This is a genomic window from Sorangium sp. So ce448 (assembly GCF_051520915.1).
Classification (GTDB): domain Bacteria; phylum Myxococcota_A; class Polyangia; order Polyangiales; family Polyangiaceae; genus Sorangium; species Sorangium cellulosum_B.
In genome coordinates, this window is sequence record NZ_CP150343.1 from 13,436,878 (window position 1) to 13,552,220 (window position 115,343).

A 115,343-nucleotide genomic window follows, 5' to 3' on the forward strand; every position below is an offset into this window, starting at 1 on the left:
CGTCGAGCGGGGGGAGCGACGCGCCGGTCCTGCCCGGCGTGCCACGCTCGAAGATGGGGGGTTCGCGGAACTGAATGCCTCGAGGCTGCGGTTGGGTCATCGGGGGCTGTTATGTCAGAGGCCGGGGGGCTCGGCAGGTGCTTCGTCGGAGGGAGCGGCGGGCGGCTCGGGCGCGCCCTCCTCCTGGTTCGCGCTGTCCCAGTCGCCGCCGCCCATGTCGGAGGCGCCGGAGCCCCCGATCGACTTCAGATCCGGGAGCATGTTGCGCTGCTTGACCGCTTCCCAGGGCTCGCCGACCTCGTCCTTGTTGCGGCCGATCTCGCCCGCCAGCCGGTCGTCGACGTTCTCGCCCTCCGGCCGCTGGTACTTGAAGTACCCCCGGCCTTCCTTGGTCGCGCTCTGCCCGATCGCGCCGATGGTGTGCTCGGTCCACGTGAACTTGATGAGGTCGCCTGTCACCGTCCCGTGCAGCGCGCCCCAGCGATCCTTGACGGGACGGAGCCAGCGCCCCTCGATGGCGTCGTTGTCCTGCACGAGGTGCAGGTAGCCGTAGAGCTCGCTGTAATAGACCCCCGTCCAGTCGCCGCCTTCGGGCATGTCACCGGCCTGCACCTTGGCCGTCTTGGGCGCGGGATTCGAGCTGCAGCCAAGCGCCGTCGTCCCCATCAGGAGGGCACATGCGGCGCCAGCAATCCAAAGCCGTCGCGATACGTTCATGGCGGCGGAGCCTAGCACAGCACCTACCCGCACCCATACCCCCGCCATGCGTCTCCGATGTCGCGCGGGGGCGCGAGCGGAGGTGGGGAACGGAAACGGGGGTGGGAGCGCGCGCGCGCTACGTCACGAACGTGTACTTGCCTCCCCCCTGCAATGACGTGTGCCACCTGCGCGCCAGAAGGAGGAGCGTAACGCACCGTCCGACGTGTGCGCGACTGCGTCAATTTTCCGCTTCCACCTCCTTGTAGGGCCCGGAGCGCTGGTAAGCTCCCTGGCATGATGAACTCCCTTGTCTCCAACCGAGGTTTTGTAATTCCCGGTAGAATCGCTCTCTTCACCAGCGTCCTCGCCCTCGCGGCCTGCGAAGGGCAGCTCGGCAACCTCGACGGCACCTCTCCCACCACCGGCAGCGGCAGCGGCAGCGGCTCCTCTGGCTCCGGTGGCTACCGCCCCCCCGTCGGTGGGGGCTCCAAGCCGCTGCCGGCCGCCGCGTCGTGCGCTCCGGCGTCGAGCGGCTCCTCCGACGTCGCGGAGCCCCAGCTCCTCCTCCAGCTGTCCGACGACGACGAGAGCGCGTGGCTCGGGTCGCCGGTGGTCGCCGATCTCGACGGCGACGGCGAGCAGGAGATCCTGGTGACGCACAACGGCAACGTCGTCGTCTGGGGCCCCGACGGCGAGCAGAAGTGGCGGTACGACGAGTCGCGCCAGAACGGCCGCATCTGGGCGAGCCCGATCGTCGCGGACTTCCGCGGCGACGGGCAGCTCGAGGTGGTCTTCGCGGCGCGCACGACGATCTACATGCTCGACGCGAGCGGCCAGCTGGTGAGCGGCTGGCCCGTCACCTGGAACGACGAGATCCGCTCCCTCGCCGCGGGCGACATCGACGGCGACGGTCAGCTCGACGTCGTCGCCGCGAGCACCGACAGGTCCCCCGACTACTCCGACATCCTGATGGCCTTCCACGCGAGCGGGTCGCCGGTCGCTGGCTTCCCGCCGATCGAGAGCCAGACGATCGGCTGCGACGCGCGCCGCAGCGACGACGCGGAGTGCTGGATCGTGGGCGCCTACGACCAGAACCTGGCCATCGGTGACCTCGACGGCGATGGATCGCAGGACATCGTCTCGCCGATGGATAACTCCTATGCCGGGTTCTATCACGGCACGGGGGAGGCCTTCGACGCGAATCCCATGTTCGAGGGCCGCCCGAAGACGCCCGGCGTGCGGTACATGCACGATCTCGAGCTCGCGCAGCAGGGCTTCGGCGACAGCAGCGACCTGCAGGCCTATTTCAAGAACTCGGCCCCTGCGATCGCGGACCTCGACGGCGACGGCACGCCGGAGGTCATCATGCTCGGGGCGGCCGAGGACGTCGCCATGAATGACCAGTCCCAGGGCGTCGGCCTGTGGGCGGTCCGCAACGACGCGAGCCGCATCGAGGGGTGGGAGAGCCCGTTCTACGCGTCGGACTACCTGTCCGGCGGCGAGGATTTCGACGGCAACATCGTGGCGATGACGCAGCAGGTGACCGTGGCCGATCTCGACGCGACGCACGCCGGGCCCGAGATGATCTTCGCGGGCCTGGACGGGCGGATCCACGCGGTCTACGCCGACAAGACCGAGTTCTGGGACGTCACCTACACGGACGACACGCAGGTGCTCACGGGCGGCGTCGTGGTCGGGGATCTGTCGGGCGACGGCATCCCCGAGGTCGTGTTCAACACCTACTCGACCGAGGAGGACAGGAGCCACCTCTTCGTCCTCGACGCCGGCGGCACGATCCTCCACAAGATCGCGCTGCCGCGGCTCGGCGCGATGCCGGTGCCGACGCTCGCCGACGTGAACGGCGACGGGACGATCGAGATCGTCGTGTCGCTCCGCGAGATCGGGTGGGACGGGGCGGACCCGGAGCCGAACACGTACGTGTACACGGTGCCGGGATCGGCGACGAACTGCCTGCTCTGGCCGACCGCGCGCGGCAACTACTACCGAAACGGCTGGGTCCGCGCGGCGGACTGACACGCTCCGAGGAGCGTTCGAGCGCGCCTGCGCAGAAGGGCCGATCGCCGCGGCGGTCGGCCCTTCGCCGTCCTGGCCTCGCCCTCGCGGGTGTCCCCCTGGGAAAGGCCGGCGCGGCCCTCAGGCCGCGAGCGCCTCGCGGCAGGCGGCGATCGTCCGCTCGATGTCCTCTTCCGAGTGCGCGCCGCTCAGGAACGCCGCCTCGTACTGCGACGGAGGCCAGTAGACGCCTCGCGCGAGCATCGCCGCGTGGAAGGCGCTGAAGCGCTTCGTGTCGGACGTGGCGGCGTCGGCCCAGGAGCGGACCGGGCCCTTCGTGAAGAACAGCGTGATCATCGAGCCGACCCGCTGGACGCACGCGGCCGCGCCGGCGCCCTCGGCGGCGGCCCGGAGGCCCGCCTCGAGGGAAGCGCCGAGCTTCTCGAGCCGCTCGTAGAGCGCGGGCGTGAGGCGATCGAGCGTCGCGAGCCCCGCCGTGACCGCGAGCGGGTTGCCGCTGAGCGTGCCCGCCTGGTACACGGGGCCGAGCGGCGAGACGACGCGCATCACGTCGGCGCGGCCGCCGTAGGCCGCGAGGGGCATGCCGCCGCCGACGATCTTGCCGAGCGTCGTCAGGTCCGGCCGGAGGCCGAAGCGCTCCTGCGCGCCGCCGCGGGCGAGGCGGCAGCCGGTCATCACCTCGTCGAAGATCGAGAGCGCGCCGTGCTTGCGGCAGAGGTCGATCACGAGGGCGAGGAACCCGGGCTCCGGCGGGACGCAGCCCATGTTGCCGACCACGGGCTCGAGGATGACCGCGGCGATGTCGCCGCCGCGCGCGGCGAAGGCGGCCTCGAGGGCGGCCGGGTCGTTGTAGGGCAAGGACAGCGTGGTGCGGGCGATGCTCTCGGGGACGCCGGCGGAGTCGGGGGCGCCGAAGGTGGCGAGCCCGCTGCCCGCCTTGACGAGCAGGTGATCGGCGTGGCCGTGGTAGCAGCCCTCGAACTTGATGATGGCGTCGCGGCGCGTGAAGCCGCGCGCGACGCGGATGGCGCTCATCGTGGCCTCGGTGCCGCTCGAGACGCAGCGCAGCATGTCGATGCTCGGGTAGAGCTCGCGGATCTTCTCGGCGAAGCGGACCTCGAGCTCGGTCGGCGCGCCGAACGAGAGGCCGCCGAGGGCGGCCTCGCGGACGGCCTCGATGACGGCGGGGTGCGCGTGGCCGAGGATGGCCGGCCCCCAGGAGCCGACGTAGTCGATGTACTCGGCCCCGTCGGCGTCGAACAGCCGCGCGCCCTGGGCGCGCGCGATGAACAGGGGGTCGCCGCCGACGGCGCGGAAGGCGCGCACGGGGCTGTTCACGCCGCCCGGCAGGACGGCGGCGGCGCGGTCGAACAGGGCCTTGGAGGCGGGGGACCGATCCGCGCGGGCGGGCGGGGCGCTTGTCGCGTTCGTCATCGTGCTCCGGCCAATAGCAGGGGCGAGGCGAGGGAGCGACGCGGATCGCGGGCGAGGGGAAGCAGACGTGGAGGTGGAGGTGGAGGTGGAGGTGGAGAAGGTCACGCGGGGCGTCGCGGGCATCGCGGACGCCGAGATCGAGGCGTCGCGGGCGCGGGCGCGCCACACGAGCCTTTCCGGCGCGGTCGCGCTTGGCTATGGTGATCGTCTGGAGAGAGGGGCCGCGACCCGCGGCCGGGCTGCTCCTGGGGACCGCAGGCGCGGCTCCCCGAGCACCAGCATCTGGTGAGCCATGCGGATCTCCGAGGACCCCGCTCCGGGGCAGCGTCTCGGGCGATATGAGCTCCTGCGCCTCATCGGCGAGGGCGGGATGGCGCAGGTCTGGGCCGCGCGCATGGAGGGCTCCCGCGGCTTTCACAAGGTCGTCGCGCTGAAGACGCTCATCCCGGCGCTCGCGCGCGATCCGCAGTTCCAGCGCATGTTCCTCGACGAGGCGAACCTCGCCTCGAAGATCCACCACCGCAACGTGGTCGAGATCCTCGACCTCGGCGACACGGACGGCGTGCTCTTCCTCGTGATGGAGTGGATCGACGGGCAGACGATGCAGCAGCTGCTCCGCCCGGGTCTCCGTCCGATGCCGCTCTCCCCGGCGATCGCCTCGCGCATCGTGGCCGACGCGGCGCACGGGCTGCACGCGGCGCACGACCTCCACGACGACCGCGGGGAGCCGCTCGGCATCGTGCACCGCGACGTCTGCCCGCAGAACATCCTCATCGATCGCGACGGCACGGTGAAGGTGGCCGATTTCGGGATCGTGAAGGCGTTCGAGCGCCTGGGCGACACGACGCAGACGGGCGAGATCAAGGGCAAGGGCGAGTACATGTCGCCGGAGCAGGCGCAGGGCCAGCCGGTCGATCGCCGCTCGGACATCTTCTCGCTCGGCGTGGTGCTCTTCGAGGCGGTGACGGGCGCGCTCCCGTTTCAAGTGCTGCACGACCTCGTGCTGCCGCAGACCGGGGTGCCGGAGCCGCCGCGGCCCACGCTGATCGCGCCGCATTGCCCGCGTGATCTCGAGGAGATCATCGTGAAGGCGCTCGCGCGCGATCCGCGGAAGCGCTTCCAGACGGCGGGCGAGATGGCGAGCGTGCTGGAAGATTTCCTCATGCGCAGGTCGGGCGTGGTGACGCCCGCGCACGTGGCGGAGCTCCTCCTGGAGCGCTGCGGGGAGAGCATGGAGGAGGAGCGGCAGCGCATCGCGGCCGCCGTCGTCCCGCAGCAGCGCGCGGGGTGGCGGCCGAAGCCGGGCGCGACGCTGTCGGCGGGGCCGCCCTCCGAGGGGCGGCGGAGCGTGCGGCCTGCGCCGCGGCAGGGGCTCGGCGGGCTGATGCGCGCCGGCGGCGACGCGCTGCGCCCGGTGGCGCTGCCGTGGCTCGTGGCCTCGGTGTCCACCGGCGTCGCGGTGGCGTCGCTCATGTTCGTCGCGCTGAGCCGGCCGAGGGATCAGCGGTCGCTCGTGGATCCGATCGCGGTGCAGATCGAGCCGAGCGCCGCGGTCGTGCGGCTGAACGGCGTGGTGCTCGGCGTGGGCAGCCAGGTCATCGCGCGGCCGATGCCGGGCGTGTCGCTCTCGGTGGACGTGCGAACGAGCGACGGCGTCTCGCAGACGGTGGAGATCACGTCGGAGTCCCCCGCGCGGATCCAGCTGAACCTGGGGCGCAAGGGCGATGCCGGGACCGCGGCGCCGCCTGGCGGCAAGGGCGCGCCGGCGCCGAAGTAGCCGTGGGAGGGGGCGCGCGCAGGCCGCTCGGGCGATCTCGGGTCACCTCGCGGCGCCGTCGGCGTCGCGGCGCAGGAGCCCGTAGATCGCGGTGTCGGTATACCGCCCGTTGTAATACCAGCTCTCGCGGAGCAGCCCGTCCCGCACGAAGCCGAGCCGCTCCAGGACGCGCATGCTGGCGCGGTTCTCGGGATCGATGTGCGCTTCGATGCGGTGGAGGTCCATCACGTCGAATCCGAAGGGGAGCATGGCGCGCAGCGCCTCGGTCATGATGCCCCGGTTCCAGAGCGCGGGCAGCAGCTCGTAGCCGATCTCCGCCCAGCGATGGGGCTTGTGCCAGCGCCAGAAGCCCGTGGTCCCGATGAGCTCTCCGCTCTCGTGGAGGGTGATGCCCCAGCGGATGGCTGTGGCGTCGCGGATCCCGGCGAGGATGGAAGCGACGCGCTGCTCCGCGTCGGCCAGCGAGCTGTCGGGCGCGCGGCCGAAGTAGCGCGTCACCTCCGGGTCGGAGTGGATGCGGAGGAGGGTCGCGGCGTCGGCGGGCTCGATCGCGCGGAGGCGGAGGCGCGGCGTCATCAGGACGGGGAACGGATCGAACGACACCATCGGGCGAGGGGATGGGCGGAGGTACGGCGGACGTCAAGCGTCGGACACGGCGCTGGCCACCGCCGTCCGGGGCGGCGTTCGACTGGAGCGGTGCTCGCCTCGTGCGGCGTGCAATCCCGATCCTCGCCGTGCGTCCCTCGCTGTGCGCCGCGGGGGTCGCGCGCTGCGCGAGAGGTGAGCGCTGCGCGCGCTGGAGGCTGGAGAACACGCGCCGTCCGAGCTGGCGCGCGCGAGGGGGCGGGCGACGGAGCGGGCTTGACGGCGCGGCGACCTCGTCCGAGATCTGCGGGGGAGGACACGGCGCATGGCTCCGCTCGAGGCTCAGCAACCGGAGCAGCTCGCCGCGCTCGACGAGGCGGAGAGTGTTGCCCGCGGCGGGCGCGGCGAGGGCTCTGGGGCACCGGGGCACCGTGTGCGCTTTGCCCTCGGGATCTCCGAGCTGCCCGGCGAGCGCGCGGTGGTCGTGCTTCACGAGGACACGATCCTGCGCTGGCGGCCCACGCCGAAGCGGCCGGACGGCGCGCTCTCGCGGCTCTCCGAGGTGGCCGTAGGCGCTGCGATCGCGGTCGAACACGGCGGCATCTGGGATGAGGGGCTCGTCCTCGGCCGCGTGGTGCGCCCGGCGTGCGAGGGGGGGTTCAGGGTCGACGGCGACATGGAGCGTTATCCATCCATCGCCGACGCCGAGAACGCGCACGGCCCGCTCGAGGCGGGCGAGCCGCAAGCGCCGCCGGCGAGGACCGGCGAGCCGGCGTTCGAGCTGGGCGAGCCGATCGGGCGCGACGCGCGCGGGATCGGGCGCAGGGCCAGGAGGTAGCTGCGGCGCAGCGCGATGCCGGCGCCGCAGCGCTGCGAACAGTCTTCGCGCCGCGTTCTCCTGGCTCCGAACGTGAACGTGATCGTGGTCGTGAACGGCGTACCGTTGACGACCACTGACGATCACAACCACGTTCACGTTGGTGAGTGATGGTGGGGGGCTTCGGGCGCTGAGCGCGACCGAACGACGTTGGTTAACGCGGTTGGAGGGAGCGTCCGGATCAGGCGATGCCGACCGGCGGATCGACGGTGACGGCTTCGGGCTTCACGGGGCTGGCATCCGGCTTCTTCTCGGTCCGAGGGGGCGTCGGCGTGGCGCGCGTCGCCGTGTACAGGTTGGGGAATCGGCCCTCGGGATCGTCGTAGTAGAAGAGGAAGCGGCCGACGCGGACGGCCTCGTCGTAATGGCGGAAGAGCAGCTTGGCGGCGCGCGCCTGGTAGCCCTTCCAGAGCGTCTGCTCGGGCGTCGTCGTGGCGCCGAGCAAGCGGAGGATCTGCGCCGCGAGCGTGGCCGCGTCCTGCTCGTCCTCGTCGCGGAAGTTCCGCTTGTCGTCCTGGATGGCCTCGCGGTGCTTCCGGTACATCTCGGCGGCGCCGGACAGATCGTTGGCGAGGTCGAGGTGGCCGCTGCCCGCGCGCAGGTGCGCGAGCTGCGCGACCGCCTCCGCGTCGCCGTCGAGGTGATACTCGAGCGTCTTCAGCATGCGCGCGCGCGTCTCGTACGCCCGCTCGACGAGGGTGGCCGGGAGCGCTGCCCCGGAGTGGGTGGCCGAGGTCAGGAGGAACTTGTACCGGGCGAACCATGTCGCCCAGGCGACGCCCTCGAGCCTGTCGATCAGCGTGGCATCGAGCGCGCCTGTGGCGGCGATGGCCGCGATGCGCTGGCGCAGCTTCGGCGCTGCGAGCGCCTCGGCCACGCCGATGGCCTGCACGGCGGCCGCCTGGAGATCGAGCCGCGGCACCTCCAGCCCGGCGAGCGGGATGGCGTCCAGGTCGGACTGCAGGCGCTGGAAGGCCGCCTCCGCGGTGTGAAGCTGGGTGGATTCAACGGCGGGTGTCCCTGATTTGTTCGGGTTTTTGGGTTTGGGCATAAGCCCGAGGAGTAAGTCGCCCAGGGAGGAATGCCGCGTGTGAGCACGAAATGGGCGCGCTTCTGGAGCAACGTCGCGCGGTTGCGCGCACGCGGCGCGGTGGTGCGGGGAGGCGTGAGAGACGAAGGCGATGAGGCACGAGCGCTGGACCTCGGCGGAGGTGGTGGAGGACGTCGAGGGAAGTGCGCGGGGCTTCGGCCGAGGTGGTGGAGGACGTCGAGGGAAGTGCGCGGGGCTTCGCCGGAGGTGGTGGCGGACGTCGAGGGAAGTGCGCGGGGCTTCGCCGGAGGTGGTGGCGGACGTCGAGGGAAGTGCGCGGGGCTTCGCCGGAGGTGGTGGAGGACGTTGGGGGAAGTGCGCGGGGCTCCGCCGGATGTGACGCGGGGATGCGGGAGGCGCGTGGCCCGGTTCAGCCTCGTGGGCGGGGACAGGATGCGGAGACGACGGCCGTGCTGTGGCAGTTGGCTCGGTTGTCCGAGCAGCGGCTCGGACCAGGAGCGCATTCCGGCATCACGGCGTGGATTCTCACGAGCACCATGCCTGCCAGCTGCGGATAGGCAGGTTGTTGATTCTTCCAGCAATCGAGAGATGGTCACAAGCGCTCTGTCATCTGTTAATACAGGAACGCAGTCGAGCGCGGCTGCTCTGCTTCGTCGACGAGGTTGAGCCGCCATCTGTGGCATGAACACCCCACCTGTTCTTCAAGGAGATGCCGGTGTCCCAGGAGATCGCGCCACGCGTCGATATCGCATTCCACCTCGCTGCGAATCTCGTCCCGCTCGACCATGGCTACGCCCTGTTCGGCGCGATCTGCCGGATCGCCGGCGATCTGCACGGCGCGGGGTGGCTCGCGGTGCACCCGCTCCCCGGCGTGCCACGGCCTGACGGCTTGCTCGCGGTGGACGCGCGCCGCGGCCTTCGCCTCCGGCTGGAGCCTGGCCAGATCGCTCGCGTCCTGTGCCTTGCCGGCAAGCGTCTCGAGCTCGACGGGCACTCCGTGCGCGTGGGCGTCTCCACGGTGCACGCCATCGAACCTGCCAGGACGCTGCGCGCCCGCATCATCGTCATCAAAGGGTTCACCGAGCCGGAGCCGTTCCGGGACGCGCTGCGGCGGCAGCTCGAAGCCATGGAGGTCGCGGCGCGCATCGAGCTCGGGCGGCGGCGCACGATGACCGTCAACGGATACACCGTCGTGGGGTTCGAGACCACGCTGCACGAGCTGACCGCGGAGGGGTCGCTGCGGGCGCAGTACGCGGGGCTCGGAGGGAAGCAGCGGATGGGGTGCGGCGTGTTCGTGGCGAGCGGTCGCGGTGGGCGCGCCGTGCAGCCACGGGTCGAGGCGTGATGCGCCCGCCGCTCCTCGCGAAGTCCTACGACCACCGGGACTTCAAGGGAGCCCCGCCCGACTTTGCGCTCCTGACCCAGCACAGCCGCGATGTGGCCGCGGCGTGCGCCTCGCTGGCCGAGGTCGCCGGCCCGGCCGCGCTCGAGGCCGCCGGGCTCGATGCGCGGGAGGGCGAGCGGTTCGCCTCCACGCTGCGGCTCTGCGGCTGGATGCAGGACCTCGGGAAGGCGAACAGCGATTTCCAGGCGATGGCGCGCGGCCAGACGCAGATCCAGCAGCTCGTTCGTCACGAGGTCGTCTCCGGCTTCCTCGTCTGGCTGGACCCGGCGATCCGCGGCTGGCTCGCGCCGATGGAAGAGATCCTCCTGGTCGCGACGTGGGGCGCGCTCGGCCATCACCGCAAGTTCGACGACGAGGCTGGAATCAACCTGGGCACGGCGCTCACCGTGCACGCAGCCCACGAGGACTTCGCGACCATCCTCCGGGACATGGCGGCCGACCTCGGGCTGCCAGCGCCGCCCAGCTTCGCGCGCGACTTCACGATCGGCCGCAACAGGCGGGGCGACGCCGACCGTGCTGCTGGGCCGATGCGGCAACAGATGGTCGACGGCTTCCGGGACGCCGAGGCTGCGTTCCAGGGCGAACCTGCGCGCCGCTTCGTCGCGCTCGTCAAGGGGTTCGGCATCGCCGCGGATGTGGTGGCGAGCGCCGTGGCTCGTCGCGGCGTGACCGCCGCGCGCTACTCGCTCCCTGAGAGCATCGGCCGCAGCTTGTCGACGACGCTCACCCGCGGCGACCTGACCGCGCTGATCCATCGCTGGGCGTGGTGCACGTACGACCGCGATGCGCCGGCCGACCTCTCGCAGCTCCCACCCGGCTTCAGCTACCGGCCGTTTCAGGAGCGCGTGGCGGCGTCCCCTTCGCGCGTGACGCTGGCCGAGGCGGGATGCGGCTCCGGGAAGAGCGTCGCGGCGTATCTCTGGGCGCGCGAATGGGCCGCGCGCCGCGAGGCCGCGGGCGCGTCGGGGTTCCGGTTGTTCTTCTGCCTCCCGACCACGGGCACGAGCACCGAGCACTTCAAGGACTACGCGCTCGAGGCGGACGTCCCGGCGGAGCTCGTGCACTCGCGGGCCTCCGTCGATCTACACACCCTGGCCACGACCGCCGATCAAGAGGAGGACGACGACGAGGACGCGCGAGCCGGCGCCGCGCGCCGCGATCGCGCCGCGCCGGCGGAGAGCGCGCTGAGGGCCGTGCGGGACAAGATCGAGGCGCTCGCGCTGTGGGACGCCCGCGTCGCGGTGGCGACCGCCGACACCGTGCTCGGGCTGATGGCGAACGCACGCCGCGCGCTGTGTGCGCTCCCGGCGATCGTGCAGTCGGCGATCGTCTTCGACGAGATCCATGCGTTCGACGATCAGCTCTTCGGTCACCTGCTCGTGTTCTTGAGGAACTTTCCGGGCATCCCGGTGCTCCTGATGACCGCGTCGCTGCCGGAGGCACGGCGGCGGGCGCTGGCCGAGGTTCGCCCCGATCTCCATGTCGTGCCCGGGCCGCCCGACCTGGAGACGCTCCCGCGCTATCGTCTCGTCGAGAGCGAGGGAGTCGAGGCCTGCTGGCCGGAGATCGACGGCTGCCTGCGGCGAGGCGGGAAGGTGCTCTGGGTGCGGAACCGCGTCGAATGGGCGAACGCGGCCTACCGCAGCGCGCGCGAGCGGTTCCAGGGGATGAGCGTCGACGTGTACCACTCGCGCCTGCGGTACAGGGATCGCAGCCGCCGGCACCGCCGCGTGATCGATCGCTTCAAGCGCGCAGGGGTGCCTGCCCTCCTGGTCGCCACGCAGGTGGCGGAGATGTCGCTGGATCTCTCGGCGGATCTGCTCGTCACGGACGAGGCGTCCGTTCCCGCGATGATCCAGCGCCTCGGACGTCTGAACCGGCGCGCGACGCCCGAGTCCCCGGGGAGCCCGAAGCGGGCGCTGATCGTACCCATCGCGGCGAAGAGAGACATCGCACCCTACGGCGAGGAGGAGATCGAGGCGAGCCGCGTCTGGCGGAGCGGCCTCGTGAAGCTCGGGCGCGCGCTGCATCAGCGCGACCTCTCGGAGCAGTTCGCTCTCATCGCCTCCGGGCGCTCGCTCGACTACAGCGCCGCCGAGGAGGCGGCTGTGTTTCTGGGGGTCCCGGAGCGCACCGGCCTCTGGCGCACGCGGCCCGGCAGCACCCGCGGCGCCGGGTACACCGTCACCGTGCTGCTCGAGCGCGACATGGACGCGCACCGGCGGGAGCACGGCGCGCGGGTTCCGGCCGCCGAGTGGCTCCGCGAGCACGAGGTGTCGGTCCCGATCGCCCGGGGGGTGGGCAGCTGGCCGCGCGTGGCCGGGTTGCCCGTCGCGCCCGAGGACGCCGTCACGTACGACTACGATGACTCCACAGGAGAAGGGACCGGCGCGCGATGGCGAGAGAGCTGATCTACCGGCTCACGAACCCGAACTACACCGTCTGCCATCGCGCGGCGCTCGGAGGCCTCGCGGCGACGGTGCTCGCATGGCAATCGAAGCGGGGCAGCGCGCCGGCCGGGATCGAGCACGAGGTAAAGCGCGACCGTGTGACGCTCGCGTGGGGCGACAAGCTCTCCGATCAGGAGGCGCTCCAGCGGATCCTCGACGCCTCGTTCCGGCTCACCGAGGGCAAGCTGATCGATCTGGTCGGTCAGGCTGTGGCCGCGGACAACGACGAGCTGCGGGTCGCCATCCACAACGGCCTCTGCGCGACGTTCCTGCAGCACAACAAGATGCGCCCGTCGGAGAAGGAGCCGAGGCGATTCGAGATCCGGAGCGCGGACGACGAGTCGCGCGGGCTGTTCACGTACAAGGCGATCACCTCGTACGCCCACCAGAAGGCGCAGGGGACCGGGCTGCTCGATCCGGCGAAGAAGGGCTCTCCGGCAGGGCGATTTCCCGCGGTCGCGAGGATCCCGCAGTCCGTGGTTCCGGGCGCCATGGCGGGCGTGCAGGCGCTCGAGACCGGCCCGGAGGAGGCGATCCTGCTGCTCTACCTGATGGTGGGGAGCTCGGTGTTCCTGCTGCGGCCGAGGACATACAAGGAGAAGATGCAGGCGTGCGTCGTCGTGCCAGACGTGCGCGATCTCGTCGCGTTCTCCAGGGCGCTGCGCGCGGTGGCGGGGGTGGACATCGAGCGGCCGCGGCTCAGCAGCGGCTACCTCGGGCGCGTCGCCGGCGGCGTCGAGGAGGCGGCGCTGCGGCTGCTGATCGACCTGACAGCGGACGACCTGCGCGAGGACCCCGCCGTGGCGGGGCTCCAGGCGATCGCGATGGGGAAGGTCGCGTGGGACAAGAACCAGGTCAACCGGAGCGCGTCGGTCCGGCTCGGGCTGACCTATCCCGAGCTCGATGTGTTCCTGTGCGCGAGCAAGCACAAGGACCTTGGGAAGGCGAGGATCGTCCCGGGGAGCAAGGGCGACGGCTACGCCGTACCGAAGAGCCCGATCCCGGAGCTCATCGCCGCGAACCTCGCCGCCGGCCGGCACTGGGCGGCGCACTTCCGCGAGCTGGTGAGCGAGTCGAAGGATTTCAGCAGGATGCGCTTCGCGCGGAAAGGGCTGCAGGCGATGAAGGAGGTCATCAAGGACGGCGTCGATCAGGCCGTCATCAACATGTTTCACGAGGCATGGCACAGGAAGATGGGCGCGCTCGGGGAGCGGGCGCGCAGCGAAAATGCGCCCTTTGAGCGTGGATTTCGCGCCTACGATGCCGGTCCGAGGCGTGAGAAATTCGACGCCGTAAACGGAACGCCTTGAAAGAAAGGCTCGGCGTGGCGACCCGTCCGGGTTGCTATGACCAAACGAAGGCACACGCCGAGCACCTGCAAGGTGCGCCGGCGCGAACTCGGGTTCAAGAGGAAAGGCGACGGGCGGCACCAGGAGCGAATCCGGCGGCCAGACCCATGCAGAATCCACGTCGAACCGACGGAGAAGAACCTGACCGGCGTCGCAGGGCTTGCCCCGTTCGGCGCTTTCATCCGGCAGCTCGGCGTCGACGCGGCCTTGAGGCGCAGGTTCTCCCGGCTGAAGACGGGCCGCTCGGTGATCTACCCGATGGCCGCGCAGATGCGCCTGCTCATGGACAGCGCGCTCGCCGGCGAGGAGCGCGTCTTCGGCATCGAGGCGCTCGCCGTCGATCCGCTCTTCGTACGCCTCGCCGGCGGGGTCGTCCCGAGCATCGACACCGTCTACCGGGACCTGTGCCGCTTCGATGAGGAGGCGGTTGAAGCGCTGCACGGCATGGTCGTCGACCACGGGCTCGCCCTCATTGCGCGGCGAAAGCACCGATTCGTGCACCTCGACGTCGACACGACCGTGGAGCCGCTCTTCGGGATGCAGGAGGGGGCGCTTCCAGGCCCGAACCCGCGATACCACGGCCGGCCGAGCTATCATCCGATCCTGGCGCGCATCGCCGAGGCCGACGCCGTCGTCGGAGCCAAGCTGCGACCGGGTGACACGAGCTTCGGCGAAGCCGATGTGCCTTTCGTCGAGCAGTGCATCGACCGGGCGCGCGCCGCAGCGCCGAGCGCGGCCATCTACGTGCGGATCGACGGAGCGGGGGATTGCAGCGCCTTGATGCACGCCGTCGCCGCGAAGGGATGCTTTTTCCTGACCAAGGCGCGGATGAGCCCCGATCTGGTGGGCATGGTCGCCTACGCCACCGGATGGCGTACCATCGACTGGGATGCCGATGGTCGTCCTCGACGACAGGTCGCCGAGGTCCCCTTCCGGCGCAGCGGTTGGCCGGATGGCGTCCGCGTGATCGCCGTACGAACACGCGATCGGTACAATGGCAAGCAGATCTACCTCTGGGAGGACCTCGACTACACGGTGCAGGTCTTCCTGACCAACGAGCCGGTCGAAGCGCCGGAAGACGTCGCGGCGCGGTATGACCTGCGCGCGGGCATCGAGCCGCTCATCGGCGATCTCAAGCATGGGTGGGGCTGCGGCCGCGTGCCGAGCCACAGCTTCAACGCCAATCATGCCGCGCTGCTGCTGAAGCTCCTGACCGCCAACCTGATGCGCCGGTATGTGCTCGACCATGTTCCGCACCTCGCGAGCTGGCGAACGCCGTGGCTGCGCCGCGCGCTGATCCTCGTCCCGGGAAGGTTGGCCCGGTCGGGTCGGGGCACGACCCTGCACGTGCCAGAGCGCTCGCAGCTCGCTCGCCAGCTCAATTGAGCTTGGAACCAGCCAAAGTCATTGCGGGGGGTAAGGGGGGCGTGTGCCTTCGCGACGCGTTGGGAACGCGCAGTTGTAATTGGCGTCGCATTCGTCGGCGGAACGCCGCTCGCGCGTCGCCGTCGGCACCACTGGTGCCCCGTGGGCGCGAAATCCACGTTGAGTGGGCCGTTGAGCGGGAGCAGGAGCGCATCCGAAACTCGATCCTGCGCGCCAAGACCGGCGATGCGCTCGCTGGCTGGTTCCTACGTTTCTGCGCCGATGCTACGCAAGGGGGGACGCTGGCGGCGGCGAGGAAGGAGGCCGCGACGCTGCGCGAGTTCCTCTTCAACGAGCGGAACGCGAGTCGATTGCAGAATTTGCTCCTCTTCGCGCTCGTCAGCTACGCGAAGGACGACACCAAAGGTGAGATCAAGCGAGAGGCGTGAACGATGGCCACGAACTATCTCTATGGCACGGTGCTGACGGGTGAGGCGGTCGCTGCCAACAACCGCGGCGAGAACATCGGGAACACGACGACGCTGCAGAAGGTCTTCCTTCAGGACGACCTCCACACGAGCGTGTCGGCGGAGTCGATCCGCTTCGCGATCCGCTACCGCTTTCAGCTCCAGGGGCTCCGGGTCAACCGCAGCTATAGCGGCACCCTGGGCAGGCTGGAGTACGTGGATGAGAAGCGGGCAGGGTGGGACCCATCCGGCGAGGTCTTCGTCGATGACGACCTCATGGGCTTCATGGACGCGGCGGCGGCGGCCAAGGAGCGAGAGGAAGAAGACGGCGACGAGGGCGAGGAGGATGCGGACGCCTCGGGCGCGAAGGGGAGCAGCGGCAAGAAGGGCAAGCAGGCCGCGAAACCGAAGGTGAAGGGCAAGACCACGAAGCGCCCCAGCCCGCTCGCGATCGGTCGTGCCGTGTCGCTGCGCCCGTACCGCGGAGAGCTCTCGTACAACGCCGTCAGCGGCGAGAAGGAGAAGGGCAAGCTCTCGCTCTACAGCGCGGAGATGCACACGACCGAGTATCAGTACTCGTTCGGGCTGAACCTCGGCGACGTCGTGGACAAGAGGAACATCGGCCACCTCGTCGATGCGATCCTCGACCCGCCGCCGGTCGCGGGGAATCACGCGCGCTTCGCGTATGACTTCTCTCCGGCGTCGATCGTCCTCCGCCTCACCCAAGCGCACTCGCCGCGGATCCAGAACTGCTTCGAGCACGACGAGGCGCGCCGTACCTATAAGGTCGATCGTCTGCTCCAGCGCGTGGAGAGCGGCGACGTGCCCGCGGGTGAGCTCATCGTGGCCGGCGAGCTGGTCGCCACACCCGCCGGTGCGCGGCTCAGGGAGCTCGGCGCGACGGTGCTGCCCGGGATCGCGGCGGCAGGAGCCGAGGCGCGCGCGCGCATCGCCAGGCTTGGAGGCCTGTTCGCGGCGGTCGCCGCGCCCGGCGCGAAGGGATGATCACCGTACGCGTCCAGGCGCCGTACGCGAGCTTTCGCCGATCGTACGCGCGCTCGTTTGCGGAGAGCTACCCGTTCGCGCCGCCGGCGACGGTCTACGGCATGCTCCTGTCGCTCGTGGGCGAGCGCTCGCGCGCGCGCCACGTGGGGGTCCGCCTTGCGTTCGCGTACGCGCGCCAGCCGGCCGTCGCGACGACGCTCCGCAAGCTGAGCCGTTACAAGTACGGTGTCGCCACCAAGCAGGAGAAGCTCGGCAACGCACCGGACTTCGTCGAGACGCTCTGCGGGCTCGATTTCCTCTGCTGGATCGACAGCTCCGGCGAGGTCGGAGCGGCGCGCCACGGCGCGGGGGGCGCGCGGCTGGAGGAGCGCGTGGAGCGCGCCGTGCTGTCGCCGGAGACCGTCACGCGGAGCGGCATCGTGTGCCTGGGCCTCAGCGACGACGCGGTCGACGCGGTGACGCTGGTGCGGCGGCCCGAGGGGCGGTGGCGGTCGCTGGTGCCGGACGAGGCCGGGGAGGTGGAGCTGCCCACGTGGGTCGATCACGTGGGCTCCCTCGATACGCGCTGGCGTCGATTTCACTTCGATGCGGAGCCGAAGGAGAGCTCCCCCTCGCCTCCGCCGGAGCACTTCGTGGCGATCGAGGATCCGCGCCCCGGGCGTCGCGCATGAGCCGCCGAAGGCGGCGGTTTCCCGGCGCTTCTGCGGAGCATTGCCGATAGCGCGCCGCTATTTCCACTGGAACGTGGGGAGGCAGTTATCGAGAATGGCCTGAGAGCGGCGCTGGCAGATGGCCCGTGCGAGCGCCTGCGAAGGAGCGTGTCATGTCCTCCGAGACCGCCGAGCCCACCTTGCGCGTCATGTCGCTCCACGCGCTCGCGTACTGCGAGCGCCTCTTCTACCTCGAGGAGGTCGAGGAGATCCGTGTGGCGGACGAGGCGGTGTGGGCGGGCCGGCAGCTCCACGCCGAGCTCGACGAGCCTGGCGACGTCGTCGAGATGACGCTCGAGTCGGCCGCGCTGGGTATCCGAGGGCGGCTGGACGCGCTCCGCCGGCGCAGCGGCGAGCTGTACCCGGTGGAGCACAAGCGCGGCCGGGCCCGACGCGGGGCCGGCGGCGAACCCGCGGCGTGGGAGAGCGACGCCGTGCAGGCCGCGGCGTACGCGATGCTCCTGGAGGAGCACGCTGGCAGACCGGTCGCCGAGGCGCGCATCCGGTATCACCGAGACGGTGTGACGGTGCGCCTGCCGATCGCCGAGGCGGAGCGCGCCGCTGTGGTGCGAGCCGTCGCCCGCGCGCGAGAGCTCGCGCGTTCTCCGGACCGTCCCCGGGTGACGGACGACGAGCGCAAGTGCGTGCGCTGCTCTCTGGCGCCCGTTTGCCTCCCCGAGGAGTCTCGCTTCGCGGAGGCGGAGGCGCACTCGTCGCCGGCGGCCGAGCGGGGGACACCGGGCGCGCTCGCGCCGGGGGGCGCCGGGGCGGTTCGCGGTGCGGCGGCGGAGGCGCTCCCTTCACCGGTGCGGCTGTATCCGCCGGACACGGAGCGGCGATCGCTGCACGTCGTCAGCCATGGGGCCCGGGTCGGTCGCTCCTCCGACGCGTTCGAGGTGAGCGAGCGCGAAGGCGAGCGCACGCGGATCGGGGCGCGGGAGGTGAGCGACATCGTCGTGCATGGGCATGCGCAGATCACGACGCAGGCGCTGCGGCTCTGTGCGGCCGAGGAGATCGCGGTCCACTTCGTCGCCGCCGGCGGGGCGCACGTCGGCGTGTTCAGCGGCGGGAGCTCGGGGGTGCAGCGGAGGATCCGCCAGTTCCGCGGGCTGACGGACGACGCGTTCGCTATCGGGCTCGCCCGGCGGCTGGTGATGGCGAAAATCGAGATGCAGCTTCGCCATGTCCTCAGGGCGTCGCGCAAGGACGGCGCGGTGCGCGCGGGCATCGAGGAGCCGATCGAGATGCTGCGCGGCGGCCTTCGCCGCGCGGCGAAGGCGGTCGATCGTACGTCGCTCATCGGTCAGGAGGGCAGCGCCGCGCGCGGCTACTTCGGCGCGCTCGCGGCGCTCGTTCACCCGGAGGCTGGAGACGCGCTGCGGCCGCGCGGTCGCTCTCGCCGGCCGCCGGAGGATCGCTTCAACGCGCTGCTCTCCTTCGGCTACACGCTGCTCTACCGGGACGTGCTGAGCGCGATCCTCAGGGTGGGGCTGGAGCCCGGCTTCGGTGTGCTGCACCAGCCACGTTCCGCGGCGTTCCCGCTGGCCCTGGATCTGACGGAGCTGTTCCGGGTCCCGGTGGTCGACATGGCGGTCCTCGGCGCCGTCAACCGCCGGACGTTCGACCCGGAGCGCGACTTCGTGATCACGGGCCGTCAGGTCTGGTTGTCGGACGCTGGCCGCCGTGCGTTCATCGAGGTGTACGAGCGCCGCAAGCACGAGGAATACCGCCACGACGTGCTCGGCTTCTCTCTCTCCTATGCGCGGATGATGGAGCTCGAAGCGCGGCTCCTGGAGAAAGAGTGGTCGGGCGAACCTGGTCTGTTTGCCCGTTTTCGAATCCGATAGAGGTCCCCATGCCCGAGCCCCGTCACTGGCATCTCGTCGTGTACGACGTCTCCGAGCCCAAGGCGCTGCGCAAGGTGCACAAGGTGCTGAGCGCCTGGGGCAAGCCCGTTCAGTACTCGGTCTTCCGCGTACGCGGGACGGGGCGCGAGCTCGCGCGCCTGCGCTTCGAGCTGACCGGGCTCATCGCCCCGACGGACCGCCTGATGGTCATCCGACTTTGCCCGGACTGCGCCACCAGGGTCACCGTTCAGGGCAACGATCTGACGCCGCTCGATCTGGAGCCGCCGCCGTTCCGGATCGTGTGAGGCGAAGGATCAAGCACCGGCGCGCGATGGCTCGCGCGCCCTGGTCCTTGACATTCTAACCCAGTGATTACGATAATTTGCGTGGTGAGCAAGGCTGGGCAGGTGCGTGAATGGGCCTCGACGCGCGGGAAGACGCTGCTGGACGAGGAGCGCGCACGCGAGCCGGGCGTGGACGGGGGCCGGGAAGGGAGGTGCTTGCTGGAGTGTGGAAATTGGTGAGTAATATCGATGGGTTGTGGGGGCGGGGCGATCCCCGCCGTGATGCCGGAAGGCGTTGAGCACATAGAGGATTCGGTCGCCGATGTCATGATCGGTTTGACGCGATCCCCGCCGTGATGCCGGAAGGCGTTGAGCACCCGCGGAGACACCCGGCCGAGTAGCCGAGTAAACAAGCGATCCCCGCCGTGATGCCGGAAGGCGTTGAGCACAAGGCTCGCCGCGACGAGCGCGCGCAGGTGATCGGCGATCCCCGCCGTGATGCCGGAAGGCGTTGAGCACGCCCGGAGCTCCGCGTCTATGCGCATCCGGCGAGCAGCGATCCCCGCCGTGATGCCGGAAGGCGTTGAGCACATCTGCCGGACCTCCTCGAGCGTGCGCTTCTCGGGCGATCCCCGCCGTGATGCCGGAAGGCGTTGAGCACAGGAGAGCGTTGCGGCTCTGCTCGCGGAGCGGATGGCGCGCGATCCCCGCCGTGATGCCGGAAGGCGTTGAGCACCGCTGTGGACTTTCCGGCGACCTGACCGATCGCAAGCGATCCCCGCCGTGATGCCGGAAGGCGTTGAGCACACACCGTGGGCCTGACCAACGGCGGGAGCACGCGCTCCGTGCGATCCCCGCCGTGATGCCGGAAGGCGTTGAGCACATCATCGTCGCGGTGATCGTCCCTTGTCGACGGCAGCGATCCCCGCCGTGATGCCGGAAGGCGTTGAGCACAGTTCGATCGGGTCCTTGAACTTCCCGGCCTCGGTCGCGATCCCCGCCGTGATGCCGGAAGGCGTTGAGCACCGCGCAAGCGTCGTGGAGAGCTCGAGGCGAGTCTGCGATCCCCGCCGTGATGCCGGAAGGCGTTGAGCACGAGCTGACGATTAAAGGCACGCTGACGCTCATGCGTGCGATCCCCGCCGTGATGCCGGAAGGCGTTGAGCACATGCGGATCGTGCACCGAGTGCTCAAGCGTTGGGAGCGATCCCCGCCGTGATGCCGGAAGGCGTTGAGCACGAGCGAGAGCGGACACGGGTGCTTGTCGCGGTGAGCGATCCCCGCCGTGATGCCGGAAGGCGTTGAGCACATGGCCGCAGCGGCCTTGGCCTTTCGCAGAGGCATGCGATCCCCGCCGTGATGCCGGAAGGCGTTGAGCACGCCAAGGCGCAGGCCAAGATGCGCAACGCCGACAGCGATCCCCGCCGTGATGCCGGAAGGCGTTGAGCACGCCTTGTCGAGCGGGCGCACCCACCCGCGCTCCTTGCGATCCCCGCCGTGATGCCGGAAGGCGTTGAGCACAGTGCGTGGAGCGAGGGGACGCTCTGCGTTGCGAGCGATCCCCGCCGTGATGCCGGAAGGCGTTGAGCACAAGAAAGGAGGGGAGGGAGAGAAGGGAGGAGCGAGGCGATCCCCGCCGTGATGCCGGAAGGCGTTGAGCACAGCTCGTGCGGCTCCTGCACGAGCGGCGCTGGCCCGAGCGATCCCCGCCGTGATGCCGGAAGGCGTTGAGCACCCGGGAGTTCTGGCCTTGAGCGCGCGGCCATCCTCTGCGATCCCCGCCGTGATGCCGGAAGGCGTTGAGCACACACAGGCACAGAGATCCGCTGACTTCCTCTCGATGCTGCGATCCCCGCCGTGATGCCGGAAGGCGTTGAGCACCTCGTCCGGGCCCACGAGCACCTGCAGGACGAGGCGGCGATCCCCGCCGTGATGCCGGAAGGCGTTGAGCACTCGTCGAAGTCCACCGCCCGCGGGTACTCGGCCGGCGATCCCCGCCGTGATGCCGGAAGGCGTTGAGCACGACCACTCCCCCAAGGGCTCGAAGATTCCTGTCCTGCGATCCCCGCCGTGATGCCGGAAGGCGTTGAGCACTACATCGGTGGCAGGGTTACGCCAGAACCCACCTTGGCGATCCCCGCCGTGATGCCGGAAGGCGTTGAGCACTCGGCCGAGCCGCAGCCCGACGGCTCCGCGGTCGTGCGATCCCCGCCGTGATGCCGGAAGGCGTTGAGCACCTCAGGGACGCCGCGTGGTGGGCCGTCAAGCCCTGCGATCCCCGCCGTGATGCCGGAAGGCGTTGAGCACAACACGGTGGTCAACGCGGCCGCGCCGACCGTCTTGCGATCCCCGCCGTGATGCCGGAAGGCGTTGAGCACTTGCAAACGCGGCGGCGGATGTCGTCGCGCGCGTGCGATCCCCGCCGTGATGCCGGAAGGCGTTGAGCACCTTGCCCTCTCCGGGGACCTGGATCCCGTCCCCTGGCGATCCCCGCCGTGATGCCGGAAGGCGTTGAGCACACCACGCATCAAAAACTTCTCGCGGCAAACTGCTCATGCGATCCCCGCCGTGATGCCGGAAGGCGTTGAGCACAACGACGCGGCGCGGATGTGGAGCGGGACGGCAGGCGATCCCCGCCGTGATGCCGGAAGGCGTTGAGCACGCAGTTCAAGGCGGGCCGCTGCAGGTCGCTGGATGCGATCCCCGCCGTGATGCCGGAAGGCGTTGAGCACCGGAGCCCGGTGATGCCGGCCTCGCCCAGCGTGTCCTGCGATCCCCGCCGTGATGCCGGAAGGCGTTGAGCACAGGTAGTACGCCATGACGGGCTCGCCCTGCCCGTCGCGGCGATCCCCGCCGTGATGCCGGAAGGCGTTGAGCACAGCGGAGACGGCCAGGGGCGCGCGATCCCGGAGGCGATCCCCGCCGTGATGCCGGAAGGCGTTGAGCACAGGTGGACATCGCGCCGGGTCGATTCCGTCTTGCGATGCGATCCCCGCCGTGATGCCGGAAGGCGTTGAGCACGCCGGCGCCTCGACCGCCCACACGGCGTGGCCTCGGTCGCGATCCTCGCCGTGATGCCGGAAGGCGTTGAGCACCTCAGGGATGTTCGCCAACGCGAGGTCGTTCTGCTCGGAGGCGATCCCCGCCGTGATGCCGGAAGGCGTTGAGCACAAGCTCGAGCTCGAGACCCGGAAGGGTCCGGACGGGCGATCCCCGCCGTGATGCCGGAAGGCGTTGAGCACCACCTGGGCGACCAGCTGCAGGACACCGCCCCATTGCGATCCCCGCCGTGATGCCGGAAGGCGTTGAGCACGCGCCAACGTCGAACTGCTCGCCGAGCTGGCCCTGGCGATCCCCGCCGTGATGCCGGAAGGCGCTGAGCACAAGGAGCGGCGGCTGCTCTGCTCGCATTGCCGCGGCGATCCCCGCCGTGATGCCGGAAGGCGTTGAGCACCTGGGCCTGTGGTTCCTCGTGGTCACGATCTCGGGCGCGATCCCCGCCGTGATGCCGGAAGGCGTTGAGCACGTTGTCGCAGCGCGAATCCGAGAGCTTATCGATCGGCGATCCCCGCCGTGATGCCGGAAGGCGTTGAGCACAGTGGGCGTTCGACGGCACAGAGGGCCCTGAGAAGCGAACCGCCAAGCCGCCAAGGGCGCCAAGAAACCAGGGAAATCAGAGGGGGAATGCCGGGACGGCCCTCCCCTTCTTCTCTTGGCGGCCTCGGCGCCTTGGCGGTTTTTCTGCTGATCCGGGGCAACTTCCCGCAGTAGAGATAGGCGTTTGCTTCGACTGCTTGTTGGCGATCCCCGCCGTGATGCCGGAAGGTGTTGAGCACCATCCAGACGTCGGTGACCTCTATCGCGGAGTCCTGCGATCCCCGCCGTGATGCCGGAAGGCGTTGAGCACTCTATGCGGCCTAGCAGCTGAGCGACGCCGCCCTGCGATCCCCGCCGTGATGCCGGAAGGCGTTGAGCACACGCAGAACACGGGCGCGATGAACGCCAAGGCACGTGATCCCCCGCCGTGATGCCGTTGAGCCCCCCAAGCTCGTGGGCGACCTTCACGCGGTCGTCGCCGTGATCCTGTCGATGCTCCTCGGAAACCGCGTGAAGTTGGACGGGCCGACCCACCTGGCTCCCCGGACCCGAGGCGGCGCGAGCCGGCGGGACCTCGCCGGTCCCGGGGGCGTAGGCCAGCGCTTCGACCGCCGAGAAGTGGCCGTCCGCCGCCGTCGTCGCGGACGATCTCCCAGCCGGCGGCCCGAAGAGTGAAGGCCCGGAGCACCACCTCCGAGCCTTCAGGTCGTTCACCGGGACGCGCGCCGACACGCGGGGTCGCACGTCGGCCCAGTGGAGGTCCACTTTTCAGCGACCGACGGCGCCGGGACACGGGCGCCGTTCGCTTCGTCATCTGCGCGCGACGGCCCGGCCGACGCTCGCCCATGGAGCCCCGTGCCCTCCCCTGACGTCGGGCACACGGACGTCACACGGAGACGGACGGGCCAGGCCAACGCTCATAGCGGACGGCGAGCCGTCGAACGATCCGTTTTGAACGTAGCGAGCCACCGGTGGACGAGACAGTGCCAAGCTCGCTGACGCGCGCTCCGGTCCACCGCCGCGACCGGTCGCGCTTGCGCTTGGTCCGCCGGTGGCAGGCTCGCGCGGATGTATTGTCGCTCGGATCACCATTGACGTCGCCTTCCGGTGGGAGAACGGTGCGCGTGTCCGGAAAGAGAGGAAACATGGGAGGTGGCCTGAAGAAGGCGAGCGCGCTCGTGCTGTGCGGCGTCCTTGGAATGGTGCTCACGTCTGCATGCGACTTGTCCTATACTTGCGACACGGTGGAGCCGGGAAGCGCGGGTGCTGGATACCCGACAGGATCCGTAGGGGCGGGAGATTATCTCGGACCAGGTGACGAAGGCGGAGCCGAAGACGTAGGCAGCGAATCGTTCGAGCTGATGGCAGGGTGCTCACCAATCAACAAATGCACCGAGATGTACGACGCCTGCGTCGCAAAGGGCTATCCATGCAACCGCTACATCACCACAGGCTACACGCTCTGCGCCATCTGCCAGGACAATTGCTGGCAGGAGCATGATTACAAGTACAGAGAGTGCTATAGCTGCGGGTTTCGTTGAGCATGACACCGCTCGTTGACATTCGCACGGCGACGCACGTCGCCTTCGACGCGCCGACCGCAGAGCAACTGCTTCGCATCGGCGCGACCCGTGTCGTGCTCGCTTCCGACCGCCTTCTCACCGGACCGAGCCGCCCGAGTCCTCTTGAGCATGTCCGGCAGCGTCAGATTTGGTGGAGCTCGGACGAGCTGTGGGATAGCCTCTATTCGTCGGAGACCCGGTGGGAGTTGCCTGTCGTAACGTGGGTATCATCGAGCCTCCACGAGCGGGTGAACCTCTGGCGGACCTGTAGCTGGTTGCGCGACCTGGGGCTCGCCTGCGACGACATCCTCATCCTCGAGCTTGAGCCCGTCGTCCGTTCAAGAGCAAGAAGTCACGAGGGATCGAAGCGACCGTTTGATTGCAGTCATTCGGTGTCCGACCACCCTGACGAAGCCCTTCTCGCGCGAATCGAAAAGGCGAGCCCCTGGCCGCCTGAACGCTATGCTCGCGCCGTTCGCCTCTGGAACAGCTACGTCGACGAGGACCCCTTGCCGTTCGTGGAGAGCTGCTCTGCTGGTGACACCAGCTTTCCGGAGCTCGCTCCCCTGTGGGCGTTCCTCTCTTCCTTCTTTCCAAGAAGGACCACGGAAGCAGCCTTGCGCCTGAGTCGTTTCGACGAGATCACGCTTTCTCGCCTGTTGCCTGAGTGGCAGACGCCAGCGGGCGTGGCCGCCCAGAAGTCGGAGACGCTCGTGGACATGTGGCATTTGCTCTTCTGTACGGGCGACCTGTTCCTGCCGCGCCGGCTGGAGCACTGGGCAGACCACGACTCGAGTGCGGCTGTGGAGCGCGGGCCTGGCCCAAAGCCGCCAGGCGCTGGCTACCCGATGCTTTCGAGCGTCTACCGCCTCACCGAGCGTGGGACGCGACTCCGAGACGAGGGGCTTGACCAGCTGACGGATGCGCCAAGCCTGCCCGTTGCCGGGACAGAGGCGTACTCAGCCTCGGCCCCGTGGGTGCTGCTCGAAGATGGTCGGCTCGCTCGCCTGTGAGGGACAGCAGCGGCTCCAACCAGCGCGCCCGACCGAGGGCACGGGCACCGCTGGCTCTTTGGGCGGAGCGATCCGCGCCGTGACGCCGGAAGGCGTTGAGCACGCGGCGGGGGAGCAGTGGTGCGCGAGCCGCTCCTCCTGCGCTCCCTGAGGTATATCCGCCGGTGTGCAACTGTAGATCGTGCGGTTATCGATGATGATCTCCTTGCAGAATGATGCCGTGTATGTCGCGATCGGTGGAATCGCACAGTCGGAACTCAAGAAGATCGTGTCTCCCGTCGTCGTCGACGATGACAATCTTCTTCTTGGTCCGTCGAGCTCGGACCCGAGGCGTCATCGCGCCGCGCGCACTGGATACTGGGGAAGGCAGCCATCGGCAAAGCTCAGCAAGGAGCTCGCCTGCTCTGCAGATATACCTATCTGCGTGGCCATTCCGCCGACGATCAACGGGTTGCTGAGCTTGTGTAGAATCTGTGCCTCGGGAGCGGAGCGAAGGCGCCAGATAAAACTCATTGCTCTCAGGTCGGACATCGCCGTGCCGTTCCCGCACGGCCAGGACCCGACGGAAGAGGCGTTTTTCGACGTCGCGGACGCTCTGCGACGGAATCCAGCCGTGACCGAATGCTCGGAGCTCGAGGTCGCGCTCCTCGCCACCGTGTGGAAATTGTGGTGTGACCGCTCTCCCGTCGCCCTCTCCAGGTTGTGCGCTGCGGGCGACGCGCTCCACCCACAGCTGGCAAATCTTGGCCGCTATCATGCCGGGTATTTCCCTAGGCGAGTCGAGAAAAAGCTATTGCTGTCGCGCTTTGATGAGCTGCTCTTGAGGCAGCTGTCCGGTGAATGGATCACGTCGACCAGGGTCTTCGTCAATGGGCAAGCTGACAGCCCTGGCCTGAGAGAATGGCTCTCGCACGTCGGGGACCTCTATGTGCCCAGGCGATTGCTCGAGTGGAGCCGGCACGGCGGTGGGCGCTTTGTCGAGTGCCAGGAACACCCGGAGAAACCTTCCGAAATGAACAGATGGTCCTTTCGATGGCATGCCGGGGGCGAAGCGATACTTGAATCGTTGCCGAGCCTGCGAGCAGCACCGCCGGTGGCCATCGGTGGTTGTGTCGCGTACGACGCCGACCGTGCCTGGGGATGTCGCTTCGATCGTCGAGGTTTGCCTTGCGTCACCCGGATCACCACGGCGGACGGTCCCGTTGGCGGTCTCGCGGCACGGTAGAGCGCCTCGCCCGATCGTCGTGCCGGTACGTCGTACTCTGCCTTCACGCCTCACCACCTCCGCGAGCTCGCCAGCGCCGCGCTCCGCCTTGTCCCGGATCGACCGCGAGCTGCTGCTCCACGCGGTCCGTCTTGTCCCGGATCGACCGCGAGCTCCTGCGCCACGCGCTCCGCCCGCCCTGCGTCGGCGCCGGCGTGCAGCATCCCCGAGCCCATCGATCCGGCCTCGCGCGCCCCTCTGCTACCCTTCCGCGAATGGAACGCCATCGCTCGCTCCGCATGACCCTCCTCCTCGCCGCTGGCGCCGCCGGCTGCTCCAACGCGAAGAGCCCCGAGATCGCAGTCGTCACGCTCGGCGAGCCGCAGGCCACGCCCCCCGACGCCGGCGTCCCGGACGAACAAGCGTCGCCCGGGCCCCGGCCGCCGCGCGGCGTGGGCTGGGTCAAGGAGCGGGACGGCACCGTGCACCGCGCCACGCGGGTCCGGTGCGACGCGACCATCGATCAGCGCGCGTGCAGCGGCACGGAGCGAACGTTCCAGTGCAAGACGGACGCCGATTGCAAGGAGGGACCCCGCGGAAAGTGCGTGAGCTCGTTCGGGCAGATCGGCGCGTATTGCGGCTGCGAGTACGCCTGCGAGAGCGACGCGGAGTGCGGCGCGTCCGAGGCCTGCGTGTGCAAGGGGACTGGCGCCCTCCGGGAGCAGCACTCGGTCTGCGCAAAGGCCCTCTGCTCGGTCGACGCCGATTGCCCCGGCAGCACCTGCGGCCTGTCGGCGTATTTCAATGGCTGCTGGGAGCAGGTGACGCTCGCCTGCCGCACCAAGGAAGATACCTGTCAGAGCGACGCGGACTGCCGATCTTCTGACGAGAGCCGCGGCGCCGCCTGCGTCGTCACCGACCCGGAGGGAGAGAGCGTGCGCTGGGAGTGCGCCGGGATCTCCTGCGCCATCGGCCGCCCCTTCGTCGTCGACGGGCAGCCGCGCGCCGCGCAGGGCGCCGCGCGCGACGACTGGCGCGCTCGCGCCGAGCTCGACGTCGCGTCCCTCTCGCCCGAGGTGCGCGAGCTCGCCGCGGCGCACTACGCCGCCGTGGCCGCGCTCGAGCACGCGTCCGTCGCGAGCTTCGCCCGCTTCTCCCTCCAGCTCCTCGCGCTGGGCGCGCCGGCCGCCCTCGTCGGCGAGGCGCACCGCGCCGCGCTCGACGAGGTGGAGCATGCGCGCCTCGCCTACGGCGTCGCCTCCCGCCTCGCCGGCCGGGCCATCGGCCCCGGGCCGCTGCTCGAGGCGGCCACGGCGCCGCTCGGCGCCGGCGTCGCCGAGGTGGTGGAGGCGCTCGTCGAGGAGGGCTGCGTGGGTGAGGCGCTGGGCGCTGCGGAAGGCCGTGAGATCGCGCAGCGCGCGGGGGATCCGGCGCTCGCGGCCACGTTCGCGCGCATCGCCGCCGACGAGGAGCGGCACGCGGCGCTCTCGTGGAGGGCGCTCTCGTGGATGCTCGCGACGTTCGGCGAGCCGGCGCGCTCCGCGGCGGAGCGGGCGTTCTCCCGCGCCGCCGCCCGCTACGCCGTCGACCCGGCCCCCGGGCCCGCCGTGCACGAGGCGCTCGGCCTGCTCCCGGCGCGCGCGCTCGGGGCGCTGCGCCGCGAGGTGCTCGCCGAGGTCATCGCGCCGTGCCGCGCGGCCTTACCGGGGCTGTCGTGCGACAGAATCGCCGCGCAACCGTCGAGTCCGCCACAGGCATCCTCCTGACCGCAAGCGGACTGATGAGGCAGATTCGCCCACTCCCGTAGCAACTTGCCACAGCGAGGAGGGGGCAGTCGCGTGGACTCGGGAGAAAAGGGTGCACCCGTGCGGTGCACCGGATCTTGCACGGGGGCCGGCACTCGAATCCACGTGAGGAGGTCTTTACCCATGGTCGCATCGCGCAACGCTCTCGTCCTGACGATCGGTCTCGCTGTCGGCGTCGGCTGCTCCAACACGCCCCCGGCGAGCAGCCCGAGCCCGAACGAAGCACCACCGCAGCCGGCCCCGACCGCCGCCCCGCCGCTGCCGGAGGCGGCCCCTCCCGCGACGCCGCCGGCTCCGCCGCCCGGCACCGAGCCGCAGGCGGGGACGGCCACGACGCCGAGCGCCCCGGCCGAGGCCCCGCTGACCGACGAGCAGATCCTCGCCGTGCTCGACGCCTCGAACAAGAAGGAGATCGACGAGGCCCAGCTCGCGCAGACGAAGGCCAAGAGCAAGGACGTGAAGGCCTATGCCAAGGCCATCGCCCAGCACCACACCGAGGCCAAGGCGAAGCAGGCCAAGCTGGTCAAGAAGCTCGGTATCACGGCGGCGGACTCGGACAAGAGCAAGCAGCTCACCGACGAGACGCAAAGCGCGCTCGAGCAGCTGAAGGCGCTGCAAGGAGCCGATTTCGATCAGCAGTTCGTGGCCACGATGATCAAGGATCACCAGAACACGCTCGACTTCCTCGACAGGAAGGCGCTGCCGAACGCGAAGAACGCCGATCTGAAGGCGATGGTCGAGAAGGACCTCCGGCCGACGATCGAGAAGCACCTGAAGGACGCGGAGGCGCTCTCGCAGAAGCTCGGCCCGGCGGGCGCGGGCGCGACAGGGACCCAGCCGCCGGCCCCTGGCACGAAGGAGGCCGCGCCCCCGCCGAAGTAGCCGGCCGCAGGCCAGGACGGGAGAAGGAGACGAGAGCGGGGCGCGTCGTCAGCGCCGATGCGTCCCGCTCAGCTCAGAGAGACCCAGACCGATTTGAGCTGCGTCAGCTCGTCCAGCACCGCGCGGCCGTTCTCGCGCCCGAAGCCGGATTGCTTGGTTCCGCCGTACGGGCTCGCCGCGTCGAAGCGGTTGTACGTGTTGATCCAGACCGTGCCCGCCGAGAGGCGCGCGGCCAGCGCGTGCGCCTTGCCGACGTCGCGCGTCCAGATGCCCGCCGCGAGGCCGAACTCGGTCGCGTTCGCGACGCGCGCGGCCTCCTCCACGTCGTCGAAGGGGAGGACAGCCAGCACCGGGCCGAAGATCTCCTCGCGGGCGAGGGCCATCGACGGGGAGACCGCCGAGAACACCGTCGGCTCGACGAAGAACCCCGGGCCCTCGCGGCGCCCGCCGGTCTCGCGGCGCGCCCCCTCGGCCGCGCCACGGTCGATGTAGCCGAGCACCTTCGTGAAGTGCGCCTCCGAGACGAGGGGGCCCAGCTGCGTCGATGGATCGAGCGGATCGCCAGGGACCAGCCGGCGCGCGCCGCTCGTGACCACCTCCAGCACCCGGTCGTGCACCGACCGCTCCACGAGGAGCCGGCTCCCCGCCGTGCAGAGCTCGCCCTGGTTGTAGAAGATCGCCGTCACCGCCGCCTTCGCGGCGCTCTCCACGTCCGCGTCCGCGAAGACGATGTTTGGGCTCTTGCCGCCCAGCTCCAGCGACAGCTTCTTCAGCGTGCCCGCCGCCGCGCGCATGATCGTCCTGCCCGTCTCCGTGCCGCCCGTGAACGAGATCTTCGCGACGCCCGGGTGCTCGACGAGCGCAGCCCCCGCCTCCTCGCCGTGCCCCGTGACGACGTTGACGACGCCCGGCGGCACCCCCGCCTCCGCGAGGAGGCGCGCCAGCTCCAGCGTCGTGAGGCTCGCCTCCTCCGGCGGCTTGACGACCACCACATTGCCCACCGCGAGCGCGGGCGCCACCTTCCGCGCCGCGAGCAAGAGCGGGAAGTTCCAGGGGATGATCGCGCCGATGACGCCGAGCGGCTCGCGCACGGTGTAGTTCAGGAACGGACCCCGCACCGGGATCGTCTCGCCGCCGAGCTTCGTCGCCCACCCGGAGAAGTAGAAGAACGTGTCCGCCGTGCGCGGCACGTCGAGCGTCCGCGCGGCCGTGATCGGCTTGCCCGTGTCGAGCGCCTCGAGCCGCGCCAGCTCCTCGCACCGCGCGAGGATCAGCTCCCCCGCCTTCCACAGGATGCGCGCGCGCTCGTTCGGATCCATCGCCGCCCAGCGCGGAAACGCCGCGCGCGCGGACGCCACGGCGGCGTCCACGTCCTCGCGGCGGCCGCGGGCGAGCCGCGCGAGCGCCCCGCCCGTCGCGGGGTTCGCGGTCTCGAACGTCTCGCCCGAGAGCGCCTCCCTCTCGGCGTTGTCGATCCAAAGACCCTTCACCGTCTCGCGCGTGTCACCCATGCCCCCGTCGTAAACCCGCGCACCCGGGCGCGGCAAGCGGCGATGACACGCGCCCCGGCGTGCGGGATACTCGCGCTGCCTATGGATTTCTCCGATCGCCCCACGCTCCCGTCCGTCCCTCCGCGAAGAGTCGTCACCGAGCTGCCCGGGCCGAAGGCGCGCGCCTGGATGGCGCGCGGCGGCTTCGACATGCAGTCGAGGTACCGCGCGGTCGTGATGGATGACATCGCGAGCCGCGGGTGCTCGCTCGTCGACGTGGACGGCAACGTGTTCCTGGACCTGTTCGCGAACTTCGCGCTCGGGGCGCTCGGCTACAACCACCCCGCGCTTGTCGAGGTGGCGCACCGCGAGGCCTTCATCCGCGCCGTCGCGAACCCGACGTCGACGCCGTTCGTGACGACGCCGGCCTGGTTCGAGTTCGTGGAGGCGCTCGAGCAGCGGTTCGCGCCGCGCGGCATGGCGCGCGTCTTCTGCGTGGACGCCGGGGGCGAGGGCGTCGAGTCCGCGATCAAGGCGGCGTTCATCCGGCACGGCGAGCGCCGGCGGGAGGCCGCCGGGCTGCCGAGGAACCCGCTCGAGCTGCCGGAGGAGCAGCAGAAGAGCATCCTCGACAACGCGGGCACCGACGCGGTGGTCGTGTCGTTCGCCGGCGCGTTCCACGGCCGGGGCCTCGGGCCGATGTCCGCCACGCACTCGAAGGTGATCCACAAGGCCGACCTGCCCGCGTTCCCCTGGCCGACGGCGCCGTTCCCCGCGAGCCGCTTCCCGCTGGCGCGCTTCGCCGACGAGAACGACCGCGCCGAGGCGGAGGCCCTCGCCGCGCTCGAGCGGATCCTCGACGCGCACGGCGGCCGGGTGGCCGCCCTGATCGTCGAGCCCGTGCAGTCCGAGGGGGGCGATCGGCACGCGAGCGCAGCCTTCTTCCGCCGCGCGCAGGAGCTCGCCGGGAAGGCGGGCGCGGCGTTCATCCTGGACGAGGTGCAGACCGGCATGGGGATCACCGGCACGCTCTGGGCGCACGAGCAGCTCGAGCTGCCGCGCCCGCCCGATCTCATGTGCTTCGGGAAGAAGATGCAGATGGGCGGGTTCTTCGCGACGAGCGCGTACGACGTCGCGCAGTTCGGGCGCATGTACCAGACGCGCAACGGCGACCGCGCGCGGTCCGCGATCGCGCTGGCGACGCTCCGCGCGATCGAGTCCGAGGACCTGCTCGGCAACGTGCGCGCGACGGGCCGCCACTTCCTCTCGCGGCTCGAGGAGCTCTGCGAGCGCTACCCCGCGCTCGCGAGCGAGCCGCGCGGCCGCGGCTTCCTGCTCGCGTTCGACCTGCCGACGACCGCGGCGCGCGACGATTTCCTCTCGCGCGCGCTCCGCCGCGGGGTGTTCGCGAGCTACACGGGGACGCGCTCGGTCCGGCTGCGGCCGCACCTCATCACGACGGTCCCGGAGGTCGACGAGGCGATCGGCGTCTTCGACGCGGTGCTGCGCGAGATGGCCGGATGATCGTCGATCCGCGCGACGTCTGCCCGGGGGAGGGGCCGGAGAAGGTCGCGCGGGCGCTCGCGCAGTTCTCCGTGGACGAGGCGCAGGACGGCGCGGCGTTCGACGAGGGCTACCGGGCGCTCGACGCGGTCTTCGGGCCGAAGGGCGAGCTCGAGCGCCGCGAGGTGCTCTGGGCGTGGCTCACCGGGGCGCACACGGACGCGGGGGCGCCCATCACGGCGACGTACCACCTGCTGCTCGCGCGCGACGCGGAGGGGCACCTCGCCGGCGTGCGCGATTGCTACGTCACGCTGGACCGCGCGGCGCGGCGCTGCGTGGCGCTCCTGTCGCACGCGCTCGTCCTGCCGGCCTTCCGCCGCACCGGGCTCGCCGCCCTGCTGCGCGCGGCGCCGGTCGCGCTCGCGCGCCGCGCGATCGAGGGCGCGGGGCTCGCAGGGGGCGAGGGAGCCGGCGGGGACGGCGCGGAGGTGATGCTCGCGGCCGAGATGGAGGCCGTCGACCCGGACGACCGCGACACCGTGGTGCGGCTCATCGCGTACGGGCGCGCGGGGTTCGCGATCGTCCCGCCGGACGTGCTCCCGTACGCGCAGCCGGATTTTCGCGATATCGCCGCGCTCGGTGTCACGCCGGTGCCGCTGCCGCTCCTCGCGGTGGTGCGCCAGGTCGGCGAGGAGGAGCGCGACGAGATCCCGCGCGCCCGGGCCGAGTCGTTTCTGCGCCATTACCAGGCGGTCCACGCGCGCGAGGTGAGCCCGAGCGAGCTCGCGCCGATCCGCGAGAACGCGCTCGCGCGCCTGGCGGCGTTCCCGGGTGAGCGCGTGCCCCTGATCCGGATCCCGCGGGGGCCGGCGGAGGTGGCGGGGTTCGCGCCGGTGCTCCGGAGCGCGGTGATGCCGCTGTTCCCGCCGGCGTGGCGCGGCAAGGCGCCGCTCGACGTGCCGGAGCGGGAGCTCGAGAGGCTCTGCGCGGCGTGGTCCTCGGGATAGCCGGGGTGAGGCGTCCTCGGGGCTCCGTGACCCGTCGCAGGCGCCGGCTGTCCGGCGGAGAGCCCTGCGAGGGCTCCGCCCGGGGCGCGTCGGAGCGCGGTCGGTGGCGGCCAGGCGGGCGGCTCCACGCGGATCCTGCTCGGCGGGTCACCGCGGGCTACGATTGAGAGCGCCGGACACGCCGCCATGCCGTCAAGCACCACCACCGTTTCAATCCGCAGGATCACGGACGAGGCCGCCTCGGACGCCGAAGATCTGCTCGCCGTCGAGGAGCCGCTCGAGATCGTCGTCATCGCGCGTGCCCCCGGGGACGCGCGCCGCGCCGAGCGCCGCCTCGGCATCACGATGCGCACGCCCGGCAACGATCGCGAGCTCGCGGTCGGCCTCCTGTTCGCCGAGGGCGTCATCTCCCGCGCGGCCGACGTGGTCGCCGTCGAGGAGGCCCTCGGGCCCTCGGGCGACCTCGTGCGCGTCACGCTCGGCGACGACGTGACCGTCGATCTCGGGCGCACCGAGCGCGCCCTCGCGGTCGCGAGCGCGAGCTGCGGCGTCTGCGGCAAGGCGTCGATCGACGTCGCGGCGCTCGCGCCGCCCGCGCCGCTCGCGCGGGGCGTCCCCCGGCTCGCGCCGGGCGTCGTGCACGGGCTCGCCGCGCGGCTCCGCGGCGCGCAGCCGGTGTTCGGGCGGACCGGGGGGCTGCACGCGGCGGCCCTCTTCGACGCGGGCGGCGCGCTCGCCGATCTCCGCGAGGACGTCGGGCGCCACAACGCCGTCGACAAGCTGATCGGCGCCGCGCTGCTCGCCGGGCGGCTGCCGGACCCGGGCGCGGTGCTCATGGTCAGCGGGCGCGCCGGGTTCGAGCTCGTGCAGAAGGCGCTCCGGGCCTCGATCCCCGTGATGGTCGCGGTGGGCGCGCCCTCGAGCCTCGCCGCCGAGCTCGCGGCGGCGCACGGGATGACGCTCGTCGGCTTCGCCCGCGACGGGCGGTTCAACGTGTACGCGGGCCGGGAGCGCGTCGAGGTCCCCGTCGCGGCCCCGGCGGAGGCCGCGTCGTGACGGCCCGCGACGCGCCGCGCGACGTGCAGGCGGAGCCGCCGCTCGAGCCCGAGGCACCGAGGATCGGCGAGCGCAGCGCGGCGGCCGGCGGGCTCCCGGCGGTCGGCGCGACGCTCCGGCACGCGGTCGGCGAGATGGGGGTCGCGCGCGCCGTGCGCACGCTTCTCCGCGTGAACCAGGGCGAGGGCTTCGACTGCCCCGGCTGCGCGTGGCCCGAGCCCGAGGAGAAGCGCTCGGTCGCGGAGTTTTGCGAGAACGGCGCCAAGGCGGTCGCCGAGGAGGCGACGCTCCGCCGCGTCACGCCCGAGTTCTTCCGGGAGCACAGCGTCGAGGCGCTCTCGCGGCAGTCCGACCACTGGCTCGGCAAGCAGGGGCGGCTGACCCACCCGATGCTGCTCGACGAGGGCGCGTCGCACTACCGCCCGGTGTCGTGGGACGAGGCGCTCGACGTCGTCGCCTCGTCGCTGCGCGCGCTCGGCTCGCCGGACGAGGCCGTCTTCTACACGTCGGGCCGCACGAGCAACGAGGCGGCGTTCCTCTACCAGCTCTTCGTGCGCGAGCTCGGGACGAACAACCTGCCCGACTGCTCGAACATGTGCCACGAGTCGAGCGGCGTTGGCCTGCGCGAGGCCATCGGCGTGGGCAAAGGGACGGTATCCCTCCACGATTTCGAGCTGGCCGACGCGATCTTCGTCGTCGGGCAGAACCCGGGGACGAACCACCCGCGCATGCTCTCGGCGCTGCGCGAGGCGCGGCTGCGCGGGTGCGAGATCGTGACGGTGAACCCGCTCCCCGAGGCGGGCAACGAGCGCTTCCAGCACCCGCAGCACCCGCTCGATCTCGTCGGCTCGGGCGTGCCGCTCTCGACGCTCTTCCTCCAGGTGCGCATCAACGGCGACGTCGCGCTCTTCACCGGGATCATCAAGGAGATGCTCGAAGAGGAGGAGCGGAGGCCGGGCGCCGTGCTCGATCGCGCGTTCATCGCGGGCCACACCCACGGCTTCGAGGCGTTCGCCGAGGCCGTGCGCGGCGCGCCCTGGGACGACATCGTCGCGCAGAGCGGGGTCCCGCGCGAGCAGATCCGGGCGGCGGCCGAGATCGCGATGCGCTCCGAGCGCACGATCGCGTGCTGGGCCATGGGCCTCACGCAGCACCAGAACGGCGTGGCCAACGTGCAGCAGGTGATGAGCTTCCTGCTCCTTCGCGGCAACATCGGGCGGCCCGGCGCGGGCGCGTGCCCTGTTCGCGGGCACAGCAACGTGCAGGGTGACCGGACGATGGGCATCTGGGAGCGCCCGCCCGCGGAGCTCCTCGATCGGATCGAGCAGAACTTCGGCTTCTCCCCGCCGCGCCGCCACGGGCTCGACACCGTCGCCGCGATCGCGGCGATGGCCCAGGGGCGCGCCCGCGTCTTCTTCGCGCTGGGCGGCAACTTCCTCTCGGCCACGCCGGACACGGCGCTGACCGCCCGCGCCCTCGCCCGGTGCGACCTCACCGCGCACGTCTCGACCAAGCTGAACCGGGCGCACCTCGTGACGGGCAGGCGCGCGCTCATCCTGCCTTGCCTCGGCCGCACCGAGCGCGACGTGCAGGCGGGCGGGCCGCAGTTCGTGACCGTCGAGAACTCGATGGGCGTCGTCTCGAGCTCGCGCGGCAGCCTCCCGCCGGCCTCGGAGCTGCTGCGCAGCGAGGTGGCCATCGTCGCGGGCCTCGCCCGCGCGGCGCTGGGCGCGCGCTCGCGCGTGCCGTGGGAGGAGCTCACCGCCGATTACGACAGGATCCGCGATCTCATCGAGCGCACGATCGACGGCTTCGACGGCTTCAACGCGCGCGTCCGGGACCCGCGCGGCTTCGCCCTGCCGAACGCCGCGGCGAAGCGCGAGTTCCGCACGGAGACCGGCAAGGCGAACTTCGTGATCCACCCGCTCCCGCGGCACGATCTCGAGCCGGGCGAGCTCCTGATGATGACGATCCGCAGCCACGACCAGTACAACACGACCATCTACGGGCTCGACGACCGCTACCGCGGCGTCCGGGGCGGGCGCCGCGTCGTGTTCATGAACGCCGAGGACGCGGCCGAGCGCGGCCTCGCCCAGGGGGACCTCGTCGACGTCACGAGCCGCTTCTCCGACGGGGAGCGCGCCGCGCGCGCGTTCCGCGTCGTGCTGTACACCATCCCCCGCGGCAACGTCGCGGCCTACTTCCCCGAGGCGAACGTGCTCGTGCCGCTCGGCAGCATCGCCGAGAAGAGCCACACGCCCGCGTCGAAATCGATCGTTGTGCGCGTCCGGGCGGCCGTCGCGACCGACGGATCCGCGTGACGCTCCGCCGCCCCCGTTGCATTGGAGTCCGACCATGAACGCCCCGACCCACATCCCCCCGCCCATCCCCGGCGAGCCCGAGCGCGCCTCGATGCGCACCGCCATCCCGGGGCCTGCGTCCGAGGCGCTCCGCGCCCGCCACCATCGCTACCAGGACGCGCGACCGATCCACTTCTATCAGGACGCGCGCAAGAGCCTGGGCAACTACATGGTCGACGTGGACGGCAACGTGCTGCTCGACGTGTACGGGCACATCGCCGCCGTGCCCATCGGCTACAACCACCCGGATCTGCTCGCCGCGTGGCGCGGCGGTCGCTTCGACTGGTGCGCCGGTTACCGCTCCGCGCTCGGCGTCGCGCCCGCGCCCGAGTGGGTCGATCTCGTCGAGAAGACGCTGATGCGCGTCGCGCCGAAGGGGCACACGCGCGTCTTCACGTTCACGACCGGCGCGGAGGCGGTCGAGAACGCGCTCAAGGCCGCGTTCATCCGGCTCGCCCGGCGCCGCCGCGGCGGCGCGCAGCCGAGCGACGGCGACCTCGCCGCCTGCATGCTCAACCGGCAGCCCGGCGTGAACGCCTTCAAGGTGCTCTCCTTCGAGGGCGGCTTCCACGGTCGCAGCATGGGCGCCCTCTCGGCGACGCGGAGCAAGCCGATCCACAAGCTCGACATCCCCGCGTTCGACTGGCCCGTCGCGCCGTTCCCCGCGAGCCACTTCCCCCTCGCCGCGCACGCCGAGCAGAACCGCGCCGCCGAGGCGCGCTCGCTCGAGGCGGTCGAGGCGGCGCTCGACGCCCACCCGGACGAGGTCGCCGCGGTCATCGTCGAGCCGATCCAGGGCGAGGGCGGCGACCGCCACGCGAGCCCGGCCTTCTTCCAGGCGCTCCGCCGCCTCACCGCGGAGCGCGGCGTCGCGCTCATCATCGACGAGGTGCAGACGTGCGGCGGCGGGACCGGCGCGCTCTGGGCGCACGAGGCGTGGGACCTGCCCGAGCCGCCGGACATGGTCACGTTCTCCAAGAAGATGCAGCTCGGCGGCTTCTACTGTCGCGAGGAGCTCGCGCCGATCGAGCCGCTGCGCGTCTTCAACACCTGGCTCGGCGACCCGCTCCGCGGCGCGCAGCTCGAGGTCATCCTCGAGGTCATCGAGCGCGACCGGCTCCTCGAGAACACGCGGGCGACCGGCGAGCGCCTGGTCGCCGGCCTCGAGGACATCTGCCGGCGCTACCCCGCGGTGCTCTCGGGCGCCCGGGGCAGCGGCACCTTCGCCGCCGTCGACTTCCCCCACGCCGCCCGGCGCGACGCGGCGCTCACCGCGCTCCGCAACCGCGGCCTCGAGGTGGGCGGCTCGGGCGACCGCACGCTCCGCTTCCGGCCGGCGCTGATCTTCGCCCCGCGCCACGTCGGCGAGGCGCTCGACCACCTCGAGTCGGTCTGCAAGTGACCTCGGGCGCCGCCGCCTCGCCGCCGATCCGGGTGTTCCACTCGCCGGGGTATTTCGCGGACATCGGCGAGCACGTCATGCCGATGCGCAAGTTCGCCCTCGTGCGCGAGGCGATCGAGCGGAGCGGCCTGCCCGTGCGCATCGAGGAGCCCGAGGCGGCGTGTGACGAGGACCTCCTGCGCGTCCACGCGCCCGGGTACGTCCAGGCGATCGCGACCGGCGAGCCCCGGGCGCTGGCCGAGTCGCAGAAGCTCCCGTGGTCGCCGGCGCTCGCCGGGGCGGTGCGCTTCACGAACGGCGGCTGCGTCGCCGCCGCCGCCGCGGCCCTCGAGGACGGCGTCGCGGGCAACCTCGCGAGCGGCTTCCACCACGCGCACGAGGGCCACGGCGAGGGCTTCTGCACCTTCAACGGCCTCGTCGTCGCGCTGGAGCGCGCGCGCGCCGAGGGGCGCATCCGCCGCGGCCTGGTTGTCGACATGGACCTCCACTACGGCAACGGCACCGCCTCGCTGCTCGCGTCGCGCCCCTGGGCGTCCCAGCTCTCCATCTACGGCAGCTGGTACAAGCAGAACAAGGCGCACCGGGACGTCGAGGGCGAGCGCGCCCCGGACACCGAGAACTGCTGGTCCGTCCCGGTCCCGAACGGGAGCGGCGGCGCCGCCTACCTCGAGATCCTGGAGCGGCACCTCGGCCCGGCGATCGACCGCGCCGCGCCCGATCTGATCCTGTACCAGGCCGGCGCGGACCCGTACCGCGAGGACCCGTACTCGCCGCTCGACCTGACGCACGACGATCTCTACGCGCGCGACCAGATCGTGTTCCGGGCCGCGCTCGAGCGGGGCGTCCCGATCGCGTGGGTGCTCGCGGGTGGGTACACGCCCGACGTGAGCCGGGTGGTCGAGGTGCACCTCCGCACCTTCATCGCGGCGGTGCGGGCGAGGGAAGCGGCGGCGCGCGCGGGGTGACCGGTGACCTCGGCCGACCCGCGCCCCGCCAGGCAAGGTAGCATCGCGCGATGGCCGACCTGAACGACCCCGTCCGCCTGGCCGAGCTGCGCGGCGCCGTGCTGCGCGCCGACGCGGACGCCATCCTCGACGCCTGCGTGGTGCGGGCCGCCAAGCTGGCCCGGTCGCCCATCGCCGTGGTCAGCCTGCTCGTGCGCCATGTCCAGCTCCTGCGCGCGCAGCACGGGCTCCCCCTCGAGCTCGCCGTGAGCTGCGCGACGTCGAGGAGCAACTCCTTCTGCCAGCTCGTCGTGCTCGACGAGGTGCCGCTCATCGTCGACGACGCGCTGCGCGACGAGCGCGTCCCGAAGGAGCTCGTCGAGAGCTACGGCATCCGCGCCTACGCGGGCGTGCCGGTGCGCGCGCACGGGCACGTGCTCGGAGCGCTCTGCGTGCTCGACGTCGTCCCGCGCCGCTTCGACCAGCGGATCGTCGGCGCCCTCGAGCAGCTCGCCATCGACGTCTCCGGCCGGCTCTCGGCGCTCACGCTGAGCGACGCCCCGCTGGCCAGCGCCGACGTGCAGGAGCGCCTCGTCCGCGTCGAGCAGGCCACCCGCGCCCTGGAGCGCGCGCTCCTCGCCCTCTCGCCCGTCATCGCCGCGGCGCAGGCGGCGACGGCGGGGCCGCGGGTCGACGCGTCGCACGCGTCGCACGCACCGCGCGCGACGCACGTCACGCCCGCCAGCCTGCGCGCGGCCGTGTCGTGCTGGCGCGACATGGGCCCCGTCGCGGAGGAGCTCTGCGAGGAGGCCGCGGCCATCGCGAGCGCCTCGCCGTGCGAGGCGGCGTCCGGGCTCGCCACGGACGCCCGGGCGCTCGCGCGGAACCTCGCCGAGATCGGCCCGCTCGTCCGGCTCGCCGAGGGCGTGCTCGACGGGACGCTGGGAGAAGCCGCCGCGGCCAAGGGGCGGGCGCTCGTGCTGCGCGGCGCGCTCGACGCCCACGAGGCCGCCTCCGCCGCGGTGCAAAGGCTCCGCGCGGGCGCCCTGCGCGCGCGGGCCGCGACGGCCGGCCCCGGGAGCGGCGGCGCCGCCCGTCCGCCCGAGGCGCGGTGATCACGGCGCCGTGGGGGATCACCGAGGCGGCAGGGTCGACGGCGGCGCCGGCACCTCGCGGGTGATCTCGCCCGCGTCGGGCCCGTCAGCGAGCGGCTCCGAGCCCGGAGCGAGCGGCGTGCCCTCCCAGGTCGCGGTCCTGTCCCGGCTCCCGTAGACGAACGGCGGACGGGTCTCCAGCTCCCGGGCGATGCGGGCGAGCTCCTCGTCGAGGTGGCGCGGGTTCGCGAGCAGCCTCTCGCGGATGCCGCTGTTCTTCAGGTAACCGCGGATGTCGGGGCTGTCCGGGTAGTATTTCGTGAACACGTTGTACCGGAAGAGCGGCTTCAGCCGGTGCAGATCCCTGGGCCCGGTCGGGAGGGGCAACAGCTCGACGAAGCTCTTCCGCTTCGCCCGCTCCTCCAGCCGGTCGAGGACGAGCTGGAGGCTGTTCTCGAGCAGGTGCGGCGCGCAGTGATCCGCGAAGTCGTCGTACAGGAGCCGCATGAGCGCCCTCGCCTCGTCGATCGGCAGCTGCGCCTGCCGCTCGCGGCCCATGCGCCGCACGAGGACCATGAAGGGAGACGGCTGGTTTCCGGTCGCCCGGATCACCTCGGGATCGCGGAAGTCGGGCTGGCGGTAGGGGAAGTGGCGCGGGTTGATCGCGTCGAACCCGCCTCGGCCGTAGAACAGGATGCGCTGCCACGACAGGCGCTCTTCCGGCGTGAAGTACTCGACCTCGGCCGCGAGATCGACGTTCATCCCGAAGTACTTGCCCGGGGCCGACGGCGCGGGGAGCGTGATCTTCCCCATCGCGTGGAGGTCGGTGAGGTACTGCATGGCGAGCTCGACCGGCGAGATGCGCAGCCAGTACGACAGCACCGTCCCGCGCGCCTCGGGGATCATGAAGATATGAGCGAGGTAGATGACGCAGAGGTCCGGAGCGTACGCCGGATTGATGAGCACGGTGCCGTCGCGGACGCCGCGCACCTTTCCGTCCGCGTCTCGCGCCACGAGCAGGAAGTAGCGCATGTACGTGCCCGACGGCTCGGGCGTGAACGGGTCGTCGCGGAGGAACGCCTCGATCGCCTCCTTGCGCTCCATCTCTCCATGAGGACCGAAGCAGTCCCAGAGGATCTGATACGCCGCGTCGAAGTCCGGGTCGGAAGGATCCTCGATGGACCAGATCTGGTATTTGCGGGTTTCGCGCTCGATCATCTCCACCACGTCCTGGTGGAAGAGATCCTTCATGCAGAGCCGGACACGTCGCTTCAAGCAGGGCTCCCGGGGTTCATGGTGCCAGAGGCGCATCCCTCTGATAGGTGATCATCGTGGCTCGCGCAGCGCTCGTTGACACGTCCACGCACACGCTCATGCACGTCGATTCCGCGCGCTCCGTGTGGAGCGAGGCGGGCCCCGTCTATGAGCCCGTCCCTCCGCTGCGCGCGGACGCGACGGCCGACGTGGCCATCATCGGAGGAGGTTTCACCGGGATCTCCACCGCATACCATCTAATCCGCCGGTTTCCGAGCCTCCGCGTCATGATCCTCGAGGCGCGCCACCTCGCGAACGGCGCGAGCGGGCGCAACGGGGGGATGATGCTGAACTGGATCAACGGGGTGGGCTCTCGCGATCCGGAGCTCACGCGCCGCGTGTACGAGACGACGCGCGCGGGGATCGACGGCATCGTCGGGATGATCCAGGAGCATGACCTCCCGGTGCGCCACCGCCGCGACGGATGCATGGAGGTGCTCACCGACGCGCGCCGGGCCGAGGCGGCGCACGCGCGGGTGGAGCAGCTGGCCAGCTGGGGCATTTCGCTACAGTACCTGGACAGCGCGGCGCTCTCGAAGCGGCTCGGGATCCAGGGCGGGGCCGGGGCCGTGCTGGACGCGACCGAGGGGCAGCTGAACGGGGTCGACCTGCTGCGCTGCCTGCGCCCGTTGCTGCTCGCCTGGGGGGTCGCCGTCCACGAGGACACGCCGGTGCTCGGGATCCGGGAGGGGCGCACGATCGAGCTGACAACGCCGGGCGGCGTCGTCCGGGCCGCGGCCATCGTGCTCGCCACCAACGGCTACACGCCGCGCCTCGGCTACTTCAAGACCGGCATCTTCCCGCTGCACTCGCACGTGATCGCGACCGAGCCGCTCGACGCCGAGGCGCGCGCCGCGCTCGGCTGGGGGCAGGTCGCCGGCTTCAGCGACGACCGCGACCGGATCGCGTACGCCAGCATGACGCCCGCCGGTGAGCTCGTGTTCGGCGGGGGCAGCAACGCAGCGTATGCCTACCTCTACGGGAACAAGACCTCCTACCCGGGCACACCCGAGTCGGCAGGGCCGGCGTTCGAGGCCATCCGGCGCCGGCTCACCGGCTATTTCCCTGCGGCCGAGCGGCTGCGGATCGCGCACCGCTGGACGGGCACCCTCGGCATCACGATGAGCCGGCTCTGCAGCATGGGCGTGCGCGGCGAGCACCGGAACGTCTACTACGCCCTCGGTTACAGCGGCCACGGCGTGACGCTCGCCAACCTCGCGGGCCGCGTGCTCTGCGACATCTACGCGGGCGACGACGCGCGGTGGCGGGATCTGCCGTTCTACATGGCCCCCCTCCGGGGTGTCCCGCCCGAGCCGCTCCGCTGGCTCGGCTATCACGCGTACACCAAGCTGACGGGGCGCTCGCCGCGCAAGGCGGCGTAGAGCGGGGGCGCCCGCCGAGCGGGCTTGCGTGGCCGGAGCGCGGGGCGCTATTCGATGCGGGGCCATGTTCTGCGCGCGCTGCCACCGGGAGTACGACGCGGGCCATCGGTTCTGCCCCTACGACGGCGCGGAGCTCACCGAGGGCCGGCGCGTCGACCTGTTCCGGTACAAGCCGACCCGGCTGCGCGGGACCCTCCTTGGCGAGCGCTACGAGGTGCGCGGCTACCTCGGCAAAGGGGCGATGGCGCGCGTCTACCTCGCGGTCGAGATCGCGACGGGCCAGCCGGTCGCGATCAAGGTCCTCGAGGAGTTCGCCGCCCGGGCGGAGCGGACGCGCGAGCGGTTCGTGCGCGAGGCGCAGAGCGCCGCGACGATCGGGCACCCGAACATCGTCCGGGTGCTCGACGCCGGCACGCGCTCGGAAGACGGCGCGCCCTACCTCGTGATGGAGTACCTCTTCGGCGAGTCGCTCGGCGACTGGTTGCGGCGCGAGCGCCGCATGGACGCGGACCTCGCCATCCCGGTGCTCTCCCAGGCCGCGTCCGGGCTCGCCGCCGCGCACCGGGCCGGGATCATCCATCGCGACGTGAAGCCGGACAACATCTACCTCGTGGGCCCGCAGGGCGATCCGTACGCGGTCAAGGTGCTCGATTTCGGCCTGGCGAAGATCCAGGCCGCCGATCTCATCACGGCGACCGGCACCGCCGTGGGCACCCTCGAGTACATGGCGCCCGAGCAGGTCGTGAGCGACCTGCCCGACGCCCGCACCGACGTCTACGGGCTCGGCGTCGTCATGTTCCGGGCCTTCACCGGGGAGCTGCCGTTCCCGCGCTCGGAGCAGTCGGAGCTCCTCGCCCGGCAGCTCGTCACCCCGCCGCCCCGCCCCTCGGAGAAGCGCCGGAGCCTCGATCCGCTGCTCGAGTCCGTGATCCTGAAGGCGATCCGGAAGAGCCCGAACAACCGCTATCCCTCGATGGAAGCGTTCCTCGAGGATCTCGAGCGGCTGGCCGGCGACCGGGACGGGCCGCTCTCGGCCGACGAGCCGCTGCGGGAGCCCGGCGACGTCTATCTCCCGCAGGGATCGTTTGCCAGGAACGCGGCGATCTACTTCTATAGGCGGCTCGGCATGGAAGCCCCACGCTTCGACTGACCCGACACCACCTCCCGCGGGCGCTTCCCGCCACCCAGGAGATCCGTATTGCCATGGCCTACTCTGCTGCATTCCGATGCCTCGCCGGTTGCCCCGGCAGCTACCCGCTGACGCAGCCCCTCTACCGTTGCCCCACCTGCGGCGGCCTGCTCGACGTCGCCCACAACATCGACGCGCTCCGTGACCGGAGCCCCGCGACGTGGATGAAGCTCTTCGACGAGCGCTACAAGCGCACGGTGTGGCCCTACGGCTCCGGGGTCTGGGGCAAGCGGGAGTGGGTCGCGCCCGAGGTCCCGGACGAGGCCATCGTGTCGATGGACGAGGGCGGCTCGAACCTGTTCTGGGCAGACCGCTACGGCAAGACGCTCGGGCTCGATGACGTCTGGGTGAAGCTCTGCGGCAACAGCCACACCGGGTCGTTCAAGGACCTCGGCATGACGGTGCTCGTCTCGGTGGTGAACAAGGCGATCCGCGAGGGCCTCGAGGTGCGCGCGATCGCGTGCGCGTCGACGGGGGACACCTCGGCGTCGCTCGCGGCGTACGGGGCGGCGGCCGGCTTGCCCGTGGTCGTGCTGCTGCCGCGGGGCAAGGTGTCGACGGCGCAGCTCGTCCAGCCGATCGCTTCGGGGGCGCTGGTCCTCTCGCTGGACACCGACTTCGACGGCTGCATGGCCATCGTGCAGCGCCTCTCGGCCGAGGGCGTCGTCTACCTGGCGAACTCGATGAACGCCCTGCGGCTCGAGGGCCAGAAGACCGTGGCCATCGAGATCGTGCAGCAGTTCGACTGGACGCTGCCCGACTGGGTCATCCTCCCGAGCGGCAACCTCGGCAACGCCTACGCCCTCTACGCGGGCTTCAAGATGCTGAAGGACCTCGGCCTGACGACGCGGTTCCCGCGCCTGTGCGTGGCGCAGGCGGCGCGGGCCAACCCCCTCTTCAAGGCGTGGTCCGAGGGGCGGAGCGAGGTCGTGCCGATGAAGGCGGGGGAGACCCTGGCGAGCGCGATCCAGATCGGCAACCCGGTGAGCGCGCCGAGGGCGATGCTGGCCCTCAAGGCGATGGACGGCGTCGCGGAGGAGGTCACCGAGGACGAGCTCTGCGACGCGGCGGCCCGCGCCGATCGCACCGGCATGTACACCTGCCCGCACACGGCGGTCGCCCTCGCCGCGCTGGAGAAGCTCGTGAAGAAGGGCCTCGTGGAGAAGCGCCAGCGGGTCGTCGTGGTCTCGACAGCGAACGGCCTCAAGTTCACGGAGTTCAAGGTGAAATACCACGAGCGCGCGCTCGCGGACGTCACGAGCCGGCTCGCCAACCCGCCGGTCGCGCTGCCGCCCGACTACGACCGCGTCCTCGCCGCCCTCGACAAGCACGCCGCGCAGAACAGCAAGCGCTGACGCTCCGGCAAGATCGGGCCGCCGGCCGCTACCCGCGCGACCTCGCGCGGCGCCGCCGGCGCCGTCCGCGCGCGCCCGCGGAGGTCATCGCGGAGGCGATGCCGCTTTGCAGGGTGTTGTGCGTGGCGATGCCGCTCATGTCGACGCCGATCTCGACGAGCGTCCTGGCCACGTCGGGGCTCAGGCCCGTGATGATCACCTCCGAGCCGAGCAGGCGCACCGCCGTCGCGGCGCCGAGGAGCGCGTCGGCGCACGGGCCGTCGATCCGCGGCACCCCGGTGATGTCGAGGATCGCGACGTGCGCGCGCCGGGCGGCGACGCCGCGGACCAGCGTCTCCTGCACGCGGCGCGTCCGCTGGCTGTCGAGGGCGCCGACGAGCGGCATCACGACGATGTCGTCGCTGATCGGGATGAGCGGGGTCGACAGCGCCGCGAGGATCTCGTTCTGCGCCCGGAGGGCCTCCTCCCGGGCGCGCCGCGCCTCGGTCTCCGCCTCGGCGCGCTTTCGCTCCGTGATGTCCCGCACGATGACGACCGCCTCCGCCCGATCGCTGCCGGCGATCCGGACCTCGTAGTCGCGCGCGCTGCCCGCCTGCTGCTCCTGGTACTCGAAGACGTGCGTCGCCTCGTCGGCGAGCGCTCGCGCCACGAGGCCGGTGATCTGCTCGGCCACGTGGGCGGGGAACACGTTGGCGACGTGCCTGTGCAGGAGATCCTCGGCGCGGAGCGAGGGCCTCGGGTCCCGGGAGGCCTTGAAGTCCAGGCAGATGCCGTCGCTGCTGATCCGGAGGATCGTGTCGGGGATGGCGTAGAGCAGCGCGCGGTTGTTCGCCTCGCTCCGGCGCAGGGCCGCCTCCACGCGCTTGCTGCCGATGAAGTGGCCGGCCTTGGCGGCGACGGCGAGCAGGACGTCGAGCAGCCCCGGATCGGGCGCGCGCGGCTCGGCGTCCATGAGCTCCAGCACGGCCGCGACCTGCGCGTCGGCGCGGACCGCGATGGGCAGCTCGACCGCGAAGCGGAGGCCGGCGCCGCGCGCCGCCTGCGCGCGCGGGTCGTCCGCCTCGGCGTCGAGGTCGCTGAACCAGGTCGGCTCCCCCTGGGCGAGCGCGCGGCCGGGCAGCCCGGCGTCGCGGGCGAACCGCGCGCCCCGGGTCGCCGCCTCGAGCGCGATCGAGTCGTCGGGCGCGGCGCTCCAGGTGTGCTCGCAGCGCAGCCCTTCGCTCTCGTCGTCGCCGAGCCAGAGGGCGGCGAACCGGAAGCCGAGCGTCTCCCCGAGCGCGCCGAGCAGCGCCGGGACGCCCTCGGAGAGCGTCGTCGACTCGACGAGGATCCTGGTCACTGTGTACTGCGTCGACACCTTGTAGTTCGCCTCGACGAGGGCTCGGCGCTGGTTCCACTTCTCGGTGAGCGCGAAGGCCATCTGGCGGACCTCGCTCGGGTCGAACGGCTTGGCGAGGATGAGGAGGTTGTCGGTCTGCCCGAACCGGGCGGCGATCTCCTCCCACGAGTCATCCGAGTCCGCCGCGCAGAGGACCGCCTGGATGGCGCCGTCCTCCTTCCAGATGCGCGAGAGCGTCTCGACGCCGTCCCACCCCGGCATGCGCGCGTCCACGAACACGAGCGCGTACGGCGCGCCGCTCTGCTGCGCCTCGTGGACCTTCGCCAGCCCCTCCTCCCCGCGGGTCGCGGACGTGAGCTCGAACCTCACCGGCCGCCGGGCGGGCGGCTCGCGGAACAGCGTCGGCTGGAGGCCCGCGAAGGTCGAGCCCTCCGCCTCGGATCGGAGGATCCTGCGGAAATCCTCGTGGATGGCCTGATCGTCGTCGATCAGTAAAACGCGCCGGTTCTGCTGCCAGCTGGGATCCCCCATCAACGAGTCCTTGGAGCGTGGGTCCGGGTCCTAGAGCGAGGCGCGTCTTCGTCGCACGAAGCAGCGCCCCGCTCTATTCAACGGGAGGCGTGCCCTCGCCGTCTACGGGCGGAGGCGTCGGGGGCCGTGTGGGGGACTCGTCCTCGGTGGAGGGCGGGGGCGGAGGCGGGGGCATCCCGGGGGGCTCGTGCTCCTCGCCGGCCTCGGAGGCGCCGAGGGGCATGTTCACGCCGCCGGGCTTCCTCGTTGTCGTGGCCGGGCTCGCGCCCGGCGTGCCGCGGCCCCGCGCGGCGGGCGACTCGGCCGCGTGCGGGTCGAACCGGGGCCGCTTCAGCGGGCCGTGGACGTGCCAGCCGTAGAAGCCGTCCGCCCGCTTCGACCGCTTCATCTTGGGCTGCTGCATCTCGATCAGCCCGGGCACGCTCGACCCCGGCGCGCCGAGCAGCGATTTCGTGAGATCGCTCTTCGATCGGTACGCGTCGGTGAACTTGAAGCGCACGTAGAGATCCGCCGTGGAGTTGTTCCACGGCTCGCGCATGTTGACCTTGCCGTCGCCGTCGAGCTCGAGATCCTGGCCGTTCGCGCTCATCTTCGTGACCTTGAGGACCCCGTCCTTCGCCTCCGCCGACAGGAGCAGCTCCCCCAGCTTCGCCTCCGGGAGCGCGATGAGCCCCTGGATCTTCGTCTTGCCGTCGCCGACCGAGACCTCCTTGGCCGAGACCTCGAGCGCGCCGTTCGCCTTGTTGAACTTGCCGTCGGGCGCGCTGAGATCGAGGTTCGCGCTCAGCGTGCCGGCGATCGGCAGGCCAAGGATGTCCCCGAGCGGACCCACCTTGGCGAGCTCCACGTCCGAGACCTCGACGTGGACGTCGCCGCCCGATCGGCCCATCGGGACGACGCCCTCGAGCTCGCCGCCGAACACGCTGGCCCAGAACGAGATCCGCATCCGCCCGATCAGGAGGGGCAGGATCTTCACCCGCGCGTGCGCCTCGTCGATCTCGATGACGCTCGGCTTCGGCGCGCTGTCCTTGGCGGCGTCGCCCGAGGCGAAGGCCGCGGCGCCGCTCGGCCTGCTGCTCGTGCCGAGCTCACCCGGCGGCAGGATGAGCCGCACGCCCTTCATCTCGACCCCCGTGAACCAGTACGAGTCGAGCTCGTCGATCTCGAGGCGCTGCGCCTGGCTCGGGCCCCGCTTCTGCTGCGTGCGGTCGAACTCGGCGATCAGCCGGTCCTTGAGCCGGTCGTAGGGGAACGTGAGGTAGCCGAAGAGCCCCAGACAGAAGAGGTAAAAGAGCGGGTAGACCGCCCATCTCGCGATCTTGACGAGCCGCGCCTTCATGGCTCCTGCTCCTCTTCGGCGGCGGGGGGCGCGGACGGCGCCGGTGTCGCCGCCGGCTGAGGCTCGCCCTTCCGGTCGAACGCGGAGATGCCGAGCTCGACCTCGTAGGAGTCCGGCTCCCCGGCGCGCGGCTTGAGGTTCAGCTTCGTCACCGCGACCGGGTGGCCCGAGCCCTCGATGTGCTCGAGCATCTTGGCGAGCCCGAGCATCCCGATCCTGTGCATCTTCACCACCGTGATCCGCTCTGTGTACTTCTTCCCGTGCGGGACGTCGGGGCGATCCTGCGACTCGGCGGCGGTGAGCTGCTGCTGCTTCGCCGCGTCCTCGATGAAGCCGGCGAGCGCGGGCGCCGGCCGCGAATAGCGCGCGAGCAGCGCGTCCTTCAGCGCCTTGCGCTCGCTGACCTTCCCCGAGGCCTCGTAGATCGACTGGAGCAGGTCGCGGATCTCCTGGTTCTCGGCGCGCTTGCTGGACGCGACGCTCGCGAGCCCGATCGGCACGAGCAGGAGGACGAGCACCGCCAGGAATCCGAGGAGGATGGTGAGGAGCCTGCGCTCGCGCGGCTCCAGCTTGTCGAGTCGCTCGCGGAGCGTCATCGCGATCCCTCCGGCTTCTCCGGCGCGCCGGCCGAGGCGCTCTCCGCCGCGTCGGCGGCGCCGGCCTTCTTCTTCTTCGTCTTGTCCTCGCACCTGAGATCCAGCTCGAGGACGTACTTGTGCTTGCCCTCCGTGAACTGGCTCGTGCGGCCGACCTTCACGTCACGGAAGCAGCGGTGCTCCTTCATGTGATCCGCGATGATCTGCGCGTCCGACACCGACGGGACGACGCCCTGGAGGGTCACGTGGCCGCGGTTCACGTCGAGCTCGAGCACGTCGTGCGTGATCTCCTTCGGCACGGCCTTCGAGAGCTGCACCATGACGTCGAAGGCGTCGACGCGGGGCATCGGGTCCTCGTCGGCCGCGCCGGGGCCCTGCTCGAGCAGCTCGCGGGCCTTCTGCGGGTCGTTCGTCTCCTCGCCGAGCACGTCGTGGGAGGCGGTCGCGAGCGAGGCGGCGAGCAGCTCCCGCTCCGCGTCGAGGGTGCGCAGCTCCGCGACGATGGAGAAGCCGAAGCTCAGCGCGATGACGGTGCCGAGGCCGGCGAGGATCGGGATCTTCTCGCGCAGGAACGGGTAGCTGCGCTCGGCCTCGAGCGCGCCCTTCCGGAGGTTGAACCCCTTGGTCTTCGGCGTCAGCCCGAGCGCGAGCCCGAGCGCCTTGGCGAAGCGGGGCAGCGCCGCGGCCTGCTCGGGCGTGAGCCCCTCGATGCGAGGGGTCGGCAGCGGCAGGATCGTGAGGCCGAGCTGCGTCGACAGGAACATCTCCGCGCCCTGCGCGGTGGCGCCGCCGCCGACCAGGTAGAGCCCCGCGAGCGGCTCGCCGCCGAGGTTGCGCCACGCCGCGAGCGTCTGGCGGAGCTCGCGCGCGAGCGCCGGCGCGGTGCCGGGGAGGCCCGCCGTCCCGCGCGACAGCGTCCGGGCGAAGACGGGCTCGCCGCCGGAGACGATCACGATCTCGGACGTGAGGTAGTCGAGGTCGAGCAGGGCGATCGGCGCGCTGGCGGGCGACGGCGCGGCGAGCTCCGGCATCACCGCCTCGAGGTTGGCGAGCGCCACCGCGCCCAGCGCGACCCGCTCCGGCTCGAAGCCGAGCGCCTCCTTCACGACGGCGATGCGCTCGCGCACGTCGTCGGCGCGCGCGACGGCGGCGAAGACCGGCAGCGTCTCCACGCCGGGCGGCCGCTTCAGCAGGCGGTGGTCGAAGACCGCGTCTTCCATCTCGAACGGCACCGTGGCCTCGAGCTCGAAGCCGAGGATGTTCTCGACCTCCTTCTGCGCGGCCGCCGGCAGGTCGAGGCGGCGGTAGAACGATTTCTCCCCGGAGAGCGCGATCGCCGCGGCGTCGGGGCGGTGGAGCCCCACGGCGGCGCGGATGGCCTCGGCCTCGGAGACTGCGTCCGTGACGGCCGCCTCGCCGAGGGCCTCGACGAAGACCCTCCTGTACGTGGTGCGGATGAGCGCCGCCCGCACCACGGATTTTCCAGCATCTATCCCGAGCAGCCTGTGCATTTGCGCGCTTCTTCCCGGAGGGGTGTCCTATTCGATGCGATAGTAAATGATCGTCCCGGCAGGGTTCGATCGTACCTGCTGTTCGTACGTTTCCGGCGTCGGAGGGGTGCTGGGCTGAGCGGGATCCCTGGGATCCGTGGGCGGTTCGGGGAGCTTCGCCGCCCCCGTGAGATCGACCACCGCATGGACGCGCACGCGCGTCTCGCGCTTGTTCCCCGGGACGATGCCATCGGCGTAGATGCTCAGGAAGTTGGTCCTGTTGCCGAGGGACCTCGTGACGTTCGGCTTGAACCTCACAGCTTCCACGCCCATCGCCTTGAACTGCTGCCCGAGCATCCCCCCGAGCGAGCTGCCCGCCTTCTGGGTCATCGCATCGACATAATCTTTCGGGGTGGGGAAGAGCAGCCCCCCGGTCATGCTCTGCACGAGCGACGCCACGGTGAGGAACGCCGACTGCTGGTTCACGTCGCTGCAGAGCGTCGTCGTCGCGATATCCACGAAATCGGCGGTGCACGTGAGCCTGAGCAGCGTCAGCGCGTTCGCAGACGAGACGTTCACCTTCTGCTTCCGGCTGCCCCAGACGGTCAGGACCCTCTTGTCCGGGTTGCCCGGATCCGGGTCGACGAACGTCGCCCAGAAGTCGTCGTTCATGCCCCGGATCAGCCGCAGCTCGTCGACCGAGTCGAACGGGGCGTTCTTGCGCTGATAGGGGAGGCCGACCGTCTGGTAGAAGCTGTCCTCGGCGCCGGTGGAGCTCGGGGCGTTCGACGTCGCGTCGCAGGCGAACGTCTGGTCGCCCGGGTCGGCCCAGTCGATGAGCGCGCTGCAGATGGTCGCGCGGTCGGAGAACTGGCCGTCGCCGTCGCGCTCCTCGAAGAGCGTGTTGTACTGCGCGTCGCTCATCAGGCTGAGCAGCTGGTTCCCGATCGCGATCTGATCGGAGATGCCGCCCACGTCGTCGGCGGCGCGGTTGACGTTGATCTTCGAGTCCTCGTCGACGATCTTGAGCTCGAAGCGGCCACCGCCGGTGAGCCCCAGGTTCTTGCCCGCCGCCGCGCTGCCCTCGCCCGCGGCCTCGGCGGGCGGCGCCGCGCTGCCCTCGCCCGCGGCGAGCTGCGCGTTGAAGGGGCCGAGGAACATGTCGGTGAACTTCCAGACCGGCACCTGGAACTTCCCCCTGATCCCGACGATCGCGAGCATCGGCCCGATCGCCGTGCTGACGCTCGGCTCGGAGGCGATGAGCATCCGCGACAGGTTCACGGCGCTCTTCGCGTAGTACTCGGCCCGGAGCGCGTCGCGATCGGCGAGCGCCGCGGAGAGCTCGGTCGAGGTCTCCTCCTGGAGCTCGGTCAGGAACACGGTGAGCACCGTGATCGCGCCGAGCACCATGACGAGCGCCACGCCCCGCTGGTCGCGCCGCCTCCGGAGGCCGCGGCGGCCGCGCCCGCCCTGGATGGCGGAGGACGCGCGCTCCCTCTCGCTTCGGCGCCTCGGCCGGCTCATGGTGTCGAGTTCCCGAAGGCGATGGGGACCTGCATCGGAATAGGCACCTTCGACTCGAACTTGATCGGCTCCCCGCCGGGCCCGCCGTTCAGGACCAGCGTCACCCACACCTGCGAGGGGAGCCGGTCGAGCTGCGCCGCCGGCTGCGTCGAGTCCCACGAGTCGACCCACTCCCCGGTGATCGGGTCGAGGTACTGGAGATTGAAGCTCTCGATGTCCTCGGCGAGCACGTTGACGACTCCGCCCCTCGTCGGCTCGGTATCGATCGTCCTCGCCTCTCGCCGCACGAGATCGAGCCTGTCGCGCTCCGGGTCGCGCGCGCCGAAATAGCCGATCTCGCACTGATCGGACTCGTGCGCGTTCCGGAGGAGCCTCCGGTGCGCGAACGCGGTGAAATCAACGCGGTCCGCAGGGGACGAGTCGTCCCCCGCGAAGGCGGTGAGCCGCACGACGATGTTCTTGTCGGCCGGCTGGTGCCTGGACAGGAAGGCCGTCTGGAGCTCGCGCGAGATGCGGGCGATCGCCGCGCGGCCCTGGTGGTAGCGGTCGCCCATCCGCGCGATGCCCGAGCGCGCGCGGCTCATGCCGTCGAACGCGCCATAGATGAGCGTCCCGATGAGCGCCAGGATGCCGACCGAGACGAGGACCTCGAGGAGGGTCACCGCGCGCGAGCGGCCGCGGCGCCTGCGGAGAGAGCTCGCCCTTCGCGCCGTCATGGTCCTCCTCCTCCCTCGCCCGTGCCCGCGTCGGCGTCGGGCTGGCCCATCTGGGGGATCGTGACCCACTGCACGAGCTCGAACGCGTGCTCCCGAGACCCTTGCTGCCACGTCAGCTTGACCGTCACCCGCCGCGCGCTCGCCTCGAAGATGGGCTGGAGCGTCGGCGCGAGCATGTCGACGAACGGCTGCAGGAGCCCCGAGATCCCGCCGCCCGACTCGCCGCCCCCCGCGCCGCCGCCGACCAGCGATTGCGCGAGATCGTTGATGTCGCCGCTCGGGGCCGCGGTGCCGCTCGACTCGCCCGGCTTGCCGAGCGCCCCGAGCCCCTCGAGGTTGGTGTCGAGGTCCAGATCGCCGTACTTGGGCTCGGGCATCTGGGGCTTCTCGATGCGCCAGCTGCACTTGATGTTCGGCGACTCGTCGCCCTCGCAGCACGGCCCGCTGTCGGCCTCGTCGAGCGCCGGCAGACCGTCCTTGGCGAGCCGCTCCTCGAGCTCGGTCATCTTGCAGCGCGCGAGCCCGTTCGCGAGGCTGAGGTTCCGCGCGTGCGCCGCGGCCGAGAAGGCGCCGGCCTGCGCGGAGAGGATCGCCGTCAGCCCGAGGCCGAGGATGGCGACCGCCACCATCACCTCGAGCAGGGTGAAGCCGCGGGCGCGCATCAGAGCCCCGTGTCCTCGCGCTCCGACGCCTCGGCGTCGTCGCGCGGCCTGGGCATGCTCGCCTTGCCCTTCCTGAGCTCCGTCTTGCCGGTCAGCGGCGAGACGAGCACCGTCATCACCGCGTCCTCGGTCTCCCCGCCGCCCAGACTGAGCTGGATCGCGGCGTGCTCGGTCTGGCCTCCGGGCCAGAAGTAGAGATAGGCCCGCCCCTCCGTCACGGGCTCGTCCTGGTGTCCGGTCTCCACCTGGAGGAAGCGCACGCCGCTCGACAGCTCCTTGCCGGGCCTGTCCTTCTCGGGGTTGAAGCCGTACGCCTTCGCCGGCTCGAACGAGGGCCGCGGCGCGCGCGGCCCCTTCAGGATCGCCTCGGCCTCCGCCGTGGCCGCCTTCTCGGCCTCCGTCGCCGCGGCGGCGCCGCCGGCCCGGTCGTTCCGCTCGACGAGGAGCTCGCCTGTGGACTCCTCGAGCACGATCATCCGCTCCTCGAAATCGAAGACGAGCCGCACCGGCTTCGACTTCGCGTTCGCGTGGGCGTAGGCGACCCGGACGGCGCCCGCGAGCAGCGCCGCGCTGCGCTTCAGCCGCGCGCTCGTGACAGCGCCCATGCCGAGCATGACCGAGCCGCTGATGAGCGCGATCACCGTGACGGTGATCAGCACCTCGACCAGCGTGAGTCCCCTCGTGCGACGGCGTGCCATGGGCGCTCCTGCTCCCGCGCGGCGCTACATCTCCGCGATCTTGTTGAGATCCGACTGCTTCATGTCATCCCGGATGTCGTCCTGGGTGTTCTCTTTCTTGTCGTCGCCGGACGAGATGACATGGACGTCGTTGTTCTCGTCACACTTGATCTTGTAGGGCTGGCCCCAGGGATCGTCCGTCTTGTTGCCGTCGATCTGCTTCGCGCTGACCAGCGCCTGGATCGTCGGGCACCCCTCGCTGCCCGCCCCGAGCTGCTGGTACTGCTCGGCGGCGCTCTTGATGATCGTCGCCCCGGTATAGGCGCTCTTGACGCGCGACTGCTTGAGCTTCGGCCACACCACGAGCGTGGCGCCGCCGGCGATGATCGCCATGATCGTCACGACGATGAGCACCTCGACCAGGGTCACGCCCCGCGAGAGCTTCCGGCTCAGCCGTCGAATCCTTCTTGCGCTGCTTGCTCTGTTCGTCTCCATCTCTCACTCCACCCTGTCAAGGCCGCCTATTTCGCCGTCCGGTCCGTCGCTCATGAGATCGTATCCGTCCGGATCCTTCCTTCCGGGACAGGTGAGCCGGAGCGGCCTGCCCCACGCGTCGACCGGGTCGATCGCGAGGTATCCCTCGCGCTTCAGCTCTTCCAGGGAAGCCGGGCACCGCCGCTCGTGATCGGCGCGGTACAGGGTGATCGCCCCGTGGACGACGGACAACGTGGCGCGGGTCGATCGAATTCCCACGAGCCGCCGCTCGCGCGCGCCGAGGAGCAGCAGGAGGACCACCATCGCGAGGCCCGCGGCGAAGGGCCTCGCCCGCGCCATGCCGGTCCGCCGGAAGAGCCCGCCGCCGCGCTCCCAGGGGAAGAAGATCGTGCTCTCTCGCTGCCTGCGCCGCCCCATAGCCACCTACCCGACGAAGCTCGACATCTGGATGAGCGGCATGAGGATGGATATCGCGATGAACGCGACCGCGCCGCCCATGATGACGATCATGAGCGGCTCGAGCAGGCTCGTGAGCACCTGGACGCGGGTCTCCACGGCGGAGTCGTAGGCGTTGGCGACGTTCTCCAGCATCGCCTCCAGCTGCCCGCTCTTCTCGCCGATGGCGATCATGTGGGTGACGATCGGCGGGAACCGGCCGCTCCGCTTCAGCGGCTCGGCGATGCTCTGGCCCTCGCGGATCGACGCGATGGCGTCGACGATGACCTTCTCCAGGGCCGCGTTGCCGAGCACGCTCCGCACGATATCCATCGCGCTGAGGAGCGCGACGCCCGACGACAGCAGGGTCGCGAGGGTCCGCGCGAAGCGCGCGATGGACAGCATCTGGATGAGCTTGCCGAAGATGGGCGCCCGCAGCACGAACGTGTCCCACGCGAGGCGGCCCTTCGGCGTCCGCACCCAGCGGCGGAACCCGTACACCGCGCCCACGAGCGCGAGGAGGACGAGCCACCAGTAGCTCGAGGCGAACGCCGACGTGCCGATGAGCGCCGCCGTGTACCAGGGCAGCGCCTGGTCCATGGAGGCGAAGATGCCGGTCACGTTCGGCACGACCGCGACCATGAGGACCGAGATGAGCCCGATGCCGATGAGCGCCATCAGCGCGGGGTAGGCGAGGGCGGCGGTCACCTTGCCCACGAGCTTCGCCTGGTTCTCCATGAAGACCGTCAGGCGGGTCAGCACGCCCTCGAGCGTGCCGGACGCCTCGCCGGCGCGCACCATGCTCACGTAGAGCGGCGGGAAGATCGAGGGGTGCGCCTCGAGGGCCTTGGCGAAGCTCGTGCCCTCGCGCACCTGCTCGCGCACCTGCGTGAGCACCTTCTTCAGCGACTCCTTCTCGACCTGCTCGATGAGCGCGTTGAGCGACTCGAAGAGCGGGATGCCGGCGCCGATGAGCGTCGCGAGCTGGCGGGTCATCACGGCGATGTCCGACGTCGAGGGGCGGCCCACGAAGGCGAACATCTTGAGATCGCGCTTCGCCTTCGCCTTCGCGGCCTGCTCCTCGGTCGCGCCGGTGAGCATGACGCCGTCCTTGCGCAGGGCGGCCCGGAGGGCCTTCGCGTTCTCCGCGTCGCGGACCCCTTTGACCGGCTTGCCGGTGCCGACGAGGATGCCTTTGTATTCGAATACCGCCACGGCCTTCCCTACTCGTCGACGATGACGTCTTCCTGCGTCGCCGCGAGGACCTCCTCGACGGTGGTGATGCCCTTGAGCACCTTGCGCGCCCCGTCATCCCGGAGCGTATCCATCCCCTGGGAGATGGCGACCCGCTTGATGGTCTGCGCGTCCGCGCTCTTCAGGATGTGCGGACCCACGGCGTCGTCGACGACCATCAGCTCATAGATGCCCCGACGGCCGACGAAGCCCTTCTGGTTGCAGGAATCGCAGCCCCCGGGCTTGTAGAACACGGCCCGGTCGAGGTCCTGCCCGATGTAGTCGTATTTCTGTCCGTGCACGCTGTAGCGGTTCGAGACCTTTCGCCGCGCCTTCCAGGCGAGCCGGTCCTCGTCGAGGCCGAGCTGCTGCAGCTCGTAATCGGAGGGCCGGTAGGGGACCTTGCACGCCGGGCACAGCAGGCGCACGAGGCGCTGGGCGAGGATGCCGATCACGCTGCTCCGCACGAGGAACGGCTCGATCTCCATCTCGACGAGGCGGGTCACGGCGGCGGCCGCGTCGTTCGTGTGGAGGGTCGAGAGCACAAGGTGGCCGGTCAGCGACGCGTGGATGGCGATCTCGGCGGTCTCCTTGTCGCGGATCTCGCCGACCATGATCACGTCCGGATCCTGGCGGAGGAACGCGCGGAGCGCCGAGGCGAAGGTGAGCCCGATCCCGGGGTGGACGTGGATCTGGTGGATGCCGCCGATCTCGTACTCGACAGGGTCCTCGGCCGTGAGGATGTTCCGGCTGGGCTCGTTGATCCGGTTGAGGCAGGCGTAGAGCGTCGTCGTCTTGCCGCTGCCGGTCGGGCCGGTGACGAGGATGATGCCGTCCGGCCGCTGGATGAGCGCGTCCATGATGGCGTACTCGCGCGGCGCGAAGCCGAGGTCGTCGAGCCCGAGCAGGACCGACGCCTTGTGCAGGATGCGCATCACGATCCGCTCGAAGCCCCGGCTCGTCGGCACGGTCGAGACGCGGATGTCGACGCTCTTGCCCGCGATCTTCAGCGTGATGCGGCCGTCCTGCGGGAGCCGCTTCTCGGCGATGTTGAGCGCCGCCATGATCTTCACGCGGGCGATGATCGGCGCCATGAACTGCTTCGAGGCGCGCTTCGCGACGTAGAGCTCGCCGTCGATCCGGTAGCGGACGACGACGTCGCGCTCCTCGGGCTCGATGTGGATGTCGCTCGCCCGCTCGCGGACCGCCTGCGCGAAGAGGCCGTTGACCCAGGCGATGATCGGGGCGTCGTCGTCCGAGTCGATGATGTCGACGAGGTTGTCCTCCTCGAGCGCCGTGTCGCCCTCGAGCTTCGCGCCGCCGTCCTCCTTGCGCTCCCAGATGCGGTTGATCGCGTTCAGCACCGCGTCGCTCGTGGCGACCGCGATCTCGACGGGCTTGCCGAACAGCGCCCGCACGTCGTCGATCGCCGTCGTGTCGAGGGGGTCGGCGACGGCGCAGTAGACGACCCCGTCGTGCTCGGCGAGCGGCAGGATCTTGTGCTGCTTGGCGTAGGTGATCGGCACCCGGCTCGCGAGCTCGAGCGGCACCGCGTCGATGTCGATGCGCGGGAGGAGGCCGACCTCGCACTCCTCCGCGAGCGCCTTGGCGATGCTCGCCTCGTCGGCGATGTTGGACGAGACGATGAGGTCCACGAGCGGCTGACCGCGCTCGCGGACGGTGTCGTAGAGCGGCACGAGCCGCTCCGCGGGGACGACGCCCCTCCGGATCAGGATCTCGCCGAGGTACTGCTGCTGCTGCAGGCTCATTCCACGCGCTCCATCTGCCGTCCGCCGCCCGGCGGCCGCCGCGTGGGCCGCGGCGGCGGGGCGCCGTTCGGCGGCGGCGGCAGCTGGGCCGGCTCGCCCTCCATGTCGGCCATGCCGGGCTGCATGTGCACGGCGCCGGTGGCCTTGCCGCCGAACGTCGGCAGGCCGACCGGGTCCACCGGCACGTGCTCGCGCGGCCCCTTCGGGCGCGCCTCCTCCTCGAGGCGCGCCCGCTCCTCCTCGGCCAGCATCGACTGGCGGATGTCCTCGAGGAGCCCGTTCGCGCGGCCGAAGTCGCGCGGCGGCTCCCACGCGGCGCTCTCGCTGAAGACGAAGTAACGGTCGATGAACTCCTGCCGCTCCTGCATCTTGCGCTCGAAGATGGTCCGGAGGTCGTCCTGGTCGCGGATCACGTAGGGCGTCAGCACGAGGAGGAGGTTCGTCTTCGTCTTGGTCTTGACCCGCTGCCGGAAGAGGAACCCGAGCACCGGGATGTCGCCCAGCACGGGGATCTTCGTCTCCGAGGTGGTCATGCCGTCGCGCATGAGGCCGCCGATCACGACCGTCTGCTGGTCCCGGACGACGAGCGTGGTGCTCGCGGTGCGCTTGTTGATGGGGATCGCGCCGAGCGCGCCCTCGAGGGGGGCGCCGGCGTCGGAGATCTCCTCGGAGAGCTCCAGCCGCACCTGATCCGAGTCGTTGACGTGGGGGACGACCTTGATCTTCGTGCCGACGTCCTGGCGCGCGGCGGCGCCGCCGCCGAGGCCGCCGAGGCCGCCGAGCAGGCCAGCGAGCCCGCCCGCCGCGGCGCCCGCGCCGCCGGCCAGGCTCGCGAGCTGGTTGAGCCCGCCGCCGCCCACGTTGGTCTGGAGCGGGATGTTCTGGCCGATCGAGATCTCGGCCGCCACGTTGTCGGTCGCGAGGATGTGCGGCGTCGCGAGGACGTTGGAGTCGCCGTCCTGGGCCAGCGCGTGGAGGACGACGCCGAACGCGGGGATCGAGATGCCCGTCCCGAGGATGTTGTTCGAGCCCGTGATCGCGGGGCCCTTGATGCCCAGCGCGAGCGCGCCGAGCTGCGCCGGCAGGCCGATGACGGACTGGCGGATGTTGTTGCCGCCGTAGACGACGCTGTCGTCCGCGTTGAGGCCGTCGAACGGCGCGCCGGCGTGGTAGCCGATGCCGAAATCGAGCGAGCGGCTGACGTTCACGTCCATGATCACGGCCTCGATGAACACCTGCCGCCGGGGCTCGTCGAGCTCGTCGATCACGGTGCGCAGCTGGGCGTAATCGTGGGGCGACGACGTGATGAGGAGCTTGTTGCTCGCCTCGTCGCAGGTGACCTTGACCTGCCCCTCGAAGATGTCGTCGGTCGAGCCCGGCACCGCCTGGGCGGCGCGCGCGCCCGGCCTGCCGCCCACGGGCGCGCCGCCGCCGCTCCCGCCGCCGAGGACCTGGTTCAGCGTCGCCGACAGCTCCTTGCAGCCGGCGTGCTGGAGCGAGAGCACGTGGACCTGCCCCTCGCCCGTCTGCGCCACGTCGAGGCGCTTCAGGATGCCGAGGACGCGCAGGTAGTCCGGCTCGGTGGCGGTGATGATGAGGGAGTTGGTCCTGTCGTCCGCGATGATGCGGGCGCCGGTGCCGCCGGCGCCGCCCCTGCCGGGCCTGCCGCCGCCCGCCGCGCCCCTGCTCGGGTCGACGATCTCGTTCAGCTTGGTCGCGACCTCCGCCGCGGAGCCGTAATGAACGGGCTGCACCCAGAGCTGATCGCCGGCGCCGCCCACGTCGATCTCCTCGACGATCCGGAGCATGCGCTGGATGTTCGACCCGGTGTCCGTGATGATGAGCAGGTTGCCGGGCGGGTAGACGGTGACGTCGCCGTCCTTCGATTTGAACTTGCTCAGGACGCCGCCCGCCTCGTTGGCGTCGATATGGGACAGCCGGTACATGCGGGTGACGAACCGGTCCTCCGCGGGCACGGGCGCGGCGGTCCCGAACACGGGGGTCGTCTCCGACACCGCGCCCGGCGTCTCCACGATCTTGAGGAAGCGGCCGTGGGGGATGACGGTGAGATCGTTCGAGGCGAGGATCGAGAGGAACGCGCTGTACGCCTCGGCGACGGTCACCTTCTCCGGCGCGTACACCGTGGCCTTGATCTGCCGGAGCTTGCCGCCGTAGATGAAGCGGCGCCCGGTGATGTTGCTGATGGCCTTCACGAGCTCGGGGAGGTCGGCCTCGTCGAGGTTGAAGCTGACCTTGTAGCCGCCGGGCTTCGGCTTGAACTCGATCTCCTGGACCCCTTGCTTGACCGCGGCGAGCGGGTCGTCCCCGGCGTCGGCCGGGGCGCCTGGCGCGGCTGTGCCCGGCGCGCCGGCCGGCGGAGCGCCTGCGGCCGGGGCGCCCGGCGCGGGGCGGGCGGGCGGCGGCTGGACCTGGCCGGGGGTCCGCAGCACGGGGGCGCCGCGGTTCGCGGGTTGCGCTGCGGCGGGCGGCGCCGCGGCGGCGAGCACGAGCGCCGCCACCGGCGCGGCGAGGAGCCTCCTCCGGAGGCAGCAGGATCGCTCGAGGGTCGTCATCACCATCAGTCGACTCGATATTCTCTGCGTTGGTTGGTGGGGGGAGGCGGCGCCGCTCAGTCGGCGTTCGGCGCGTTCGGCGCGTTCGGCGCGTTCGGCGCGCTCGGCGCGCTTTCGCGTGCGGCCGGCGAGGGGGGCCGCGGCCGCTTCGAGCGAGAGGTCTTGCCCAGGGCGGTCTTGCTCGCGCCGGCGGAGGCCTCGCTGTCGGCCTCCTCCGTCGCGTCCGTCGCGGACTCTTTATCATCGTGGGGCGGCAGGACGGCCTTGGCGACCGACACGAGGACGAGGCTCATGACCCCGACGAACGTGAGCGAGCCGAGGACGAACGTGCCGATCACCATCAGCGTCCGCCGGAGCAGGCTCCCCTCGTTCAGCGTCCCTATCCATCGCGCCATGCCGCTACCCTGCTTTCGTCCCTGGATTCAGTCCGGAGCGCTCACTTGATGTTGAAGTCGATGTTCATCGGCTTGCCCTTGCGGTTGATGCTCACCGTGAGCCGGTCCGCCGTCCGGAGCCGCGCGTAGGCCTCGAGGGCCTTCTGCGGATCGCTCATCTCAAACCCGTTGATGCTGGACAGCCGATCTCCGTTCTCCAGCCCGAGCGTCCCCAGCAGAGAGTCCGGGCGAATCCCGAAGAGACGGATGCCCACCACCTTGTCTCCCTCCTTCTCGGGGACGATACGCGCGGAGCGCATCAGCTCGCCCTGGTTCTCCAGGATGTGGTCGACGGCGCTGCGCTCCACGTTGAACTCGTTCTCGCTCACGCGCTGGATCTTCGAGGCGATCTCCGGCGGGATCTTCTTGCCGCCGCGGGGGGGGGCCTTCCCCGCCGCGGCCGTCGACGTCGTCGGGGGCACCGGCGCCGGCGTGGCGCTGGCGCGGGCGACGACGCCTCTGCTGCCCACGATGGCCTGGCACCGCGAGCTGCCGGACGTCAGCCAGACCCGATCCCACCCCACGTAGTAAACGGTCTGCCCGCTGATCTCATCCCCTTGCCGGCGCAAGATCGCCTTGCCGTCCGAGCCGGCCATGGCCGCGAACGACCACGCGGGATCCTCGGCCTGCGTGATGAGCAGGACGCGGGCGCCGTCGCAGGAGGGGTCCGCGTACGGGTCCTTGTTGGGCAGCTCGTGCGGGACGCTCGGGATCTCGACCGGCTTGCCGTCGAGCGGCCCCGTCACCGAGTCGAACGGGTTGCGCGAGAGGATCGCCGCGGCGCTCGTCGCGTGGTCCGTGCTGCTCGCGGTCGACCCGAACGACGCCGGGCGCGTCGGATGCGTGGGCGGCGCCGGCGGGGCGTCGATCGCGACGCTGGAGACCACCAGCTGACCCATGCCCGACGCCTGGAAGTAGGCGGCGAGCGCGATCAGCGCGCCCAGCACCCAGGGAAAATACCGCTTCAGGATCGCGTCGATGCCCATGCGCCCATCCTCCTCTAGGCGAGTTTCATGCCAGCGGTCAATCGCCGGTGGTTTCCCGCGTCTTCACGAAATTTCGGAAGCTGTCCCGCCAAGGTGACGCACCCCAGCCGCGTCGGACGGCCTTCGTTGCCAAAGTGACAAATGGATCTTCGCGGGGTGCCGGCGCACGGGAGCGCGCCGTGTCCGCGGGACGGCGCGCGCGGCGTCACTCCAGCTCGCCGAGCTTTCGGTAGATGGTGCGCGTGGAGATGCCGAGCAACTGCGCGGCCACGGATTTGTCCCCGCGGGCGTGGCGGAGCGTCTCGCGGATGAGCCTTCGCTCGACCTCGTCGAGGGGCGTGCCGACCGAGAAGGTGAGCGAGCTCGGCTCGGCGGGGGCGGCCTCACGGATGAAGTCGGGCAGGTCGTCGACGGAGAGCTGGTCGCCGCGGCAGAGGACCACGGCGCGCTCGATCACGTTCTCGAGCTCGCGCACGTTGCCCGGCCACGTGTAGTCGGTCAGGCGCGCGAGCACGTCGCGCGGCGCCTCCAGGCGGGGGCGGTTGTTCTTCGTGCAGTAGACGCCGAGGAAGTGGTCGACGAGGAGCGGGATGTCCTCGCGGCGGGTCCGGAGCGGGGGCGCCGTGATCGCGATCACGTTGAGCCGGTAGAACAGGTCCTCGCGGAAGCGGCCCGCGGCGACCTCGGCGCGGAGGTCCTTGTTGGTGGCCGCGACCAGGCGCACGTCGGCGCGCACCGTGTCGCCGCCGACGGGCTCGTACTCGCCCTCCTGCAGCACGCGGAGGAGCTTCACCTGCACGGCGGGCGAGAGCTCGCCGATCTCGTCGAGGAACAGCGTGCCGCCGGCCGCCTTGGCGAAGCGGCCGTCGCGCTTCGCGAGGGCGCCGGTGAACGCGCCGCGCTCGTGGCCGAAGAGCTCGGCCTCGAGGATGGTCTCCGGGATGGCCGCGCAGTTGACCGCGACGAACGGCCCTCGCGATCGCGCGCTGCGCTCGTGGATGAAGCGCGCGAGCAGCTCCTTGCCGGTGCCGCTCTCGCCGAGCACGAGCACCGTGGCGCTCGAGGGCGCCGCCTGGGTCGCGATGTCGAGCACGCGGCGCAGCGTCGGGCTCGATCCGACGATCTCGCGCTTCGTGAGCAGCTTGATCTCCTGCCGGAGCGAGCGGTTCTCGGCGACGAGCGACTGGCGCTCGGCCGCCTTGCGCACGCTCTTGATGATCGTCATCCGCTTGAGCGGCTTCTCCACGAAGTCGTACGCGCCCTCGCGCATGGCCTGGACCGCGGTCTCGACGGTCCCGTAGGCGGTCATCATCACGACCTCGGTGTCGGGCGCGAGCTGCTTCAGCGCGCGGAGCAGCTCGAGGCCGCTGACGCCCGGCATCATCAGGTCGGTCAGGACGACCTCGACGCGGCGGCTGCGCACGATCTCCAGGGCCGCCTTCGCGCTGTCCGCCGTGATGACGCGCATGCCGTCGCGCTGGAAGATCTTCTCGATGGAGGCGACGTTCGACGGCTCGTCATCGACCACGAGGACCGTCGGCGCGCCGGGCGGCGGCGCAGCGGGGCCAGCAGGCGGCGCGCTCGGGGGGACTTGTGCCAGATCGTCAGCCATGCGCCACTGTGTCACAGACGTCGGCGGCATGTCCAGGAGAGCACGGGTCTGACAAAGTCCGATCCGGCGCCTGACAAACTGACACGCCGCCGTGGTCCCCTGCGCGCCGCCCGCGAAGATCGCGGGATCGGTCAGCGGATGAGCTTCGACAGCTGCTTGAAGTCGTCCGTCCCGGCGATCTTGAGCCAGTCGAAGACGACGGTCTCCGCGGTGGTGATGGTGGCGCCTGCGGCGCGGCAGAGATCGAGGCCGGCGAGCCGGTGGTCGTCGCGGCGGGAGGCGACGCCGTCGAGCGGCACCTGGACGAGGACGCCGCGCGCGGCGAGATCGCGCACGGTCTGGAAGACGCAGACGTGCGCCTCCACGCCGACGACGATGGCGGCGCGGGGCGCGCGCCCGGTCGACGTCCGCAAGATGCGCTCGAACTCGGGGGCGCCGCAGGCGGAGAACTCCATCTTGGGGATGACGGGCGCGCCCGCCTGGGCAAGCCGCTCGGCGATGGGCGCGACGGTCGGGCCGAGGCCCGCGGGGTACTGCTCGGTGGCGATGACCGCCGCGCCGAGCCGCCGCGCCGCCTCGATCAGCACCGTGGCCGCACGGGTGAGCGCGTCCATCTGGGGCGCCGGCATCGCGGCGGCGAGCTTCTCCTGGACGTCGATGACGATGACCGCGCTGTCGGCGGGCTCGATCCTTTGCATGGTGGCTACCTCGTGGCCCGGAAGCTCCTCAGGAACCGGAGCAGGTCGCTCCGCAGGTCGAAGCGGAGGAGCGCCTCGCCGATCAGGGCGCCGCCGTCTCCGACGAGGACGCCGGGCAGGACGGTCATCGACGTCATGAGATCGCCGGGGCGCACGGTCTTCCGGCCGGCGAACGCGCAGCGGCGGCCGTCGTTGGCGGTGAACTCGAAGGAGTAGGGCAGGGTCCCGGTGCGCGCGACGTCGAGGCCGAGCCGCCCGGAGAGGTAGCGGTGGTCGGCGAAGCCTTCGGCGTCGATCTCGCCCTCGATCTCGACCTCGGGCTTGCGCAGGAAGGCGAGGAGGCCGCGCGAGCGCGCGCGGATCGTGAACGACATGGGCCGCTCGTCGGACGGCGAGTCGACCAGGTGGAAGCTCCCGGCCATGGTCTCGCAGAACTCGAAGCCGCGCATCACGCCTCCGGGGGCGCGCCGCGCGGCGGCGCCGGCAGCGGCGGGGCGGCCGTCGCCTCCGTGAAGTCCTCGGGCGGGAGCACGAGCCGCTCGACGCGGCGGCCGGAGGCGAGGGCGTCGACGATCTCCGGGACGTCGGCGGGGGTCACGCGGCCGTAGAAGTAGCCGTCCGGCTCCACGGCGATGACGGGGCCCGCCCAGCAGACGTCGAGGCAGCTCGCGGAGCAGGCGCGCGCCTCGACCTTCGCGAGGCCCCGCTCGGCGAGCGCGGCCTTGAGCTGCACGTGGATGCCCTCGGCGCCGCGCTGAGCGCAGGAGCCCTTGGGCACGCCGTCGGGGCGGCGGTTGACGCAGACGAAGAGGTAGCGCTTTCGCTGGGGCACGAGGCGGATCCTCGTGCGTCGCGGGGGCCAGGTCAAGCTGGGGCGGGGGAGGGGCGGGGGGGGCGTCGAGCTTCGCCAGGGGACGGGCCAGCGGCCGGACGGGCGCACAGATGCTGTGCGCGAGGCATTCCCGGGCCCGGTGGCGTACCGTACTCGGAGGTTGTCGACGATCTTGGCGGTTCAGACTTCTTCGGAACCCCATTTGTAAAGGTGTTCGAGACGGCGTTTTGACAAGAGGCTACTTGTGTCACACCCCAGGGGTTTTCATGGCTACAGGCGATTATAGACTCGTTCCAATGGTAGCAAGCTACCTTGGTTTGAGCCCGATTTCACCGCAGTGGAGAGGAGTCGACGCGGTCCTCCCGCTCTTGGAGCGCATGCGCAGCGACGGGGCGATCGTCCTCATCAAGCTTGATGGTGGCAGAGGTCCGTCCGATAACGGCCCGTATACCGTCCTTGCTTCCGGTGGGCCTCTCAAGGGCGATTTTGTTCGCGTGGATGTGTCATCGCTTGAGCATGGTCTCGCAAAGGTGGTCGTGGAGTATGCGAGAAGGTGTTGGGGGGTTCGTTGAACCCTCGTAACCTGCTCGGGGGGTGAACGCCGGCAGGCTCCTCGCCTCAGGCCCCGGCTTCTGCGGCGCTGCGCGCGCGGTGCCGGCGCAGCGCCAGGTTCACGATCCCGATCGGCGCCACGAAGAGCACGGTCGCGAACCCGAGGACGCCGACCACGAGCCCCGCGAGGCTCGCGAGCGCGAGCCAGAGCACGTCGAGCGCCGCCGGCCTGGAACCGGTAGTAGAAGAGCGCTCATCGACGCGCATCTCCCTGCGCAGCTCGCCGACCTCGCGATCGAGCAGCTCCTCGAACGGGCGGCCATAGAGGCTCTCGCTGCGGCGGCCGCGGAAGAACGCGCGGACCGTCCGGCGCGGGGCCGAGAGCAGCCCCGCGAAGAGGCCGCCCAGGTTGAGCTGCCAGGCCGCCACGAAGCCCTTGCAGCCGGCGCCGAGCTCCCAGGCCGAGATCTCGAACTCGCCGATCGCGTTCGTGTCGTAGCCCGTCAGCACGTGGTGCAGGTCGTGGTAACGCACGGCGCGCACGCGCGCCCGGGTGTTCGGGAAAGGGACGGGGAGCGGACCGAGCTTGAAGTCGACCCACGCGTCGCCGTACCCGCCGTCCGCGCCGAAGCGGTTCACCTCGAAGTAGAGCGCCCGCGCCTCCCGCATCGTGAGGCCTTCGTCGTAATGCACCAGAGCCATGGCAGCACCTCATTCGATGACTTCAGTCACTGACCATGGTCATTCTTCGCGCTCGTTCTGTCAAGGAGATCGCCGCTTGACGGGGAGGCATCCGCGACAACAGAGTGCCCTGTCGATGAGCAAGGTCATTCCAGGCGCGACGAAACGCCGGAAGCGAGCCGCGGCGCCGCGAGCGCCGATCGCGCCGGTGCCGGTCGCGTCCGCGCCGCCGGCGCCCGGGCGCGGCGGGCGCGCCCAGCAGAAGCTCGACACCCGCCGGCGGATCCGGGACGCCGCGTGGGCCCTCTTCACGGAGCTCGGGTACGACGACACGACGACCAAGGCTGTGGCGGAGCGCGCGGAGGTCGCGACGGGGACGGTGTTCGTGCACGCGCGAGACAAGCCCGACCTGCTCATGATGGTGATGCACGACCGGCTCGCGGCCGCTGTCGACGCGGCGTTCGAGGCGCTGCCGCGCAAAGAGCCCCTGCTCGCTCAGCTGCTCCACGTCTTCCAGCGGCTGTTCGCGATGTACGGCGAGCAGCCGCTCGTGTCGCAGGCGTTCGTGAAGGCGTTCCCCGGCGCGTCGGGTCCGAACGGAGAGCGGCTGAACGCGCTCACGTTCGCGTTCCTGCACCGCGTCGCGGGCCTCGTGCGCGACGCGCAGGCGCGCGGCGAGGTCGCGGGCGACATCGACCCGCTCGCCGCGGCGCACAACATCTTCGCCCTCTACTTCGCGGCGCTCCTGTCCTGGCTCAGCGGCTTCGTGACGCTCGGCGCGGCGCTGGATCCCGTGCTGAAGAGCTCCCTCACCCTCCAGTTCCGAGGGCTCCGGGCGTGAGGCGCCGCCGGCGTCAGCGTGCGTCAGCGCGCGTCAGCGTACGCCTTGCCGGGGATCGCCGGCGCGGAGCGCGGCGAGCACCTCGGCGTGGGTACGCGGATCGCCGGCGGCCACCACGTCACCGGCGCTCGCGGCGTCGAGCGGGCGCCCTTCCCAGTCCGTCATGACCCCGCCGGCGCCGGTGATCACCGGGACGAGCGCCGCGAAATCGTGGAGCTTGAGGCCGTACTCGACGACCACGTCGATGCTGCCGCTCGCCACGAGGCCATACTGGTAACAATCGCCGCCGTAGCTCACGAGCTTGGCCCGGGACGCGACCTCCCCGAAGGCGCGGGCCTTCGCCGGCGGGAAGTACTGCGGGCCCGTGGTGGAGAGGCGCGCGAGCGGCAGCCCCGCGCACGCGCGGACGCGCGCCGGCGCGCCGTTCCAGAGCGTCGGGCGGCCCAGGACGCCGAGCCAGCGATCGCCGAGGACAGGCTGATCGATGACGCCGAGCACCGGCTGGCCCCGGTGCAGCAGCGCGATGAGCGTGCCGAAGAGCGGCTTGCCCGTGATGAACGCCTTCGTCCCGTCGATGGGATCGAGCACCCACACGAGCTCCGCCGCCTCGTTCTGGCGGCCGAACTCCTCTCCCACGATCCCGTGGCCCGGAACGCGCGCGGCAAGGAGCTCGCGTATCGCCGCCTCGGCCTCGCGGTCGGCGATCGTGACAGGGCTCGCGTCCGCCTTGTCGTCGGCCTCGATGCCCTTGCGAAAATAGCGCCGGATCACGGCGCCGCTGGCGTCCGCGAGCCGCTCTGCCAGCTCGACCAGGTCCTGGGAAGGGGTCATCGTCTCCTCCGTGGGCCCTCGAGGCGAGCCCCACGGCGCGATCCCCTACGCGGGCCGCCCGCTCACGGCAACCACCTCGCCTCGCTGCGCCCCGGAGCGAGCTCCGCATCAGGCCGGGTCGCCCACGCGGGCGCCCGGCGACAGGCTCGCTCGGAGATACGCGCCCAGCGTGTCCGTGCCCCGCGCGCCCTCCGGGTGGAAGTCGGCCAGCACCGGCCCGTTGTGGGGCATGTCCCTCAGCACGTCGAGCGTGACGTCGACCCCCGCCTCGCGGGCGCGCCGCGCGAGCTCCTGGCCCTCGTCGTGCAGTCGCTCGGCGTCGCCGACCTGGATGAACAGCGAGGCCAGCCCGTCGAGGCGCGCGTGGAGCGGCGAGAGCCGGGGATCGTCGAGCGGGGTCGCGCCCGCGAAATCGCGCGCCTGGCGCAAGAGACCGTCGCGGGTACCGTAATCGGTCGCGTCGTTCGCGCGCGCCGAGGCGCTGCTCGAGGTCAGGTCGAGCCAGGGAGAGATGAGCGCGGCGCAGCGCGCCTGCGCGCCGCGGTCGCGGAGCGCGAGCTGCGTGACGAGCGCGAGGTTGCCGCCGGCGGAGTCGCCGGCGAGCGCGATCTCTCCCGGCGCATGGCCGCGCTCGACCAGCGCGTCGAAGGCGGCGAGGGCGTCCTCGATCTGCGCGGGATAGCGGTGCTCCGGCGCGAGCCGGTAGTCGATGCCCACGACGCGGGCGCCGCTCGCCAGCGCGAGCCGCGCCATGAGGTCCGCGTGCGTCCTCGTGGAGCCGAACAGGTACGAGCCGCCGTGGAGGTAGAGGACGACGCCGCGCGACGCCGCGCCCGGAGGCTCGAACCAGACCGCGGGGACGCCCTTCAACGTGTCGTCCGTGCGCTTCACGCGCCGGACGGCCTTCCGGGAGTACGGGCGCGCGTCGAGCTCGGCCCTGACCTCCGGGTAGGGCCGGTCGAGGAGCTGGATGAAATCGCGGCGGAGAAAGCGGACCACCCACTCGAAGCCGAAGCCCCAGCCCGGGCGCGCGGGCCCACGGCGGGCGCGTTCGGTCGTGGTCTCCACGAACGCGAGGCCGAACATCTTCATCAGGCGAAGCACCATGGCGGGCATCGTAGCGGACGCCTCCCGCGACCGCGGCGGCCTGTGCCCGCAACGGTCCGAGCGCCGCGCCGTCGCCCCTTTCGGCGAGGTGCGCCGTGGCGCGCGCCAGCGCTTGCGGCGCGCGTCAGCGCTTCTTCCGCGGATCGCCCCGGAGGATGGGATATGCCATCAGCAAGCTCAGCCAGACCACCAGGAACTTCGGGTCGGTCAGCGTCTCGAACGGGATCTCGAAGCGCTCGTTCGCTGTCGCGGCCTCCACCTTGCGCTGCTGCGCCTGCGCCACCGCGGGGCTCACGACCTCGAGCCGCCTCCCGCCGCTCACGGCGCCCGTGCCGCCGGCCACGGGCATCCTCGGCAGCAGGGTCCCCTCGGCGATCGCCTTCTCCTCGGGCGTCCGCTCCGTCCTGAGATCCGGGTCGATGAGCACCGCCGCCGGCTCGAGCCCCTCGGCGCCCTCGGCGCCGCCCGGCGCCGCGGTCGCGATCCGCGCGTCCTCTTTCTCCGGTCGATCCACCGGGACGAAGCGCGGCGCGACCTCGCCCGGCTTGCGATCGCGGAGCTCGACGGTCACCTGGGTCGGGACGTACACGCGCTGCACCTCCTCGAGCGGGACCACGGTGTCCTTGGCGGAGGCCGGCGGCCCGCCCGCGAGCTCGGGCACCTTCGCGCGCGCCGCGTCGATCGCCGCCTGCTCCGCGGCCATCGCGGCCTTGCAGCTCGGAAGGGACGGATCGAAGTCGAGGCCGACGGCGCTGGCGCCCCCCTTCCTCCGCTCCTGGGGCGGCGTGCACTCCTCGTGGATGCGCTCCGCGACGTCGTCGTCCTCCCGGTGAAGGAGCGCGAGCGGGAGCTCCTTGCGATCGTCGATGCCGTTCGCGACCTCCGGCCGGGCCACGAAGCGGTACCGCACGCGGAGCGCGAGGGTCCGGTGCCCCGCGGCGTCGACGACGGTCACGGCCTCCTTGGCGAAGCTGTCCGTTGTCGCGCCCTGGACCTCGCGCCGGCTCACCATCACCCGGGACTTCCGGAGCCCCGTGAACACCGATCGCGTCTGCGTCCGCACGCGCTCGAGGATCTTGAAATCGCTCGTCCCGGTCGGGACGTAGACATAGCCGTCGAACTGGAGCACAGCGGGCGGACGCTTCACGTCCTGATCGGCCGTCTTGCCCCGATCGCCGCACCCCGCGAGCGCCTGCACCCCGGCCAGCACGCCGATTGCCGGGAGAACACGGAGTACTGCACGGAGAGGTGCTACCACAACAGATCTCCACGACGGCGAGGGTACAACGCCGGTGAATCTAGCTCCGGCGACCTGATGAAGAAACCCTTACCCACCGGAAAAGCCGGGCAGGGATGCGGGGATCGCGCACAGCGACCTGAACGTGACGACCCGGCGCGCAGATCCCGACCCCGACGCAGGCGCCGGCCCGCGGCCTGGTGAGCCCCTCACCTCGGCCGGGGCGCCGCGGCGGCGGGGCCGCGAGCTGGCCGCGGAGCGCGGCGACACACCGCGGCGCGCTCCGGGGACGCCCCCGTGGCGCTCCGCGCGCGCCGGGGGATTGCCCTTTCGAAAATCGGATCCATTTGGTCGCCGACATGAACACGGAAAGCCCGAACCCCGAAACCAGCGGTTCCACCCCCTCTGCCGAGCCTTCGGGTGCGGCTCCGGGCCCGGAGACGCCCGCGTCGACCCCGTCCGAGGAGGCCAAGGCCGCCGGCGCGGTCGAGCTCCCCTTCCAGGCCGAGGTGCAGCAGGTCCTCGCGCTGGTCATCAACTCGCTCTACGCAAACCAGGAGGTCTTCCTCCGCGAGCTCATCTCGAACGCGTCGGACGCGCTCGACAAGGCCCGTTTCCTGGCCCTCACGCGCGAGGGCGTCGCTGAACAAGCCGGCGAGCCCGCGATCCTCATCACGCTCGACGACGAGGCCCGGACCCTCACCATCGAGGACAACGGCATCGGGATGACCCGGGACGAGGTGGTGCAGAACCTCGGCACCATCGCCCGCTCGGGGTCGCTGGAGTTCCTGAAGGCCAACGCCGAGGCCGCCAAGCAGAAGAAGGACGGCGGCAAGCTCCAGCTCATCGGCCAGTTCGGCGTCGGCTTCTACGCCGCGTTCATGGTCGCCTCGCGCGTCGACGTGCAGACCCGCTCGATGCTGCCGGGCGCGGAGCCCGTCCTGTGGCGCTCGTCCGGCGCGGGCTCCTTCACCGTGGCCTCCGGCGATCGCGAGCACCCGGGCACGAAGATCGTCCTCCACCTCAAGGACGACGCGCGCGAGTACACGAAGGTGTGGCGGATCAAGGAGATCATCCGCAAGTACTCGGATTTCGTTCATTTCCCCATCAAGGTGAACGACGAGGTCGCGAACCGCTCGGCCGCACTCTGGACGCTGCCCAAGTCGCAGATCACCGAGGAGCAGCACGCGGAGTTCTTCCGGCACGTGACGGGCGGCTACGAGGGGGAGAAGCCGCTGCTCACCGTGCACCTGTCGATCGACGCGCCCGTGCAGTTCCACGCCCTGCTCTACGTGCCCGAGAAGGCGCCGGCGGACATGTTCCACAAGGACCGCAGGGGCGTGCGCCTCTACGCGAAGCGGGTCCTCATCGTCGAGGACTGCGACAAGCTGACGCCGATGTACCTGCGCTTCCTGCGCGGCGTCGTCGACTCCGAGGACCTCTCGCTGAACGTCTCTCGCGAGATGCTCCAGGAGAACCGCACGCTCTCCCAGATCGAGCAGCAGATCGTCAAGCAGGTGCTCAAGTCGCTCAAGGACCTCTCCGAGTCGGAGCCCGAGCGCTACGCGGCCTTCTGGAAGGAGTTCGGCCGGGTCATCAAGGAGGGGGTCACCAACGACTGGAAGAACAAGGACGCGATCGCCGAGCTCTGCCGGTTCGAGTCGATGAACACGGAGGCCGGCAAGGCCATCTCGCTCCGCGACTACGTGGCGAAGATGCCGGAGGCGCAGAAGGAGATCTATTACGTGACGGGGCTCGGCCGCCACGCGGTCGAGCAGAGCCCGCACCTCGAGGCGTTCCGGAAGCGCGGCTACGACGTGCTGTTCCTCGTGGATCCGGTCGACGAGTGGTTCGTGCAGTCGCTGAGCGAGTTCGACAAGCGCCGCCTCAAGAGCGTGATGCACGGCGATGTCGACCTCGGCGCCGAGCCGGAGAAGAAGGACGAGCCGGAGGAATCGGTCGACGCGGCCGTGGCGGCGGTCAAGGCGGCGCTGGGCGACCGGGTGAAGGACGTGCGCGTCTCGCGGCGCCTGACCGACAGCGCGAGCTGCCTCGTCGCCGCCGAGGGGGACCCAGGGGCGAACTTCGAGCGGATCATGAAGCTCATCGATCAGAATACCGGGGAATCCAAGCGGATCCTGGAGCTCAACCCGGGCCACCCGGTGGTGAAGAACCTCAACATCCTGGCGGGGCGCGAGGCCGGCTCGGAGCGGGTGAAGCAGTGGTCCGAGCTCCTCCTGGACCAGGCCCTCCTCGTCGAGGGCGTTGTGCAGGAGCCGGCGAAGCTCGTCCGGCGCATCCAGGACCTGCTCGCGCAGGTCAGCTCCGCCGCTGTCAGTCAAAGCTGAGCGGCGGTTTTTTGGCCGGGGTCGAGCGTCGGTGATAGGCGCGGGACGAGGTCGCCAGGATGTCCCGAATCGCAACACCGGCGCTCGGCCGCCGGGCCTTTCTTCGTGCGCTCGGCGTGGCGGGCGGCGCCCTGGCCGCGCCGGGGCTCTGGGCGCCGGCGCCGGCGCTCGCCAGGACGGCCTCCAGGGTGAGAGCCGTCGAGGCGTCGGACATCGGCGTGACGCTGAAGATCGAGCTGTCGAACGCGCCGTTTCCCTGCGACGGGGCGCCCTACCAGGACGCCACGGCGATGGTCTTCGTGCCGGCCCACTACCGCGCGCCGGAGAGCGATGAGCTCGACCTCGTGATCCACTTCCACGGCCACGTCACGACCGCGGAGCGGGCCATCGCGGCGCACAAGCTCCGCGAGCAGCTCCACGAGAGCAAGCAGAACGCGGTGCTCGTGGTGCCGCAGTGCGCGGTGAACGCGGCGGAGTCGCCCCCGGGCAAGCTGGGGCAGAAGGGCGGCCTCCGGCGGCTGTGCGGCGAGCTCGCGTCGGTGCTCGCGAGCCCCTCGGCGCGGCGGGCGCTCGGCGATCGCGCCATCCCGCGGAAGGCGAAGCTCGGGACGCTCTGCCTGTCGGCGCACTCGGGCGGATACCGCGTCGCGGCCGCGTGCCTGCGCCACGGCGGCTGCGAGGTGAACGAGGTGTACCTGTTCGACGCGCTGTACGGCGAGGTCGACGCGTTCCGCGACTGGGTGCTCGAGCGGAAGGGCCGCTCGGGGCGGGAGAGGCACAAGCTCATCAGCCATTTCGTCGCGGGCGACGTGCGGCGGCTCAACCTCGAGCTCGAGCGCGCGCTCGAGGCGCAGGGCGTCGCCTGCCTGCACGAGCGCCGCCCGGGCGAGCTCACGCGCAAGCAGCTCCTGGACGGCCGCGCCATCTTCATCCAGGTCCCGCTCGCGCACAGCGCGGTGACCTTCGAGCAGAACGCGTTCCGCGACTGCCTGTTCGCGTCGGGCCTCCGCCGGCAGCTCCGATCCAGCTGGTTCAAGGAGAAGGACGAGCCGCGCCGGATCGACGTGCGGCGCGGGTCCTGACGTCGTCCTGCCGCCGCGGCGAGCACGAGCGCCGGCCGGCCGCGGCGGCGCGCGTCAGTGCCGGAGCGAGACGTCGGCCAGCGCGAGGCGCGCGTCGTTGATGTACGCGCTGTCCGGGAAGCGGCGGATGAACGATCGCAGCGTCGTCTTCGCGTCGTTCCAGGCCTGGATGTCGAGGAGGCACTCGGCGAGGAGGAAGGTCGCGTCATCCATGACCTCCCGATCGGGCGACGCCTCGGAGAGCGTCATGAGCAGCGGAATCGCGTCGCGCTGCCGGTTCAGCCTGCGGTAGGCGCGCGCCAGGTTGAGGCGGGCCGACGGGGTGTGCGACGCCGTCTCCTTCTGCCGGATGGCGTCCTCGAAGGCGACAGCGGCCTCGTGCCAGCGGCCCGTCCGCATGTGATCGAGGCCCGTCTGGTACGATTTGATCGAGAGCTCCGAGCGCGACTTGTCGACCGAGTCCGAGAAGAACGCGAGCTCGGCCCGGGTGAGCGGCGCCTTGCGCAGCGCCTCGAAGCCCTCGATCACCTCCTGTCGCCGCTCGGCACGGATGAGCTCGTAGAACGCCGCGGCGTCGCTCTCGGCCTTGGCGCGCGCGTCGCTCCGCTGCTGCATCTCCTTGAGATCGGCCTCGTGCTTCGCGATGCGGTCTCGCGCGCCCTTGGTCTCGGCCTGGACGGCGTCCACGCGTGCGTCCCAGGCGAGCTTGACCACGCCGATCACCACGATCACGAAGAGCAGGTTCGCGCTCGCGCTGTTCCAGAAGGCGCGCCGCTCGTACGCCATCTGGCGCTTGGAGATGCTCTTCAGATCCGCGGCGAGGGCGTTCGTGAGGTTGTTCGTCTTGATGATGAGCCCACGGGATTCCACGATCTCACGCTTGATCTCCCTGAGCTCGTCGTCGAAGTCGTGCATTTTCAGGTCCTGAAACGGTGCCCTGTGCAGGGGGCTGTGCTCGTGCTAAGGGGGCCGCGAACGCGGACCCCCGAGCCGCGCCAGGGTGCCGCGGACGCGGATCCCCGGCCTCGCCGACAGGCCGCCCTTACGCTACCAGGAAGCTCTCCCCATGGACACAAGCGACATCCGAAAAGGCCTCAAGTTTATGGTCGACGGCCAGCCCTACTCGGTCATCGACTTCCAGTTCGTCAAGCCGGGAAAGGGGCAGGCGTTCACCCGCGTCAAGATCCGGAACATGGCGACGGGCGCGGTGCTCGAGCGCACGTACAAATCGGGCGAGAAGCTGGAGCCGGCGGACGTGGAGGAGCGCAGCCTCCAGTACATCTATCCGGAGGGCACCGACTTCGTGTTCATGGACGCGGCGACCGGCGAGCAGCTCACGGTCCCCGGCGACAAGATCGGCGATGACTCCAAGTGGCTGAGCGACGGGATGTCGATCGACGTGACCCTGTTCAACGGGCTGCCGATCGGCGTCAGCATGCCCCCGCACGTGGTGCTCCAGATCGTGAGCAGCGAGCCGGGCGTCAAGGGCGACACGGCGAGCGGCGCCACCAAGCCCGCCACGGTGTCGACAGGCGCGACCGTCAACGTCCCGCTCTTCGTGAAGGAGGGCGAGTGGATCAAGATCGACACGGCCGACGGCAAGTACCTGGAGCGCGTCAACAAGTGATCCCCGGCTGACCTCCGGGGTCCGAGGGCCGACGGAGGTCACTTCGCCTCGAAGATCACGGCGGCCGCGCCGGCGACGCACGCGACGCGGGCGCCTCCGTTGGCCGGCGCGCACGCCGTCGCCTGCGCGAGGTCGCCGCCCGTCCAGAGGCGCGCGGCGCCGCCTGCGGTCGCCACGAGGAGCCCGCCGGCCGCGGGGATCGCCAGCGTGGCGCCGTCGGGCGACCGCGCCGCGCCCTGAGGCGCGGGCGTGGTGAGCGGGAACGACAGCGCGGACGAGGCCGGCGCGGCCGCGCGCAGGTCGATCGAGAGCAGCGCGGCGCCGAGGGCGATGTCGAAGCCGCGCTCGGACGCGGCGAGCGGAACGAAGGGCAGGCGCTCCGTCCCGGCGCAGCGCTCGAGCGCGGCCGCGCCGGGCCGGGCGCGAGGCCCCTGGCCGCGGAGCAGCGGGAGCGGGACCTCCATCTCGCCGACGGCATCGGGCGAGCTGCGGAAGAGCGCGAGCAAGGTGGGCGCGTCGCAGCGCCGCTCGACGGCGACGAGCTCCGCGGGCCCGGCGTGGACGGCGGCGGGCCACGGAGGGATGTCCGTCGCGGACTCGGTGGACGTGGCCGGGTCGACGCGGACGACGCCCTGCGCGGTCCTGACGAGCAGGGCGCCGCTCGCCTCGAACGCGAGCGGGCCGAAGGCGCCGGTCCTGGTCGGCTGCGGGGCAGCGGCGGTGCGGTACACGGCGGCGGCGGTCGCCGGCGGCGCGAGCTTCGCGAGGAGCTTGCCGTCCTCCTTGGTGCGCGCCTCGGCGCCGCCGCGGTCGAGCGCCGCGATGGCCGCGATCGGCGCGCCCCGCGTGGACGCCGCGACCGCCTCCGCGTGGCCGATGGCGGCCGCGAGCCCCGGCTCGCCGCAGCGCACCGGGCCGGCGCCCGTCCAGACGAGGGCCTCGCCGGCGCGCGCGGCGTCGCGGCCGGCGGTCGCTCCGGCGCCGCTCTCGGCGTCGGCGCAGAGGGCGGCGTGGAACCGGCGCAGCCGCTGGGCGGAGGCGGCCACGGCCGGCGCCGTCGACTTGCCGCGCGCGTCCCGGAGCAGGGAGGCGGCGAGGGCGCGCAGCGCCTCGCCGGGCTGGGCCGCGTCGCGCGAGAGGCCGGCGGGGCGATCCAGGAAGACGAGCGGGGCGCGGACCTCGGACGCGGCGCCCGCCGGGGCAGGGAACGGGCGCAGGGCGCCGGACAGGCCGACCGAGACGATGAGGTCGTCGCGGCCGTCCGCGTCGCGGTCGGCGACCTCGAGGGAGGCGGAGAGCGCTTCCTCCGCGGGCGGCGCGCGGAGGCGGAGCTCCAGGGCGAGCTCCGGCGGCGCGCCCGCGCCCGCGGCGGGCCCGGGGAGGCGGATCACGGCGATCCAGCGCGTCGGGCCCGTACCCGCGGCGCCGCGGTGAGCGCCGCCGCACTGCGGGGCGAAATCGAAGGCGAGCGCGGAGGGGCCGATCTGGCTGAGGCCGACGCGCGGGGTGCACCCCTGCGCGTCGAGATCGCCGGGCAGCGCGGCGAGCGTGCGCAGCGCCTGCGGCCGCGCGGCGGGCGCGAGCAGGAGCTCGCCGCGCAGGCCGTCCGGCGACCGCGCCCAGGCGACGAGATCGCGCGCGCCGTCCCCGTCGACGTCGAGGAGGAGCCCGGTCTCGAACGTGCGCCCGGTCGGCGCCGCGGCCACGGGGCCGCCCTCGAGGGGCCACTGCTTGCCGCCCTCCGGCGCCGGGACGCTCGGCACGACCGCGAACCGAGGCGCGGCGGCGTCCGGGGCGCCGGCGTCGGCCTCGGGGCCGGCGGTCGCCGCGCCAGGGCCGACGCCGCTCAGCGGGGGCGGGGAGCCGGAGGGCGCCGCCGAGCCGAGCGTGTAAGGCGTGTAGGGCCTGGAGCTCGGGCAGCCATCGCAGCCGGCGGCGGCGAGGAGCGGGAGCAGGGCGCGGAGGAGCTTCGAGCAGGATCGATCGGGCATCGCGGGCGGACCCGGCGGCGCACCGGTCACCGGTGTGCGGCGGGCGGCGCAGGCGTAGCACGGGCGGCGGGCGGGCGTCGTGGAGCCGGCGCGCCATCCAGCCGCCCGCGCGCCGGATGGCGCCGCTGCGCCTTTCGGAGTAGCTTGATCGAGGGCAGATGAGCGGGCCGAAGCCTCCCAGGGCCGTCGAAGGCGAAGACTATTACCTCGAGGGAGGCCGGGTGGTTTTTACAGAGGCGTATCACCTGAAACGGGGATACTGCTGTAACTCCAAGTGCCGCCACTGCCCTTACCGGGAGAGGGCGCCGGCAGAGTCGGTCACCGTCGCGCTGCCTCGGCTGAAGCTCCCCTGACGCCGGTGACGCCGGCGCAGCGGTCGAGCCTCCGCGGCGGATCGCGGCGAGCGGCGCCATGCAACGTGCCGCCGTGACGGGTTCGCAGCAGCCGCCGCGCGGGCGCTCCGCGGCGGCCGCGAAACGCAATCCGTCTGCGGTTGATGACGGGCGGAGAGCCCCGGCGCACCACGGAATGTCGGTTGATCCGGATTGCGTGGAGCGTCTAGGATTTCGCGCCCACATTCGCGCGGGAGCTCCTATGCGTCGCAGTCTTCACCCTCTGCTCTGCTGCCTGTTGCTCTCCGCGCCGATCGGCTGCGACGCCACCTCGACGAACAGGCCGCCGTCCGACAAGACGCCGGTGGAGCTGCCGGGCGTGGACACGGACGGCGATGGGATCAGCGATGCGGTTGAAGGGCGCGGCGAGGCGGTCGACACGGATCGCGACGGTCAGCCGGATTTCGAGGACATCGACTCCGACGGCGACGGGCTGTCCGACAAGCTCGAGGGCGCTCCCTTCCCAGGGGAAGCGGGGCCGCGTGACAGCGACGGCGACGGGGTGCCGGATTACCGCGACGAGGACTCCGACAACAACGGGCTACCCGACGAGGACGACGGCGACAGCGACCGCGACCGCGATGGAACCCCCGATTACGTGGATCCCGACGATGACGGCGACGGCCTCCTGGATGTTGTCGAGCTCGGGTCGGACCCGCTCGATCCGGTGAACACCGACGGCGACAGCTGGCCTGATTTCCGTGACAGGGACTCCGACGACGACGGTATCCTGGATCGGTTCGAGAGAGAGTTCGACGTCGACGGCGACGGGATCCCGGCGTTTCGAGATCTCGACTCGGACGGTGACTGCCGGCCCGACTCGATCGAGCGCGGCGACGGCGAGCCCGAGGAGCCGCCCAGCGACAGCGACGGGGACGGCGGGGGCGATTTCCTCGACCTGGACAGCGACAACGACAGCCTGCTCGACGAGCTCGAGGACCTCAATTGCGACGGCGTGCTCGACCCGGGCGAGTCCAGCACCGCGAGCGAGGACACGGACGAGGACGGCGTGAACGATCTCATCGAGCAGGCCGCCGGCACGGACCCGAACGACGACCTGGACAACCCGCGGGCCAGCGGGGATTTCGTGTTCATCGTGCCTTATCAGAGCCGCCCGGATCCCGCGCAGGACACGCTGGATTTCTCGACCACCATCTCGCAGGCCGACGTGGTGTTCGCGATGGATACCACCGCGACCATGAGCGGCCAGATCAACAATCTGAAGGGCGCGCTCCAGGAGATGATCGATCAGCTCGCCAAGGAGATCCCGAACATCGGCATCGGGGTGACTCAGTACAAGGACTTCCCGATCGACTCCTACGGGGGCCGCAACGACCAGCCGTTCTACCTGGAGCACCGGGTGATGAGCGTCCTCACGCCGGCAGGGCGCGAGTCGGTGCAGGACGCGGTGAACTACCTCAAGGCCGATGCCGGCGGCGATATCCCGGAGAGCGGCTGGGAGGCTCTTTATCAGATCGCCACCGGGGCGGGCACGAACAAGGGCGGCGCCAACGTGCCCATGTTCAATCGGCTGAGCGCTCCGCCGGGCATGACCCCGGCGGGCGAGACGGTCGGGACCATCGGCGGCGTGGGCTTCCGCTTCGGCTCGCTGCCCATCGTGGTGATGATCACCGACACGCCGAGCCACAACGGGACGTTCGTGCAGCACAACTACGTCAAGTCCAGGGTGGAGTCGCCGACCCATTCGGAGGCGCTGCGGGCGGTGACGCGCGTGGGAGGCCGGCTCATCGGCATGGTCGCCTCCAGCTCGGTCGAGGCGCAAGCCGACCTGACGGCCGGCGCGGTGGCGACGGGCTCGGTGGTCCCGCCGGCGGCGTGGGGACCGGAGGGCATGCGCCCGCCGCGGTGCGCGGTGGGACAGTGCTGCGTCGGCGAGAACGGGAGCGGCGTGACGATCGAGAGCGGCAAATGCCCGCTCGTGTTCCGGGTCGCCAGCAGCGGCGACGGGCTGAACCTGGCCGTCGTGCAGGCGATCAAGGTGCTCACGACCTATGTCACGCTCGACATCTCGGCGGCGGCGGTGGCGGACGAGACCGACGCGGTCGACGCCGCGAGCGCGTTCATCGACAGGATCATCGCGAACAACAGCGCTCCTGCGCCCTGCACCACCGGCCTCAGGGTCATCGACAAGAACGTCGATGGCGTCGCGGATACCTATACCAACGTGTTCCCCGGGCCCACGGTCTGCTTCGACGTGATCCCGAAGACCAACGTCTCGGTGCCTCCGACGACGGAGCCGCAGGTGTTCACGGCGAACATCGTCGTCACCGGCGACAGCGTGACCACGCTCAGCACCCGCAAGGTCTTCTTCCTCGTCCCGCCGGAGATCCCGGAGCCCCCCATCGACTGATGAGCATCCGGCGCTCGCGGGGCTCCCTGGAGGCCCGGCGAGGCCTGTTCCACGCGGCACGTATCACGTATCATGAGCAAAGACTCTGCCATCGAGGGGGCGCCGACGTCCGGGGAGGCCCGCGGCGCGGCGCTCTGGGAGCTCGCGCGGCTCTTCTTCCGGCTGGGCGCGACGGCCTTCGGGGGCCCCGCGGCCCATGTCGCCATGATGGAGGACGAGGTGGTCCGCCGGCGCGGCTGGATGACGCGCGAGGACTTCCTCGATCTCTACGGTGCCACGAACCTCATCCCGGGACCCAGCTCGACCGAGCTCGCGATTCACATCGGGCATCGCCGGGCCGGCTGGGCGGGCCTGCTCGTGGCCGGAGGGTGCTTCATCGTGCCGGCGGCGCTCATCACGCTGGGGTTCGCGTGGGCCTATGTCCGGTTCGGCGCGGTGCCGGAGATGTCGGCGCTCCTCTACGGGGTGAAGCCGGTGATCATCGCGGTCGTGGCCCAGGCGCTCTGGGGTCTCGGCCGCGCCGGGCTGCGCTCGCGGCGCTCGCTCGGCCTCGCGGCGCTCTGCGCGGGCGCGAGCCTCTTCGGGGTACACGAGCTCGCGGTCCTGGCCGGTGCGGGCGTGCTCGCCGTGTCGCACAGGCTCGCGGCCGGGCGCCCCGCGGGTCCTCCTCCCGGCGCGGCCGCCGTCGCCCTCCCGCTCGCCGTCCCGCTCGCCAGCGGCGCCGCCGCGACGGCCGCGGCGGTGAGCGTGCCATTCGGGCTCCTGCCGCTGTTCCTTTTCTTCGCCAAGGTGGGCTCGGTCCTCTTCGGGAGTGGGTATGTGCTCCTCGCGTTCCTCCGCGCGGATCTCGTCGAGCGATACCGGTGGATGACGGAGGCCCAGCTGCTCGACGCGGTGGCGGTCGGCCAGGTGACGCCCGGCCCCGTCTTCACGGCGGCCACCTTCATCGGTTATCTCCTGGGCCGCGTCCCGGGCGCGCTGGTCGCCACGGCGGGCATCTTCGTTCCTGCGTTCTTCTTCGTCGCGCTGAGCGGACCGCTGATCCCCCGCGTCCGCCGTTCCCCCGTGGCCTCGGCCTTCCTCGACGGCGTGAACGCGGCGTCGCTCGCCCTGATGGCGGTCGTCTCGTTCCGCCTCGCCCGCGCGGCGGTCGTCGATTGGCTCACGGGCGCTCTGGCCATCGCGGCAGCGCTCCTGCTCATCCGGTACCGCGTGAGCTCGCTCTGGCTCATCCTGGCCGGCGCCGTCATCGGCGTCGCGTCGGTTCACGTCTGAGCCGGCGCTCCTCGCTGTACCGGCCCCTCCTCGCCGTGCCCGCGCCCGGGGAGCAGCCCGGGATCCCTCGCCCCCGCTACCTGGCGGGCGATCGCAAGGAAGACGGCTCGTCCGCGGCCACCAGCGCCGTCCCGGGCCCGATGTGGAACGCGTTGCCCCGCCAGGCGACCCGCCGGTTCGAATACGCGTTCAGCCAGCAGAAGAACCAGCACAGCGTCCGGAGCGGCTCCACCGCCACGAGCGCCAGGTTGGAGCGCGCCGGGCGCAGCATCTTCAGGGCCAGGAAGGTCCCCAGGCTCTGCAGCGTCCAGGCGAACAGCCACATCTCCAGCGCGAGGCCCGTCGGGTTGAGCAGCAACGTGAGCCACGCGATGAGCAGCGGCGAGTTGAACGGCTCCGCCGCGAAGCAGCGCGGGGCGAGCGTGCGCCGCATCTTCGCCCAGCGGGTGTGTCGATCCAGCATGCGCGTGAGAGAGCAGCTCGTGTTGCGGTTCTCGATCGGATCCAGGCAGAGATCGACGACGAACCCGCACGCGCTGAAGCGCTGTCCGAGCATGTCGTCCTCCGCCAGCACGTGGGCCACGCTCTCGAACCCTCCCACGCGCGCGAGATCGACCCGCCGCATCGCCATCGATTTGCCCACGCTGATCGACCGCCCCGCGAGCTCGGCGGCGGCGACGACCCCGGGCGCGATGAACGCCCCGAGCTGCGCGTTCTCGACCACCGCGCCGAGCGTCCGCTCCCCCGTGCCCACGACGACGCTCGAGACGAGCCCCACGCCCGGCCGCATCAAGATCGACAGAAGCGAGCGGAGGTAGTCTGGACGAACAGACACGTTCGCGTCCGAGATGACGAGGACGCTGCCCTCGGCCCTGCGCTCGAGCTCGAGGAGCTGCGCCACCTTCGGGTTCAACGCCTCGCTCGGATCGGTCAGGCAGAGCCGCGCCTTCACCTCGGGGTGCGCCGCGATGAAGGCCTGGATCACGGGCACCGCGCGGTCTTCTCGCGATGCGACGCCGAAGACGATCTCGTAACAGGGGTAATCGAGCCGGGCGAAGGATTCGAGGTTGTCGGCGAGCCCGTCGTCGACGCCCGCGACGGGCTTGAGGATGCTGACGAACGGGGTCGCCCCGGAGGGTCGCCACGCGTCGACCGGCGCCACGAGCCGGTGCCGCGCCATCCTCCAGAGGAAGGAGGTTTGGATCGTCGCGTAGATGATGGATGACAGCGCCGTCGGCGCGACCGTCGCCAGTTCTCCCCAATCCATGGACGGCCATGCTGATCGAAACGCGTGGCGTCTCGATGGCCGGACCGCAAACCCAGCGCTGACTTTTCGCAACCGAGGCGTGACAGCCCCTCATCGCCCACGACACACCGTGATGGTCGGTACGAGCTCGGGTGTTGCGCAGGATCCGTCGCCGACACACGCGCCGGGGCCACGCGAGCCCGTCGGCGCGGCCGGGCAGCGTCAGCCGATGCGGCCGATCAGCTCGCGCGTGATGTTCTTCTGGTGCGACTCGAGCGTGCCGCCGCCGATCTCGAGCAGCTTGGCGTCACGGAAGAACCGCTCCACCTTGTACTCGGTGCAGTAGCCCCAGCCGCCGAGCACCTGCATGGCGTTGTCGGCCACCTCCTTGCCCACCGGCGCGGCGAAGAGCTTCGCCGCGTCGGTCCCGAGCCGGTTTCTCCGCTCGGGGCTGACGTTGCGCGCCACCGCGTAGATGAGGGCGCGCGCCGCCTCGGTCTTGGCGTAGCTCTCCGCGATGTAGCGCTGGATCTGCCCGTGCTCGGCGATGGGCTTGCCGAAGCTCTTCCGCTCTCCGGCGTACTGGATCATGATCTCCAGACAGCGGTCCGCGATTCCCAGGCTCATGGCCGCGAGCGTGAGGCGCTCCAGCTCCAGGTTCCTCATCATGTTGCGGATGCCGCCCCCCTCCTGGCCCAGGACGTTCCAGGCGGGCACGACGCAGTCGTCGAAGAGGAGCTCGCTCATCGTGCTCCCCCGCATTCCCATCTTCGGGGTCTTCTCGTCGGTCGAGAACCCGGGGAACCCCCGCTCCACGACGAAGGTCGTGACCCGGCCCTCGATGGTCGCATAGACCAGGAAGATCTGGGCCTCCGGGGCGTTCGTGATGAGCGCTTTGCGCCCCTTCAGGATGTACCGGTCCCCGTCGCGCCGGGCGAACGTCTTCATGCCGAGGACGTCTGTCCCGCTCGTCGGCTCGGTCATGCCCATCGCGCCGATCCACTCGCCGGAGAGCACCTTCGGCAGGTACCGCGCGCGCTGCTCGTCATTGCCGGCGTGGAAGAGGTTGTTCACGAACAACATGGAGTGGGCGAGGTACGCGAGCGTGAACCCGGGATCGCTCTTCGCGAGCTCGTGGTGGACGATCACCGCGGCGACCGCGTCCATGCCCGCGCCCCCGTACTCCGAGGGCACGGTCACGCCGAGCAGGCCGAGCTCGCCGAGCCGCCGCATCAGGGGAACGTTCAGGGTGGCGCTCCGGTCGTGCTCGTCGGCCTGCGGCTCGACGACCTCACGGGCGAAATCTCGCACCATCTGCCGCAGCATCCGGTGCTCTTCCGTCGGGTTTTCCAGATCGCTTGCCATTGCGGGGGACGACGCGCTCATCGCGGCCCAACGTAGCACGCGGGGCCGCGCGTCAGCGATGGAGTGGCACGCCGTTCGCCTCGCCCCTGGACGGACCCTCATCGAAAGGTGCACGAATGAGAAGCTGGACCGATGTGGTGCTCTGGAGCGTGGTGCTGGTCTCGCTGCTGACCTGGCTGCTCGCCGTGGTCGGTGTGCTCACCGTGCACCCGTGGACCCCCGCGCTCCTCGTGATCTCCGCCGCCTTCGCCGTGACCGGGATGCTACGGCAGGTGCCCGGGCGGCCGCGGCTCTGAGCCGGCGGGAGCGGCCGGGGCGCCCGGTTCCGCGTCCGTCGCTGGCGCCGGGGGCGAGGGCCCGTCCTGGCAGCACCGGACGCCGGTCGAGTAATCGAGGTAGCTCCTCGGGTGGGCCGTGATGAGGGCCTCGCAGCCTGCGCGGGTCGAGCGCGCGTAGAAGCCGCCGGCGAACGCTCCGCCCGGCTCGTTCACCCACTCATCGAGGTTGCCCACGAGATCGTAGACCGCGTCGCTGCCCCAGCGGCTCCTGCACCGCGGGCTCCCGCCCGTCTCCCGGAGCAGCGGCTCCCGGGCGCTGCGCACGCGGTTCAGCCGGGGATCCAGGTGGCCAATCGACGCATTGCCGTGGAGCAGCGCGGCGGGGTGCGCCGGCCGGTAGACATTGCACGCGCCCTCCTCGAAGGTGTCGCCGTACGGGTACAGCGTGTCGTCCTCGCCGCGGCACGCCGTGACGAACTCCTCGACCGAGCAGAGCCGCTTGCCGGCCGAGGCGCAGGCGCTCTCGGCCACGAGGCCGGTCACGTAGCCGCTCGGCCGCACCCCGGACCGCGAGCGGGCAAGGGCGGCGATCGCCCGGCCGCGCTGCCAGGGGGCGAGCAGCGGCAGGGGGAAGGCGCGCGCGTGGACGTCGCCGATCCGCCGCAGGCCGGTCGACCAGTCGGCGAGGGTGAGCTCCAGCAGGTTCGGGGTCGACGGGTAGTCGGGCGAGAGCGCCTGTCCGGTGGCGCCGTCGACGAGCATCGCCTCGAAGCGATCGACGCAGAAGCGGCCGCCGTCGACGGCCACCATGTCCGCCGGACACGCGGGCGCGCCCGGCAGCGCGGCGGCGGGCGCCTCTGCGGGCTCTCCTGCGGCCGGGCGCGCCGCCGCGCCGGCGCTCGCGGGCGGCGTGGGTCGCGCGACGCCGGCTTCGGCCTGCGCGTCGAGGCCGCTCACGGCGCTCCCGAACCACCGCAGGCTGCCGTCGGAGGCCCAGACCGCATCACCCACCACGCAGGCGCCTGGCGCCGCGAGCTCCGGGACGGTCACGAAGGCGCCGGGCGACGGGGCCGGGACCGCGCGCCGCGCGGGCTGCCCGTCGACGCAGAGCGCGCCGGTGTCGTCGGCCGGCCAGGGCTGCGACGCGAGCTCGGCGCCTTCGTCGTCGAGCCACACCACGTGGCGCCGGGCCGCGTCGCTGAGCAGCGCGCCTCCCTCGGGCAGGGCGACGAGCCGCACCGCGAGGTCGCCCTCGACGATCGGCAGCGAGGTCACGCGCGCCGCGCCGGGCCGGCCGAGCGCGTCGATCGAGAGCGCCACGACCACGCGCGGATCCGCGGCGCTCACGCCGGCGACGATGGCCCCGCCGCCGCGGCGCTCGCATGCGTCGAACCCCGCGCGCACCGGCGATGCGATGGCGAGGGCGGGCGGCGCGTGGCGTGCGGCGTCGGGATCGGGCGCGCCGGGCGCGACCGGCGCGAGCCCGCCCTGAGCGCCGAGCCCGGTGAGCGCGCCCGAGGCGTCGATCCCGGTGATCTGGAGCCTGTCGCCGAGCACCTCGAGGAAGAGCCCGCGCTCGTGCCCGCCGACGAGCGCCGTGCTGTCCTCGTGCGCGCGCCCCCGCAGCGCGGGCACCACGAGCGGTCCGGGCAGGAGCCGCGCCACGTCGGTCCTCGCGAGCCACCAGGACGACCCGATGCGCGCGGCGCGCCGCCTGTCGGTGGGGCGCTCCGGCTCGCCGATCGGCGTGCCCGGCGCGCGGCCGGCGGCGCCTGCCGGCGCCGCGCCGAGGCTCTCCGGCGCCGCCGCCGAGGTGATCAGGGCGCGCGCGTCGAGCCGGTGCAGCTGCCCCGCGGCGAAGGCGAGCCCCTCGCCGTCCGTCGCGAGCGCGCCCCACGCGATGCGCGCGCGGCGCGCCGGGAATGGGTCCGGCTCGCGGCGCGGCTGCCCGTCGGCGCGCGAGGCCGAGAAGAGCCCGCCGGAGATCGTCTGGAAGTACGCGCGATCTCCCGCCCACGCAGCGAGCCCCGGATCGTACCCCGGCTGTCCCGGGGCGCGCCGGGCGCCGCTCGCGGCGATGCGCTCGAGCGCGCCGATCTCGGCCGGCGTGACCGGGGTCGCGTCCGCGAGGCGCGCCGGATCCACGGAGCAGACCGCCCTGGGCGCGGCGCCGGCGACCAGCCGCTGGAGCGAGGGCGCGACGCGCGTCGCCTGGCAGGCCCCGTTGCGGCCGGTGACGTCGACGACCACGGCACCCGCGCTCGCCGTCACGAGGCGCGGATCCTGGTGGCCGCGCAGCGCGCCGTAGTCGAGGTCGCCCTCGACAACGACGGCGCGCCGGCCCGGATCGAGCTTGCCGTCCTCTCCGAGCGAGGCGAAGGCGATCTGCGCGCTCCCGAGCCACGACGTGCTCGTCTTCTTCGAGCTCGCCGCGTAAAACAGGAGATCGATCGCGCCTGGCCGCCCGCCTGCGTCGATCAGCCCCATGCCGTCGAGCGGCGGCCGGAAGCGCAGCCCGGTGGGGGACGACGTGGCCGCGATCCCTTCGGACGGCGATACCCAGCGGAGCCGCACCTCGACCTCGGGCAGCGGGTCCGGCCGCTTCGGCCGGGTCGCGGGGCGCGTGGTCTTCGCGGGCCGACCGTCGCGCCCGCGGTGCTCGCCGCGCTTCTTCCGCGTGGCCTTGCCGCTCGCGCCGGAGGTCTTCGCCGGCTGCTTCGGCTTCGCCGCCGTCGCCTTGCGGCCGGGGGCCTTGCGCGCGGGTTTCGCGGCCGCGGAGCGCTCGCGCGCGGCGCGCTGCGCCGGCGTCGTGGCGCTCGCGCGCGGCGCGGTCTCGGCGAGCTCGAGCAGCGCGACGCGCTCGCCCACGGCGGCCAGGGCGTGCGCGCGGATCGAGGCGCACGTGCGCGGTGCGGCCGAGGCCTCGCCCGGGAGGATGGCGGTCACGCAGAGCTCGCCGCCCTGCGAGGTGAGCAGGGTGGCGGTGCCGTCCGGGGAGAAGTGGGCGCCCGCGAGGTCCTCGTCGAGGAGCAGGTGCGGCGGTCCGAGCTCTCCGGTGGCAGCGTCGAGCCGCCTGACCCAGCCGGCGCGATCCGACGACAGCTTGGAGAGGAGCAGCACCGAGCGGCGGTCGAGCGACGGCTCGATCGTGAACGGGAGCGGCTGCACCGTCGCGGTGCCGAGCGGCGTGCGGCCGGGGGGAGCAACGCTCGCCAGGGCGGTCACGGCGGCGCCGATCGAGGGCGCGCTCTCCGAGGCGGGGGCCGGGACCGGGCTTGTGCCGGGCGCGTGCGCCGCGGTGCCGGTCTGTGCGGGCGCGTCCCGCAGGGACCCGCCGGAGCATGCGCCGGCGCCGCAGGCGAGCGGCACGAGCAGGGCAGGGATCACGGATCGGGGGCAGAGGGGGGATCGGGGACGACGCATCCTTCGCTCGCGCTCGGGTCTCCTTGTCCGCGCGGCTGCCCGGGCGGCGGCCGAGCCTAGATGGGAGCCGGTAGAAACCCGAGAAAATAAAACGTCTATCGCTCCACGATGGTTCGCGCTTCTGCCCTCGAAGCCCTCGTCGTCGGCGATGACGTGCGAGGTCGACCAAGGAGGGACCGCGACGGCGCCAGCTCGCCGGCGTGCGCCGCTGCGCCAACGACGGGAGGGGTGCCGTTCGAGCTCGTGCATGACGGGCGCCGAGCTCGGCCGCGACGATGTGCGACAGCTCGATCTCGGCTGCGAGGGCGAGGGTGAATAGTGGATAAATGGTAGCCGCAAGGACGTAATCCGTGTCCTGAATCACGGTTGACGCTACATCTCCGCGTGTGTACCGTGAATGACTTGGGGGTGGCATGCGGGACACGCTGAAAATGAAGGCGATCGCTGCTCTCGGTGCCGGTCTCACGGCGTGCAACTTCGATTTGGGTCAGTGCTATCTCAGGGAACAGGGGCCGGACGGCGCTGGGGGCAGGTTCATTCCCCAGTCAGCAGCTGCAGGTGACTGGCCCCGAAATGGTGATGACGTGGGGAGCGGCGCCTCCGAGCAGATGGCAGGGTGCGCACCGGTCACCAGGTGCAGCGAGTACTTCGAAGCTTGCCAGGTCAAAGGGCGGCCTTGCACGCGTAACGACAAGTGGCCATACGTTCTGTCGCGACTGTCTTGACTATTGCCTCCGCAACGAACCGTACGAATCCAGTGAGTGTCTTCGCTGTGGATATCGCTAGCGCGACGCATGTCGTGTTTGAGTCTCGCGTGGCCGAGCGCGTCGCGTCGCTGGGGGCCACCGACGTTGTCGTCGATTCCGACTGCCTTCTTGTTGGGCCGTCTCGTGCGGGGACGCCGGAGCACGTTCTTGCGCGTCACGCATGGTGGGGCTCCTTCGACGACCCTGTCGGTGCTATCGGTGCTGATAGCAAGATACGCCTCATGGTTGTCGTGTGGGTTTCGTCCACGAATCTGCGCGAGCGCGTGGGCCTCTGGAGAGTCTGTGGTAGGCTGCAGGAGCGCGGAATCCCGCGTAAGGACATCGTCGTCGTCGAGCTGGATCCGCCATTTCGCGGGTTGGATACGCAGGAATCTGCGGTGCCGACGTGGTGCTCCGCCTCGACGCTGAGTACCCTCCCGGGGCGGTTCAGCGAAGCGCGCTCCTGGCCGCGCGAACGCTACCGGCGTGCCGTCCGCCTCTGGAGCCAGTACACCGCAGCGGACCCGAGGCCGCTCGCGCAGAGTTGCGCGCATGGCATCGAAGGGTTTCCAGAGCTCGCTGCCTTGTGGACGTTTCTCTCTTCTTTCTTTCCAAGGAGGACCACGGAAGGACTGCTGCGTCTAAGTCGATTCGACGAGCTGCTCCTGACCATCCTGTCCACGGAATGGCAAACTCCTCTCGCGGTGGCTGGTCGCGACTTGCGATCTGGGATGAATTTGTGGCAGATGCTCTCCTGTACCGGCGACCTGTTCCTGCCACGCCGGCTAGAGCATTGGGCAGACCACGACTCTGGCGCGGCTGTGGAACGGGCGCCTGGCCCGAAGCCGTCAGACTCGCACCCGCTGCTTTCGAGTGTCTATCGGCTTACAGAACGTGGTATGAAGCTCCGAGAAGGCCTCGACCGCCTCGCGGACGCGCCTGGTTTGCCCATTGCTGGAATCGAGGCATACTCGACATCAGCCCCCTGGGTGCTGCTCGACGATGTCCGGCTGGCTCGGTTGTGATGAATGAGCACAGAAAGTTCGCGCTTGATATCGAGGATATCAGGCACGAACGCCGGCTCGGCGAGGTTGCGCAGATGGGACTCGACGCGGCGCGGGCGCCCTCCGCACGCTCGCGGTTGGTCCGGAAGTGGCCAAGAGGACGCCAGGAGGGGCGAGATGCATCGATGGCAGATCGCGATCCGCGATTGTGAGTCTCCGGCTGGACCGTGGGTCAGGAACACCTGAATCGTCGAGAAGTCGGTCGAGCGCGTAAATCTCACCGGCGTGCCCTGGATCGTCGCACGAGTATCGCGATAGCGCCCGCCATCAAGGCGCCGTTCGCTCCGACGCCCCTCGGGGCCATGGAGCGCCCGGTGCGGCCAACGGCGCATCCGCCCGGCGGGTCTCCTTCGAAGCCCGCCGCCGGCGCTTCACCGACGCCCGTAACGGGCGCCTCTCCGTCGGCGTTTTCCGCTATCCAGCGGCCATATGCGGGCGCGAGCGTATAGATCCCGCCGTCTCCGCAGTCGGCGCCGGCGGGCGAGCCGAGCGCCCGGACGCTGATGCCGAGGAGGTGCGGCTCTCCAGCGATCATGAGGCACGCAGGCCCGCCCGAATCACCAGGGCAGCTGTCCGGCGACCCGGGCGCGCCGGCCGAGAACTCGGTCGCGTTCCGCTGCTGGAAGGGCGTCTCGCCGACGTACAGCGCGCCGGAGGGCTCACCAGGCTTGCCCCGGGCGCCGTAGCCGGCGATCACGACCGGTGCGCCTTCGTCCAGCAGGTCGTCCAGCGCCTCGGGCGGGACCAGCGGAACCGGGGGCATCGTCTGCACGGGGGTCTCCAGCAGCAAGAGCGCGATGTCCTCCGCCCGGGCGAGCTCCCTCGCGCCGATCGTGCCAGGCGCCGGGAAGCTCTGGTGCCCGACGACCTTTCGGATACGGAAGGTCTGCTCGGGCGGCGCGTCCGTCACGTCGAGCGCGCCTGCCGCCACCCGCAGGTTCGCCGGCCCGAGCTCGGCAAGGAGCTCCCCGGTGACCTCGTCCTGGAGCACGACGCAGTGGGCCGCGGTGACGACGCAGCTCGGTGAGATGAGGGCGCCCGAGCACTCCTGGACACCCTCGCTGTCCAGCACGGCGACCGCGCCGAAGAGGGCGTCCGGGGTCGCCGGTCTCCCGTCCTTGATAGCGAAAGACTGCTCCTCCACGGGGTCGCCGGGCAAGACGTCCGAGCACCCCCCGAGGCCGCCGAGGGCCGCGCAGGCGAGAGCGACGAGGCGTGAACTCATGTCACGAGGGCTCCGGGCTCACGGCGAGCCGGGCTCGGGTGCCCGGCTCGCCGCGCCCTCGGGATCGGTTACTGGCACTCCTGGATGCTGGAGCAGGACGCCTTCGACAGGCGGATGCCGTCCACGACCGGCACCCCGGCGAAGAACGCCGAACACTTCGCGGCCGCCCAGACCCCGATCGTGTTGAACTGGTGGCAACTCCAGTTGTCCGAGAAGGAGACGCTGGCGCGGCAGCAGTACGTCGACGCCCTCTGGGACGAGTCGCCGGACTCGACGACCTTCTCTGCGACCGAGAGCCAGCTCGCGCGCAGCTCCGTGAGCCTTGCGTCGAGGGTTCCGTCAGCGTGCTGCCGCTCCATCTCGAGCAGGACGGGATCGTAGGACTGGAAGAAGAGCTCGATCGCGTCCGACCCGACCGCGAGCAGGTCTCCGGAAGAGGCACCTTCCTGGAGGAGCTCGATCAATGTCTGGATCGGGCTCTGCTGCCGCATGGCCTGCGCCTTGGACCAGGCCTCGGCCCATTCGGCCGAGAGCGTCCCGGAGGCCTGCCGCGCCTCCAGCTCGGCGCCGATGTTCTCCACCGTCCGCAGCAAGAGGTCGGGCGTGACGGCCGAAGTCGCCTCGGCCTGCGGCGCGGGCGCGTCGCTCTCCGTCTCCGTGGTGTCGCCCGAGCCGCAAGCTGCGGAGAGCGTCGCGATCAGCATGGACAGGGCAAGAGCAAGCTTCTTTTTCATTCGGATCTCCTGAGGGTTCGTGATTGCAGCGCCGCCCGGCGCCATCGCCGCGGTGCGCTCGGCGCGCCGGGGCGTCCGCGCGATTCCACACGGCTCCGCCGAGCGCTCAGCAGGCAACAGGCGCCGGTCGCCGCTGGACTGCTGCGGTGAACGGACCTATCCAGGCATCCTGCTCGCGGCGAGCGTTTCCGGCCGAGACGGTGCTACGACGAGCTGTAGCACGCGCTCGCGAGCGCTCGATTTCCACTTCGCGACAGGCGATGTACAGAATGCGCCATCGTGCCGCGGTACCGCAAAGTTGCGCCCGTGCTGCTTCGATCTCGCGTTCTCTCCCTGGAGCGTTCCCAGGCGTCTTGAGCGCGCAGCGGAGGCCGCAGCCGCAGCCGCAGCCGCAGCCGCAGCCGCAGCCGCAGCCGCAATCAGCGCCGTGGTCGCAGGCGCAGCACCCCGGGATCACGTCGCTGGCGACGGTTTACATTTCGCGACGCGCCCACATAATCAGCGATCGTGCCGGCTCAAGGTTCGGGATCCACGGAGCTCTTGCGGGCTCTTGTGACAGCGGCAGCACGAGACGGGCTCGAGGCCGAGGAGGTTCAGCGTGCGATGGCCCTCCCCAGCGGTCTTCTGGAGAGGCGGGGCGCTCGCGTGTCCATCGCCATGGTCCGCCGCGTGTGGAGCGCGCTCACCGACCATCGGGCGGCTGGTCCTCTCCTGGGCCTCCGCGCTGCCCGGCAGCTCCCCCTGGGGAGCTTCGACATCCTGGATTACCTCACGGTGGCGAGCACGACCGGCGCGGAGGCGTTCGCGCACCTGACGCGGTATCTGCCGCTGCTCGCCGATGCCGGGCGCGTCTGGACTGAATCCGACGGGAAGAGCTTTCGATTCCGTCACGACGCTCCCGGCGGCGTTCCCTCGCTCTCGGAGCTGCTGCTCGGGCTGATCGTCGCGCGCTCCCGGGCGCTGTTCGGTCCGGCCCACGCGCCATGTCGGATCCATTTCGCGCACGCGCCCCTGGCCTCGGCGAGCACGTATGAAGAGGTCCTCGGCGTCCCGGTGCATTTCGGATGTCGCTTTGACGAGATCGTCTTCGATCGCGGCATCGCTGAAGCGCCGATCGCCAGCCAGGATCCGCGGCTCATGAGCATCCTTGTCGTGCAAGCGGAGGAGGCGCTCTCTCGCCTCGACGTCCGCGAGCGCATCACGCATGACACCGAGTTCGTCTCTGCCTTCCGGCGCGCCCTGGCGCTGGCGCTCGACGCGGGTGACCCCGGCCTGACGCGCATCGGCGAGCGCTTCGGGATGAGCGCGCGGACGCTGCAGCGCCGCCTGGCCGCGGCGCACGTCAGCCACCGCGAGCTCTTGCAGGAGCTGCGGCTGGAGCGGGCGCGGCAGGCGCTGGGCGCCGCCCAGCCCAAGGTCGTGTCTCACGAGCTCGGCTATTCGAGCCCGAGCGCCTTCCACCGCGCGTTCAAGCGGTGGACGGGGCTGACCCCCGGCGCCGTGGCCGAGGGCGTCGTCTCGCCGCCGGCGGGACGGGGCGGCACGTCCATGCGCGACACAGGCGCGCATCGCCACGGCCCACCATCCAACCACACGTCTTCACGTGCAGGAACGCCTTGTCAGAACGACGAATCGCAGCCCGCTCCACGAGAGCGCATGGCGCGCGATGACGAGACCCTGATGGCCTCGAGGCGCGGCGCGTAGGTAAAAGAAGGCGCTTCGCTGCGCGATGGAGTGTGGCGCGGCGAGCCATTCTACGAGTCCTGAGCATCAAGCGGAAAGGGAACCGCGTTCGCGTTGCTTATGACGCGCTACCTCCCTGATTCCTCAATCATGAGCCGCTCGACGGACCCAAGCTTGCACGATTCATAAGATCGTGTGCAGCGTCCTCCATCGTTGGCCCTCTACAACATATGCAACCCAGGCTCCCCTTCCGTCCGGGTGCAACCCAGGCTCCCGGTCTGAACCGTTCACCACGCCACCGGTCCGTGCCTGACGCAGGTTGACGCCGAGCGATCACTGCAGGTACCGTCGTCTCGTGCGATGGGGGACGCGATTGTTATCGGTGCGCCGGATGCTTGGCCCCCCGGTTTTTGCCGTCGACGCAGCCAAGGCGGCGGGCAGCCCTCCTGCGCCCGGCCGGCGCGATGGCGCGGAGATCAGCGACCCGCCTGGTCACGAGCGCAGCGCGTGCGACGCTCACCGGTGGACCGACCTGCAGACCGCCGGCGAGGCGGCGCGTCCGATGCAGCAGCTGATGCCACAAGGACGGATCCTGGGCGCGCCGAGTCTGCCGGATTGCTCGGCATCCGGAGGGGCGCGTGTGCGGTTGCGCCGGCCGGCTTCAGCGGGGTCGACAGGGATGTGGACGATCTGGCGCGTCTCTGGCGCCGGAGGTGCGTGATGCGACGATACGTCTCGTTGTTACTGCTCGCTCTGCTGGTGTGCGTTCTCCCCGAGGACGGTGCGTCCGTTCGAAGACAAGCGTGGCCCGAGTCGGTCGGTCCAGATGCCGGGGTGATCGAGGCCCCGTACGCAGGGGAGATCGAGGGGGTGCCCGAGAGCGGGACATGGGAGGAGACCGAGCAACTCGATCGATGGTTCGCTCGTGAATCGGTGGTCATCATCAATGGCAAGGTCGTCGACCACGAGGAGATCGCGGCGCGTCGCCGCGCCGCACGCCGCGAAGCAGCCCGAAACGACCTCGCCGGTCGGCTGTCCAGCGCCATCAGCGAGCAGATCAGGGGGGCGAAGGTCCTCGCCTTCAAGATGAGGATCTGGGTCGAGGGGGTGCGCTGCGCCGACAAACGGTTCACGTCGCCGCCACCGGCGCCGGCGGGCCGCTGCCTGGACGGAGCCGAGGACTGCAACGATGCTCCTCTGCGGTGACCGGCATCCTCTCGCTGGTCGCAAGGCGTGGGCTGGGCTACGGGTATGAACGTTGAATGGACGAAAGACATCCTTCTCATCTGGCGCATAGCCCGCAAGACGCACTCTGGTGGCTTGTCGGCGGAGGAGCGGGGCGCTCTCGCTGAGGAGTTTGGCGTGAGCGAACAGGTGGTTCTGCGTTACGAACGCGCGAGGACCGTCTACGACTTGTCGATAGCCCAGAAGCGGTGGCGTCAGGCCAAGTGGGAAACGATTCTGCGGATGACGGAAGGCGGAAGGACGTTCGAGGAGGAGAAATTTCCAGATGAGTTGGAGGCGACGTTGGAGAGGTTGAGGGATGCGGAACCGGAGAATGAGATCACCCGCGAGCTTCGTGACGCCAGGGACGCGATCAGGGTAGAGCTCGGCTTACCCCCCGTCCCGACCGAAGACGACTCATGAGCCCTCCCTCGCGAGCGTGCCCGAACGCTCGGTCTCGACCGGCTCATCCACATAAAGTGAACTCATTCAGTCTGGCGGCGAATCCGCAGGCAAGGCGCGCATGCGGTATCGGAGGTGCGTGATGCGACGATGCGTGTTGTTGTTCCTGTTGGCTTTGTTGGGCTGCTCTGTTCCCGATGATGATGCATCTGGTCGGGTCCGAGCGTGGCTCGAATCCCTCGATTCGGACGCTGATGTGGTCGAGGTTCGGTGCACCGGAAACCTCGAAGAGCCCCCTGGGAGCGGAACGTGGACGGAGTACGAGCGTGTTGATCGGTGGACTGCTCGGGAAGTGCTGGGAGCCTTCAAAATAGATGGCGTCGATTGGGCCGAGGTCGTGGCGCGTTGCATCAGCAACAGCGAATATTACTTCCCCAAATGGCTTCTCGGCAAATTGAGCGACAAATTGTCGGCGGCGGATCGCGTGCTGCTCAAGATGAGCTTCCATGTCGACGAAGTGCGCTGCAACGGCACCCCGCTCAGGTCGCCGCCACCGATGCCGGTGCGCAGCTGTCCGAACGACATCGATGGTTGCGACGACGCTCCTCCGATGGCGAGCGACCTCCCTCCGCCGCTCCCTCCGCCGGGCGGAGGCGACTTCTGAGCGACGGCCTCTCGCGGTGCCGGGTCGTTGCCGCCGTCGCCGTCACCTTGCTCCCCGGAATCGTCCGCGCGGGCGAGCTCGAGCTGGAGGCGGGCCTCGGCGTGGGCATCACGTCGCTGGGCGAGCGTCGCGCCACGGGAGGGATGACCCTGCAGCCCAGCGTAGCGCTCGGCTGGCGGTTCGCCGAATGGGGCAGCCTTCGTTACCGCAATGCAATCTCCTTCTTCAATCTGAAAGATTTGCGCTGGATCGGCGTCATCGACGTGAACGCCGCCGTGCTCGGGATCCACCACCGCGAGCTCACGCTGGAGCTCGGTCCGAGCCTCGACGTGTTCGCCGTGCCGCTCTGCGCCGACACGTGGTGCCAGCGTGAGCACGGCCTGGCGCCGGCCCTGCATCTCGGCGCGACGCTATCCCCGGCACCGGAGAGCAGGCTTCGCGGCAGATGCACCCTACATACGGCGTATATCCCAGGTATCGCTTGGTCTGGGATCTCCATCAGCATCGCCGTCGAGGGCGTCTATCGCTTCTGATGGCAACCCCAGCGCGCGTCGCCTTGCCCGTCCCTACGACGTGCGCTCACCTCGTGCAGGAGAGGCCTTGACGCCAGCACCTCGCGCCTCGGGCACTCGCCGTCACTCTGGAAGTCGTCGAGCGTGCGCGCCTGCGCGACCACTGGTCGTGCGCCGTCTCGACCGGGCCGCCGAGCGCGCCGGCGAGGTTGTACCCATCGGTGTGCTACGGGGCGTGGGGGGCCGCCAGCCGGCGTGCGGCGGGGCGTGAGGGGATGCCGGCTGGCGTGCCTTGGAGAGGAGCAGAACCGAGCGGCCGTCGCGCGACGGCTCGGTGAGGAGGAACGGGAAGGGCTGTACCGCCGCCGTGCCGAGCGGTGTGCGGACGGGGGGCGCCGCGCTCGCGAGCGCGGTCGCGGCGGCGCCAGTCGAGGGCGCGCTCTCCGAGGCCGGGGCCGAGCTGCCGCCGGGCGCGTGCGCCGCGGTGCCGGTCTGTGCGGGCGAGTCTCGCAGGGAGCTGCCGGAGCACGCACTCGCGCCGCAGGCGAGCGGGACGAGCAGGGCAGGGGAGCACGGATCGCGGGGATCGGGGACGATGCGTCCTTCGTTCGCGCTCGGGTCTTCTCCTTGTCCGCGTGACTGCTCGGGGCGGCGGCCGAGCCTAGCGCGGGCAGCGGTCGCACGCCCGCGGTTGGTCCGGAAATGGCAGAGAGGACGCCAAGGGGGTCGAGGTACAGGGGAGATGGAGTCTAGTACAAAAAGAGTCTATCTAGAGCGGGCCGATGCGACAGGGAATGTTGTCGTGACAGAGCTCATCGCAGGTGAAAGCCCCGTCGTCCGAGTGGCTGAGACCTGGTTCCACCCTCAGGGAGGCGGTCAAAAATCCGATCGAGGCACCATGGGTCCGGTGCGCGTCCTGCACGTGGCTCACGATGGAGGCATGGTGGACCACTTCGTGGACTCGCTCGCGGGCCTATCCGTCGGAGGAACCTACGGCTTTGCAGTCGACTTCGCCTGGCGGAGGCTGAATTCTGTGTACCATTCGTCCGGGCACCTGATCGCCGGGTTGGTGGAAAGTCTTCAGCATGGATTGACCGCCGTGTCCGGTCATCAGTGGCCAGGAGAAGCGCGCGTCGAGTTCGAGGGGCAGGTGGAAGCTTCCAGCTTTGCTGGGCTTGCTACAGAGCTCTCGAGACGCCTGGGAGAGCTCCTCTCGAAACCCATCGAGGTCAAGGTGACGGGTGATCCGTACAGCTCGCGAGCGATCCAGATCGGGGACTTCCCACCGATACCTTGCGGTGGAACCCACGTGCGAGCCCTGTCCGATATCTCCGTTATACGAGTCCTGAGCATCAAGAGGAAAGGGAACCGCGTCCGCGTCGCTTATGACGCGCTACCTCCCTGATTCCTGAACTTGAGCCGCTCGACGGACCGAAGCTTGCGGCGTGGGGTCGTGAATCTGTCGACCACCGGCCCGGGTCGTAGACGTCGCTCTGGCTTCGTCCGCAGGTCCAGGCTGCCCGGCCGTACCTGTGGTAGGCTTGCCCCGGATGTCCGGCCCCTTCCCCAAGGACGCGTCGAAGCCCCCGACGTTCAAGCGCCTCCTGGTCGACGACTACGAGAAGGTCACCGACGCCAGGTTTCAAGAGGCGTGCAGCAGGCTCGGAGCCCGCGTGTGCCCCAAGGTCGGACTGAAGGAGGTCCTGCCCATCGAGGGTAGCTCGCGTTCCTGAACCGTCCGACCCCCTGTCGACTGGCCCTGCCGACCTCTTGGCGATCTCGGAGCCGTCGAAGCCGCGGGCAATGCCATGCTTGCTGATCAGAGATCCGCCTTCAGCGGCGGCCACATGGCAGCAGCCAGGATCCCAGTCTTCCCGACCGAGCCGCCCGAGAATCCTCGGTAGGCATTCAGCGCGATTGGGGCCGCGCCTCGGGGGTTCGGAAGGCCAGCGATGCTGGACTCCACCCGGCGGGGCGTGGGGGGACGCCCGGCGGAGTGCGGCATGCTGCGGGGCGTGGGGGGACGCCGGCCGGCGTGCTGCGGGGCGTGGGAGGACGCCGGCCGGCGTGCGGCGGAGCGTGGGAGGACGCCGGCCGGCGTGCGGCGGCGCGTGGGGGGACGCCGCCGGCATGCTGCGGCGCGTCGATACCATGCTGCCGCCTTGCCTGGTCATCGCCCGCCCGATAGCCAGGTCTGATGGGAAAAGCCGCATTACTCGCCCGCCGGCTCACGCCGAGCGGGTGCATTGTTGCAGGTACGAAGCTCGCCGCTCACAGGGAGGCCCTGAAGTCGAAGAAGATCAAGCTCGCTGCCAAGGTCGACGCAGCGGTCCAGTCCGTCATCGCGTCCACCGAGGCCCTCGAGGCGCTCGGGAGCATCGACGCCACGATGGTGGAGATCGATCGCGGCACCGACCGGTGCATCGGAGCGTTCAGCAGCCAGCTCGCCAGCATCGAGCGCGCGTTCGATCACGACGACATCCTGCCGCTGATGGATGACGAGGCGGCGCGCCGTCGCGATGCGCTGCTGGTGCGCTCGGAGGTGCTGTCGTCGGGCACTGACTTCATCCGTCTCGTCTACTCCCAGCAGTGGGTGCGCATGAGCGCCATGATCAAGGCGCTCGAGGGCAAGGACGTGAAGGCGGCGGTCGAGCGTCTCGGACTCTCGGCCGAGACAGGCCGCCTCCAGCGCTGGACGGAGCTGTACGGCAAGAAGCTCGGCGTCACGGAAGCGAAGGCCGCGGATCCGGCCGTCAAGGCGGTCGAGGCGTGGCACGAGGCCTATGGCACGCTGCTGGTCCAGGCCCATGCCGAGTACGACGACGACAAGGACGAGACTCACGCGCTCCTCCGCGACCGGCTGCTCTCGCCGTACGAGGACGTGGCGGAGGAAGAGCGGCGCGCCGACCAGCGGGCCCGCGCCGCCAGCGCCAGGAAGAAGGCCGACGTCGAGCCTGAGCCGATCGGATAGCGCTGCTCCTCGCGTGCCCGCCGGCAGGCGACCGGCCATCCCACCCATCGCGCGAGGACGGCGCCGTTCGCCGGTCACCTCGCGACGCCGCTCCAGTCCCGATCCCAGGTGACATCTCCCTCAGGTTGGGGGGAGATGTCGCCGGTACACCTCGCGCACTCTTTTTCGGATCCTGCGCACGATTTCGCAACAATCCGGGGGACCTTCCCGGAAATAGTATGGATGACGACGGGTGACGGATGACGGGGCTCCGCTCATGTCCGGCCCGTTCCTCGTCCGCAATCGGATCCCCAGGATGAAACGCGCCGCGCTGCCGCTCGCCGCATCGCTCTTCCTGACGGCGCCCGTGGCGCTCGCGCAGGTCGCGCCGCGCGGCGCGCGCCTGTCCTACACGCGGAGCCCAGGCACCGAGGGATGCCCCGAGGAGCCGAGCCTCCGGGAGATCGTCGCGAGCCAGCTCGGCGGGGTTGACCCGTTCGTGCGCGACGGCGCGTGGCGCGTCGAGGTGGTCGTCCAGCACAGGGGACCGGCGTTCCGGGGAGAGATCGCGCTTTACGACCGCGATGGCCGGGCGCTCGGCCGCCAGGAGCTCTCGAGCCCGATCTGTGGCGTGCTCGTGGGGGACATCGGCCTCGCCCTCAGCGCCGTCATGCGCCCGTTGCTGCCACCACGGCCTGCACCGGGGAGCGCTCCCACCTCGTCGCCGTCAGAGCCGCCGCCCCCGCCGGCGCCGGGGGATGCCGCTCCGCCCGTCTCGCCGGACGCGCCGCCTAGGGCGCCGGCCTCGAAGCCGCCCCATCCGGTCGCTGCGCCGGCCCGACCCGCTCCGCGCCCGAGGCCGCCGCCGGATCGCCCGCGCCTCCAGTTGGGCGCCGGGGTGCTGCTCGGCGCCGGCGTGGCGCCCTCCGTGGCGGTCGGGTTCTCGGGGTTCGCCGGCGCCCGCTGGGAGAGGTTCTCGCTCTCGCTGGAGGCCCGGGGGGATCTTCCGATCGATGCCGAGCCCTACCGCGGTTGGATCTACGGCGTGTCGGGGGTGAGCGGCTCGCTGGTTCCCTGCGGCCACATGGACTGGTTCTTCGGCTGCGCCGTCGCCACGGCAGGCGAGGTGTGGTACGCGCGGGAGAGCACCGGCAGGCAGTACGCGGCGCCTCACGCAGGGTTCGGGCTTCGTGCGGGAATGGAGGTGCCGCTTTCGGCCCGCCTCACCGGGCAGCTCACCGGCGACCTCTTGGTCAACACGCTTCGACCGTTCTCTCGGCCGATCCATGGAGAAGGGTGGTCCGTGGCGCCCGTCTCGGAGGCGGTGGCAATCCGTCTAGTCGCTCTTTTCTGAGCTTCCGTGCGGTTTTATGAAGCATCGGGCGCACCAGCGTGAGTGAATCCCGTGAGGCGGCTGCGAGCGCGTGCGACGCGCGGGGGTCGCACGCGCACGCCTCACGGTCTGCCATCCCCCCGGCGAGGCCGCTACTGCGCCCGGAACGAGCCGCCGACTAGGCCGGTACAGCGCTGGTGGGGTGACAGCAAAACGTCGCTGTCGCGATCGGCGAGGTGCTGCCGACGGGCTCGCCGCCGAACGGCTCGCATCGTCCGGGATCGAGGCTGACGACGCTCACGGACTTGCTCCCGAGCGCTGTCCCGGAAGCGATGGTTCCGCAGTACGGGGCGTCGGAGGTGATCACCTGGCCCGCGACGAGCTGAGAGCACGCTGCGTCGCTGAACGCGGAGGCCAGGACGCTGCACGTCGCTCCGGCGGGCTCGGTGCAGCCGCACGGCGCGCAGCCGCGCGTGTCCTCCACGCCGGCGTAGAAGACGTGCCGGTCCGGGTACGTGGCGGGGCAGTCCTGCTCTCCCTCGTGGTGGATGCACGTGAGAAACCCCTCCGGCGGCGCGGCGTCGCCGATCGGCGGTACCGGCGTGCAGGTCATGCCCGGATCCGCGCACGGGGGGAAGGCGTTTCCGGTACACGCCCGGGCGACGATCGCGAAGGTCCCCGCCATCGTGGGCTCGTCGGGGTTCTCCGGCGCCTCCGCGGCCCTCGGTGCGCAACCAGCGGAGACGACGCGAGGCGCATGGATCGCGAGCGACTGCACGCACGGCGCGCCATCGCAGGTCCGTCCGGCCTCGACGGCATTCGCCGAGATGCAGGTCCCGTTCCACCCATCCGGGGCAGCGAACGAGGTCGCGGGAGCCTCGGGGCCGCCACACGGGAAGCCGGCGTAGGCCCTCCATTCCGCCGGCACCTCGCACGTCGCCTCTGGCGGGTCGCACGCGCAGACGGGGCACGTGTGCGGAGCCGGAGCCGCGAAATCCGCGTAGCCCTCATAGCCGACGATCGGCGCGGTCGCAGGGCAGCTCGGCACGCGGTCGGGGGAGCCGATCCAGAGCAGCGCCGGCTCGGACCACCCGAGCGGCTCCTTCGGTACGCACTGCCCTGCGCAGACCTCTGCCGGCGGGATCAGGTCGCCGAAATCGGGCGCGATGGCGACGTCCATGTCGTCCTCGGCCGCGCAGTCATCGCCGCCATCGTCGCCGCCGCCGCATCCGCCAGCGCCGCCCGCGTCGGGGGGCTCGTGCACCTCACAAGGCGTTCCCTTGGGTCCTTCATCCTCATCCCACGGGCAGATGTACACCTCTGGTCTGCCGCATCCGCCGGACGTGATCCCGAGCCCGAGCGTGCTCGCACAGCAAACCGCCACGATCCCACGCTGCCAACGTCGCGCCCGCGTTGCCATCGCCTCTCCTCATCATTTACGGCGCCGTCGACGGCGTGCCGCCGTAAGTGCGGCCACGTTACCAAGGGACCCCAGGGCGCCGCCAGACCAATCCGGGGTAGCCCACCCCCGTGCGATCGCATTACGAAGAGCGAGGTATTCTTCTCATCTCTCGCCAGGCGACCGCCCGCGTCGCCCTCGGTGCCGGGCGTCGCGTCCACGCGCGCAGGAGCAGATCGTAGGCCTGGCGCGCCTTGGGCTCAGCGCCGCACCGCCCCCGGCGTCGTGGCGGGCGAGCGTCCACTTCCTCTCCGCGCCGCATCGGCGTTATCGTCCCCACACCATGCCGCTCGCCCCGCCTGCTCCCCGGCGTCTGGCCCACCTTCTTCGCTCCCCGCTCGCCCCGCCGCCGTGCTCTCGGGTGCCGATCTCACGCCGGTGGATGGCTCGATGGCTCGTCGTGCCGGTCTCGATCGTGCTCGGCGGATGTACCATCACGCTCGGCCCGCTCGACGAGAGCAGCGAAAACGAGCCTCGCAAGACGTCCGTCCTCCCGGCGCCGGAGCAGCCGGCTCGGCCGGAACAGCCGCCTGGGCCGGAGCAGCCGCCTCCGGAAGCGCCCGTGCTCGACGAGGCCCAGCAAGCGAGACAGGAGGAGGTCGAGCGCTATGTGGCGGAGGTGATGTACCACGGCGCGCCGATCGTCCGGTCGATCCAGCTCCCGTCAGGAGATATCATCGATGGGCTCGACCGGGCGTGGTTGCCCGCCATCCCGTACGAGCTGCCGCCGCTGCCGTGGGCGCCGGAGGAGCTCGTGCTGCCCTCAGGCGTGGAGCTCGGGCTCTCGGAGGCGGAGGCCGTCCCCGAGTTCCTCGATCTCGTCGCCACGGCGGCGCCGTTTCACCGGCCGACCTTCTGGTCTTATGTGCTGGGCGAGACGGACGCAATATCCATCGAGGACTACCTCGACCGCTATCAGGTCGCCGGGCAGCCGACAGGCCCCGATCGACTTTACGCCGGGGTCGTGTCCGTGGAGCCGAACCGCGGCATGTCCGCCTTCATGAACCAGTTTCGCCCGGAGGTGGCTCCCGGGAGCTTCAGCCTCCTGGAATTTGCGGTCGCGTGTCCAGCGCTGGGCACTCCAGAAGAAATGGTCGGCGTTGTGATCTCCGTCGACAAGATCAACGGTTTCGGCAAGGGCGAGCAACCGCTCATCGACGGGGAGCCACGGTTGCACGTCGAGTACATCAGCCAGAGAGGTGGCAAGCACCAGCACGCATGGGACCACCGGGGCGGGAAGTTCGTTGCGAACCCGCTTCGCCGGGCATCCCCCGGCCAAATCGTGCCCGTCTCCGCGCTCGGCGGGGCGCAGGTGGAGCACCTGATCTCCATTTTTCAGGCCCCGACCGGCGACTGGTGGATCGCGTACCAGCACGAGCTACTCGGGTACTACCCGGCCAGCCTGTTCGGGACGTTGCACGCGGGCGCCTGCCGGGCCGACTGGTACGGGGAGGTGTATCGTTCAGGGCCTTCTCCGGCGTTCCAGAACCAGAACGGTGCGATCAAGACCGAGATGGGCAGTGGGGAGTTCGCCGACGCCGGATGGCCGTATGCGGCCTACGTGCGAAATCCGATGTACTACGACCTTTTGTGGTTCGGGGTGAAACCGCTCAACCTATACGCGCTCGAGCCCTATGGCGACTCTTGCTACACCCAGTCGAAGGTCAATGAGGACGCTGCGTCTGGGGACAGGGTCTTTTACCTTGGAGGCCCCGGCGGCAACGATCCGGGGTGCCAGTGGCCATGAGGACGCACATGAACCGGATCCATGCGACGATCCTCGTCGCGCCGCTTGCGGGAGCGGTGAGCCTCGCCGGCGCCGCCTCCTGTGGATCGACCGACGAGGTGCCGCTCGGCACGCGCGTCCAGCACCCCGACCCGCAAACATCGAGGCAGGTATCCTCGGCGACCGAAGCCGTCGACACGAGCCCCCCATCGCCCGAAGCACCGTTTTCGCCGCTCGACAAGGCAATCGCCCTCGATTGCCGGGATGTGCCCGGGCTGCCGGAGGCCCGGCCTTGGTCCCAGCGTGTGCCGGAGCGCGACTGCACGAGCGACGGCGAGTGCGGCGATGGGTATTGCGACCGAGGGCGCTGCGCCGCGATCTGGACCTGTGGTGAACGGTTCGGGCAGCGCTGTGTGAACGGCGACGTGGCGCCTAACCCTCGGTTCCGCGACAGGTGTCCGGGGATCTGCCTCGACGGGCGCTGCCGGTCCTGCACATCCGACCAAGACTGTGAGAAGGAGCTCGGCCATCCTGGGTTTATCTGTGGCTCCCGCCGAGAAAGGAGCGGTGGTCGCGGTTGCGCCGTGATCGGGCCGCACGGGCGATAGGAGCGGGGGCATGCTGTCCGAACAACCAGGGTTCCTGGCCCGACAGCAGGCCGTCCCCGTTCCTCGGAGGCATGCGCGCTGGATGCACCGGCGACTCGCCCTTCTGGGGCTCGGCGCGATGATGGGTGCCGCCGTCATGGCCTCCTGCTCACCGGGCGATTCGCTGCCTGGGGGATGGCGCGTCGAGCACCCTGTCCGCGTCGTCCCGCTGTCCGCGCCACCGCCTTTGCCCCCCCCACCGCTTCCCGCGAGTGAATCGGTCACACCACCGCCTTTGCCCACCCCGCCGCCTCCGGCGAGCAGCTCGTCTCTACCCGCCCCAGAAGGCTCCGCGCAGGAATGGCTGACGTCTTTGGAGGCGCCGCCGGCCCCGGACCCCAAACCCCTCCCCTCCGAAGTGCTCGCGCACGAGCTTGGCCTCAAGCTCTCGCCGCGTGAGATGGCCATCGTCGATGATTGTCCCGAACGACGCTGGTCGAAGAACGTGCCGGACCGAGCGTGCACCAAGGCCGACGCGAAGGACGGCAGATGCGGCGGTTGGCCGTGCGAGGAGGTGCGCTGCGCGGTGACGTGCACGAACGACAGCCAGTGCGCTGACGGCTTCTGCGACCGAGGAAAGTGCAGCGCGATCTGGACCTGTGGCCGTCGGCATGGCCTCCGGTGTGAAACGGACGCGCAGTGCGGTGGCCTCTGCATCAAGGGGCGGTGCCGGTCCTGCGTGTCGGACGCGGAGTGTGTGAAGCGGATCGGCCGGTCCGATGGCGTGTACGGCCACGAGGTACTCGACGCGCTGACCGACTCCCGCTTCTGTTTTGCCGAGAACGACGTTGTGCCGTCCCTTCCCGGGGCACCCGTTCGGATATCGCCGTCCCCCAGGTCCGGGGCCCCTCGACGTGCTCCAAAGCCATGACCGCCCGGCGTGCGCGATAGGATCGCGCGCGTGCCGGCGTCGGTCCCAGAAAAATCCGACTCGGACGAGCACGAGGACTTCGAGGGTGACGTAGATCCGTTTTGCTCGGAGCCGCCTCCTTCGCCGGGATCGTAGAGCTCCGGCGAGCTCCCCGCCCTGCACCAGCGCGGCAAAATGGGCCAAATTTCGACGTCCAGGCGCCTAGCGGTACGCAGGCCTGTCGATTGTGCAACGAGGAGCGGGGCAGTCCCGGACACCGTTCCGATGAAGAACCCGTTGCCGATCCCCCGCCGTCGGGAAGCCCGCCGCCTGTCCTCCGATGCGCCGGGACCCCGGGCGCGCCGCCGCGCGCGCAGCGCGCCGAACGAGGCGCTCCACCCGGCGGTCTCGCCCTCCATCGAGGCCCTCTGGGCCGAGCGGCCGTTCGTCGCCCCCCTGCTCCGCGCCCTCCACGTTCCCGCCCGCGACCGAGAGGATCTCCTCCAGACGGTGCTCCTCGGCGCCTGGGAAGCCATTCGAGCGCGGAGGTACCGCCCGGACCCACGGCGGCACCCGCGCGCGGCGCTGCGCGGGTGGTTGCACGGCATCGTCTGGCGCCAGGTGTCCCATTACCGGGAGCGCGCCTGCGTCCGCTGCGAGATCCTGCTCGACGCGCCCTTCTCGCCCGCCGGCCAGGCGCCCGTGGAGATCGAGGGAGCGCTCCTCGCCCGCGCCGCGCTCCGCGAGATCGCCGCACTCCCCGCCGGCCATCGCGAGGTCCTCCTCGCTGGGGCCGGGCCCCTGAGCCTCGTCGCCTGGGCACGAAGGCGCCGCATGAACCCCAATTCCGCTGCCAGCCGGTTGCGTCGCGCCAGGAGGGCGCTGGCTGAAAGGCTCGCCTCACCGCGGCTGCCGTTCGGTGACGGCGCCGTTCGGTGACGCCGGCGCCGGGGTGATCCTCCGTTCGGTACCCGCTCGGCCGGTCGTGTCGAGCCCGTGTACGATTTCGCAACGAGCCGGGCGGCCTCGCCGGACTACCTATCCATGAAAGACCCCCGAGCGCGTCCAGCGCCCCCTCCTGCGCCCGACCCAACGCCCGCGCCTCCGCCTGCGCCCGCCCCGGAGGCGGCGTCCGCGCCCGCCCCGGAGAGGACGCCTGCACCGGACCCAGAGCCCGCTGCCGGACCCAATAGGGATCCTGCGTCCGCCACCGGCTCGTCCCCGCCGCCTTCGTTCGAGGAGGTCTACCAGACCTTGCTCCCGTACGTCCTCGCGGTGCTCTGGCGGGTCGGCGTCGCGTCTCGGGATCTCCACGATGTCGCTCACGAGGTGTTTCTCGTCGTTCACCGCCGCCTCAAGGACCAGGATCCTCGCCTGTCGCTCAAATCGTGGGTCGCGGGAATCAGCGCGCATGTCGCCCTTCGGCACCTGCAGCTCGCCCGGAACCAGCGGGAGCTGCTCGATCCCGGCGATGTCGAGCCCATCGAGCTCGCGGACCCAGGGCTCGACGCCGAGCGCCGGGTCGCACAGGCCGAGACCCAGCGTATCGTCCGCGAGCTCATCCAGCGCATCGAGAGGGAACGACGAGCGGTGTTCGTGCTCTACGACCTCGAGGGAAGCGACATGCGCGACATCGCGCAGGCCCTCCAGATCCCCGTGAACACCGCATGGGATCGGCTGAGACGCGCTCGCAGCGAGTTCACTGCCGCGGTCAAACGACTCTCCGCGCGGGACCCGGACGCGCTCGGCCTTCGTCGCCTGCGCTTCGCCCTGGCGCCGTTCGCCCTGGCCGATAGACCCCTGCTGTTCGATGCAGGCGGGGTCCGGCTCGGCCTCTCGCACGACCTCGCCGGGCCGCTCTGGGCGCGGCTCCAGCGGTCGCTCGCTTCGACAGGAGGGCTGGCCCGCGGCGCGGACAGCCTCGCCGGCGCCCGTGCAACACAGCCCGATGCAGGTGCTACGTCGTCCCACCGGCGCCGCCCCGGGAACGCGGTGGAGGCCGCCGGTGTCACCGGGGAGAAGCGCACGCCCCTGGTCGTCACGATCGCGCGATCCAGGCTCATCAAGGCGGGGGCGGCGCTGTTCCTCTGGGGCGTCGGGGCCGGCGCCGGCCTGGTCTATGCCATGCTCCCGCCGCCTGCTGCGGCGCCGGTGGTGTCCGTCCGCGCCGAGGCCGACGGCGCCGCGCCCGAGCGAGCCGAGCGCGCCGGGGACGGGCGCAGCAGGGGCGCCGCAGACGGGCGCGCCGTGGCCGCGATCGTCGGGAACGCTGAGCCCCCGGCGCTCGTGGCGAAGGCGGCTGTGGCGCCGTCACGCGCCCCCTCCCGCAAGGCGGCTCCGCCCAGCGAGCGCGACACGACGGAGGAGAGCGCGTTGCTCAGCAGCGCTGGAATTGCGCTCAGCGAAGGGAAGGCGACAGAGGCGCTCGACGTGCTGGCTTTGCACGAGCGGAATTACCCGCGCAGCCCGAGAGGCCAGCTGCGCGAGGCGCTGGCCATCCAGGCCCTCGTCCAGGCCGGGCGGCGTGCCGACGCCCGCGCGCGCGCCGAGCGGCTCCGCGCGGCGTACCCCCACGCCGTGTTTCTCCCCGCCATCGAGTTGGCCGTGAGCAGCCCATGAGGGCCTCCGCGTGCTCTTCTGCGCTTCGCCCCCGACCGACGACACGGCCCGCGCTTCGACCGTCCGCGAGCGGGCGCACGGGTTCGTCGGGTCCGCTCGCGAGGGAGAACTCCGGTACGGCTGTCCGCCGCAGCGCCCAAACGGGAGGGCGCCGCCGGCCGGACCCGAGGCCGTGCAGGTGGTGCTCGACCGTCCGCGGGGCGCGGGCTAGCCTGTACCTATCCACGATGAGCAAGAAGCTGGACGACGAGTTGGCCCAGGCGCTGTCTCTTGCAGAGCAGCAGGATACGCCGGCGGTGGTGAAGCCGGCCGCGGCGAGCCCGGCGCCGAAGGCGCGCCCGTCGCGCAGCCTCGGCCTGCTGGCGACGCTGCTCGTCATGGTGGGCGCGCTCGTCGCCCTGTTCCTCGTCGGCTTCAAGGAAGCGGCCGTCTACGCGACGCCGGTCGACCAGCTGCTCGCGTCGAAGGACAAGCTCACCGGCCGCAAGGTCCGGGTCGAGGGCGAGCTCGTGCCCGGCACGCTGGTCAAGCGCGATTCGCCTTGCGAGTACCGCTTCCAGATCCACGGCACGCAGGCGCCGCTGCCCGTGCGCTACGCCCAGTGCGTCATCCCCGACACCTTCCGCGACGTCCCGAGCGGCGGCGTCCAGGTGACCGTCGAGGGCACGCTCTCGCAGGGCGGCGACTTCGAGGCGAGCCTCGTGATGGCCAAGTGCACCTCCAAGTACGATCCCAACTCGCACGAGATGAAGGGCGGCGCCCAGCCCGGCGCGGGCCCGCTCTCGCTCAACTGAGCGCTCCCCTCCCAAAGGCGCCGCCGCGCGGCGCCGACACGCCCGGATCCATCTCCCCGCTCCCCGGCAAGCCGCCGACTGGCTCGCTCGCGGGACCTTGAGCCTCCTCGACGAGCTGGTTAAGAGACATCCCCGGACCGACGCCCGAGGAGGAGGCATTTGAGCCACGATCGCGATCTCGTCGTCCTGACGCAGAACATCTGGGGGGGAGTCGCCCTCTGGGAGCGGCGCCGGACGATGCTTGCCAGGCTCATCGGCGATCTGCGCCCCGGCCTCCTCGGGCTCCAGGAGGTGCACGCGCCGGCGGCGAGCGGCGACCTCGGCCAGGCCGGGGAGCTCTCGCGGCTCGCCGGCGGATACAGGGCCTGGTTCGCGCCGGGCAGGGTCGCCGCGAGCGGCGAGTGCGAGGGGGTCGCGCTGCTCTGCCGGGAGGACATCGAGGTGCTCGATCACTCCGTGGAGGCGCTCACGCTCGATCGCGACGACCCGTTCGAGCGCGACAGCCAGCGCGTCGTCCTGCGCGCCGCGATCCGGCACGCCGGCGCGGTGGTCGACGTGCTCGTCACGCACCTCTCGCTGTCGAAGCGCGCGCGGGCGCGCACCGTGCGCGAGCTCGTGAGCTTCGCCGCGCGCGAGCGCCAGAAGTCGGGGAGCCACGGCGCCGTGCTGATGGGCGACTTCAACGCGCTCCCCAGCGAGGAGGCGGTCTGTTATCTCCAGGCGAGCGCCGGAAACGGCTCCTGGCTCGACGCCTGGACGCAGGCGCACCCCGGCAAGGCGGGCGGCACCTGGCCCGCGGGCCTGCCGCTGCGCCGCATCGATTATGTCTTCGTTCAACCGGGCGAGGGGTGGGCGATCACGCGCTGCGAGCGGGCGCCGTTCTCCGGCTCGGATCACCTCGGCGTGGCCGCGTGGCTGCGGCTCGGGGCCTGAAGGGCTGGGCCCCGCTCGCCCGGATCTCCAGCAGATCTCGATGGATGAGGCCTCCGGGCGCAAACTGTACCCGCTGCGGCGGACCGGGTAGGCTGGCGGCACATGAGCAGGCTGCTGATCTTGGGGGCGACCGGGGGCACGGGCGCCGCGTTGATCCGTCAGGCGCTGGAGGCTGGACACGAGGTCTCGGCATTCGCGCGCACGCCCGCCACCATCCCTGTCCCGCACCATGAGCGGCTGCGCGCGCTCCGCGGCGACATCATGGATGCCGAGCAGGTGTCGCGCGCCGTGTCCGGCCACGACGCCGTCCTCTCGGCCCTGGGGTCGCGCGGCATGGGCCCGACGCGCGTTTACTCGGACGGCATCGTCCACGTCCTGCGCGCGATGAAGGAGCATGGCGTTCGCCGCCTGATCGCCGTCACCGCCGCGGGCATCGGCGAGGAGCAGCAGCCTGCGCTCTGGTTCCGGCTCCTGGTCAAGCCGATGCTCCGCAACAGGTATTCCGACATGCTGCGCATGGAAGAGGCCCTCCGCCGGAGCGATGTGGCCTGGACCGTCGTGCGCGTCCCCAAGCTCACCGACGGGCGGCTCACCAAGGAGTGCCGCGCCGAAGTCGACCCCTCACCGCCGGAGGGCTACCTCTTTGGCGGCCCCACGATCTCGCGCGAGGATCTGGCGTATTTCATGCTCTCCCAGCTGGAGAGCGAAGAGTACCTCCGCAAGGCGATCGTCGTGACGTACTGAGGGCGCGGCGCGGTCGTCATCTCTTGACGCGGCCGCGGAGCATCGGTCTGCTGCCGCCCCCGCCGTCGTGGCCAGCCTGCGGCGCGCCTGCGGTGATCGCCGCGAATGCCGCGATCACCGTGATCCTCGCGATGCTGCCGAGCAGAGGCCTCATAAACCATGATTTTCTCCCCCAGGACCGCTCTCCCATGGTTCCTCGGTGCGGCGCTGATTGCCCTGAGCGGGTGCGATCTGCTCGTCTCACCGGACCGCAGCAAGATCGAGGTGTCCGCAGTCGGGGGCAACGGCGGAGAGGGCGGCAGTCATGGACAGGGCGGCAGCGGCGGACAGGGCGGCAGCGGTGTAGAAAGCGGTAACGGCGGAGAAGGCGGCACCGGGGGGCAGGGCGGCGCGCCCGGCGCGGTGTGCGGCGATGGGGCGATCAGCGCTCCTGCCGAGATGTGCGACGATGGGAATCGGACGGCCGGCGACGGGTGCGATCCGGGTTGCGCGATCGAGCCTGGGTTCGCGTGCGCCGGGGCGCCGAGCGTGTGTACGAGCGGGTGCGGCGACGGCGCGCTGGGCGGCGCGGAGACCTGCGATGACGGCGGCGACAAGGACGGCGATTGCTGCTCGCGCGCGTGTCAGCTCGAGTCCGGCTGCGAGGTCGAGCCGAACGACGGATTCGCGTCGGCCAACGACGCCTTCGCCATCGCGCCCGGCGGTCGGATCCGCGCGTTCATCGACCCCGAATCCGACGTGGACGTGTTCTCCGTGACCGTCCCCGAGGGGTCGGTAGGGCGCATCAAGGCAGAGACGCTCGACGGCCCGCTGGGCACGACGTGCAGCTCGCTCGGCGTCGATACCCATGTGACGATCTTTGACGCGAGCCTGGCGAGCATCGAGGACAACGACGATGTCGCCGACGACGACTACTGTTCTTTCCTGGCGCTGCGCAAGCTGGCCCCTGGCGAGTATTTCGTCCGCGTGCAGATCTCCCCTGGAGCGGAGCCCGCGACGTTCGACTACACGCTCTCCCTCACGCTGGATACGTCGGTGTGCGGCGACGGCGTGCTGGAGGATCCGGAGCTCTGCGACGACGGCGACACGACCGGCGGTGACGGTTGCAGCGCGGCGTGCGAGCTGGAGCTCCGCTCTCCCGAGGTCGAGCCGAACGACACCGCGGCGGAGGCGGGCGGGCGCGCCGGGCTGCGGCCGAACGTGCTCGTCTCGGCGGCGATCGAGCCGCTCGGCGATATCGACGTCTTCGCCTTCGAGGTGCCGGGCCTCGCGGACGTCCAGCTCGCGACGTTCAGCCCCGGGCGGCTGAACGAGTGCGCCGAGGGAGTCGACACCTTCCTCCAGCTGCTCGACGCGGACGGCGCGACGGTGCTGGCGAGCGACGACGACAGCGGCCCCGAGGCTTGCTCGCTCATCGACTGGAGCGTCGACGACAGGGCGACACGGCTCCAGCCGGGCACGTATTATGTGACCGTCGAGGAGTTCAACAACGACGCGTCCATCCCCGGATACGACCTCCTCGTCGCCTTCACCGCGCTCTGCGGCAATGGGGTGATCGAGGAAGGCGAGGCGTGCGACGGCGGGGAGCGGTGTTCCTCGGAATGCGCGCGGATCCCGGTGTGCGGCGATGGAGCCATCGACGGCGGCGAGGCGTGCGACGACGGCGGGACCGAGGGCGGAGATGGCTGCAGCGCCGCGTGCCAGCTCGAGGGGACCCTCCCGGAGATCGAGCCGAACGACGCGAGAGGCCAGGCCACCGCGGGGCGGGCGACCGCGGCGGGGGCGCTGTTCACGGCGTCGATCTCTCCGCCGGGAGAGCTCGACTTCTTCGCCGTCGACGTCCCGGGCGTGGCCGAGCTGGAGGTGGAGACCTTCGACGTGACCGGCCCGACCTCGTGCCGCGGCATCGACACCGTGGTGCGGCTCCTCGGGCCCGACGGCGCCGTGATCGCCGAGGACAACGACGGCGGCGAAGCCAGGTGCTCCCGACTCCGCGCCGCCGTCACCGCGCCGGGCGTCTACTACGTGCGCGTCCAGGACTATGGAGGAGACTCCATCGCTGGATATACCGTGCGCGCGCGGACGACGGCCCTCTGCGGCGACGGCGTGGTCGAGGGCCTGGAGGAGTGCGACGGCGGCGCCGCGTGCGGGGCGACGTGCCAGCGCATCCCGGTGTGCGGAGACGGCTTCATCGACGAGCCCGAGATCTGCGATGACGGCAACATGGGAGGCGGGGATGGCTGCGACGCCGCATGTCGGATCGAGGGCGCGATCGCCGAGATCGAGCCCAACTCGACCCCTGCCGAGGCCGAGGCGAACGGCGCTGTCGCGCCGGGAGCGCTCGTGTCCGGCGCGATCGAGCCGGACAGCGATGTCGATCTCTTCGCCCTGCAGGTCACGACCGTCTCCGACCTCCGGCTCGAGACCTTCGACTCGAGCGGCCCCGCGCGGTGCGCCGAGGGCGTCGACACGGTCCTCTCCCTCCTCTCGCCGGACGGGGTGACCGTGCTCGCCTCCGACGACGACGGCGGGATCGGCGCCTGCTCGCTCATCGACTCGAGGAGCCCCGGCGGGGCCGCGGCGCGCCGCCTGGATCCCGGGACATACCATGTCCGGGTCAGCGGCTTCCCGGAGCAGCCGGGGGCCCGCTACACGCTGCGGGTCTCGCTCGACGCCTCGTGCGGCGACGGCGTGAGGGAGGGCGCGGAGGAGTGCGACGGCGGCGCGGGGTGCAGCGCCCGCTGCGAGAGGCTCCCGGTCTGCGGCGACGGCCTGCGCGACGCGCCGGAGGGGTGCGACGACGGCAATGCCGCGGGCGGCGACGGGTGCAGCCCCGCCTGCCAGCTCGAGGCGGTGACCGCCGAGATCGAGCCGAACGACACCCCCGCGCAGGCCGGGGCGAGCGATCTCGTGATCTCGGGCGACGCGCTGCTCGCGGCGAGCCTCGCCGCGGGCGGCGACAGGGACGTGTTCCGCCTGAGCTTGCCTGTCGCCTCGGTCGTGCGCCTCGAGGTCTTCGACGGCACCGCGGCGGGCTGCGAGGGAGGCCTCCTCACGACGCTCCGCGTGCTCGACGCGGCGGGCGGGACGGTCGCGACGGACGAGGGGCTCTCCGACACCGCGTACGCGGGCGGCATCGGCGGATGCTCGGCGCTCGTCGTGGCGTTGCCTCCCGGCGACCACGACGTCGAGGTCGCGGCGCGCGAGGGCGGCGCGGAATTTCCGCTCTACCTCCTCCAGGCCAAGATCCTCGCGCCGGCGGGCGCCGAGGAGGAGCCGAATGGCACCATCGCCACCGCGAGCGGATCCGTCGGATCCGATGCGTTCATCGCCGGCGCGCGGACGACCGACGATTTCGACTTCTACGCCGTGGATGTCCCGGAGAACCTGTCGATCCGCGCGGAGATCATCGAGGGCGGCGAGGAAGCGTGCGAGTCGCTCGAGATCGACAGCCGGCTGTCGCTGCTCGACGCCGCGGGCTCGCTCCTCGCGGACGATGACGACGGCGGCCGGGGCAACTGCTCGATGCTCGACGGCACCGGGGACGCCCCGCGCCACCCCGGGGCTCACGCGCTACCGGCGGGGCGGTACTTCCTCCGCGTCCGCGCCGCGTCTGGCGCCTCGGGCGCCGCCGCCCTCTTCGCGTACCGGCTGGCCGTCACGCTCCGCTGACGAGCGCGGACGCCGCCGGACGTCCGGGAGCACCGGTGGCCCCATCCGGCCGGGACGGCGCGCGTCCGCGCCCGTCAGCGGAGCGTCCGGCGTCGCGCGCCGCCGGGAGGCCGGGACGCACCCGCCGCCGCGCGGCGACTCGATGTCTCGATATCCCATCATCGCGGGACTGCCGCGCTCCGTCGCGCCGCCGCGCGGTGTGGCTCGGCGGTGCTCATCGGAGCCGCATGAGGGGGCCCTACCCACAAGCACCTTCGCGGGAGGTCTTCGGTAGGTACGTAGGTAGGTAGGTAGATCGAGCGCCGGGGGCGGCACGGAGCTGCCTTGTGCCTCGCCCGCGCGTCCGACGCCGCGCGCCCGCCCCGGCGTCGCCCCGCGATTCCCGCCCTCGGCCGCGCCTCGCGGCGCCGCCGCACACCGCATCTCGGCGCGGGTGCGTGATGCTTCGGCCGGATGTAGGAGCCCGCGGGGTGCGTTCGAGGCAGAGGACATGAGTTGATTGTCGAGGAGTGCCGGTATTCTCCCTGGTTCTAACTCCGTCCTGTTTTTGACCGGAAAGATGCCAGTCAAAAGTGCTTGCGTGAGACCGCAGGGAGAATAGTCTCCTGTTGTTCGCGTCATGACCTCGGGGCGGGTTCCTCCGGGAGCGTGACCGTGACGGGACGACGACGACGTGCGTCGCTCCCGTCGGGGCACCGCTCTCCTGGCGCAGGCCCCGGGGGATTGCATCCCTTGGGTGACGATCTGGATAGGTATCTGCATCAAACTTCACCACAGATTCGATTCCTCGGAGGTATTTCTCATGAAGAATTTTGCTCGTTGGGTGCTCGCTTTCGCAACCATCACGTCGATCTCGGGCAGCGCCATGGCCATCCGGAACGACTGTGTCTACAACGTGTCGATGAAGACCGGCCTGAGGAAGGTGCCGGTCGGTCAGACCGTCTTCCAGCTGGCCGAGCAGGCGGGCACCCCGTTCAACGATGAGTGCGGCTACGTGGGCAAGTGGGGAGTCGTGGCGGCCCCGGGCGCCGCGGTCGCCGCCAACCTCTTCCTTCGCCAGGCGACGACGATCGGAGCCAACGACTGCGACTGGAACTCCTTCTACTTCACGGACGGGAGCATCTCGCTCCTGCCTTCCGTGGCGATCCCGCCCAGCACCGTGGCGTTCCCGCCCAGCTCCGGCATCACCTCACGGCTCCAGAAGGCGCCCATCTGCAACTTCGTGGGCATGGAGGACGACTACACCGGCACGATCAAGTCGACGATCCAGTTCTAT

The 115,343-nt window shown here is 71.0% G+C and carries 93 protein-coding genes and 1 CRISPR repeat array (2 of these 94 only partly in view); of the genes, 54 read left to right on the plus strand and 39 right to left on the minus strand.

Annotated elements, in window-relative coordinates:
* A protein-coding gene (gene gcvPB / locus WMF45_RS50570) for an aminomethyl-transferring glycine dehydrogenase subunit GcvPB (protein ID WP_437548153.1) crosses the window boundary here: on the minus strand, positions 1-100 show its 5' portion. It extends 1,394 nt beyond the left edge of the window; 100 of the gene's 1,494 nt are visible here — the first part of the coding sequence; its start codon is at positions 98-100; its stop codon lies beyond the left edge, outside the window.
* Between the two features lie 14 nt (positions 101-114).
* A complete protein-coding gene (locus WMF45_RS50575) occupies positions 115-717 on the minus strand; it encodes a hypothetical protein (RefSeq protein WP_437714601.1) in 603 nt (200 codons plus the stop codon).
* A 276-nt stretch (positions 718-993) separates the two neighbouring features.
* On the opposite strand from WMF45_RS50575, the gene WMF45_RS50580 reads away from it, so the two are divergent.
* Positions 994-2,733, plus strand: a complete 1,740-nt coding sequence (locus WMF45_RS50580) for an FG-GAP repeat domain-containing protein (protein WP_437714602.1) — start codon at positions 994-996, stop codon at positions 2,731-2,733.
* 120 nt (positions 2,734-2,853) lie between these two features.
* On the opposite strand, the gene hemL is transcribed toward WMF45_RS50580, so the two are convergent.
* Positions 2,854-4,167, minus strand: a complete 1,314-nt coding sequence (gene hemL, locus WMF45_RS50585) for a glutamate-1-semialdehyde 2,1-aminomutase (RefSeq protein WP_437714603.1) — start codon at positions 4,165-4,167, stop codon at positions 2,854-2,856.
* Between the two features lie 67 nt (positions 4,168-4,234).
* Between hemL and WMF45_RS50590 the strand changes: the two genes are divergently transcribed.
* Entirely contained in the window at positions 4,235-4,456 is a 222-nt protein-coding gene (locus WMF45_RS50590; RefSeq protein WP_437714604.1) for a hypothetical protein, read from the plus strand.
* Between the two features lie 3 nt (positions 4,457-4,459).
* The gene (locus tag WMF45_RS50595) at positions 4,460-5,944 is read left to right on the plus strand and encodes a serine/threonine-protein kinase (protein ID WP_437714605.1); all 1,485 of its coding nucleotides are present in this window, start codon (positions 4,460-4,462) and stop codon (positions 5,942-5,944) included.
* A gap of 42 nt (positions 5,945-5,986) precedes the next feature.
* Here WMF45_RS50595 and WMF45_RS50600 read toward each other — a convergent pair whose 3' ends face one another.
* A complete protein-coding gene (locus WMF45_RS50600; protein WP_437714606.1) occupies positions 5,987-6,550 on the minus strand; it encodes a GNAT family N-acetyltransferase in 564 nt (187 codons plus the stop codon).
* A 304-nt stretch (positions 6,551-6,854) separates the two neighbouring features.
* Here WMF45_RS50600 and WMF45_RS50605 point away from each other — a divergent pair, with 304 nt between their 5' ends.
* Complete coding sequence (locus WMF45_RS50605; RefSeq protein WP_437714608.1) at positions 6,855-7,367, plus strand: hypothetical protein; 513 nt, start codon at positions 6,855-6,857, stop codon at positions 7,365-7,367.
* Positions 7,368-7,587: 220 nt separating this feature from the next.
* Here the strand turns inward: WMF45_RS50605 and WMF45_RS50610 are convergent, their stop codons facing one another.
* On the minus strand, positions 7,588-8,457 hold the full coding sequence (locus WMF45_RS50610; protein ID WP_437714609.1) for a hypothetical protein: 870 nt from the start codon (positions 8,455-8,457) through the stop codon (positions 7,588-7,590).
* Positions 8,458-9,172: 715 nt separating this feature from the next.
* Between WMF45_RS50610 and cas6 the strand changes: the two genes are divergently transcribed.
* The 14 genes from cas6 (at position 9,173) to WMF45_RS50680 (ending at position 29,402) form a co-directional block, all read left to right on the plus strand.
* Complete coding sequence (gene cas6 / locus WMF45_RS50615; RefSeq protein ID WP_437714611.1) at positions 9,173-9,802, plus strand: type I-MYXAN CRISPR-associated protein Cas6/Cmx6; 630 nt, start codon at positions 9,173-9,175, stop codon at positions 9,800-9,802.
* On the plus strand, positions 9,802-12,273 hold the full coding sequence (cas3, locus tag WMF45_RS50620; protein WP_437714612.1) for a CRISPR-associated helicase Cas3': 2,472 nt from the start codon (positions 9,802-9,804) through the stop codon (positions 12,271-12,273). Before cas6 ends, cas3 begins: the two co-directional genes overlap by 1 nt.
* Entirely contained in the window at positions 12,258-13,622 is a 1,365-nt protein-coding gene (cas8a1, locus tag WMF45_RS50625) for a type I-MYXAN CRISPR-associated Cas8a1/Cmx1 (protein ID WP_437714614.1), read from the plus strand. The genes cas3 and cas8a1 overlap by 16 nt, the downstream gene beginning before the upstream one ends.
* A gap of 36 nt (positions 13,623-13,658) precedes the next feature.
* Complete coding sequence (locus tag WMF45_RS50630) at positions 13,659-15,047, plus strand: IS1380 family transposase (RefSeq protein ID WP_437711387.1); 1,389 nt, start codon at positions 13,659-13,661, stop codon at positions 15,045-15,047.
* Positions 15,048-15,181: 134 nt separating this feature from the next.
* On the plus strand, positions 15,182-15,475 hold the full coding sequence (locus WMF45_RS50635; RefSeq protein WP_437714616.1) for a hypothetical protein: 294 nt from the start codon (positions 15,182-15,184) through the stop codon (positions 15,473-15,475).
* A gap of 3 nt (positions 15,476-15,478) precedes the next feature.
* Complete coding sequence (locus WMF45_RS50640) at positions 15,479-16,498, plus strand: CRISPR-associated protein (protein ID WP_437714618.1); 1,020 nt, start codon at positions 15,479-15,481, stop codon at positions 16,496-16,498.
* Positions 16,495-17,169 (plus strand): CRISPR-associated protein Cas5, encoded by a 675-nt coding sequence (gene cas5 / locus WMF45_RS50645; protein ID WP_437714620.1) that lies wholly within the window; start codon positions 16,495-16,497, stop codon positions 17,167-17,169. The genes WMF45_RS50640 and cas5 overlap by 4 nt, the downstream gene beginning before the upstream one ends.
* 152 nt (positions 17,170-17,321) lie before the next feature.
* Positions 17,322-19,055 carry a type I-MYXAN CRISPR-associated endonuclease Cas1 gene (gene cas1, locus WMF45_RS50650; RefSeq protein ID WP_437714622.1) on the plus strand — a complete coding sequence of 578 codons (1,734 nt, stop codon included), beginning with the start codon at positions 17,322-17,324 and terminating at the stop codon, positions 19,053-19,055.
* Positions 19,056-19,063: 8 nt separating this feature from the next.
* Positions 19,064-19,360: a CRISPR-associated endonuclease Cas2 gene (cas2, locus tag WMF45_RS50655; RefSeq protein WP_437589947.1), complete on the plus strand. Its 297-nt coding sequence runs from the start codon at positions 19,064-19,066 to the stop codon at positions 19,358-19,360.
* 246 nt (positions 19,361-19,606) lie between these two features.
* Positions 19,607-22,937: a CRISPR direct-repeat array (repeat unit 36 nt; unit sequence GCGATCCCCGCCGTGATGCCGGAAGGCGTTGAGCAC).
* Between the two features lie 1,144 nt (positions 22,938-24,081).
* Positions 24,082-24,477: a hypothetical protein gene (locus WMF45_RS50660; RefSeq protein WP_437714624.1), complete on the plus strand. Its 396-nt coding sequence runs from the start codon at positions 24,082-24,084 to the stop codon at positions 24,475-24,477.
* Between the two features lie 2 nt (positions 24,478-24,479).
* Positions 24,480-25,511 carry a hypothetical protein gene (locus WMF45_RS50665; protein WP_437719673.1) on the plus strand — a complete coding sequence of 344 codons (1,032 nt, stop codon included), beginning with the start codon at positions 24,480-24,482 and terminating at the stop codon, positions 25,509-25,511.
* A 193-nt stretch (positions 25,512-25,704) separates the two neighbouring features.
* Positions 25,705-26,736 (plus strand): hypothetical protein, encoded by a 1,032-nt coding sequence (locus tag WMF45_RS50670; protein WP_437714626.1) that lies wholly within the window; start codon positions 25,705-25,707, stop codon positions 26,734-26,736.
* A gap of 254 nt (positions 26,737-26,990) precedes the next feature.
* Positions 26,991-28,481: a ferritin-like domain-containing protein gene (locus WMF45_RS50675; RefSeq protein ID WP_437714628.1), complete on the plus strand. Its 1,491-nt coding sequence runs from the start codon at positions 26,991-26,993 to the stop codon at positions 28,479-28,481.
* Between the two features lie 162 nt (positions 28,482-28,643).
* Positions 28,644-29,402 carry a DUF4142 domain-containing protein gene (locus WMF45_RS50680; RefSeq protein ID WP_437714629.1) on the plus strand — a complete coding sequence of 253 codons (759 nt, stop codon included), beginning with the start codon at positions 28,644-28,646 and terminating at the stop codon, positions 29,400-29,402.
* Positions 29,403-29,470: 68 nt separating this feature from the next.
* Here WMF45_RS50680 and WMF45_RS50685 read toward each other — a convergent pair whose 3' ends face one another.
* A complete protein-coding gene (locus WMF45_RS50685) occupies positions 29,471-30,913 on the minus strand; it encodes an aldehyde dehydrogenase family protein (RefSeq protein ID WP_437714631.1) in 1,443 nt (480 codons plus the stop codon).
* A gap of 81 nt (positions 30,914-30,994) precedes the next feature.
* On the opposite strand from WMF45_RS50685, the gene WMF45_RS50690 reads away from it, so the two are divergent.
* The 7 genes from WMF45_RS50690 (at position 30,995) to WMF45_RS50720 (ending at position 40,279) form a co-directional block, all read left to right on the plus strand.
* The gene (locus WMF45_RS50690) at positions 30,995-32,416 is read left to right on the plus strand and encodes an aminotransferase class III-fold pyridoxal phosphate-dependent enzyme (protein WP_437714633.1); all 1,422 of its coding nucleotides are present in this window, start codon (positions 30,995-30,997) and stop codon (positions 32,414-32,416) included.
* A complete protein-coding gene (locus tag WMF45_RS50695) occupies positions 32,413-33,402 on the plus strand; it encodes a hypothetical protein (protein ID WP_437714635.1) in 990 nt (329 codons plus the stop codon). Before WMF45_RS50690 ends, WMF45_RS50695 begins: the two co-directional genes overlap by 4 nt.
* A 186-nt stretch (positions 33,403-33,588) precedes the next feature.
* A complete protein-coding gene (locus WMF45_RS50700) occupies positions 33,589-34,458 on the plus strand; it encodes a formate dehydrogenase accessory sulfurtransferase FdhD (protein ID WP_437714637.1) in 870 nt (289 codons plus the stop codon).
* Complete coding sequence (locus tag WMF45_RS50705; RefSeq protein WP_437714639.1) at positions 34,455-36,779, plus strand: FdhF/YdeP family oxidoreductase; 2,325 nt, start codon at positions 34,455-34,457, stop codon at positions 36,777-36,779. The genes WMF45_RS50700 and WMF45_RS50705 overlap by 4 nt, the downstream gene beginning before the upstream one ends.
* Positions 36,780-36,813: 34 nt before the next feature.
* On the plus strand, positions 36,814-38,220 hold the full coding sequence (locus tag WMF45_RS50710) for an aminotransferase class III-fold pyridoxal phosphate-dependent enzyme (RefSeq protein ID WP_437714641.1): 1,407 nt from the start codon (positions 36,814-36,816) through the stop codon (positions 38,218-38,220).
* Positions 38,217-39,185, plus strand: coding sequence for a histone deacetylase family protein (locus tag WMF45_RS50715; RefSeq protein ID WP_437714643.1), 969 nt, complete (start codon positions 38,217-38,219; stop codon positions 39,183-39,185). Before WMF45_RS50710 ends, WMF45_RS50715 begins: the two co-directional genes overlap by 4 nt.
* Positions 39,186-39,235: 50 nt before the next feature.
* Positions 39,236-40,279: a GAF domain-containing protein gene (locus tag WMF45_RS50720; RefSeq protein WP_437714645.1), complete on the plus strand. Its 1,044-nt coding sequence runs from the start codon at positions 39,236-39,238 to the stop codon at positions 40,277-40,279.
* 18 nt (positions 40,280-40,297) lie between these two features.
* Here WMF45_RS50720 and WMF45_RS50725 read toward each other — a convergent pair whose 3' ends face one another.
* Complete coding sequence (locus WMF45_RS50725; RefSeq protein ID WP_437548182.1) at positions 40,298-41,533, minus strand: hypothetical protein; 1,236 nt, start codon at positions 41,531-41,533, stop codon at positions 40,298-40,300.
* A 56-nt stretch (positions 41,534-41,589) separates the two neighbouring features.
* On the opposite strand from WMF45_RS50725, the gene WMF45_RS50730 reads away from it, so the two are divergent.
* From WMF45_RS50730 to thrC, 3 genes are all read left to right on the plus strand, one after another.
* The gene (locus WMF45_RS50730; protein ID WP_437714647.1) at positions 41,590-42,954 is read left to right on the plus strand and encodes an NAD(P)/FAD-dependent oxidoreductase; all 1,365 of its coding nucleotides are present in this window, start codon (positions 41,590-41,592) and stop codon (positions 42,952-42,954) included.
* 64 nt (positions 42,955-43,018) lie between these two features.
* Positions 43,019-44,104, plus strand: coding sequence for a serine/threonine-protein kinase (locus WMF45_RS50735; RefSeq protein ID WP_437714649.1), 1,086 nt, complete (start codon positions 43,019-43,021; stop codon positions 44,102-44,104).
* A 53-nt stretch (positions 44,105-44,157) separates the two neighbouring features.
* On the plus strand, positions 44,158-45,498 hold the full coding sequence (thrC, locus tag WMF45_RS50740) for a threonine synthase (protein WP_437714651.1): 1,341 nt from the start codon (positions 44,158-44,160) through the stop codon (positions 45,496-45,498).
* Between the two features lie 28 nt (positions 45,499-45,526).
* On the opposite strand, the gene WMF45_RS50745 is transcribed toward thrC, so the two are convergent.
* From WMF45_RS50745 to WMF45_RS50840, 20 genes are all read right to left on the minus strand, one after another.
* Positions 45,527-47,206, minus strand: a complete 1,680-nt coding sequence (locus WMF45_RS50745) for an STAS domain-containing protein (RefSeq protein ID WP_437714653.1) — start codon at positions 47,204-47,206, stop codon at positions 45,527-45,529.
* A 235-nt stretch (positions 47,207-47,441) separates the two neighbouring features.
* Entirely contained in the window at positions 47,442-48,707 is a 1,266-nt protein-coding gene (gene gspN / locus WMF45_RS50750; RefSeq protein ID WP_437714655.1) for a type II secretion system protein GspN, read from the minus strand.
* The gene (locus WMF45_RS50755) at positions 48,704-49,303 is read right to left on the minus strand and encodes a hypothetical protein (RefSeq protein ID WP_437714657.1); all 600 of its coding nucleotides are present in this window, start codon (positions 49,301-49,303) and stop codon (positions 48,704-48,706) included. Before WMF45_RS50755 ends, gspN begins: the two co-directional genes overlap by 4 nt.
* Positions 49,300-50,814: a type IV pilus biogenesis protein PilM gene (gene pilM / locus WMF45_RS50760; RefSeq protein WP_437714659.1), complete on the minus strand. Its 1,515-nt coding sequence runs from the start codon at positions 50,812-50,814 to the stop codon at positions 49,300-49,302. The genes WMF45_RS50755 and pilM overlap by 4 nt, the downstream gene beginning before the upstream one ends.
* Positions 50,815-50,841: 27 nt before the next feature.
* On the minus strand, positions 50,842-52,317 hold the full coding sequence (locus WMF45_RS50765) for a general secretion pathway protein GspK (protein WP_437714661.1): 1,476 nt from the start codon (positions 52,315-52,317) through the stop codon (positions 50,842-50,844).
* Entirely contained in the window at positions 52,314-53,033 is a 720-nt protein-coding gene (locus tag WMF45_RS50770; RefSeq protein WP_437714663.1) for a type II secretion system protein GspJ, read from the minus strand. Before WMF45_RS50770 ends, WMF45_RS50765 begins: the two co-directional genes overlap by 4 nt.
* The gene (locus tag WMF45_RS50775) at positions 53,030-53,695 is read right to left on the minus strand and encodes a type IV pilus modification PilV family protein (RefSeq protein ID WP_437714665.1); all 666 of its coding nucleotides are present in this window, start codon (positions 53,693-53,695) and stop codon (positions 53,030-53,032) included. Before WMF45_RS50775 ends, WMF45_RS50770 begins: the two co-directional genes overlap by 4 nt.
* Positions 53,695-54,393, minus strand: coding sequence for a pilus assembly FimT family protein (locus tag WMF45_RS50780; protein WP_437714666.1), 699 nt, complete (start codon positions 54,391-54,393; stop codon positions 53,695-53,697). Before WMF45_RS50780 ends, WMF45_RS50775 begins: the two co-directional genes overlap by 1 nt.
* 24 nt (positions 54,394-54,417) lie before the next feature.
* Complete coding sequence (locus tag WMF45_RS50785; RefSeq protein WP_437714668.1) at positions 54,418-54,867, minus strand: type II secretion system protein; 450 nt, start codon at positions 54,865-54,867, stop codon at positions 54,418-54,420.
* A gap of 3 nt (positions 54,868-54,870) precedes the next feature.
* Positions 54,871-55,284 carry a type II secretion system protein GspG gene (locus tag WMF45_RS50790; RefSeq protein ID WP_437714670.1) on the minus strand — a complete coding sequence of 138 codons (414 nt, stop codon included), beginning with the start codon at positions 55,282-55,284 and terminating at the stop codon, positions 54,871-54,873.
* Between the two features lie 6 nt (positions 55,285-55,290).
* Positions 55,291-56,517, minus strand: a complete 1,227-nt coding sequence (gene gspF / locus WMF45_RS50795) for a type II secretion system inner membrane protein GspF (RefSeq protein ID WP_437714671.1) — start codon at positions 56,515-56,517, stop codon at positions 55,291-55,293.
* Between the two features lie 8 nt (positions 56,518-56,525).
* Positions 56,526-58,304 (minus strand): type II secretion system ATPase GspE, encoded by a 1,779-nt coding sequence (gene gspE / locus WMF45_RS50800; RefSeq protein ID WP_437714673.1) that lies wholly within the window; start codon positions 58,302-58,304, stop codon positions 56,526-56,528.
* A complete protein-coding gene (gene gspD / locus WMF45_RS50805) occupies positions 58,301-60,877 on the minus strand; it encodes a type II secretion system secretin GspD (protein WP_437714675.1) in 2,577 nt (858 codons plus the stop codon). The genes gspE and gspD overlap by 4 nt, the downstream gene beginning before the upstream one ends.
* A 56-nt stretch (positions 60,878-60,933) precedes the next feature.
* Complete coding sequence (locus WMF45_RS50810; protein WP_437714677.1) at positions 60,934-61,272, minus strand: hypothetical protein; 339 nt, start codon at positions 61,270-61,272, stop codon at positions 60,934-60,936.
* A 41-nt stretch (positions 61,273-61,313) separates the two neighbouring features.
* A complete protein-coding gene (gspC, locus tag WMF45_RS50815; protein WP_437714679.1) occupies positions 61,314-62,297 on the minus strand; it encodes a type II secretion system protein GspC in 984 nt (327 codons plus the stop codon).
* 205 nt (positions 62,298-62,502) lie between these two features.
* Entirely contained in the window at positions 62,503-63,909 is a 1,407-nt protein-coding gene (locus WMF45_RS50820; protein ID WP_012241830.1) for a sigma-54-dependent transcriptional regulator, read from the minus strand.
* Between the two features lie 131 nt (positions 63,910-64,040).
* The gene (locus WMF45_RS50825) at positions 64,041-64,607 is read right to left on the minus strand and encodes an isochorismatase family protein (protein WP_437714681.1); all 567 of its coding nucleotides are present in this window, start codon (positions 64,605-64,607) and stop codon (positions 64,041-64,043) included.
* A gap of 5 nt (positions 64,608-64,612) precedes the next feature.
* Complete coding sequence (locus tag WMF45_RS50830; protein ID WP_437714683.1) at positions 64,613-65,056, minus strand: hypothetical protein; 444 nt, start codon at positions 65,054-65,056, stop codon at positions 64,613-64,615.
* Positions 65,056-65,439 carry a (2Fe-2S) ferredoxin domain-containing protein gene (locus WMF45_RS50835; protein WP_437714685.1) on the minus strand — a complete coding sequence of 128 codons (384 nt, stop codon included), beginning with the start codon at positions 65,437-65,439 and terminating at the stop codon, positions 65,056-65,058. Before WMF45_RS50835 ends, WMF45_RS50830 begins: the two co-directional genes overlap by 1 nt.
* Positions 65,440-66,057: 618 nt before the next feature.
* Positions 66,058-66,693: a hypothetical protein gene (locus WMF45_RS50840; RefSeq protein WP_437714687.1), complete on the minus strand. Its 636-nt coding sequence runs from the start codon at positions 66,691-66,693 to the stop codon at positions 66,058-66,060.
* Positions 66,694-66,808: 115 nt separating this feature from the next.
* Between WMF45_RS50840 and WMF45_RS50845 the strand changes: the two genes are divergently transcribed.
* Complete coding sequence (locus WMF45_RS50845) at positions 66,809-67,513, plus strand: TetR/AcrR family transcriptional regulator (RefSeq protein WP_437714689.1); 705 nt, start codon at positions 66,809-66,811, stop codon at positions 67,511-67,513.
* Between the two features lie 33 nt (positions 67,514-67,546).
* On the opposite strand, the gene hisN is transcribed toward WMF45_RS50845, so the two are convergent.
* The 3 genes from hisN to WMF45_RS50860 form a co-directional block, all read right to left on the minus strand.
* Entirely contained in the window at positions 67,547-68,344 is a 798-nt protein-coding gene (gene hisN / locus WMF45_RS50850; RefSeq protein ID WP_437714691.1) for a histidinol-phosphatase, read from the minus strand.
* A gap of 108 nt (positions 68,345-68,452) precedes the next feature.
* On the minus strand, positions 68,453-69,451 hold the full coding sequence (locus WMF45_RS50855; RefSeq protein WP_437714693.1) for an alpha/beta hydrolase: 999 nt from the start codon (positions 69,449-69,451) through the stop codon (positions 68,453-68,455).
* 124 nt (positions 69,452-69,575) lie between these two features.
* Positions 69,576-70,661: a hypothetical protein gene (locus WMF45_RS50860; protein ID WP_437714695.1), complete on the minus strand. Its 1,086-nt coding sequence runs from the start codon at positions 70,659-70,661 to the stop codon at positions 69,576-69,578.
* Positions 70,662-71,047: 386 nt separating this feature from the next.
* On the opposite strand from WMF45_RS50860, the gene htpG reads away from it, so the two are divergent.
* Entirely contained in the window at positions 71,048-73,036 is a 1,989-nt protein-coding gene (htpG, locus tag WMF45_RS50865; RefSeq protein WP_437714697.1) for a molecular chaperone HtpG, read from the plus strand.
* A 59-nt stretch (positions 73,037-73,095) separates the two neighbouring features.
* Positions 73,096-74,118 (plus strand): hypothetical protein, encoded by a 1,023-nt coding sequence (locus tag WMF45_RS50870; RefSeq protein WP_437714699.1) that lies wholly within the window; start codon positions 73,096-73,098, stop codon positions 74,116-74,118.
* A gap of 54 nt (positions 74,119-74,172) precedes the next feature.
* Here the strand turns inward: WMF45_RS50870 and WMF45_RS50875 are convergent, their stop codons facing one another.
* Positions 74,173-75,033, minus strand: a complete 861-nt coding sequence (locus WMF45_RS50875; protein ID WP_012241841.1) for a tetratricopeptide repeat protein — start codon at positions 75,031-75,033, stop codon at positions 74,173-74,175.
* A gap of 151 nt (positions 75,034-75,184) precedes the next feature.
* Here WMF45_RS50875 and efp point away from each other — a divergent pair, with 151 nt between their 5' ends.
* Positions 75,185-75,745, plus strand: a complete 561-nt coding sequence (efp, locus tag WMF45_RS50880; protein WP_437548228.1) for an elongation factor P — start codon at positions 75,185-75,187, stop codon at positions 75,743-75,745.
* 38 nt (positions 75,746-75,783) lie between these two features.
* Here the strand turns inward: efp and WMF45_RS50885 are convergent, their stop codons facing one another.
* On the minus strand, positions 75,784-77,736 hold the full coding sequence (locus WMF45_RS50885) for a hypothetical protein (RefSeq protein WP_437714701.1): 1,953 nt from the start codon (positions 77,734-77,736) through the stop codon (positions 75,784-75,786).
* A gap of 158 nt (positions 77,737-77,894) precedes the next feature.
* Here WMF45_RS50885 and WMF45_RS50890 point away from each other — a divergent pair, with 158 nt between their 5' ends.
* The 3 genes from WMF45_RS50890 to chrA all read left to right on the plus strand — a co-directional run bounded on the left by WMF45_RS50890 (position 77,895) and on the right by chrA (position 81,774).
* The gene (locus tag WMF45_RS50890; RefSeq protein WP_437714703.1) at positions 77,895-78,089 is read left to right on the plus strand and encodes a DUF5522 domain-containing protein; all 195 of its coding nucleotides are present in this window, start codon (positions 77,895-77,897) and stop codon (positions 78,087-78,089) included.
* A gap of 241 nt (positions 78,090-78,330) precedes the next feature.
* Positions 78,331-80,499 (plus strand): VWA domain-containing protein, encoded by a 2,169-nt coding sequence (locus WMF45_RS50895; RefSeq protein ID WP_437714705.1) that lies wholly within the window; start codon positions 78,331-78,333, stop codon positions 80,497-80,499.
* A 72-nt stretch (positions 80,500-80,571) separates the two neighbouring features.
* The gene (gene chrA / locus WMF45_RS50900; protein WP_437714707.1) at positions 80,572-81,774 is read left to right on the plus strand and encodes a chromate efflux transporter; all 1,203 of its coding nucleotides are present in this window, start codon (positions 80,572-80,574) and stop codon (positions 81,772-81,774) included.
* Positions 81,775-81,850: 76 nt separating this feature from the next.
* On the opposite strand, the gene WMF45_RS50905 is transcribed toward chrA, so the two are convergent.
* Both WMF45_RS50905 and WMF45_RS50910 read right to left on the minus strand, forming a co-directional pair.
* Entirely contained in the window at positions 81,851-83,041 is a 1,191-nt protein-coding gene (locus WMF45_RS50905) for a glycosyltransferase (protein ID WP_437714709.1), read from the minus strand.
* Between the two features lie 201 nt (positions 83,042-83,242).
* Positions 83,243-84,385 carry an acyl-CoA dehydrogenase family protein gene (locus WMF45_RS50910; RefSeq protein WP_437714711.1) on the minus strand — a complete coding sequence of 381 codons (1,143 nt, stop codon included), beginning with the start codon at positions 84,383-84,385 and terminating at the stop codon, positions 83,243-83,245.
* Between the two features lie 116 nt (positions 84,386-84,501).
* On the opposite strand from WMF45_RS50910, the gene WMF45_RS50915 reads away from it, so the two are divergent.
* A complete protein-coding gene (locus WMF45_RS50915; RefSeq protein ID WP_437548241.1) occupies positions 84,502-84,681 on the plus strand; it encodes a hypothetical protein in 180 nt (59 codons plus the stop codon).
* Here WMF45_RS50915 and WMF45_RS50920 read toward each other — a convergent pair.
* Positions 84,649-88,050 (minus strand): hypothetical protein, encoded by a 3,402-nt coding sequence (locus tag WMF45_RS50920; protein WP_437714713.1) that lies wholly within the window; start codon positions 88,048-88,050, stop codon positions 84,649-84,651. The genes WMF45_RS50915 and WMF45_RS50920 overlap by 33 nt on opposite strands.
* Before the next feature lie 793 nt (positions 88,051-88,843).
* Here WMF45_RS50920 and WMF45_RS50925 point away from each other — a divergent pair.
* Positions 88,844-89,857 (plus strand): hypothetical protein, encoded by a 1,014-nt coding sequence (locus WMF45_RS50925; RefSeq protein ID WP_437714715.1) that lies wholly within the window; start codon positions 88,844-88,846, stop codon positions 89,855-89,857.
* Positions 89,858-90,113: 256 nt separating this feature from the next.
* On the opposite strand, the gene WMF45_RS50930 is transcribed toward WMF45_RS50925, so the two are convergent.
* Together WMF45_RS50930 and WMF45_RS50935 are read right to left on the minus strand one after the other, a co-directional pair.
* Entirely contained in the window at positions 90,114-91,121 is a 1,008-nt protein-coding gene (locus WMF45_RS50930) for a S1 family peptidase (RefSeq protein WP_437714717.1), read from the minus strand.
* 68 nt (positions 91,122-91,189) lie between these two features.
* The gene (locus WMF45_RS50935) at positions 91,190-91,855 is read right to left on the minus strand and encodes a hypothetical protein (protein WP_437714719.1); all 666 of its coding nucleotides are present in this window, start codon (positions 91,853-91,855) and stop codon (positions 91,190-91,192) included.
* A gap of 552 nt (positions 91,856-92,407) precedes the next feature.
* Between WMF45_RS50935 and WMF45_RS50940 the strand changes: the two genes are divergently transcribed.
* From WMF45_RS50940 to WMF45_RS50980, 9 genes are all read left to right on the plus strand, one after another.
* Positions 92,408-93,559 (plus strand): AraC family transcriptional regulator ligand-binding domain-containing protein, encoded by a 1,152-nt coding sequence (locus tag WMF45_RS50940; protein ID WP_437714721.1) that lies wholly within the window; start codon positions 92,408-92,410, stop codon positions 93,557-93,559.
* 699 nt (positions 93,560-94,258) lie between these two features.
* The gene (locus WMF45_RS50945; RefSeq protein ID WP_437714723.1) at positions 94,259-94,744 is read left to right on the plus strand and encodes a hypothetical protein; all 486 of its coding nucleotides are present in this window, start codon (positions 94,259-94,261) and stop codon (positions 94,742-94,744) included.
* Positions 94,745-94,789: 45 nt separating this feature from the next.
* Positions 94,790-95,185, plus strand: coding sequence for a hypothetical protein (locus tag WMF45_RS50950; protein WP_437714725.1), 396 nt, complete (start codon positions 94,790-94,792; stop codon positions 95,183-95,185).
* 121 nt (positions 95,186-95,306) lie between these two features.
* Entirely contained in the window at positions 95,307-95,828 is a 522-nt protein-coding gene (locus tag WMF45_RS50955; protein WP_437714727.1) for a hypothetical protein, read from the plus strand.
* 47 nt (positions 95,829-95,875) lie between these two features.
* Positions 95,876-96,361, plus strand: coding sequence for a hypothetical protein (locus tag WMF45_RS50960; protein WP_437714729.1), 486 nt, complete (start codon positions 95,876-95,878; stop codon positions 96,359-96,361).
* A 919-nt stretch (positions 96,362-97,280) separates the two neighbouring features.
* Positions 97,281-97,745: an alanyl-tRNA editing protein gene (locus WMF45_RS50965; RefSeq protein ID WP_437714731.1), complete on the plus strand. Its 465-nt coding sequence runs from the start codon at positions 97,281-97,283 to the stop codon at positions 97,743-97,745.
* Between the two features lie 145 nt (positions 97,746-97,890).
* On the plus strand, positions 97,891-98,073 hold the full coding sequence (locus tag WMF45_RS50970) for a hypothetical protein (protein ID WP_437714733.1): 183 nt from the start codon (positions 97,891-97,893) through the stop codon (positions 98,071-98,073).
* Positions 98,074-98,537: 464 nt separating this feature from the next.
* Positions 98,538-99,311, plus strand: coding sequence for a phosphoenolpyruvate--protein phosphotransferase (locus tag WMF45_RS50975; RefSeq protein ID WP_437714734.1), 774 nt, complete (start codon positions 98,538-98,540; stop codon positions 99,309-99,311).
* A 295-nt stretch (positions 99,312-99,606) separates the two neighbouring features.
* Positions 99,607-100,644: a hypothetical protein gene (locus tag WMF45_RS50980; protein WP_437714736.1), complete on the plus strand. Its 1,038-nt coding sequence runs from the start codon at positions 99,607-99,609 to the stop codon at positions 100,642-100,644.
* Positions 100,645-100,801: 157 nt separating this feature from the next.
* Here the strand turns inward: WMF45_RS50980 and WMF45_RS50985 are convergent, their stop codons facing one another.
* Positions 100,802-101,887 carry a hypothetical protein gene (locus WMF45_RS50985; protein WP_437714738.1) on the minus strand — a complete coding sequence of 362 codons (1,086 nt, stop codon included), beginning with the start codon at positions 101,885-101,887 and terminating at the stop codon, positions 100,802-100,804.
* Positions 101,888-102,464: 577 nt separating this feature from the next.
* On the opposite strand from WMF45_RS50985, the gene WMF45_RS50990 reads away from it, so the two are divergent.
* The 6 genes from WMF45_RS50990 (at position 102,465) to WMF45_RS51015 (ending at position 110,395) form a co-directional block, all read left to right on the plus strand.
* Positions 102,465-103,829 carry a neprosin family prolyl endopeptidase gene (locus tag WMF45_RS50990; RefSeq protein ID WP_437714740.1) on the plus strand — a complete coding sequence of 455 codons (1,365 nt, stop codon included), beginning with the start codon at positions 102,465-102,467 and terminating at the stop codon, positions 103,827-103,829.
* Positions 103,830-105,590: 1,761 nt separating this feature from the next.
* Positions 105,591-106,244 (plus strand): sigma-70 family RNA polymerase sigma factor, encoded by a 654-nt coding sequence (locus tag WMF45_RS50995; protein WP_437714742.1) that lies wholly within the window; start codon positions 105,591-105,593, stop codon positions 106,242-106,244.
* A gap of 315 nt (positions 106,245-106,559) precedes the next feature.
* Positions 106,560-107,924, plus strand: a complete 1,365-nt coding sequence (locus WMF45_RS51000) for an RNA polymerase sigma factor (RefSeq protein ID WP_437714743.1) — start codon at positions 106,560-106,562, stop codon at positions 107,922-107,924.
* 227 nt (positions 107,925-108,151) lie between these two features.
* Positions 108,152-108,718, plus strand: a complete 567-nt coding sequence (locus WMF45_RS51005) for a cytochrome c maturation protein CcmE (RefSeq protein ID WP_437714745.1) — start codon at positions 108,152-108,154, stop codon at positions 108,716-108,718.
* Between the two features lie 159 nt (positions 108,719-108,877).
* Positions 108,878-109,651: an endonuclease/exonuclease/phosphatase family protein gene (locus tag WMF45_RS51010; protein WP_437548265.1), complete on the plus strand. Its 774-nt coding sequence runs from the start codon at positions 108,878-108,880 to the stop codon at positions 109,649-109,651.
* 102 nt (positions 109,652-109,753) lie between these two features.
* Positions 109,754-110,395, plus strand: coding sequence for an NAD(P)-dependent oxidoreductase (locus tag WMF45_RS51015; RefSeq protein ID WP_437714747.1), 642 nt, complete (start codon positions 109,754-109,756; stop codon positions 110,393-110,395).
* 16 nt (positions 110,396-110,411) lie between these two features.
* Here WMF45_RS51015 and WMF45_RS51020 read toward each other — a convergent pair whose 3' ends face one another.
* Positions 110,412-110,549, minus strand: coding sequence for a hypothetical protein (locus WMF45_RS51020; protein ID WP_437714749.1), 138 nt, complete (start codon positions 110,547-110,549; stop codon positions 110,412-110,414).
* 5 nt (positions 110,550-110,554) lie between these two features.
* On the opposite strand from WMF45_RS51020, the gene WMF45_RS51025 reads away from it, so the two are divergent.
* Positions 110,555-114,067, plus strand: a complete 3,513-nt coding sequence (locus WMF45_RS51025) for a DVUA0089 family protein (protein ID WP_437714751.1) — start codon at positions 110,555-110,557, stop codon at positions 114,065-114,067.
* An 823-nt stretch (positions 114,068-114,890) separates the two neighbouring features.
* Positions 114,891-115,343, plus strand: the 5' portion of a protein-coding gene (locus WMF45_RS51030) for a hypothetical protein (RefSeq protein ID WP_437714753.1). The gene runs 51 nt beyond the window's last position; the window shows 453 of its 504 coding nt (coding positions 1-453); the start codon lies at positions 114,891-114,893; its stop codon lies beyond the right edge, outside the window.

What these genes read in the sequence shown, in the direction of transcription:
- WMF45_RS50575 (WP_437714601.1), bottom strand. Translation starts at nt 717, where the DNA reads ATGAACGTATCGCGACGGCTTTGGATTGCTGGCGCCGCATGTGCCCTC.
- WMF45_RS50580 (WP_437714602.1), top strand. Translation starts at nt 994, where the DNA reads ATGATGAACTCCCTTGTCTCCAACCGAGGTTTTGTAATTCCCGGTAGA.
- hemL (WP_437714603.1), bottom strand. Translation starts at nt 4,167, where the DNA reads ATGACGAACGCGACAAGCGCCCCGCCCGCCCGCGCGGATCGGTCCCCC.
- WMF45_RS50595 (WP_437714605.1), top strand. Translation starts at nt 4,460, where the DNA reads ATGCGGATCTCCGAGGACCCCGCTCCGGGGCAGCGTCTCGGGCGATAT.
- WMF45_RS50600 (WP_437714606.1), bottom strand. Translation starts at nt 6,550, where the DNA reads ATGGTGTCGTTCGATCCGTTCCCCGTCCTGATGACGCCGCGCCTCCGC.
- WMF45_RS50605 (WP_437714608.1), top strand. Translation starts at nt 6,855, where the DNA reads ATGGCTCCGCTCGAGGCTCAGCAACCGGAGCAGCTCGCCGCGCTCGAC.
- WMF45_RS50610 (WP_437714609.1), bottom strand. Translation starts at nt 8,457, where the DNA reads ATGCCCAAACCCAAAAACCCGAACAAATCAGGGACACCCGCCGTTGAA.
- cas3 (WP_437714612.1), top strand. Translation starts at nt 9,802, where the DNA reads ATGCGCCCGCCGCTCCTCGCGAAGTCCTACGACCACCGGGACTTCAAG.
- cas8a1 (WP_437714614.1), top strand. Translation starts at nt 12,258, where the DNA reads ATGGCGAGAGAGCTGATCTACCGGCTCACGAACCCGAACTACACCGTC.
- WMF45_RS50630 (WP_437711387.1), top strand. Translation starts at nt 13,659, where the DNA reads ATGACCAAACGAAGGCACACGCCGAGCACCTGCAAGGTGCGCCGGCGC.
- WMF45_RS50640 (WP_437714618.1), top strand. Translation starts at nt 15,479, where the DNA reads ATGGCCACGAACTATCTCTATGGCACGGTGCTGACGGGTGAGGCGGTC.
- cas5 (WP_437714620.1), top strand. Translation starts at nt 16,495, where the DNA reads ATGATCACCGTACGCGTCCAGGCGCCGTACGCGAGCTTTCGCCGATCG.
- cas1 (WP_437714622.1), top strand. Translation starts at nt 17,322, where the DNA reads ATGTCCTCCGAGACCGCCGAGCCCACCTTGCGCGTCATGTCGCTCCAC.
- cas2 (WP_437589947.1), top strand. Translation starts at nt 19,064, where the DNA reads ATGCCCGAGCCCCGTCACTGGCATCTCGTCGTGTACGACGTCTCCGAG.
- WMF45_RS50660 (WP_437714624.1), top strand. Translation starts at nt 24,082, where the DNA reads ATGGGAGGTGGCCTGAAGAAGGCGAGCGCGCTCGTGCTGTGCGGCGTC.
- WMF45_RS50665 (WP_437719673.1), top strand. Translation starts at nt 24,480, where the DNA reads ATGACACCGCTCGTTGACATTCGCACGGCGACGCACGTCGCCTTCGAC.
- WMF45_RS50670 (WP_437714626.1), top strand. Translation starts at nt 25,705, where the DNA reads ATGATGATCTCCTTGCAGAATGATGCCGTGTATGTCGCGATCGGTGGA.
- WMF45_RS50675 (WP_437714628.1), top strand. Translation starts at nt 26,991, where the DNA reads ATGGAACGCCATCGCTCGCTCCGCATGACCCTCCTCCTCGCCGCTGGC.
- WMF45_RS50680 (WP_437714629.1), top strand. Translation starts at nt 28,644, where the DNA reads ATGGTCGCATCGCGCAACGCTCTCGTCCTGACGATCGGTCTCGCTGTC.
- WMF45_RS50685 (WP_437714631.1), bottom strand. Translation starts at nt 30,913, where the DNA reads ATGGGTGACACGCGCGAGACGGTGAAGGGTCTTTGGATCGACAACGCC.
- WMF45_RS50690 (WP_437714633.1), top strand. Translation starts at nt 30,995, where the DNA reads ATGGATTTCTCCGATCGCCCCACGCTCCCGTCCGTCCCTCCGCGAAGA.
- WMF45_RS50695 (WP_437714635.1), top strand. Translation starts at nt 32,413, where the DNA reads ATGATCGTCGATCCGCGCGACGTCTGCCCGGGGGAGGGGCCGGAGAAG.
- WMF45_RS50700 (WP_437714637.1), top strand. Translation starts at nt 33,589, where the DNA reads ATGCCGTCAAGCACCACCACCGTTTCAATCCGCAGGATCACGGACGAG.
- WMF45_RS50710 (WP_437714641.1), top strand. Translation starts at nt 36,814, where the DNA reads ATGAACGCCCCGACCCACATCCCCCCGCCCATCCCCGGCGAGCCCGAG.
- WMF45_RS50720 (WP_437714645.1), top strand. Translation starts at nt 39,236, where the DNA reads ATGGCCGACCTGAACGACCCCGTCCGCCTGGCCGAGCTGCGCGGCGCC.
- WMF45_RS50735 (WP_437714649.1), top strand. Translation starts at nt 43,019, where the DNA reads ATGTTCTGCGCGCGCTGCCACCGGGAGTACGACGCGGGCCATCGGTTC.
- thrC (WP_437714651.1), top strand. Translation starts at nt 44,158, where the DNA reads ATGGCCTACTCTGCTGCATTCCGATGCCTCGCCGGTTGCCCCGGCAGC.
- gspN (WP_437714655.1), bottom strand. Translation starts at nt 48,707, where the DNA reads ATGAAGGCGCGGCTCGTCAAGATCGCGAGATGGGCGGTCTACCCGCTC.
- WMF45_RS50755 (WP_437714657.1), bottom strand. Translation starts at nt 49,303, where the DNA reads ATGACGCTCCGCGAGCGACTCGACAAGCTGGAGCCGCGCGAGCGCAGG.
- pilM (WP_437714659.1), bottom strand. Translation starts at nt 50,814, where the DNA reads ATGCACAGGCTGCTCGGGATAGATGCTGGAAAATCCGTGGTGCGGGCG.
- WMF45_RS50765 (WP_437714661.1), bottom strand. Translation starts at nt 52,317, where the DNA reads ATGAGCCGGCCGAGGCGCCGAAGCGAGAGGGAGCGCGCGTCCTCCGCC.
- WMF45_RS50770 (WP_437714663.1), bottom strand. Translation starts at nt 53,033, where the DNA reads ATGACGGCGCGAAGGGCGAGCTCTCTCCGCAGGCGCCGCGGCCGCTCG.
- WMF45_RS50775 (WP_437714665.1), bottom strand. Translation starts at nt 53,695, where the DNA reads ATGCGCGCCCGCGGCTTCACCCTGCTCGAGGTGATGGTGGCGGTCGCC.
- WMF45_RS50780 (WP_437714666.1), bottom strand. Translation starts at nt 54,393, where the DNA reads ATGGCACGCCGTCGCACGAGGGGACTCACGCTGGTCGAGGTGCTGATC.
- WMF45_RS50785 (WP_437714668.1), bottom strand. Translation starts at nt 54,867, where the DNA reads ATGGAGACGAACAGAGCAAGCAGCGCAAGAAGGATTCGACGGCTGAGC.
- WMF45_RS50790 (WP_437714670.1), bottom strand. Translation starts at nt 55,284, where the DNA reads ATGGGGCGGCGCAGGCAGCGAGAGAGCACGATCTTCTTCCCCTGGGAG.
- gspE (WP_437714673.1), bottom strand. Translation starts at nt 58,304, where the DNA reads ATGAGCCTGCAGCAGCAGCAGTACCTCGGCGAGATCCTGATCCGGAGG.
- gspD (WP_437714675.1), bottom strand. Translation starts at nt 60,877, where the DNA reads ATGACGACCCTCGAGCGATCCTGCTGCCTCCGGAGGAGGCTCCTCGCC.
- WMF45_RS50810 (WP_437714677.1), bottom strand. Translation starts at nt 61,272, where the DNA reads ATGGCGCGATGGATAGGGACGCTGAACGAGGGGAGCCTGCTCCGGCGG.
- gspC (WP_437714679.1), bottom strand. Translation starts at nt 62,297, where the DNA reads ATGGGCATCGACGCGATCCTGAAGCGGTATTTTCCCTGGGTGCTGGGC.
- WMF45_RS50820 (WP_012241830.1), bottom strand. Translation starts at nt 63,909, where the DNA reads ATGGCTGACGATCTGGCACAAGTCCCCCCGAGCGCGCCGCCTGCTGGC.
- WMF45_RS50825 (WP_437714681.1), bottom strand. Translation starts at nt 64,607, where the DNA reads ATGCAAAGGATCGAGCCCGCCGACAGCGCGGTCATCGTCATCGACGTC.
- WMF45_RS50830 (WP_437714683.1), bottom strand. Translation starts at nt 65,056, where the DNA reads ATGCGCGGCTTCGAGTTCTGCGAGACCATGGCCGGGAGCTTCCACCTG.
- WMF45_RS50840 (WP_437714687.1), bottom strand. Translation starts at nt 66,693, where the DNA reads ATGGCTCTGGTGCATTACGACGAAGGCCTCACGATGCGGGAGGCGCGG.
- WMF45_RS50845 (WP_437714689.1), top strand. Translation starts at nt 66,809, where the DNA reads ATGAGCAAGGTCATTCCAGGCGCGACGAAACGCCGGAAGCGAGCCGCG.
- hisN (WP_437714691.1), bottom strand. Translation starts at nt 68,344, where the DNA reads ATGACCCCTTCCCAGGACCTGGTCGAGCTGGCAGAGCGGCTCGCGGAC.
- WMF45_RS50855 (WP_437714693.1), bottom strand. Translation starts at nt 69,451, where the DNA reads ATGGTGCTTCGCCTGATGAAGATGTTCGGCCTCGCGTTCGTGGAGACC.
- htpG (WP_437714697.1), top strand. Translation starts at nt 71,048, where the DNA reads ATGAACACGGAAAGCCCGAACCCCGAAACCAGCGGTTCCACCCCCTCT.
- WMF45_RS50870 (WP_437714699.1), top strand. Translation starts at nt 73,096, where the DNA reads ATGTCCCGAATCGCAACACCGGCGCTCGGCCGCCGGGCCTTTCTTCGT.
- WMF45_RS50875 (WP_012241841.1), bottom strand. Translation starts at nt 75,033, where the DNA reads ATGCACGACTTCGACGACGAGCTCAGGGAGATCAAGCGTGAGATCGTG.
- efp (WP_437548228.1), top strand. Translation starts at nt 75,185, where the DNA reads ATGGACACAAGCGACATCCGAAAAGGCCTCAAGTTTATGGTCGACGGC.
- WMF45_RS50885 (WP_437714701.1), bottom strand. Translation starts at nt 77,736, where the DNA reads ATGCCCGATCGATCCTGCTCGAAGCTCCTCCGCGCCCTGCTCCCGCTC.
- WMF45_RS50890 (WP_437714703.1), top strand. Translation starts at nt 77,895, where the DNA reads ATGAGCGGGCCGAAGCCTCCCAGGGCCGTCGAAGGCGAAGACTATTAC.
- WMF45_RS50895 (WP_437714705.1), top strand. Translation starts at nt 78,331, where the DNA reads ATGCGTCGCAGTCTTCACCCTCTGCTCTGCTGCCTGTTGCTCTCCGCG.
- chrA (WP_437714707.1), top strand. Translation starts at nt 80,572, where the DNA reads ATGAGCAAAGACTCTGCCATCGAGGGGGCGCCGACGTCCGGGGAGGCC.
- WMF45_RS50905 (WP_437714709.1), bottom strand. Translation starts at nt 83,041, where the DNA reads ATGGATTGGGGAGAACTGGCGACGGTCGCGCCGACGGCGCTGTCATCC.
- WMF45_RS50910 (WP_437714711.1), bottom strand. Translation starts at nt 84,385, where the DNA reads ATGGCAAGCGATCTGGAAAACCCGACGGAAGAGCACCGGATGCTGCGG.
- WMF45_RS50915 (WP_437548241.1), top strand. Translation starts at nt 84,502, where the DNA reads ATGAGAAGCTGGACCGATGTGGTGCTCTGGAGCGTGGTGCTGGTCTCG.
- WMF45_RS50930 (WP_437714717.1), bottom strand. Translation starts at nt 91,121, where the DNA reads ATGAGTTCACGCCTCGTCGCTCTCGCCTGCGCGGCCCTCGGCGGCCTC.
- WMF45_RS50935 (WP_437714719.1), bottom strand. Translation starts at nt 91,855, where the DNA reads ATGAAAAAGAAGCTTGCTCTTGCCCTGTCCATGCTGATCGCGACGCTC.
- WMF45_RS50945 (WP_437714723.1), top strand. Translation starts at nt 94,259, where the DNA reads ATGCGACGATACGTCTCGTTGTTACTGCTCGCTCTGCTGGTGTGCGTT.
- WMF45_RS50950 (WP_437714725.1), top strand. Translation starts at nt 94,790, where the DNA reads ATGAACGTTGAATGGACGAAAGACATCCTTCTCATCTGGCGCATAGCC.
- WMF45_RS50955 (WP_437714727.1), top strand. Translation starts at nt 95,307, where the DNA reads ATGCGACGATGCGTGTTGTTGTTCCTGTTGGCTTTGTTGGGCTGCTCT.
- WMF45_RS50965 (WP_437714731.1), top strand. Translation starts at nt 97,281, where the DNA reads ATGGTGGACCACTTCGTGGACTCGCTCGCGGGCCTATCCGTCGGAGGA.
- WMF45_RS50970 (WP_437714733.1), top strand. Translation starts at nt 97,891, where the DNA reads ATGTCCGGCCCCTTCCCCAAGGACGCGTCGAAGCCCCCGACGTTCAAG.
- WMF45_RS50975 (WP_437714734.1), top strand. Translation starts at nt 98,538, where the DNA reads ATGGGAAAAGCCGCATTACTCGCCCGCCGGCTCACGCCGAGCGGGTGC.
- WMF45_RS50980 (WP_437714736.1), top strand. Translation starts at nt 99,607, where the DNA reads ATGAAACGCGCCGCGCTGCCGCTCGCCGCATCGCTCTTCCTGACGGCG.
- WMF45_RS50990 (WP_437714740.1), top strand. Translation starts at nt 102,465, where the DNA reads ATGGCTCGATGGCTCGTCGTGCCGGTCTCGATCGTGCTCGGCGGATGT.
- WMF45_RS50995 (WP_437714742.1), top strand. Translation starts at nt 105,591, where the DNA reads ATGAAGAACCCGTTGCCGATCCCCCGCCGTCGGGAAGCCCGCCGCCTG.
- WMF45_RS51005 (WP_437714745.1), top strand. Translation starts at nt 108,152, where the DNA reads ATGAGCAAGAAGCTGGACGACGAGTTGGCCCAGGCGCTGTCTCTTGCA.
- WMF45_RS51015 (WP_437714747.1), top strand. Translation starts at nt 109,754, where the DNA reads ATGAGCAGGCTGCTGATCTTGGGGGCGACCGGGGGCACGGGCGCCGCG.
- WMF45_RS51020 (WP_437714749.1), bottom strand. Translation starts at nt 110,549, where the DNA reads ATGAGGCCTCTGCTCGGCAGCATCGCGAGGATCACGGTGATCGCGGCA.
- WMF45_RS51025 (WP_437714751.1), top strand. Translation starts at nt 110,555, where the DNA reads ATGATTTTCTCCCCCAGGACCGCTCTCCCATGGTTCCTCGGTGCGGCG.